Annotated in this window: 107 protein-coding genes and 1 pseudogene (2 of these 108 running past the window's edge); 67 read left to right on the top strand and 41 right to left on the bottom strand. The window is 67.5% G+C overall.

Features of this window, described 5'->3' with window-relative positions; genetic code table 11:
• The 3 genes in view from OG716_RS20285 to OG716_RS20275 are tightly spaced (at most 32 nt apart) and all read left to right on the top strand, a layout consistent with a single transcriptional unit that may run on beyond the window.
• Positions 1-760, top strand: partial view of a cobyrinate a,c-diamide synthase gene (locus tag OG716_RS20285; RefSeq protein WP_405139064.1) — the 3' portion only. The gene continues 713 nt to the left of window position 1, outside the view; the window shows 760 of its 1473 coding nt (coding positions 714-1473); its start codon lies beyond the left edge, outside the window; the stop codon is at positions 758-760.
• On the top strand, positions 747-1133 hold the full coding sequence (locus tag OG716_RS20280; RefSeq protein WP_405139063.1) for a cobalamin biosynthesis protein: 387 nt from the start codon (positions 747-749) through the stop codon (positions 1131-1133). Before OG716_RS20285 ends, OG716_RS20280 begins: the two co-directional genes overlap by 14 nt.
• 32 nt (positions 1134-1165) lie before the next feature.
• Positions 1166-1540, top strand: coding sequence for a hypothetical protein (locus tag OG716_RS20275; RefSeq protein WP_405139062.1), 375 nt, complete (start codon positions 1166-1168; stop codon positions 1538-1540).
• Between the two features lie 115 nt (positions 1541-1655).
• On the opposite strand, the gene OG716_RS20270 is transcribed toward OG716_RS20275, so the two are convergent.
• Positions 1656-2756 (bottom strand): hypothetical protein, encoded by a 1101-nt coding sequence (locus tag OG716_RS20270; protein WP_405139799.1) that lies wholly within the window; start codon positions 2754-2756, stop codon positions 1656-1658.
• 14 nt (positions 2757-2770) lie between these two features.
• A complete protein-coding gene (locus tag OG716_RS20265; RefSeq protein WP_405139061.1) occupies positions 2771-3907 on the bottom strand; it encodes a phosphotransferase family protein in 1137 nt (378 codons plus the stop codon).
• 325 nt (positions 3908-4232) lie between these two features.
• Between OG716_RS20265 and OG716_RS20260 the strand changes: the two genes are divergently transcribed.
• From OG716_RS20260 to OG716_RS20245, 4 genes are all read left to right on the top strand, one after another.
• Positions 4233-5582, top strand: coding sequence for a DoxX family protein (locus tag OG716_RS20260; RefSeq protein ID WP_405139060.1), 1350 nt, complete (start codon positions 4233-4235; stop codon positions 5580-5582).
• A gap of 84 nt (positions 5583-5666) precedes the next feature.
• Positions 5667-6074 carry a PPOX class F420-dependent oxidoreductase gene (locus OG716_RS20255; protein WP_405139059.1) on the top strand — a complete coding sequence of 136 codons (408 nt, stop codon included), beginning with the start codon at positions 5667-5669 and terminating at the stop codon, positions 6072-6074.
• A gap of 124 nt (positions 6075-6198) precedes the next feature.
• The gene (cobA, locus tag OG716_RS20250) at positions 6199-7455 is read left to right on the top strand and encodes a uroporphyrinogen-III C-methyltransferase (protein WP_405139058.1); all 1257 of its coding nucleotides are present in this window, start codon (positions 6199-6201) and stop codon (positions 7453-7455) included.
• 276 nt (positions 7456-7731) lie between these two features.
• Positions 7732-9192, top strand: a complete 1461-nt coding sequence (locus OG716_RS20245; RefSeq protein ID WP_405139797.1) for an MFS transporter — start codon at positions 7732-7734, stop codon at positions 9190-9192.
• A 47-nt stretch (positions 9193-9239) separates the two neighbouring features.
• Here OG716_RS20245 and OG716_RS20240 read toward each other — a convergent pair whose 3' ends face one another.
• On the bottom strand, positions 9240-10232 hold the full coding sequence (locus OG716_RS20240; RefSeq protein WP_405139057.1) for an SMP-30/gluconolactonase/LRE family protein: 993 nt from the start codon (positions 10230-10232) through the stop codon (positions 9240-9242).
• A 317-nt stretch (positions 10233-10549) separates the two neighbouring features.
• Between OG716_RS20240 and OG716_RS20235 the strand changes: the two genes are divergently transcribed.
• Both OG716_RS20235 and OG716_RS20230 read left to right on the top strand, forming a co-directional pair.
• The gene (locus OG716_RS20235) at positions 10550-11185 is read left to right on the top strand and encodes a metal-dependent phosphohydrolase (protein ID WP_405139056.1); all 636 of its coding nucleotides are present in this window, start codon (positions 10550-10552) and stop codon (positions 11183-11185) included.
• A gap of 189 nt (positions 11186-11374) precedes the next feature.
• Positions 11375-12883 carry a DUF222 domain-containing protein gene (locus OG716_RS20230; protein WP_405139055.1) on the top strand — a complete coding sequence of 503 codons (1509 nt, stop codon included), beginning with the start codon at positions 11375-11377 and terminating at the stop codon, positions 12881-12883.
• Between the two features lie 1184 nt (positions 12884-14067).
• Here the strand turns inward: OG716_RS20230 and OG716_RS20225 are convergent.
• Positions 14068-14589: a hypothetical protein gene (locus tag OG716_RS20225; protein WP_405139054.1), complete on the bottom strand. Its 522-nt coding sequence runs from the start codon at positions 14587-14589 to the stop codon at positions 14068-14070.
• Between the two features lie 4 nt (positions 14590-14593).
• Between OG716_RS20225 and OG716_RS20220 the strand changes: the two genes are divergently transcribed.
• Both OG716_RS20220 and OG716_RS20215 read left to right on the top strand, forming a co-directional pair.
• Positions 14594-14983, top strand: a complete 390-nt coding sequence (locus tag OG716_RS20220) for a MarR family transcriptional regulator (protein WP_405139053.1) — start codon at positions 14594-14596, stop codon at positions 14981-14983.
• A gap of 112 nt (positions 14984-15095) precedes the next feature.
• A complete protein-coding gene (locus OG716_RS20215; RefSeq protein WP_405139052.1) occupies positions 15096-16238 on the top strand; it encodes a metallophosphoesterase in 1143 nt (380 codons plus the stop codon).
• A 294-nt stretch (positions 16239-16532) separates the two neighbouring features.
• Here OG716_RS20215 and OG716_RS20210 read toward each other — a convergent pair whose 3' ends face one another.
• From OG716_RS20210 to OG716_RS20195, 4 genes are all read right to left on the bottom strand, one after another.
• Positions 16533-17945: an NAD(P)/FAD-dependent oxidoreductase gene (locus OG716_RS20210; protein ID WP_405139051.1), complete on the bottom strand. Its 1413-nt coding sequence runs from the start codon at positions 17943-17945 to the stop codon at positions 16533-16535.
• Positions 17946-18176: 231 nt separating this feature from the next.
• Positions 18177-19661 carry a gamma-aminobutyraldehyde dehydrogenase gene (locus tag OG716_RS20205; protein WP_405139050.1) on the bottom strand — a complete coding sequence of 495 codons (1485 nt, stop codon included), beginning with the start codon at positions 19659-19661 and terminating at the stop codon, positions 18177-18179.
• 7 nt (positions 19662-19668) lie between these two features.
• A complete protein-coding gene (locus OG716_RS20200; RefSeq protein ID WP_405139049.1) occupies positions 19669-21036 on the bottom strand; it encodes an aspartate aminotransferase family protein in 1368 nt (455 codons plus the stop codon).
• An 11-nt stretch (positions 21037-21047) separates the two neighbouring features.
• Complete coding sequence (locus tag OG716_RS20195; RefSeq protein WP_405139048.1) at positions 21048-22538, bottom strand: CoA-acylating methylmalonate-semialdehyde dehydrogenase; 1491 nt, start codon at positions 22536-22538, stop codon at positions 21048-21050.
• A gap of 271 nt (positions 22539-22809) precedes the next feature.
• Between OG716_RS20195 and OG716_RS20190 the strand changes: the two genes are divergently transcribed.
• From OG716_RS20190 to OG716_RS20180, 3 genes are read left to right on the top strand one after another with little or no spacing between them, the layout of a single operon-like run.
• Positions 22810-24408 (top strand): PucR family transcriptional regulator, encoded by a 1599-nt coding sequence (locus OG716_RS20190; protein ID WP_405139047.1) that lies wholly within the window; start codon positions 22810-22812, stop codon positions 24406-24408.
• A gap of 42 nt (positions 24409-24450) precedes the next feature.
• Positions 24451-24732 (top strand): hypothetical protein, encoded by a 282-nt coding sequence (locus tag OG716_RS20185; protein WP_405139046.1) that lies wholly within the window; start codon positions 24451-24453, stop codon positions 24730-24732.
• Positions 24732-25340, top strand: coding sequence for a methyltransferase family protein (locus OG716_RS20180; protein ID WP_405139045.1), 609 nt, complete (start codon positions 24732-24734; stop codon positions 25338-25340). Before OG716_RS20185 ends, OG716_RS20180 begins: the two co-directional genes overlap by 1 nt.
• 17 nt (positions 25341-25357) lie before the next feature.
• Here the strand turns inward: OG716_RS20180 and OG716_RS20175 are convergent, their stop codons facing one another.
• A complete protein-coding gene (locus tag OG716_RS20175) occupies positions 25358-26200 on the bottom strand; it encodes an SCO6745 family protein (RefSeq protein WP_405139044.1) in 843 nt (280 codons plus the stop codon).
• Between the two features lie 272 nt (positions 26201-26472).
• On the opposite strand from OG716_RS20175, the gene OG716_RS20170 reads away from it, so the two are divergent.
• The 3 genes from OG716_RS20170 (at position 26473) to OG716_RS20160 (ending at position 29130) form a co-directional block, all read left to right on the top strand.
• Complete coding sequence (locus OG716_RS20170) at positions 26473-27861, top strand: purine-cytosine permease family protein (protein ID WP_405139043.1); 1389 nt, start codon at positions 26473-26475, stop codon at positions 27859-27861.
• A complete protein-coding gene (locus tag OG716_RS20165; RefSeq protein WP_405139042.1) occupies positions 27858-28316 on the top strand; it encodes a nucleoside deaminase in 459 nt (152 codons plus the stop codon). The genes OG716_RS20170 and OG716_RS20165 overlap by 4 nt, the downstream gene beginning before the upstream one ends.
• 136 nt (positions 28317-28452) lie before the next feature.
• Positions 28453-29130, top strand: coding sequence for an NADPH-dependent F420 reductase (locus OG716_RS20160; protein ID WP_405139041.1), 678 nt, complete (start codon positions 28453-28455; stop codon positions 29128-29130).
• Between the two features lie 160 nt (positions 29131-29290).
• Here OG716_RS20160 and OG716_RS20155 read toward each other — a convergent pair.
• Positions 29291-29506 (bottom strand): annotated as a pseudogene (locus OG716_RS20155) (DUF4189 domain-containing protein); the annotation flags it as partial.
• A gap of 295 nt (positions 29507-29801) precedes the next feature.
• Positions 29802-30272: a nuclear transport factor 2 family protein gene (locus OG716_RS20150; RefSeq protein WP_327144909.1), complete on the bottom strand. Its 471-nt coding sequence runs from the start codon at positions 30270-30272 to the stop codon at positions 29802-29804.
• Between the two features lie 45 nt (positions 30273-30317).
• On the opposite strand from OG716_RS20150, the gene OG716_RS20145 reads away from it, so the two are divergent.
• The 3 genes from OG716_RS20145 to OG716_RS20135 all read left to right on the top strand — a co-directional run bounded on the left by OG716_RS20145 (position 30318) and on the right by OG716_RS20135 (position 32200).
• Positions 30318-31391, top strand: a complete 1074-nt coding sequence (locus OG716_RS20145) for a dihydrodipicolinate reductase (protein WP_405139040.1) — start codon at positions 30318-30320, stop codon at positions 31389-31391.
• Positions 31388-31879 carry a carboxymuconolactone decarboxylase family protein gene (locus OG716_RS20140; RefSeq protein WP_405139039.1) on the top strand — a complete coding sequence of 164 codons (492 nt, stop codon included), beginning with the start codon at positions 31388-31390 and terminating at the stop codon, positions 31877-31879. Before OG716_RS20145 ends, OG716_RS20140 begins: the two co-directional genes overlap by 4 nt.
• A gap of 72 nt (positions 31880-31951) precedes the next feature.
• Positions 31952-32200, top strand: a complete 249-nt coding sequence (locus tag OG716_RS20135; protein ID WP_405139038.1) for a hypothetical protein — start codon at positions 31952-31954, stop codon at positions 32198-32200.
• Between the two features lie 7 nt (positions 32201-32207).
• Here OG716_RS20135 and yaaA read toward each other — a convergent pair whose 3' ends face one another.
• Positions 32208-32951 carry a peroxide stress protein YaaA gene (gene yaaA, locus OG716_RS20130; protein ID WP_405139037.1) on the bottom strand — a complete coding sequence of 248 codons (744 nt, stop codon included), beginning with the start codon at positions 32949-32951 and terminating at the stop codon, positions 32208-32210.
• Positions 32952-33033: 82 nt separating this feature from the next.
• On the opposite strand from yaaA, the gene OG716_RS20125 reads away from it, so the two are divergent.
• Positions 33034-34791: a proline--tRNA ligase gene (locus tag OG716_RS20125; protein ID WP_405139036.1), complete on the top strand. Its 1758-nt coding sequence runs from the start codon at positions 33034-33036 to the stop codon at positions 34789-34791.
• Positions 34792-34898: 107 nt separating this feature from the next.
• Here OG716_RS20125 and OG716_RS20120 read toward each other — a convergent pair whose 3' ends face one another.
• From OG716_RS20120 to OG716_RS20110, 3 genes are all read right to left on the bottom strand, one after another.
• Positions 34899-36341 (bottom strand): three-helix bundle dimerization domain-containing protein, encoded by a 1443-nt coding sequence (locus OG716_RS20120; protein WP_405139035.1) that lies wholly within the window; start codon positions 36339-36341, stop codon positions 34899-34901.
• A gap of 157 nt (positions 36342-36498) precedes the next feature.
• On the bottom strand, positions 36499-36933 hold the full coding sequence (locus OG716_RS20115; RefSeq protein WP_405139034.1) for a ferritin-like domain-containing protein: 435 nt from the start codon (positions 36931-36933) through the stop codon (positions 36499-36501).
• The gene (locus OG716_RS20110; RefSeq protein ID WP_405139033.1) at positions 36930-37478 is read right to left on the bottom strand and encodes a hypothetical protein; all 549 of its coding nucleotides are present in this window, start codon (positions 37476-37478) and stop codon (positions 36930-36932) included. Before OG716_RS20110 ends, OG716_RS20115 begins: the two co-directional genes overlap by 4 nt.
• Before the next feature lie 294 nt (positions 37479-37772).
• Here OG716_RS20110 and rimP point away from each other — a divergent pair, with 294 nt between their 5' ends.
• The 7 genes from rimP (at position 37773) to OG716_RS20075 (ending at position 45089) form a co-directional block, all read left to right on the top strand.
• Positions 37773-38441, top strand: a complete 669-nt coding sequence (gene rimP / locus OG716_RS20105) for a ribosome maturation factor RimP (RefSeq protein WP_405139032.1) — start codon at positions 37773-37775, stop codon at positions 38439-38441.
• On the top strand, positions 38438-39466 hold the full coding sequence (gene nusA / locus OG716_RS20100) for a transcription termination factor NusA (protein WP_327144921.1): 1029 nt from the start codon (positions 38438-38440) through the stop codon (positions 39464-39466). Before rimP ends, nusA begins: the two co-directional genes overlap by 4 nt.
• Positions 39467-39595: 129 nt before the next feature.
• Positions 39596-39931 carry a YlxR family protein gene (locus tag OG716_RS20095; RefSeq protein ID WP_405139031.1) on the top strand — a complete coding sequence of 112 codons (336 nt, stop codon included), beginning with the start codon at positions 39596-39598 and terminating at the stop codon, positions 39929-39931.
• A 108-nt stretch (positions 39932-40039) separates the two neighbouring features.
• Positions 40040-43156 (top strand): translation initiation factor IF-2, encoded by a 3117-nt coding sequence (infB, locus tag OG716_RS20090; RefSeq protein WP_405139030.1) that lies wholly within the window; start codon positions 40040-40042, stop codon positions 43154-43156.
• A 140-nt stretch (positions 43157-43296) separates the two neighbouring features.
• The gene (locus OG716_RS20085) at positions 43297-43587 is read left to right on the top strand and encodes a DUF503 domain-containing protein (RefSeq protein ID WP_327146468.1); all 291 of its coding nucleotides are present in this window, start codon (positions 43297-43299) and stop codon (positions 43585-43587) included.
• A 26-nt stretch (positions 43588-43613) separates the two neighbouring features.
• Complete coding sequence (gene rbfA, locus OG716_RS20080) at positions 43614-44060, top strand: 30S ribosome-binding factor RbfA (RefSeq protein WP_327144924.1); 447 nt, start codon at positions 43614-43616, stop codon at positions 44058-44060.
• 33 nt (positions 44061-44093) lie between these two features.
• Positions 44094-45089, top strand: a complete 996-nt coding sequence (locus tag OG716_RS20075) for a bifunctional oligoribonuclease/PAP phosphatase NrnA (RefSeq protein ID WP_405139029.1) — start codon at positions 44094-44096, stop codon at positions 45087-45089.
• Here the strand turns inward: OG716_RS20075 and OG716_RS20070 are convergent.
• From OG716_RS20070 to OG716_RS20060, 3 genes are all read right to left on the bottom strand, one after another.
• The gene (locus tag OG716_RS20070; protein ID WP_405139028.1) at positions 45080-46963 is read right to left on the bottom strand and encodes a PQQ-binding-like beta-propeller repeat protein; all 1884 of its coding nucleotides are present in this window, start codon (positions 46961-46963) and stop codon (positions 45080-45082) included. The two genes, OG716_RS20075 and OG716_RS20070, sit on opposite strands and share 10 nt — an antisense overlap.
• Positions 46964-47083: 120 nt before the next feature.
• Positions 47084-48649, bottom strand: a complete 1566-nt coding sequence (locus OG716_RS20065; protein WP_405139027.1) for a DUF4139 domain-containing protein — start codon at positions 48647-48649, stop codon at positions 47084-47086.
• 61 nt (positions 48650-48710) lie between these two features.
• Positions 48711-49745 carry an alpha/beta hydrolase gene (locus tag OG716_RS20060; protein WP_405139026.1) on the bottom strand — a complete coding sequence of 345 codons (1035 nt, stop codon included), beginning with the start codon at positions 49743-49745 and terminating at the stop codon, positions 48711-48713.
• 256 nt (positions 49746-50001) lie between these two features.
• Here OG716_RS20060 and OG716_RS20055 point away from each other — a divergent pair, with 256 nt between their 5' ends.
• The 6 genes from OG716_RS20055 to OG716_RS20030 all read left to right on the top strand — a co-directional run bounded on the left by OG716_RS20055 (position 50002) and on the right by OG716_RS20030 (position 58271).
• On the top strand, positions 50002-51420 hold the full coding sequence (locus tag OG716_RS20055; RefSeq protein WP_405139025.1) for a condensation domain-containing protein: 1419 nt from the start codon (positions 50002-50004) through the stop codon (positions 51418-51420).
• Positions 51417-53132 (top strand): MFS transporter, encoded by a 1716-nt coding sequence (locus OG716_RS20050; RefSeq protein ID WP_405139024.1) that lies wholly within the window; start codon positions 51417-51419, stop codon positions 53130-53132. The genes OG716_RS20055 and OG716_RS20050 overlap by 4 nt, the downstream gene beginning before the upstream one ends.
• Positions 53129-54820: an ArnT family glycosyltransferase gene (locus tag OG716_RS20045; RefSeq protein WP_405139023.1), complete on the top strand. Its 1692-nt coding sequence runs from the start codon at positions 53129-53131 to the stop codon at positions 54818-54820. The genes OG716_RS20050 and OG716_RS20045 overlap by 4 nt, the downstream gene beginning before the upstream one ends.
• The gene (locus OG716_RS20040; protein ID WP_405139022.1) at positions 54817-55749 is read left to right on the top strand and encodes a glucosyl-3-phosphoglycerate synthase; all 933 of its coding nucleotides are present in this window, start codon (positions 54817-54819) and stop codon (positions 55747-55749) included. The genes OG716_RS20045 and OG716_RS20040 overlap by 4 nt, the downstream gene beginning before the upstream one ends.
• A 95-nt stretch (positions 55750-55844) precedes the next feature.
• Complete coding sequence (locus OG716_RS20035; protein WP_405139794.1) at positions 55845-56789, top strand: alpha/beta hydrolase; 945 nt, start codon at positions 55845-55847, stop codon at positions 56787-56789.
• Between the two features lie 63 nt (positions 56790-56852).
• On the top strand, positions 56853-58271 hold the full coding sequence (locus OG716_RS20030; protein WP_405139021.1) for an MATE family efflux transporter: 1419 nt from the start codon (positions 56853-56855) through the stop codon (positions 58269-58271).
• On the opposite strand, the gene OG716_RS20025 is transcribed toward OG716_RS20030, so the two are convergent.
• The 3 genes from OG716_RS20025 to OG716_RS20015 are packed head-to-tail and all read right to left on the bottom strand — an operon-like array spanning position 58272 to position 61654.
• Complete coding sequence (locus tag OG716_RS20025; protein ID WP_405139020.1) at positions 58272-59015, bottom strand: succinate dehydrogenase/fumarate reductase iron-sulfur subunit; 744 nt, start codon at positions 59013-59015, stop codon at positions 58272-58274.
• Positions 59016-59030: 15 nt separating this feature from the next.
• Positions 59031-60962: a fumarate reductase/succinate dehydrogenase flavoprotein subunit gene (locus OG716_RS20020; protein WP_405139019.1), complete on the bottom strand. Its 1932-nt coding sequence runs from the start codon at positions 60960-60962 to the stop codon at positions 59031-59033.
• Positions 60963-60964: 2 nt separating this feature from the next.
• A complete protein-coding gene (locus OG716_RS20015) occupies positions 60965-61654 on the bottom strand; it encodes a succinate dehydrogenase cytochrome b subunit (RefSeq protein ID WP_405139018.1) in 690 nt (229 codons plus the stop codon).
• 211 nt (positions 61655-61865) lie between these two features.
• On the opposite strand from OG716_RS20015, the gene OG716_RS20010 reads away from it, so the two are divergent.
• Positions 61866-62834: a LysR family transcriptional regulator gene (locus OG716_RS20010; protein ID WP_405139017.1), complete on the top strand. Its 969-nt coding sequence runs from the start codon at positions 61866-61868 to the stop codon at positions 62832-62834.
• Positions 62835-62886: 52 nt separating this feature from the next.
• On the opposite strand, the gene OG716_RS20005 is transcribed toward OG716_RS20010, so the two are convergent.
• The 3 genes from OG716_RS20005 to grpE form a co-directional block, all read right to left on the bottom strand.
• Positions 62887-64017 carry a Rieske 2Fe-2S domain-containing protein gene (locus OG716_RS20005; protein ID WP_405139016.1) on the bottom strand — a complete coding sequence of 377 codons (1131 nt, stop codon included), beginning with the start codon at positions 64015-64017 and terminating at the stop codon, positions 62887-62889.
• Positions 64017-64796, bottom strand: coding sequence for an SDR family NAD(P)-dependent oxidoreductase (locus OG716_RS20000; protein ID WP_405139015.1), 780 nt, complete (start codon positions 64794-64796; stop codon positions 64017-64019). The genes OG716_RS20005 and OG716_RS20000 overlap by 1 nt, the downstream gene beginning before the upstream one ends.
• A gap of 78 nt (positions 64797-64874) precedes the next feature.
• A complete protein-coding gene (grpE, locus tag OG716_RS19995) occupies positions 64875-65396 on the bottom strand; it encodes a nucleotide exchange factor GrpE (protein ID WP_405139014.1) in 522 nt (173 codons plus the stop codon).
• 50 nt (positions 65397-65446) lie between these two features.
• Here grpE and OG716_RS19990 point away from each other — a divergent pair, with 50 nt between their 5' ends.
• From OG716_RS19990 to OG716_RS19955, 8 genes are all read left to right on the top strand, one after another.
• Complete coding sequence (locus tag OG716_RS19990) at positions 65447-67132, top strand: Hsp70 family protein (RefSeq protein ID WP_405139792.1); 1686 nt, start codon at positions 65447-65449, stop codon at positions 67130-67132.
• A gap of 11 nt (positions 67133-67143) precedes the next feature.
• On the top strand, positions 67144-69531 hold the full coding sequence (locus OG716_RS19985) for an Ig-like domain repeat protein (RefSeq protein ID WP_405139013.1): 2388 nt from the start codon (positions 67144-67146) through the stop codon (positions 69529-69531).
• Positions 69532-69671: 140 nt separating this feature from the next.
• Positions 69672-70613 (top strand): metallophosphoesterase family protein, encoded by a 942-nt coding sequence (locus tag OG716_RS19980; protein WP_405139790.1) that lies wholly within the window; start codon positions 69672-69674, stop codon positions 70611-70613.
• Positions 70614-70770: 157 nt separating this feature from the next.
• On the top strand, positions 70771-71340 hold the full coding sequence (locus OG716_RS19975) for a TetR-like C-terminal domain-containing protein (RefSeq protein WP_405139012.1): 570 nt from the start codon (positions 70771-70773) through the stop codon (positions 71338-71340).
• Between the two features lie 178 nt (positions 71341-71518).
• Positions 71519-72193 (top strand): 4'-phosphopantetheinyl transferase Npt, encoded by a 675-nt coding sequence (npt, locus tag OG716_RS19970; protein WP_405139788.1) that lies wholly within the window; start codon positions 71519-71521, stop codon positions 72191-72193.
• A complete protein-coding gene (gene truB / locus OG716_RS19965; protein WP_405139011.1) occupies positions 72193-73131 on the top strand; it encodes a tRNA pseudouridine(55) synthase TruB in 939 nt (312 codons plus the stop codon). Before npt ends, truB begins: the two co-directional genes overlap by 1 nt.
• A 45-nt stretch (positions 73132-73176) precedes the next feature.
• Positions 73177-74070 (top strand): LysR family transcriptional regulator, encoded by an 894-nt coding sequence (locus tag OG716_RS19960; RefSeq protein ID WP_405139010.1) that lies wholly within the window; start codon positions 73177-73179, stop codon positions 74068-74070.
• A 193-nt stretch (positions 74071-74263) separates the two neighbouring features.
• Complete coding sequence (locus OG716_RS19955; RefSeq protein WP_405139009.1) at positions 74264-74998, top strand: SDR family oxidoreductase; 735 nt, start codon at positions 74264-74266, stop codon at positions 74996-74998.
• A 6-nt stretch (positions 74999-75004) separates the two neighbouring features.
• Here the strand turns inward: OG716_RS19955 and OG716_RS19950 are convergent, their stop codons facing one another.
• Together OG716_RS19950 and OG716_RS19945 are read right to left on the bottom strand one after the other, a co-directional pair.
• Positions 75005-75313, bottom strand: a complete 309-nt coding sequence (locus OG716_RS19950) for a hypothetical protein (RefSeq protein WP_405139008.1) — start codon at positions 75311-75313, stop codon at positions 75005-75007.
• A 164-nt stretch (positions 75314-75477) separates the two neighbouring features.
• Positions 75478-76251 (bottom strand): metal-dependent transcriptional regulator, encoded by a 774-nt coding sequence (locus OG716_RS19945; protein ID WP_405139007.1) that lies wholly within the window; start codon positions 76249-76251, stop codon positions 75478-75480.
• A gap of 133 nt (positions 76252-76384) precedes the next feature.
• Here OG716_RS19945 and OG716_RS19940 point away from each other — a divergent pair, with 133 nt between their 5' ends.
• The 4 genes from OG716_RS19940 (at position 76385) to OG716_RS19925 (ending at position 81977) form a co-directional block, all read left to right on the top strand.
• Complete coding sequence (locus OG716_RS19940) at positions 76385-77338, top strand: bifunctional riboflavin kinase/FAD synthetase (RefSeq protein WP_405139006.1); 954 nt, start codon at positions 76385-76387, stop codon at positions 77336-77338.
• A 162-nt stretch (positions 77339-77500) separates the two neighbouring features.
• A complete protein-coding gene (gene rpsO / locus OG716_RS19935) occupies positions 77501-77770 on the top strand; it encodes a 30S ribosomal protein S15 (protein WP_067529397.1) in 270 nt (89 codons plus the stop codon).
• 431 nt (positions 77771-78201) lie between these two features.
• Positions 78202-80466 (top strand): polyribonucleotide nucleotidyltransferase, encoded by a 2265-nt coding sequence (locus OG716_RS19930; RefSeq protein WP_405139005.1) that lies wholly within the window; start codon positions 78202-78204, stop codon positions 80464-80466.
• A 146-nt stretch (positions 80467-80612) separates the two neighbouring features.
• The gene (locus OG716_RS19925; protein WP_405139004.1) at positions 80613-81977 is read left to right on the top strand and encodes a M16 family metallopeptidase; all 1365 of its coding nucleotides are present in this window, start codon (positions 80613-80615) and stop codon (positions 81975-81977) included.
• 228 nt (positions 81978-82205) lie between these two features.
• Here the strand turns inward: OG716_RS19925 and OG716_RS19920 are convergent, their stop codons facing one another.
• Positions 82206-82805, bottom strand: a complete 600-nt coding sequence (locus tag OG716_RS19920; protein ID WP_405139003.1) for a TetR/AcrR family transcriptional regulator — start codon at positions 82803-82805, stop codon at positions 82206-82208.
• A 90-nt stretch (positions 82806-82895) separates the two neighbouring features.
• On the opposite strand from OG716_RS19920, the gene OG716_RS19915 reads away from it, so the two are divergent.
• Complete coding sequence (locus OG716_RS19915) at positions 82896-84317, top strand: VWA domain-containing protein (RefSeq protein ID WP_405139002.1); 1422 nt, start codon at positions 82896-82898, stop codon at positions 84315-84317.
• An 11-nt stretch (positions 84318-84328) separates the two neighbouring features.
• Here the strand turns inward: OG716_RS19915 and OG716_RS19910 are convergent, their stop codons facing one another.
• Both OG716_RS19910 and OG716_RS19905 read right to left on the bottom strand, forming a co-directional pair.
• Positions 84329-84835 carry a GNAT family N-acetyltransferase gene (locus OG716_RS19910; protein ID WP_355129508.1) on the bottom strand — a complete coding sequence of 169 codons (507 nt, stop codon included), beginning with the start codon at positions 84833-84835 and terminating at the stop codon, positions 84329-84331.
• 32 nt (positions 84836-84867) lie between these two features.
• Positions 84868-85191, bottom strand: coding sequence for an ArsR/SmtB family transcription factor (locus OG716_RS19905; protein WP_405139001.1), 324 nt, complete (start codon positions 85189-85191; stop codon positions 84868-84870).
• 92 nt (positions 85192-85283) lie between these two features.
• Between OG716_RS19905 and OG716_RS19900 the strand changes: the two genes are divergently transcribed.
• From OG716_RS19900 to OG716_RS19890, 3 genes are all read left to right on the top strand, one after another.
• Positions 85284-86486 carry an MFS transporter gene (locus tag OG716_RS19900; protein ID WP_405139000.1) on the top strand — a complete coding sequence of 401 codons (1203 nt, stop codon included), beginning with the start codon at positions 85284-85286 and terminating at the stop codon, positions 86484-86486.
• Between the two features lie 262 nt (positions 86487-86748).
• Positions 86749-88122: a pentapeptide repeat-containing protein gene (locus tag OG716_RS19895; RefSeq protein ID WP_405138999.1), complete on the top strand. Its 1374-nt coding sequence runs from the start codon at positions 86749-86751 to the stop codon at positions 88120-88122.
• 111 nt (positions 88123-88233) lie between these two features.
• Complete coding sequence (locus OG716_RS19890) at positions 88234-88944, top strand: hypothetical protein (protein WP_405138998.1); 711 nt, start codon at positions 88234-88236, stop codon at positions 88942-88944.
• Between the two features lie 51 nt (positions 88945-88995).
• On the opposite strand, the gene OG716_RS19885 is transcribed toward OG716_RS19890, so the two are convergent.
• Positions 88996-89652 (bottom strand): class I SAM-dependent methyltransferase, encoded by a 657-nt coding sequence (locus OG716_RS19885; RefSeq protein ID WP_405138997.1) that lies wholly within the window; start codon positions 89650-89652, stop codon positions 88996-88998.
• A 99-nt stretch (positions 89653-89751) separates the two neighbouring features.
• Between OG716_RS19885 and OG716_RS19880 the strand changes: the two genes are divergently transcribed.
• From OG716_RS19880 to OG716_RS19870, 3 genes are all read left to right on the top strand, one after another.
• On the top strand, positions 89752-90867 hold the full coding sequence (locus tag OG716_RS19880) for an alcohol dehydrogenase catalytic domain-containing protein (RefSeq protein ID WP_405138996.1): 1116 nt from the start codon (positions 89752-89754) through the stop codon (positions 90865-90867).
• Positions 90868-91206: 339 nt separating this feature from the next.
• A complete protein-coding gene (gene dapB, locus OG716_RS19875; protein ID WP_405138995.1) occupies positions 91207-91962 on the top strand; it encodes a 4-hydroxy-tetrahydrodipicolinate reductase in 756 nt (251 codons plus the stop codon).
• On the top strand, positions 91959-92456 hold the full coding sequence (locus OG716_RS19870; RefSeq protein ID WP_355129524.1) for a hypothetical protein: 498 nt from the start codon (positions 91959-91961) through the stop codon (positions 92454-92456). Before dapB ends, OG716_RS19870 begins: the two co-directional genes overlap by 4 nt.
• Positions 92457-92683: 227 nt before the next feature.
• Here the strand turns inward: OG716_RS19870 and puuE are convergent, their stop codons facing one another.
• The 7 genes from puuE to OG716_RS19835 form a co-directional block, all read right to left on the bottom strand.
• Entirely contained in the window at positions 92684-93601 is a 918-nt protein-coding gene (gene puuE, locus OG716_RS19865; protein WP_405138994.1) for an allantoinase PuuE, read from the bottom strand.
• Positions 93598-94626 carry an allantoicase gene (gene alc, locus OG716_RS19860; RefSeq protein WP_405138993.1) on the bottom strand — a complete coding sequence of 343 codons (1029 nt, stop codon included), beginning with the start codon at positions 94624-94626 and terminating at the stop codon, positions 93598-93600. The genes puuE and alc overlap by 4 nt, the downstream gene beginning before the upstream one ends.
• Entirely contained in the window at positions 94623-95837 is a 1215-nt protein-coding gene (locus tag OG716_RS19855) for a DUF6986 family protein (RefSeq protein ID WP_405138992.1), read from the bottom strand. Before OG716_RS19855 ends, alc begins: the two co-directional genes overlap by 4 nt.
• Entirely contained in the window at positions 95834-96580 is a 747-nt protein-coding gene (locus OG716_RS19850) for an aspartate/glutamate racemase family protein (RefSeq protein ID WP_405138991.1), read from the bottom strand. The genes OG716_RS19855 and OG716_RS19850 overlap by 4 nt, the downstream gene beginning before the upstream one ends.
• A 5-nt stretch (positions 96581-96585) precedes the next feature.
• A complete protein-coding gene (locus tag OG716_RS19845) occupies positions 96586-96732 on the bottom strand; it encodes a hypothetical protein (RefSeq protein ID WP_405138990.1) in 147 nt (48 codons plus the stop codon).
• A gap of 88 nt (positions 96733-96820) precedes the next feature.
• A complete protein-coding gene (locus tag OG716_RS19840) occupies positions 96821-97555 on the bottom strand; it encodes a GntR family transcriptional regulator (RefSeq protein ID WP_405138989.1) in 735 nt (244 codons plus the stop codon).
• 64 nt (positions 97556-97619) lie between these two features.
• Positions 97620-98054 carry a MarR family winged helix-turn-helix transcriptional regulator gene (locus OG716_RS19835; RefSeq protein ID WP_405138988.1) on the bottom strand — a complete coding sequence of 145 codons (435 nt, stop codon included), beginning with the start codon at positions 98052-98054 and terminating at the stop codon, positions 97620-97622.
• Between the two features lie 87 nt (positions 98055-98141).
• Here OG716_RS19835 and OG716_RS19830 point away from each other — a divergent pair, with 87 nt between their 5' ends.
• From OG716_RS19830 to OG716_RS19810, 5 genes are all read left to right on the top strand, one after another.
• A complete protein-coding gene (locus tag OG716_RS19830; RefSeq protein ID WP_405138987.1) occupies positions 98142-99599 on the top strand; it encodes a DHA2 family efflux MFS transporter permease subunit in 1458 nt (485 codons plus the stop codon).
• An 86-nt stretch (positions 99600-99685) separates the two neighbouring features.
• Positions 99686-99964, top strand: coding sequence for a hypothetical protein (locus OG716_RS19825; protein WP_405138986.1), 279 nt, complete (start codon positions 99686-99688; stop codon positions 99962-99964).
• An 87-nt stretch (positions 99965-100051) separates the two neighbouring features.
• The gene (locus OG716_RS19820; RefSeq protein WP_405138985.1) at positions 100052-100345 is read left to right on the top strand and encodes a hypothetical protein; all 294 of its coding nucleotides are present in this window, start codon (positions 100052-100054) and stop codon (positions 100343-100345) included.
• Positions 100346-100455: 110 nt separating this feature from the next.
• On the top strand, positions 100456-100911 hold the full coding sequence (gene msrB, locus OG716_RS19815; protein ID WP_405138984.1) for a peptide-methionine (R)-S-oxide reductase MsrB: 456 nt from the start codon (positions 100456-100458) through the stop codon (positions 100909-100911).
• A 91-nt stretch (positions 100912-101002) separates the two neighbouring features.
• Positions 101003-101413, top strand: a complete 411-nt coding sequence (locus OG716_RS19810) for a flavodoxin family protein (RefSeq protein ID WP_405139786.1) — start codon at positions 101003-101005, stop codon at positions 101411-101413.
• Between the two features lie 10 nt (positions 101414-101423).
• On the opposite strand, the gene OG716_RS19805 is transcribed toward OG716_RS19810, so the two are convergent.
• Positions 101424-101768, bottom strand: coding sequence for a hypothetical protein (locus OG716_RS19805; RefSeq protein WP_355129723.1), 345 nt, complete (start codon positions 101766-101768; stop codon positions 101424-101426).
• A 235-nt stretch (positions 101769-102003) separates the two neighbouring features.
• On the opposite strand from OG716_RS19805, the gene OG716_RS19800 reads away from it, so the two are divergent.
• Genes OG716_RS19800 through OG716_RS19790 form a run of 3 tightly spaced genes read left to right on the top strand, consistent with a single transcriptional unit; the run spans position 102004 to position 104994 of the window.
• The gene (locus OG716_RS19800) at positions 102004-102675 is read left to right on the top strand and encodes a response regulator transcription factor (protein WP_355129546.1); all 672 of its coding nucleotides are present in this window, start codon (positions 102004-102006) and stop codon (positions 102673-102675) included.
• Positions 102672-103964 (top strand): sensor histidine kinase, encoded by a 1293-nt coding sequence (locus OG716_RS19795; RefSeq protein ID WP_405138983.1) that lies wholly within the window; start codon positions 102672-102674, stop codon positions 103962-103964. Before OG716_RS19800 ends, OG716_RS19795 begins: the two co-directional genes overlap by 4 nt.
• Positions 103951-104994: a hypothetical protein gene (locus OG716_RS19790; RefSeq protein ID WP_405138982.1), complete on the top strand. Its 1044-nt coding sequence runs from the start codon at positions 103951-103953 to the stop codon at positions 104992-104994. The genes OG716_RS19795 and OG716_RS19790 overlap by 14 nt, the downstream gene beginning before the upstream one ends.
• A 90-nt stretch (positions 104995-105084) precedes the next feature.
• Here OG716_RS19790 and OG716_RS19785 read toward each other — a convergent pair whose 3' ends face one another.
• On the bottom strand, positions 105085-105615 hold the full coding sequence (locus tag OG716_RS19785) for a hypothetical protein (protein WP_405138981.1): 531 nt from the start codon (positions 105613-105615) through the stop codon (positions 105085-105087).
• Between the two features lie 145 nt (positions 105616-105760).
• Here OG716_RS19785 and dapA point away from each other — a divergent pair, with 145 nt between their 5' ends.
• Positions 105761-106669 carry a 4-hydroxy-tetrahydrodipicolinate synthase gene (gene dapA / locus OG716_RS19780; RefSeq protein WP_355129554.1) on the top strand — a complete coding sequence of 303 codons (909 nt, stop codon included), beginning with the start codon at positions 105761-105763 and terminating at the stop codon, positions 106667-106669.
• A complete protein-coding gene (locus OG716_RS19775; protein WP_405138980.1) occupies positions 106666-108747 on the top strand; it encodes a ribonuclease J in 2082 nt (693 codons plus the stop codon). The genes dapA and OG716_RS19775 overlap by 4 nt, the downstream gene beginning before the upstream one ends.
• A 246-nt stretch (positions 108748-108993) precedes the next feature.
• Here OG716_RS19775 and OG716_RS19770 read toward each other — a convergent pair whose 3' ends face one another.
• Together OG716_RS19770 and OG716_RS19765 are read right to left on the bottom strand one after the other, a co-directional pair.
• Complete coding sequence (locus tag OG716_RS19770) at positions 108994-109545, bottom strand: hypothetical protein (protein ID WP_405138979.1); 552 nt, start codon at positions 109543-109545, stop codon at positions 108994-108996.
• A gap of 29 nt (positions 109546-109574) precedes the next feature.
• Positions 109575-109958 (bottom strand): DUF4189 domain-containing protein, encoded by a 384-nt coding sequence (locus OG716_RS19765; RefSeq protein WP_405138978.1) that lies wholly within the window; start codon positions 109956-109958, stop codon positions 109575-109577.
• Positions 109959-110201: 243 nt separating this feature from the next.
• Here OG716_RS19765 and OG716_RS19760 point away from each other — a divergent pair, with 243 nt between their 5' ends.
• The 3 genes from OG716_RS19760 to OG716_RS19750 form a co-directional block, all read left to right on the top strand.
• Positions 110202-110819, top strand: a complete 618-nt coding sequence (locus OG716_RS19760) for a TIGR03085 family metal-binding protein (RefSeq protein ID WP_405138977.1) — start codon at positions 110202-110204, stop codon at positions 110817-110819.
• 117 nt (positions 110820-110936) lie between these two features.
• The gene (locus tag OG716_RS19755; protein ID WP_405138976.1) at positions 110937-113834 is read left to right on the top strand and encodes a BTAD domain-containing putative transcriptional regulator; all 2898 of its coding nucleotides are present in this window, start codon (positions 110937-110939) and stop codon (positions 113832-113834) included.
• Positions 113835-114086: 252 nt separating this feature from the next.
• Positions 114087-115343: the 5' portion of a DNA translocase FtsK gene (locus tag OG716_RS19750; RefSeq protein ID WP_405138975.1), read on the top strand. The gene runs 1362 nt beyond the window's last position; the window shows 1257 of its 2619 coding nt (coding positions 1-1257); it begins with the start codon at positions 114087-114089; its stop codon lies beyond the right edge, outside the window.

Genomic DNA, 115343 nt, shown 5'->3' with positions numbered 1-115343 from the left:
GGGCCCGGCATGGGATCCGGTGGAGGAGCTGCGGCCGGCGGTCGACGCGGCGGGGATCAGCGCTGTCGCCGAAGGTCTTCCGGCCTCCGAAGGTGTTCCGGCGACCGGTGACCCCGGCGCACCTCCTACCGGCGGCCCCATCGTCGCCGTAGCAGGCGGAGCCGCCTTCACCTTCGGCTACGCCGAACACCGCGAACTCCTCGAAGCCGCAGGAGCCCGCGTGGTCGTCTTCGACCCTCTGCGCGACGAACTCCCCTCCGGCACGGCCGGTCTGGTCATTCCCGGTGGCTTCCCCGAGGAACACGCCGCCTCCCTGGCCGCCAACACCCACCTGCTCACCACCATCGCCGACCAGGCGCGCCGCGGCCTCCCCATCCACGCCGAATGCGCCGGCCTGCTCTACCTCACCCGCTCCCTCGACGGCCACCGCATGGCCGGCGTAGTCGAAGCCGACGCCGAATTCGGTCCCCGCCTCACCCTCGGCTACCGCGACGCCGTGGCCCTCACCGACTCCCCCCTCTGGCAAGCCGGAGAACGCGTCCGAGGCCACGAATTCCACCGCACCCGCCTCGCCACCGCCCCCTCCGACGCCCTCGCCTGGGCCTGGCGCGCCCCGTCCGGCGAGACCGTCCGCGAAGGCGCCATCCTCCACAACGTCCACGCCTCCTACCTCCACACCCACCCCGCCGGAAACCCCACCGCCATCACCCGCTTCGTCTCCACCGCAGCCGAATTCGCGCGAACTCATGTTCCGGCCTGACCTCGCGGTCGGGATCGGTATGAGGTCCGGGGTTGAATCGCGGGCCATAGTGAACGCGGCACGAGACGTTGCGGGTGAGGCAAAGATCGGTTGCCTGGCGACGGTGAATCTGCGCGCAGAGGAGCCGGGCCTGATCGCCGCAGCCGCAGAGCTGGGGGTGCCGGTACGGGTGTTCACAGCAACGGATCTCGCGGGCATGGCGGTGCCCAATCCCTCGATCCGTGTGGCAGCGGCCATCGGCACACCCAGTGTTGCCGAGGCGGCCGCGCTGCTTGCCGCCGGGTGCGAGCGCCTGCTTGCGGAGAAGCGGGTGATCGGCGGAGTCACGGTGGCGGTTGCGGTGATTCGCACGCGTGCCCGAAGACTCGCCTGACGCCGCCGATCGGTGTGAATTAGGCTGCCGCCATGAGGGATTCGACCGAAGCGCCTGATCGCTGGGGCTGGTTTGTGATTCTCTGGGTAGTTCTGGGTTTCTTCGGATTCATCGGATCGACGCTGCTGTTCTTCTTCTACGCGATAAGTATGGACAGCCATCCACCCGAATGCGGCTATCGGGTGTCCTGCCCACTGCGAATATCGTTGGGATTAGGCGCTATTCCGCTCTATGTCTGGGCGCTCGCCGGGGCCGTCGCATTGCTGGCCGGGCTTGTGGTCGGCCGGCGCGGCGTTCGGGTGGTCAGCGTAATGGCGGCCGGTACGGCAGCGGGGACGATCGTCTTCCTGGCCTGCGGGTTCGCCGGACTGCAGTTCCTGGCGGCTTATATGCACCCGGGGCCGTGAACGGCTGCTGCGGTGGTATACGGCGAACCGCCGCGCGCGCCGACTGGTTGGGTCGTCGGCGAGCGCGGCGGCGGTGCGGATCATTCACAGGGAGTGGATGATTCGCGGTCTGTGGTTACGGCGAGACCGAGCCCCAGTCGGCGAAACCGGTGGGGTCGTGGCGGCCCAGGCTGCCGTGTTCGAACAGGCCCCAGCCCTCGTCGCTGCCGCAGCGGGCCTTGCCCACGTGATCGATGACGCTGAAGGGGATGCGACCGGCAGTCGCGGGATCGGTCAGATCGAAGCTCTTGCTCTCGGACCAGTTGCGGCCCTTCCACTGTCCGTGCTGCCAGTCCGGATCGCCGCCGTAGCCGCAGCCGACATTGAGGGCGATATGGGTGCCGGCCTCGACCTCCACCTCGAGCGGCTTGCCGTCGGGGGTGGTGAGGTCCAGGCGCACCGAGGTCGGAATGCGGGTGCCGGACTTGTACTTCAGATTGATGCGCGGCCAGCCCAGCTGCTCGATGCGGCCGTCGTGCCAGATCCGGGTGGCGTCGTTCAGGGTGCGGAAGCCATTGGGCTCCTCCTGCACGATGACGATGATCGAGTAGTCGTCGAAGCGCAGCGGCACGTAGAGCCACCAGAAGCCTTCTGACGGTTCGGAAGCCACGCGCCCCGCCGGATCGGATTCGCCGACCGGCCGGATGCCCCAGGAGCGGTCGCGGGTGCCGGTCCAGTTCGCCGGATCGACGGTGATGTCGGTGCCGTCGACATGCAGTGTGCCGGACCAGGATCCGACCTGGGCGAAGCGCTGCGCATCGATCATGGCCTTGTTCATGCCGGTGATGATGGTGTGCGCCTCCTCCTGTACGACCGGGAACGCGCCGTCCCAGGTCATATCGAAGGACAGGTCCTCGTGCTCGCAGATCACCCGCAGCTGCTGCAGCGGCTCGATGATCTCGATCCGGTACCCGCCGACGGCCAGGTCCAGGCCGCGCTGGTCCAGTGCATCCGAGAACCGCACCGCGTGCTGGGTGTCACCGCGCCGCACGGTGGCGAAGGCGTCGGTCACGCCCAGGTTCGGGTACACGCCGAACCCGGTGATCAGCATCAGATCACCGGTGGTGTCGATGGCATTGAAGTAGCTGCGGTCGTAGAAGTTCTTATCGCTGCTGACCACCCGCGCCATCGGCAGCGGCGCCTGGTGGATGGGGAATTCGTCGAGCGGGCCGATCATGGGTTTCATAGCTCTCAATCCCAGGCGTAGGTGCCGTCGAGCATGGCCTCGAGCAGCGGTCGGTGCATGACGTAGTCGTCGCGATCGTCGGTATCGGTGTCCTCACCGAAATGGATCATGCGGCGCTTGATGCGGCCCATCACGATGCCGTGGCGCAGCGCCGCGTACATCAGGTACCAGTCCAGGTCGCGGACCGCGTGCCCGGTGGCCTCCTCGTACAGCTTCTCGACATCGCTGCGCCGCAGGAAGTCCGGCAGTCCGGGCTGATCGAATCGGGTGGCGATGTCCTGGAAGAAGCGGTGGATCAGGATGGGCCAGGCCACATCGAGTTCACGCGGGCCGAGGGCGGCCATCTCCCAGTCGAGGACGGCGGCCAGATCGCAGTCTTCGTTCTCCTGGAACATGATGTTGCCGGGCCGGGCGTCACCCCAGTTGAGCACATCCGGCCCCGAGCCCTGCGGCCAGTTCTGCTCCAGCCATTCGAAGGTGCGCTCCAGCAAGGGAATACGGAATCCGTCGCGGGCGAGCGCCCAGTCGTACCACTGCTTCTGGGCCTCGAAGTGCCGGCGCAGCGCCGAGCCCTCGCCGTCCAGCATGGGGAAGCGCTGGGCGGGGTTCTCGATGCCGTGCACCTTGGCGATGACCTCGACGGTCTTGCGGGTGATCTCCAGCCGCTGTTCCGGCGTGGCGTCGAAGACCCAGCCGAAGAACACATACGGCGGATTGTCCTCGCAGACACGGCCGTTCACGCGCCGCATGACGAAGAATGTGGAACCGAGCACCTTCGGATCGGTCTCGATCCAGCACAGCTCCGGCACCGGTGCGTCGGTGGCCTCGGCTACGCCGGCCATGATGGCGTACTGGGTTTCCAGGTCGTACTTCTCGAAGACCGGGAAGGAGCTGTCCTCCGGCGCCAGGCGTGCCACGTAGGAGCCGCCCGCGGGCTGCCCGTTCTCGGTCCATTCGGCGTCGAAGAGCAGCGTGGTGCTGGACATGCCGCCCGCCTGCGGCTTGGTCAGCGAAGTGACGCGGGGCGCCTCGTCGGCTACGACCTTGGTGGCGAGCCAGCCCGCCAGTTGTGCCGCGAGTTGATCCTCGTCGCGGTCGGAGACGGTGAGTTCCCATCTCTGGTTGGGGTCGTCGGCCGACATGTCTATTCCTCCTGGCATGGAAAGGCAGGCGTGTCAGGCGCGGTTCGGGCGGGCCGGAAAGGGCCGCTGTGACCCGCACAACACGGTGCCGAGAAATGTAACGTGTTCCAGTTCGATTGTGCAGGGGTTGCGGGGTCGAGTACCGGTGAATGGGATGACCGCTCGACGGGAATTCCGGCGCGGCGGTAGTGCTGGCACGTCATCACGATGGTGGCTGGCACGTAATCCCGCAGAGGTATGCCGGAGCTCCGGAAAAGGGGGATAACCCGGAGGCGTCGAGATCGCATTCGAACTACGGTCGAAGTTCGGAGCGAGGGGATGTGCGATGAGTGTGCGAACAGTAGGTACCGCAACGGATTTCGATGATCTGTCACCGGAGCAGAACCGCGAGTGGCGACCGGCCCTCCGGATTCTCTTCCGCTTCGTGATCGCCTATTTCACGCTGTTCTGCGTTTTTTACCCGCAGCCGCTCTTCGCCTTCTTCGGCATCCTCCAGAAGTGGCTGCCGGACGATCTCCTGCAGAAGTACGCGGACCTGCCCGGCCCCTTGGTGCGCTGGACCGGGCGCACCGTCTTCGACCATCCGGGCGTCCACCTGAATTTGGATTCCGGCAGCGGCGATCAGCTGTATCTGTGGATCGAGGTCTTTTGCATTCTGATCGCCGCGGTGCTGGTGACCGCGGTATGGAGTGTGCTGGACCGCAGGCGCGCCGAATACCGCACGGCGGCCGGCTGGTTCCTGCTGTTCTTCCGGGTCATGCTGGCCGGTCAGATGCTGAATTATGGCTTCGCCAAGGCGATTCCCCTGCAGATGCCGGTCCCCGGCCTGGCCACACTGGTGCAGCCCTACGGCGAGTTCAGTCATATGGCGGTGCTGTGGAATCAGGTCGGCGTCTCACCGGTGTACGAGAGCCTGCTCGGCCTGGCCGAGATCACCGGCGGTCTGCTGCTTCTGCTGCCGCGCACCCAGGTGGCGGGAGCGCTGCTCAGCCTGGTGAGTATGGCGCAGGTGTGGGTGCTGAACATGACCTTCGATGTCCCGGTCAAACTGCTGGCGTTCCACCTGTTGCTGCTGTCGATGGTGCTGCTGGCCCCGGATGCGCGGCGGCTCACCACCGCACTGCTGGGCGGCGCGGCCGGGCCCTCGACCGTCCCCACCCCGTTCCGGACGCGGCGATCCCGGCGGATCTCCGATATCGCACTGGTGGTGCTCGCGCTCTGGTTCGTCCTGGGCCAAGCGGTCGGGGCCTGGGACGGCTGGCACAAGTACGGCCCGGGCCGACCGCAGTCCGAGCTGTACGGAATCTGGAACGTCACCGAGTTCACCAGGGACGGGCAGTCGGTGCCGCCGCTGCTCACTGATGAAACCCGCTGGCGGCGAATGGTGTTCGACGATCCGGGGGTGGCGATCTACCAGCGTATGGATGACGGCATGGTCCCGGTCCTGACCGAATTCGACAGTGGCGCACACCGTCTCACCCTGCGTGCGCCCTCGGGCTCCGAGGCTTTGGCGAGCTTGACCTACGAACGGCCGGCATCGGATCGGCTCACGCTGACCGGCGAACTCGAAGGCCATCCGGTGACGCTGGCGCTCACGCTCGTCGACTCGGATCGAATGCCGATCCGCCAGGGCGGATTGCATCTGGTGCAGGACTACGCCAACGGCGTGAAGTGACGCGCCAACGGCGTGAAGTGACGCGCCAACGGCGTGAAGTAGCGCCCGGGAATCAGTGTGCGGCGCAGTCTGTTCAGAACACGCGTGAGCACACTTCCCGAGGGACTCAAGAAGCACATCGACGAGTCGAAGGTATTCGCCACCGTGGCGACCGTCGGCGCCGACGGCCAGCCGCATCTGACCGTCGTCTGGCTCGACCGTGAGGGCGACGAGTTGGTGTACTCCACCTCGGTGAGCCGGCAGCAGTACAAGAATCTGGTGCGCGACCCGCGGGCCACCGTCATGATCACGCCGCCGGACAACCCGTACGTCTATGCCGAGATTCGCGGCACCGTCACCGTGGAGCCGGACCCCGAGCGGGCACTGCCGGACCGGATGTCACTGAAGTTCACCGGGCAGACGTACGGGGAGTTCATGCCGTCCTCGCTGACCGACCCCGCCGAGCGAGTGGTCGTCCGCATCACCCCGGCCAAGGTCCACAGCCGCATCTGAATCGGCATCCGCCCGCGTAGAGCCGGGCACGTTTCCCGGCAGCGCGTGACGGCCCGATATCGGTTGCCGCGCGGCTGCCAGGCGATTGTTCCGGTTTTCCGTGCACACCGTAGGCTCAATCCTTGTGCCGAATACGTCAGCCGCATCCGATGACCAGCCCGTAGGCGACCCGAACTACCTGGTCGGGCTCGATCTGAACGGGCGCCGCGTGGTGGTGGTCGGTGGCGGGACCGTGGCGCAGCGCCGACTCGGGCTGCTCATCGCCTCCGGTGCGGATGTGCACGTGATCAGCCGCGAGGCGACTCCGGCGGTCGAGGGCATGGCCACCTCGGGGCAGATCTCCCTGCAATTGCGCGAATATGCCGACGGCGATCTCGAGGACGCCTGGTACGCGCTGGTGTGCACCGACGAACCCGAAACCAATGCGGCCGTGGTGGCCGAGGCGACGCGGCGCCGCATCTTCTCCGTGCGTGCCGACAATGCCCGGCTCGGTACGGCCGTCACTCCGGCCACCGCGCGCTACGACGGGATGAGCCTCGGCGTGCTCGCCGGTGGGCAGCATCGTCGTTCGGCCGCGGTGCGAAACGCACTCCTGGAAGCACTGCAATCCGGTGTGGTGACCGATGATTCGGGTCCGGTGGCCGCGGGTGTGGCGCTCATCGGCGGCGGCCCAGGCGATCCGGACCTGATCACCGTGCGCGGCCGCCGACTGCTGGCGCGCGCGAATCTTGTTGTCGCCGATCGGCTCGCGCCGCCGGAACTGCTGGCCGAACTCGGCCCGGACGTCGAGGTCGTGGACGCCGCCAAGATTCCGTACGGCCGCGCCATGGCCCAGGAGGCCATCAATACCGCGCTCATCGAGGGCGCGAAGGCCGGAAAGTTCGTGGTCCGCCTCAAGGGCGGCGACCCGTACGTCTTCGGCCGCGGCTACGAAGAACTCGAAGCCTGTGTCGAAGCCGGTGTTCCGGTGACGGTTGTGCCCGGCGTCACCAGCGCCATCTCGGTGCCCGCCCTGGCCGGAATCCCCGTCACCCATCGCGGCGTCACCCATGAATTCGTCGTGGTGAGCGGGCACGTCGCCCCGGACCACCCGGACTCCCTCGTCGACTGGCCGGCGCTGGCCCGGCTGCGCGGCACCATCGTGCTGCTCATGGCCGTGGAGCGCATCGACAAGTTCGCCGACGCACTGCTGGAGGGCGGTCGCGCCGCGAATACCCCGGTGACCATCGTGCAGGAGGGCAGCCTGCGCACCCAGCGCATCGTCCGCGCCGACCTCTCGACCGTCGCCGAGCAGGTGCGCGCGGAAGCCATTCGCCCCCCGGCCATTATCGTCATCGGCCCCACCGCCGGATTCACCGCCGGCGACCCCCGCACGCGCTGAGCGAGGCGGATCGCTGACCGTGCGCGGAGTTCCCAATGGATTCGCTCGCTGTGCACGCGGTGCTCAGCGGATACGACAGAGCCTGGTGGATACGACAGATGAGATGGCGCATGGTCCCTCGAGACGACCTCGGCCGCTGCGCCGATCGGCGTGTCCGGCACCCCCACCACCGCGCGACCGGGCCGCTGTGCTGAGCCGATCGCGCGGGAACGAGATCGGTTCGGTGCGTCCGGCATCCATTACAGTGTCGGAGTGCTCGATAATCCCGCTGCGACGATGCAGTATCCGGTGACCAAGCGGGCGTTCGGGCTCGCGATTCTCGTATTGAGCGGGCTGCAGTTGATGGTCGTGCTCGATGGCACCGTCATGATTCTGGCGTTGCCGCGGGTACAGGAACAGCTGGGTCTGTCCAGTGCGGGCAGCGCCTGGACCGTCACTGCCTACGGTCTGCCGTTCGCGGGTCTGATGCTGCTCGGTGGTCGACTAGGGGACTCCTTCGGCCGTAAGCGCATGCTGATTCTCGGCGTCGGCGTCTTCACGGTGGCCTCGGCGCTCTGCGGTACCGCCCAGAACGAGGCCTGGCTGATTGCTGCCCGCGCACTGCAGGGCACCGGTGCGGCCATTGCCGCGCCGACCGCATTCGCCTTGGTGGCCACCACTTTCGCGCCCGGCCCGGTCCGAAACCAGGCCATCGCGATTCTCGGTTCCATGGTGGGCATCGGCTCGGTCGGCGGTCTGGTGGTCGGCGGTGCGCTGACCCAGGTGGATTGGCGCTGGATCTTCTGGATCAATGTGCCGATCGGCCTGCTCATCGTGCTCGGTGCGATCTACGAGCTGCACGACACCGAACACCAGCGCATCTCCCTGGATATTCGCGGCGCGGTACTGGGCACCCTGGCCTGCGCGGCCATCGTGTTCGGCGCGACCGAGGGTCCGCAAATGGGCTGGGACAGCCCGATTATCATCGGATCGCTGCTCGGCGGCCTGGCACTGCTGATCGTGTTCGTCTTCGCCGAACGCAGTGTCGCCAATCCGCTGCTGCCATGGTCGCTGTTCGACAGCCGTGATCGCGTGATCTCCTTCGCGGCCATCTTCCTGGCCTCCGGTGTGCTGGGTGCGACAACGTTCTTCGTGGCGCAGTTCCTGCAGAATGTGCTCGGCTACAGCCCGCTCATGGCGGGTCTGGGCAGTATCCCGTTCACGCTCGGCGCGGGCGTCGGCACCGCGGTGTCGTCCAAGGCCGTGCAGTACGTGCAGCCGCGCTGGCTGCTGTTCGGTTCGGCGATTGTGCTGGCGGCCGGGCTGTTCTTCGGTTCCACCATCGACAGTTCGGTGGAGTACTTCCCGACGCTGCTCGGACTGCTGTGCGTGGTCGGCTTCGCGGTCGGCATGGTCATCGTGATTCTGCCGCTGTGCGTACTGGTCGGTGTGGACATGGCGCATATCGGCCCGCTGTCGGCGGTCGGGCAGATGTTCATGAATATGGGCACGCCGTTCGCGGTCGGTCTGCTGAGTCCGGTCGCGCTCTCGCGCACGCTGTCGCTGGGTGGCACCACCGGCAAGGTCACCGAAATGACCTCCGCGCAGATCGACGCGCTCGGTAGCGGTTACACCCTGGTGCTGTTCGTCTGCGCGCTCGGCACGGCGTTCATGGGCTTGTTGTCGCTGTCGCTGCGCTACACACCGGAGCAGCTGTCCCAGGCGCAGCATGCTCAGGACGCCGCGCAGAAGTCCTGAGGACCCGCGTCGCCGCAGTCCTGGGGGGACCTGTGTCACCGGTAGTCCTAGGGGACCTGTGTCACCGCGATCGCCGATTCGCTGAGGCTGCCGAGATAGAGGGCGCCGTCGTGTTCGGCGGCGGCGGTCACCATGCCGTAGTCGGTGCCCTCGCGCTGCAGATCGTGCACGAGCGCGCCGTCGAAGTCGAAGGCCATGGCCCAGACGGTGCGGGCCGGTTTCGGTTGCAGCCGTTCGGGAATCGCCCAGGAGATCTGCCGCAGGATGCCCGGTAGCGGAAGCAGGGTGTCCAGCAAGGGGTTTCGCGGTGCGGCGAGTGAAACCCAGACCAGGCCATCGCTGCCGAGCAGCATATTGTCCGGGAAGCCCGGCAGATTCTCGACGAGCCGGTCGCAGGTGCCCGCCTGCGGGCCGGACAGCCGATACCGGGTGACACGGTAGGCGCCGGTCTCGGCGACCAATACGCAGGAGCGGTCCGGCGCGAGCACCACGCCGTTCGCGAAATCCAGCCCGTCGACGAGGGTTTCGACCGTGCCGTCCGGATTGCGGCGCAGCAGCCGGCCGGTGCCGGAGTGCTCCATGATGTCGCCCATCCACTGCTTCAGGGGCCAGCGACGCGAGGACTCGGAGAAGTAGATGGTCCCGTCGCCGTCGGCGACCACATTGCTGGTGAAATTCAAGGCCGCACCGTCGACCTCCGCCACCAGCACTTCGATCGTGCCGCCCGGCTTGTCCAGCCGCAGCAGCCCGCGCTCGGCATCGCAGATCAGCAGTGCGCCATCGGATTCCACATGCAAGCCGAGCGGCCGCCCGCCGGTGTGCGCGATCTGCTCCACCGCCCCGGTCGCCGGATCAACGGCCAGAATCGCCCCGTCATCGATACCCGTCAACAGCCGCCCATCAGCCGCGACCACCACGTCTTCCGGTCCCCGGCCGGGCAACTCGAGCAACCGCAGCGCGGGCATTTCGGGGGTACTGCGGGTTTCGCGCGCACGAGGGGTGGCGGGCGGCGGTGTCCACCGGTGAGGTTGCATCGACATGGATTCCAGTATCTGCCAGCGCAACGCACACTCGCTACCCGCCACGCGAAGGTGAAGAGCTGCCCAGAGCAGTGAAGCGCGGCAGTCCGAATTTCCCCTCGGGCTGCAGCGCCGGACACGTGTGGGCGGCAGCGCTATACGGGTGCGGGACCGGGGTGCTGCTGCACGGGTGGGACGAACGTGCTGCTGCACGGGTGGGATGAGCGTGCTGCAACACGGTGTGGGACGAGGGTGCTGATGTGCGACCGGGGCACAGTGGCGAAGAGCACCCTGATTCAGGGCTGTTGTCTCGGCGGCACTTTCGGCAGACTGCGTAGATGGGGACGAGTCTGGACGCAGAACTGCTGGACCGCTGGACCGAGCTGGCCGGACCGTCGGCGCGGGCGGTGGGGGAGGACCTGGTCCGCCGCTACAGCGAACCGCACCGCCGCTATCACGCCGTCGAGCATCTGGCCGCAATGCTGAACATCATCGACGACCTGGCCGCCGACGCCGCCGATATCGCCGCCGTACGCTACGCGGCCTTCTTCCACGATGCCGTGTACTCGGTCGAGGGCGGCGACAATGAGGAGGCCAGTGCCGCGCTGGCCGAAACCGCGCTGCCCGCAATGGGTTTGGACGCCGAGCTGGTGGCCGAGGTAGCCCGCCTGGTCCGGCTCACGGCCGGACACCACCCGAACCCCTCGGATCGCAATGGCGGCGTCCTCTGCGATGCCGACCTGGCCATACTGGCCGCCGGCGAATCCGCCTACGCCGCCTACGCGTCCGCGGTCCGCGCCGAATACGCACACGTCCCCGACGAGCTGTTCCGCAAGGGCCGCGCGGCCGTCCTCCAGGGCCTCATCCAACAGGAACACCTCTTCCGCACCCCCACCGCCCGCGCCCGTTACGACAACGCAGCCCGCGCCAACCTCGCCGCCGAGCTGATCACCCTCTCCGAGCCAGGAGCCTGACCTGTCGCTGCCAGCGCAGGCACCGACTGTCAATGCGTCTGAGTGCTGACAAAAGCAAAGACAAAGACACCTGGACAAGAAGAAGCAAAACAAGAAGAGCTGAAAGATAAAATCCGAGTATTCTGAATAGCCTTATATCACAACGGAATTCGCCTTTCCGGGTCTGTTTTCCGGGAGTAGAATAAAGGCATGGAATCAGGGGGAGAAACCGCAATCGCGACCGGTGCATCAGCACTGGCCGCTGCGGTCGAATCCCTCACTGCTCTGCCGTTGATCCCGGTGCCGGACACCGACATTGTGGCGTTGATGCAGCAGATCGAGACCTGCACTCGCCGGTTGGCGTCGGTGCAACGGGATCTGATCGTGCAAGCCTGCGCCCGGTCATTGCCCGCTCTCAACGGTTCCGGGAGCCCGGCGTTGTATTTGCAATCGGTCCTGCATATCTCGCACGGGGATGCGATCAACCGGTGGCGTGCCGCTGAGGATCTCGCGGTGTGGCACCGGGTCGGTGACGAGCCCGACCCGGCCCCGGTCCTGCCGAACGCCGCCCAAGCCCTCGACGAGGGGGCGATCTCCCTCGATCATGTGCGGGTGATCCGGCAGGTGATGAACCGGTTGCCCGGCAAGGTTCCTGCTGAGGCTCGCGCCTACGCCGAGAAGCAACTCGCCTTCCAGGCGCGCGCCCTGGATCCGACGCATCTGCCGAGGATCGGGGAGATGATCCTGGGTTTCCTGGACCCGGACGGCAAGCTCACCGAGGACGCTGATCGGCAGAACCAGCGCAGTGCGGTTCTGAGCCCGCAACGCTACGACCTGATGTCCACCCTCACGGTCGAGCTCACCCCCGATGCCCGTGCGGCGTTCGATGCTGTCATGGCGAAGCTGGCCCGTCCCGGTATGTGCAACCCGGCGGACAAGGAAAGCCCGTGGGCCGAGGATGAGGACAACCCGGTGCCCCGGGATGTGCTGGAGGCGTGCGCGGCCCGTGACGAGCGCAGCAAGGCCCAACGCCAGCACGACGCCCTCATGGCGGTGTTGCACCCGGACTTCAACCCCGCCAAGCTGGGATCGCACCGTGGGCTGCCGGTCTCCACGATCATGACCATGAGCATCGAGGATGTCGAACGCGCTGCGGGGGTGGCCACCACCGCCACCGGTGGGCAGGTCCCGGTCGAGAACGCCCTCCGGTTGATGGCCCGCCACTGCAAGACGTTCGTGCTCGTGAAGAACAAGAACGGGATGCCGTTGCATATCGGGGAAATCCGGTTGGCGAACCCGGCGCAACGGTTGGCGTTGATCGCGACCGAGCGTGGGTGCACTCGCCCGGGGTGCTCGGCTCCGGCGAGTATGGCCGCGGCCCATCATGTGACCGAGTTCAGCAAGGGCGGCCCCACCGATATCGAGAACCTGACCTTGGCGTGTGATCACTGCCATGCCCTGGTCAAAGACGGGCCACGCGGGTGGAAGACGATCAAACTGGGTGCGGATTCGGACTTTCCGGGCCGGACGGCGTGGATCGCTCCGGCGCATGTGGATCCGTCGCGGACGCCACGGGTCAATCACCTGCATCACCCGGGGGAGTTGTTGACCGAGGTTCCGCCGTCGGTGCGGCCTCGCAGGGTGTGTCGTGCCTCGGGATTGTCACCGGTGCGGTACCGGGTGCTCGGCCGGGTCGTCACACCCCTACCGCGACAATAGGTTTCCCGCCTCTGGTGTCACCGGCAGGTTGTTCCTGTCGGTGCTGGAGGTCGTTGCCGTATCGGCTTTCAGGCCGGTTCGCTCGCCGAACAATGACAACCCGACCGCGACAACAGGTTTCCCCGCCCCGGATGTGTACCCGCAGGGCGGCAACACCACCGAGGGCCACCACCGAATCTGCCGCCCACCGGACCACACCACCACACCACCACGCCAGACCGCGAGTCATCCCTGCCCCTGCCGCTGCCCCTGCCGGTGCCGCTGCCCCTGCCGGTGCCGCTGCCCCTGCCGCTGCCGCTGCCCCCTGTCGGCCTGATCCCGCTCCTGCTGTAGGCCGTTGCCCGGCGTGGCCTTCCGGGTTCTTGTTCTTCGATCCCTTGTTTCCTGGTGTCCTTGTCGTTTCGGCTCTTGTCTTTTCGTGTGGTGTCTGTGAAACCGGACCACAGCCGGTCGACCCGGCTGGTACCGCAGGTATCTCCTTGGCCCGGAAGGTCAACCGGGTACCCCTACCCAACGCCACCAGCACGGCCATCTCGGGCCCTGCCCGCACCCGGAAACCCACCACCGCCCCTCGGCGCAAGCAACCCAGGTGCACCGGCCTGCCTCGGCCTCGAATCCCCCCGAAGCAGGCACTACACAGGCCCTCTCTCCGACCGCACAGCAGGTGCCTACGCGGCATAGACCTGATAACCGTTGTGCCGCTGAGAGACCCGCCGTTCCGTCCATGGCGGCCGATGGTTTCTATGCCGAAACCGTCGGTGCACCTGGGTTTCTTGCCTCTCGGGCAGGGTTGGCCGGCAGGGGTGCGGGCAAAGCCCGAGATGGCCGTGCCGGGCACGTAGGCAGGGGTACCCGGCCTACCTTCCGCAGTTAGGCCGAATACCTGCGGTACCGGCGGGGTCGACCCGCTGTGGTCCCGTTCTCGAGACGAAAATAAGCAGCACTCGGTGTCTCGCGCGGTGCCGGACGGGCATGGTTGCGGAGAACGCGAAGTGCGGGTCGGGGGGCATTTCTCGGGGGCGCGACGACTAGTCGAGTGAGTTCGAGTCCAGGTCAGTGCGGGTTTGCTTGTGCGCACCAGGATCACGCAATCGAGGTCGTCACTGGCGCCGTGACCATCGGGTTCGGGGCGATCGGTGATTGGGTGATCGGTGTGCTGGTGGTGGTGACGTCTCCGGCCGAGTTCAGGGGCGGCCGGTAGCGATCAAGGTGCGTACCTGTTCGGCGTAGGCGGTGGGGTGGGTGAGATTTCCATTGTGGCCGCCGGGGAATTCGGCGATGGGGACGTTCAGGAGTTTGCCGAGTTCGGCGGCGCATTGGCGGTCGAAGACCTGCGGTGGGGTGTGACGGCCCCAGGCGGGCATGATCTGCACTGCGGTCTGCTGTAGTGGCAGGGCGTCGAGCCGATCCTCGCGAACGGCCGTGAAGTCGTGCTCGATGAAATAGCTGAAGTTGGCGGCTCTTTCGGCGCTGATGGGGATCGGCTGCCCGCCCGGTTCGATTTCTTGATCGGCGGGATTGATGCCGAGGTTGCGCGGCCTGGGTGCGAGGGCCGCCTGCCATCCATCGGCCCGGTACACCTGCTGGCAGTGTTCGAGTTCGCGCATGTGCCGGGCGCGATCGGTGGCGGCCAGCAACCACGGTGAGACCGGCTCGTGCCCAGGCTGCAGCCGATGATGTGCACCGCCCGCTGTCCGAAGGCGCACGCTGATGAAGCTCGGTGAGCAATCACTGCCCGAGGTCCCGCAGCGCGGCGGTCACCGCGGGGTACTGGTGGCGCTCAGCGATATCCTCGACCACCCGGCACCACCATCAGCGAGAACCGGCCTGCCGCAGAGCGCGGTCTCGAATGCCGTGGCGCGATTGAAGGAATCCGGTTTCATCACCACCGCACCCGATCCGCGCGACGGGCGGCGCACCCTCATCAGCCGCGCGGCCGAGGTGTCCGAGCGTGTCACGCAGGTGCGCGCGACCACCATTCACGATGCCCTCGCCCGCGCCCTCGGCACCGACGATGCGGCGGCCGTCGAGGAGGTCGCCGCCGCATTGTCCCTGCTGTCGGAACGCCTGCGGGTACGCCCGGAGGATCCGGCATCCTAGCCCCGAAGTGCTCGTCCGGCCGCGGTTGCCGGGTGCAGGTATCGTCGGTGCGGGGGAATTGACGGCGCTGGATACAAGGTCCGTGCCCCTTGCCCCATGAGGACGGACTCTGTTGAACAGAATTCCCCGCCAGGTCATATTCCTGGCGATTCCAGCGCTGCTATTCCTGCTCCCGTGGTGGGTGCTGGTCTACACCACCACATCGGGGGCGGCCTGCTGGGCATTGTCGGCGCTGTTCGTACTGGGCTATATCGGTCTGCCCGCCGCCATGTTCACCGGGCACGGTCCGAAGCAGTCGGATACCGCCGCGCTGATCGGCGATACCGGGCTGGGCGTGATGTGGGTGCTGTTCACCTGGTCCGCCATCGGCGCGGTGGCACGCACGGTACTGATCCTGGCCGGTGTCGATGATCCAGCGCGTTCGCGCATCGTTACCCTTGGCGTGCTTGTGATTTCGGCCGCTCTCGTCGCCTGGGGCATCTACGAGGCCCGGCGCATCCCACGCGTGCTGACCGTCGATGTGACCATCCCCAAGCTCGCACCCGGCCTCGACGGGCTGCGCGTAGTGGTGGTCACCGATACCCACTACGCCGCCACCGACCGCCTGCGCTGGTCGGAGCGAGTAGTCGAGGTCGTCAATGCGCAGAAGCCGGATATCGCCTGTCACGCAGGCGATCTCGCGGACGGCTCGGTAGTGAAGCGCCGCGCGCAGGTAGATCCCCTGGGCAAGGTCGAAGCCACCCTCGGCCGCTTCTACATCACCGGCAACCACGAATACTTCGGCGATGCCCCCGGCTGGATCGAGCACATGGCAGGCCTGGGCTGGCAGCCTCTGCACAACCAGCACGAGATCCTCACCCGAGACGGCGACCGCCTGGTCATGGCCGGCATCGACGACCCCACCGGCGTCGCTCTCACCGGCCACGGCCCCAACCTCCCCGCTGCCCTATCCGGCGCGGACCCCGAACTCCCGGTAATCCTGCTCGCCCACCAGCCCAAACAGATCACCGACGCGGTGGAACACGGTGTCGCCCTCCAGATCTCCGGCCACACCCACGGCGGCCAGATCTGGCCCTTCCGCTACCTGGTCCTCCTCGACCAGCCGGTAGTGGCCGGCCTCAGCCGCCACGGCGCCACCCAGCTCTACACCAGCCGAGGCACCGGCTTCTGGGGCCCACAGCTCCGCGTCTTCGCCCCGAGCGAGATCACCGTCCTGGTCCTGCGCAGCCCAGAACTCGCGGGCACCGCAGCATAGGCCTGTCCGTACCCACACTTCATCAGAGCGCGGTCGGGCGGGGCCTGCGATTACCGGAGGCGTACGGCTCATCGGCGGCATACGACCCATCGGCGGTCTGCGGTCCATCGGCGAGCCGCGAGCTGACGATCGAACGCGGAATTCGATTGCCGCATCGACGTATTCGCCCGTGATCCTGGGGCGTGGTTATCGTCCGATCATCGAATCCGGTAGCAGCCGCAGGGCATCGTGTTGCGGGAGCGGCGACCTGAACGGTCCGGGTCGCCGCTCTGCCGCAGCTGTCGAAGTCACGCCTCAGCTGTCGAAGCCGAGCCCGGTCAATTCCATTGTTTTGAGCCAGAGGTTGCGGCGGCCCTGATGGGCGTCGGCTCGGGCCATCGACCAGCGGGTCAGGTGAATGCCGGCGGAGCGCAAGGGCTCTGGCGGCAGGGGGAGGGGGCGGGAGCGGACCATGCGGAGGCGGGTGCGTTCGGTGTCGAGGTTCCAGAGGCGGTCGAGCATTACTTCGGCGCCGAAGCGGGTTGCGCCTACGCCCAGGCCGGTGTAGCCGGCGGCGTAGGCGAGTTTGCCTTTGAAGGCCGAGCCGAAGAAGGCGCAGAAGCGGCCGCAGGTGTCGATGATGCCGCCCCAGCGGTGGGTGAAGCGCAGGCCGTCCAGTTGCGGGAAGGTCTGGAAGAAGTGCTGGGCCAGGGTTTCGAAGGTGGACTCATTGCATTCCAGGCCGGGCGCGATCTTGCTTCCGAAGTGATAGATCGCGTCGTAGCCGCCGAAGAGAATGCGGTTGTCGCTGGTCAGGCGGTAGTAGTGGAAGCGGTACGAGGCATCGCCGAGCCCCATGCGATCGGCCCAGCCGATGGATTCCAGCTGCTGCGCGGTCAGCGGTTCGGTCATGAGCGCGTAGTCGTAGACGGGCACCACGTGGCGGGACACCTTGGCCAGCGGACCCTGAAATGCGCTGGTGCACAGTGCGACTCGCGGCGCCCGCACCTCGCCGTGCGGAGTGTGCAGGTCCAGCGCACCCTGTGTCTTCGAAATGCGTTGCACCGGAGTGCCTTCGAAGATCCGCACGCCCTTCTTCAGGCAGGCGCGGCGCAGCCCCCACGCCAGGCGGGCCGGATCCAGCATGGCCACACCGTCTCGGTCCCACCGCCCGCCGAGATAGGTGGGAGAGTGCACCATATTCTGTGCGCCCTGCGCATCCAGAAGTTCACTGCGATAGCCGAGATCGACTGCCGCATCATGACTTTCCCGCAGCCACTCCAGTTCGTGCGGCGCGGTGGCGACCTCCATCTCGCCGGTGCGCTCGAAATCGCAGTCGATATCGTAGCGGCGGATGGCGCTCTCGATCTCGTCGAGGTTCTTCCGGCCCAGCCGCTCCAGATCGTCGATCTCGTCGGGGAAGCGGTCCACACCATTGGCGAGGCCGTGCGTGAGACTGGCGGCGCAGAAGCCGCCATTGCGGCCGGACGCCGCGTGCCCGCACAATCCGGATTCGATGAGCACCACATCGAGACCCGGATCTCGCTCCTTGGCCAGCAGCGCGGTCCACAATCCGCTGTACCCGCCGCCGATGACGGCCAGATCGGCGTCGGTGGCGGTGGTCAGCGGATCGGTCGAGGACGGGCGCTCGGGCCGGTCGGTCCAGAACGGCGTCGGCGCTGCTTCGGAGAGTGCCGACGCCAACAGTTTGCTTCCTTTGGCCTGCATGGCCGATCAACTCCTTCTCTCGTGCCGCACGGTCCAGTCGCGTGGCCCAACGACATTTGTGTTGGTCTCAGGGAACGCGAAAGCCGCCGGCGGTCGATACGACCGGACCCGGCGGCTCGCGGGAAAATCAGCTGGTGGCGGCGCGATCGTCTGAGCGGCGGCGATTACGCAGCTGCCCGGCGATATCGAGGAAAGGCCACATGAGAGGGAGAATAGCCCAGAACCCGGCAATCAGGCTCGGAAGACCACGTCGTGCCAGGGTTTGTGCGCGGCGGCGGTGATATCCGACATGACATGCTTGATATTGGTGTACTCGTCGAATGAGTAGGCAGACATATCCTTTCCGAATCCGGAAGCCTTGTATCCGCCGTGCGGCATCTCGCTGAGGATCGGAATATGGTCGTTGATCCACACGCAACCGGCCTGGATCTCCCGGCTCGCGCGCTGGGTCCGGAACACATTCGCCGACCAGGCCGAGGCTGCCAGGCCGTACGCCGTATCGTTCGCCAGCGCGATGGCCTCGTCATCGGTATCGAACGGCAGCACCACCAGAATCGGCCCGAAGACCTCGTTCTGCACGATTTCCGAATCCTGCGCGGCGCCGGTGATCAGCGTCGGCTCGAAATATGCGCCACCGGCGGCGGTGTGCTCCGGAATTCGCCCGCCGCGCACCACTTTCGCACCGTATTCACGAGCCCGATCCACCATGCCGATCACTTTGTCCCGATGGGGCAGTGAAATCAGCGGTCCCATATCGGTTTCGGGATCGTCCACCGGTCCCAGCGTCACCCGATCCATGAGATCGGCCACCCGGCTGACGAATTCGTCGAACAGCGGCCGCTGCACATAGGCGCGGGTGGCCGCGGTGCAATCCTGCCCGGCATTGATGAGCGATCCGGCGACCGCGCCGCGTGCGGCGGCCTCGAGATCGGCATCGTCGAAGACCACGAACGGCGCCTTACCGCCGAGCTCCAGGTGCACCCGCTTCACGGAACCGGCCGCGGCTGCGGCCACCTGCCTGCCGACCGCGGTCGATCCGGTGAAGGACACCATCGCGACATGCGGATGTTCGACGAGCGCTTGACCAGCGACGGGCCCGACACCGGTGAGCACATTGATCACGCCCGGCGGCACACCAGCCTCGGTCGCGAGCTCCGCGAACAGCAGTGACGTCAGCGGAGTGAGCTCGGAAGGCTTGAGCACAATGGTGTTTCCGGCCGCGACCGCCGGCAGGATCTTCCACCCCGCCATCTGCAACGGATAGTTCCACGGCGATATGGAGCCGATCACCCCGAGCGGTTCCCGGCGGATGGTGGAGGTGTGATCGGCCGAGTACTCGGCCGACGCCTTGCCCTCCAAATGGCGTGCGGCCCCGGCGAAGAACGCGACATTGTCGATGGTGCCCGGTACATCGAACTCCTGCGCCAGCCGAATCGGCTTGCCCGCATTGCGGCTTTCGACCGCCGCCAGCTCCCCGGCGTGATCGCGCAGCAGCCGCACCCAGCGGTGCATGATGTCCGAGCGCTCGCCCGGCGTCATCCCCGCCCACCGCGGGAAGGCCGCGCGGGCGGCGGCAACGGCGGCCTCCACATCCGCGACGGTCGCGCTCGCGCCGGAGGCGATGACTTCTCCGGTCGACGGCGCGGTGATATCCAGCGGTGCACCGGACCCGGCGCGGCGGGCTCCGCCGATGAATTGCAGTTCTTGCGGACTCACTGCGCTCCTAGCTGACGAGATGGGAATCGGCGACGGACAACGCCTGATCCAGAATGGCCAGTCCCTCTTTCGCCTCACCCTCGGAGATGGTGCACGGCGGAACGACATGCAGCCGATTGAAATTGACGAACAGCAGCAGACCGGCCGCCTTGGCGGCGGCGACGGACTCGGCCATGGCCGGGCTGGTGCCGCCATATGGTGCCAGCGGCTCCCGGGTTTCGCGGTCGCGCACCAGTTCCAGCGCCCAGAACACACCCAGGCCGCGCACCTCACCGATGCTCGGATGCCGTTCGGCGAGTTCGCGCAGCGCGGGCCCGAGCACGTTTTCGCCGATGGACGCCGCATTCTCGACAATGCCCTCGTCCCGCATGGCATTGATGGTGGCCACCGCGGCCGCCGTGGCGAGCGGATGCCCGGAGTAGGTGAGCCCGCCCGGATAGGCGCGGTCGTCGAAGCTCGCCGCGATATGCGGTGCGATGGCCACCCCGCCCAGCGGCACATAGCCGGAATTCACGCCCTTGGCGAAGGTGATGAGATCCGGAACGACATCGAAATGGTCTATGGCGAACCACTTTCCGGTGCGCCCGAAGCCCGCCATCACCTCATCGGCGATGAAGACGATGCCGTGCCGATCGCACAATTCGCGCACTCCGGCCATATATCCCGGTGGCGGAACCATGATTCCGGCGGTGCCGGGCACCGACTCCAGCACGATCGCGGCAATGGTGCCCGGACCCTCCATGAGGATCGTCTGCTCGAGATGTTCGAGCGCCCGCTGTGACTCCTCGGCCTCGGTGCTCGCATGGAATCGCGTGCGGTACAGGAACGGTCCGAAGAAGTGCACCACGCCGGCATTGCCGTGATCGTTCGGCCAGCGCCGCGGGTCACCGGTGAGATTGACCGCCGTCTCGGTGCCGCCGTGATACGAGCGGTAGCGCGAGAGCACCTTGTAGCGCCCGGTGTGCAAGCGCGCCATGCGCACCGCGTGTTCGACGGCGTCCGCGCCGCCATTGGTGAAGAAGATCCGATTCAGCTCGCCGGGTGTGCGTTCGGCGATCAGCCGGGCGGCCTCCGAGCGGGCGTCATTGGCGTGCGCCGGCGCGACGGTGCACAGCTTGGCCGCCTGCTCCTGAATCGCCGCGACCACCTTCGGATGCTGGTGGCCGATATTGGTATTCACCATCTGGGAGGAGAAATCCAGCAGCCGCGAGCCCTCGCCGTCCCACACGTACGAGCCCTGTGCGGCGGTGATGACCATGGGCTTCAGCTGCGCCTGCGCCGACCACGAGTGAAAGACGTGCTTGCGGTCGAGCTCGTACGCGCGGGCGGCCTGTTCGCGGGCGGCCTCGGGAGTCGAACCATTGGGAAGTGTCATCACAGTTCCGATCAGTTGTTCTGCGGGAAGCCGAGATTCAGGCCGCCGTGACTGGGATCGAGCCAGCGGGAGGTGACAGCCTTGGTGCGGGTGAAGAAGTGCACGCCGTCGATGCCGTGCGCATGTGAATCGCCGAAGAGCGAATTCTTCCAGCCACCGAAACTGTAATAGGCCATCGGCACCGGGATCGGGACGTTGATGCCGACCATGCCGACCTCGACCTCATTGTGGAAGCGCCGCGCCGCGCCGCCGTCATTGGTGAAAATGGCGGTGCCATTGCCGTACTGATTGTTGTTGATGAGCGCCAGCGCCTCGTCGTAGGTGTCGACGCGCACCACCGACAGCACCGGGCCGAAGATCTCGTCGGTGTAGACGCTCATCTCGGGGGTGACATTGTCGAGAATGGTCGGGCCCAGCCAGAATCCGTCCGCCGCGCCGTCGGCGTCCACCGTGCGGCCGTCGAGAACGACTGTCGCGCCGGCGGATTCACCTGCCGCGATATAGGAGGCGACCCTGTCGCGATGCGCCTCGGTGACCAGCGGGCCCATATCCGAACCCTTGGTACCGTCACCGGTGCGAATAGTCTTGGTGCGCTGGGCGATCCGCGCCACCAGGTCATCGGCGATCGGTCCGACCGCGACCAGCGCGCTGATGGCCATGCACCGTTCGCCCGCCGAACCGAAGCCCGCGTTCACCGCGGCGTCGGCGGCCAGATCCAGATCGGCGTCGGGCAGCACCACCATATGGTTCTTGGCGCCGCCGAGGGCCTGCACCCGCTTGCCGTGCGCGGTGCCGCGCTCGTAGACGTACTTGGCGATCGGGGTGGAGCCGACGAACGAAACCGCCTTGATCGCAGGGTTTTCCAGCAGTTCGTCCACCGCGACCTTATCGCCCTGCACCACATTGAAGACGCCGGCGGGCAATCCGGCCTCCTCCCACAGGGCCGCGGTCCACAGCGCCGCCGAGGGATCCTTCTCACTCGGCTTGAGCACCACGGTGTTGCCGGCGGCAATGGCCAGCGGGAAGAACCACATGGGCACCATGGCCGGGAAATTGAACGGCGAGATGATCGCGATCGGGCCCAGTGGCTGGCGAATGGAGAAGATGTCGACCTTGCTGGAGGCGTTCTCGGTGTAGCCGCCCTTGAGCAGATGCGGTATGCCGCAGGCGAATTCGACGACCTCCAAACCGCGCGTCACCTCACCCAGCGCATCGGAGAGCACCTTGCCGTGCTCGGCGGTGATGATCGCCGCGATCTCCTCCTTGCGGGCGTTGAGCAGCTCGCGGAAGCGGAACAGCACCTGGGTGCGCTTGGAGAGCGAGGCGTCGCGCCAGGCCGGGAAGGCCGCGGCGGCGGCGTCGGCGACCGTTCGCACGTCCGCCGCATTCGCCAGCGAAACCTGCCCGGTGACCACCCCGGTCGCCGGATTTGTCACCGGCGCGGTGGCGGTGCTGGTGCCGGTGAATGATTTGCCGTCGACCCAGTGCGCGATGGTCTGCATATCTCCTCGATTCGATGGATGGAACTGGCTCCGCATATGGAGATGGGCCCGGCCCCCGTCACCGGCATGACTGGGGTCGGGCCTCGGAGGTGGGCGTAGCCGCCCGCGGCCACCGGAGGCCACGGGCAGGATGAGGACCTGCCGCGACCGCCGCTGCCGGAGAAGCCGTCGGGCGGGACTGCGGTGCCCCGATCCCTACTCTGCATGAAGATTGTCGCCGCACACCCCGACGTTTTGTACGGTGTTTCAGCATTGGTATTACGATTCGTAGGTGCTCCTCACCGTTGCTGATGTCCTGGCCATACCCGTGGTGCGCGCCGGGCGTCCAGAGGTCGCCGGCGGTGGATCGCTGGACCGGCCGGTGCGCTGGGTGCATGTCAGCGAACTCTCGGATGTCGCGAAACTTCTGGTGGGCCGGGAACTGATCCTGACCACCGGGCAGGCGCTGTCGCACAGCGATGCGGCGACCGTCGGCTATCTGGAATCCCTGGCCGCCGCCGGGGTCTCGGGCCTGGTCGTCGAATTGGGCACGTACATAAGGGAATTGCCGCCTATCGTGGCCGCGACCGCCGACCGGCTGCAGTTGCCGATCGTCGCGCTCGGGGAGGTGGTGCGATTCGTCGAGGTCACCGAGGCGGTGCACCGCGTCATCGTGGCCGACCAGTACGCCGAACTGGAATTCGCGCACAGCGTGCACGAGACCTTCACCGATCTGAGCGTGCGCCGCGCGTCCCTCGCCGAGATCGTCAAGACCGCCGCGGGTCTGCTCGACGCCTCCGTGGTGCTCGAGGATCTGACCCACCGGGTGCTCGCCGCCACCGCACGCCACACCGCCACCTCGACGCTGCTCGACCACTGGGAGACCACCTCGCGCCTGCTGCCCGACCACGATGCGAATGTGGTTCCGGTGGGCCCGCATATGCAGCGCTGGGGCCGGCTCATCCTGCGCTCCAGCCGAGTTCCCGATGCCCGCGCCCGCATGGTCCTCGAGCGTGCCGCGCAAACCCTGACCCTGCATCGCATGGTCGAGCGCGATCGCTTCGGTCTGCACCGGCAGGCGCAGACCGGTCTCATCGACGACATGATCAACGGCCGTCTCACCGATGAGCGTGATGCCCTCGCGCTCGCGGCCACCCTGGGTCTCGCGCGCCGGGCGCGCTACATCCCGCTCGCCATCGACGTGGCGGCCGCGATCGAATCCGATCCCGTTGCCCACCAGCGGCGCACCGCCGCGATTCTCGACGCGGCGCTGCACGGCGTGGCACTGGCCAAGGCGACCGCCCTGGCCGCGCCCGATCACGGCAATCGGGTGAACCTTGTGCTGGCGGTCTCGCGCACCGGTGATCTCGACACAGTTCTCACCGCCGTCTGCACCCTCATGCTCGGCGAAATCCGCCGGGTACCGGGCGTCGACCGTGCCGTACTGGGCGTGGGCGCTGAATCCGATTCACTCCTGGATACCGCCCGTGAACTCTCCCAGGCCGCGCACGTAGCCGAAGTCGCACTCTCCCTGGCCTCTTCGGCGCCCCGCCCCTTCTATCGCAGCGGCGACGTCCGGCTGCGCGGCCTGCTCTCCCTCATTCGCGACGAACCCGGAGTGCAGCGTTTCGCCGAAACCGAACTGAGCGCGCTACTCCGCTACGACATCCGCCAATCAGCCGACCTCACCCGCACGCTGCGCCAATTCCTGGATCTGGCAGGCAACAAGACCGAATTGGCCAAGCGCCTCAATATCAGCCGCCCCACCCTCTACGACCGCCTCTCGCGCATCGAACGCATCCTCGATGTGGACCTCGACGACGGTGAGACCCGTACCTCTCTGCACACCGCCCTGCTCATCCGCGACCTCACCGTCCCCGGCGAGATGTAGTCGGCTTGACCCTGACGCTGCGTGAGGCTCGACGATCGGGGCATGAGCGAATACATCAGTCCCGTCCCCATGCCCGCCCTCGACGCGGTTGCTCCCGAGCCCTATCGCGGCTATCACGGCATGCCGATGTTCGTCATCGTCCCGACCGCTGATCTCGCGGCATCGCTGGACTTCTGGACGCGCGGCCTCGGATTCATCGATATCTTCACCGTGCCCGATCGGAACTTCCGCGGGCCATCGTGCACGCCCTGCCATCCGGCGCATATCGGGGGTCTCATCAGGGAACTTCCCGATGCGCATCGGGGAATGGGGTGCTTCCCTTGATGGGCAGGTCAGTGTTCCGAACGAGGGGAGAAATTGTGAACGCCGCCGTCGTCACCAGTTGGATATGGTTGGCACTCGAGCTAGGGCTGCGCATACGCGACAGAGTGCGGCACACGGGTTCCACCGCCCGAGATCGCGGAACCAGGTTCACGATCTTCCTGCTGATGTTTCCCTCTGTATTGGTGGCCGGCATCGTCGCTGGCGTACCGGCCTCGAACAGCCCGCTGCGATTCCCCGGTCCGCAACTGACCTGGGAAGTTATCGGCGTCATGGTGATGTGGCTGGGCCTGATCGTGCGGGTATGGGCAATTGCCGTGCTGGGCAAGTCATTCCGCACCACGGTCGAGGTCGATGCCGATCAGTCGGTGGTGGATCGGGGGCCGTACCACTGGATCCGCCACCCCTCCTACACCGGCGTTCTGCTCATCACTCTCGGCTTCGGCATCGCCGCCGACAACTGGATCTCCCTGCTCGTGGTGACGATCATTCCGACCTACGGCCTGATTCGGCGCATCGATGTCGAGGAGAAGGCCCTGGTCGAGACCATGGGGCGGCCGTACGAGAGCTATCGATCCAGCACCAAGCGCCTGGTCCCCGGCGTCTGGTGACATGCGGCCGGGGAGCGTCAGATCGGGTTGGCGCCCATGGGGTTCGGGTAGGGGACCGCACCGCTGTGGGCGACGGCCTTCGCGGCCGGAGTGAGGGCGGCGAGGGCTGCCGCGATATCGGGGATGTCGCGGTAGGCGGTCATGGCCAGCTCGTCGGTGCGGGATTCGAGGTGGATGCGCAGGTTCCGGCCGGTATCGGTAATGCCGCTGTCATCGAGCAGACCGCGGGCTTGCAGGCGGTTGCGGGCTGCGGCCCAATCGGTTTCGGTCCAGCCGCGATTGTCGCGCCACATCTGCTCCGGCGCGCCGGTGTCGGCGGAGAAGAGAACATGGGCTTCACAGCCGTCGATGCCCTCGGCGAGCAGGCACCCGACATGACCGTCGCCGCGATGCTCGCGCAGTGTGGTGGCGGCCTGCCAGAGCGCCGCGGCGGGGTCGGCTGGGGTGGGCAGGTCGCGATTGGCCGCGAAGAGCGCGCGGCCGGGCGCGGGCGCTCCGGCGATGGCCGCCTGGAGTGCGGGCAGGGCCTCGTCGATGACGGCGGCGAGATCGGGGACCAGGGCCTGAAGCACCCCTGCGGCGGCGGTACTCCGGGTGGTCAGGGCGATCTCGGGAGTGGCGAAGGTCCACGCGTCGGGAATCGCGCGCCGGATCATCGCCGGGTGGAAGTTGTAGAACGTCGCTTCGATCACGCCGGGTCCGACGGCGCCCAGCGGTGCGGAGCGGGCGGCGAAATAGCCCATCCAGTATCCGCGGAAGCCGGCGGCCTTGTTGGCGGCGGTGCAACTCGGCGCGAAATAGGTCACCGCGTGCAGCGGTTCGAGCACCCGCCACATCGCGCGGGCGAAGTCGTTGTCCATTCCGTCACACTACTTGCTAGATTCATCTCACTAAAGCCAGATCGCCGGATGATTCTCCGGAATTCTGAGAACCGCCGGATTGTGCTGCGCTACAGGCGGATTGCCGCCCCGTCGAATCGTAAGTTTGCGCGCCCGTTTTCGCGCTCACTGTAAGGCATGTGACCTGGGTCACTAGATTGATTTCCGCTGGTAACGCTGTTTCATATTCAGGCAACAATCGGACCCGCACAATCCTCACAGGTCAAGCGACCGAGATTTGAGGAGTTGTATCTATGGCATCGACCCGGACCGAGGCGGCTTACAGTGATCGGCTGATAGCCGTCGAGCCCGGCGGCGACGACTACATTCCCGACAGAGCCCGGCACGGTACGCCACGAAAACTGTTCTGGACGTGGATGTCTCCGAATATGGAGTTCGCGACGATCTTCGTCGGCGTCCTCGCCGTGACCGCCTACGGGATGAACTTCTGGCAGGCGAGTCTGGGTCTGGTGATCGGACTCGGTCTCGGCGCGGTCGCGCACTATCTGCTCTCGGCCCGCGGCCCGCTGCACGGTGTGCCGCAAATGGTGCTGGGCCGCTTGGGATTCGGCTATCTCGGTAATGCGCTGCCGGCCGGATTCATGGCCATCATGTGCGGTGTCGGCTGGTTCGCCACCAATAGCGTCAGCGGCGCGTTCGCGCTGAACTCACTGACCGGTCTGCCGAAACTGCCCTCCTTGCTCGTCATCGTGCTGGTGCAGACCGCTTTCGCATTCTTCGGCCACAATCTGGTGCAGGCCTTCGAGCGAATTGCCTTCCCGCTCTTGGCGATCGTCTTCGCCATCGTCACCGTGGTGATCTTCAGCAAGGCCGATCTGGGCGCACCCGCGCCGGCCGGAGGCGCGGGCGGCATGGGCGGCTTCCTGCTGACCGTCGGCACCGCATTCGGTTACGGCGCGGGCTGGAATCCCTACGCCGCGGACTACTCTCGCTATCTGCCGTCCACCGTCTCCCGGACCGCGACCGGCCTCTGGGCCTCGGCCGGCCTGTTCCTCTCCTGCGCCTGGCTCACCGTGGTCGGCGCCGCCTCGGCGACCGTGGCCGCGACGGCCGAGGGCAGCCCGACCGATGTGTTCACCGCGAATCTGCCGACGGCACTGGCGAAGCTGACACTGCTGGCCATCGCGGTCGGCGCGGTGGCGGCCAATGCGCTCAATGTGTATTCGGGCGCAATGGCTTTCGTCACCATGGGCTTCAAGCTGCCGGTACGCATCCAGCGGGCGCTGGTCTCGGCCGTCTTCGGTGTGGTCGGCTTCCTGGTCGCGTGGTGGGCGCTGCCCGACGCCGCGGCCAACTACGAGGCCTTCCTGCTGATCGTCGCCTACTGGATCGGCCCGTGGCTCGGCATCGTCTTCGCCGACGAGTATCTGCGGCGCGGCCAGCGCATCGATCACCTGCTCTACGACCGCTCGTACACCAACTGGGGCGGCGTGGCGGCCTTCCTGATCGGTCTGGTGCTGTCGGTGGTGCTGTTCTCCAATCAGGCGAAGTTCGTCGGCTACGCGGCCAAGGCCTGGCCGCAGCTCGGCGATATCACCTTCTTCGTCGGCTTCCTGATCTCCGGCGCGGCATATCTGCTGCTCAACCGTGCACGGATCGCGCGCGCGGCGGTGGCAGCATGATCGGCATGATCACCGCAAAAGATCTGCTGGTCACCGCCTATGACGAGGCGCAGCTCGGGCTCGCCGAGGGCGGCATTCCGATCGGCGCCGCGCTCTTCGACTCGCAGGGGAACCTGCTCGGCCGCGGTCACAATCGCCGCGTCCAGGCCGGAGACCCCAGCCTGCACGCCGAGACCGACGCCTTCCGCAATGCCGGTCGCCGCCGCGACTACCGCGACACCATCATGGTGACCACCCTGTCGCCCTGCTGGTACTGCAGCGGCCTGGTCCGCCAGTTCGGCATCGGCGCGGTGGTGGTTGGCGAGTCGATCACCTTCACCGGCGGCCACGAATGGCTTGCCGCACACGGGGTGTCGATCACCGTGCTGGACGATCCGGCCTGCGTGGACATGATGGAACGCTTCATCGCCGACCGGCCGGAACTCTGGAACGAGGACATAGGAGTAGCGGAGTGACCACCCGCGGCTGAGACCATCCGGCGAGTTCCTGCGGCCGTCGGGAGTGTGGCGGCCGCAGGGGCGAACCGGGCCGGGGCGCTGCGGCTCCCCATGCCAGGGAACATCCGCAGACGCGCGGGGGTTGGCACGAATCATGACTACCGTGGGATTGATCGGGAGCGGCAATATCGGCGGGACGCTGGCCAGACTGGCCGTCGCCGCCGGGATCGATGTGGTGCTGAGCAATTCCCGGGGGCCCGAGACCCTGGCCGATCTGGTGCGGGAGCTGGGGGAGCGGGCGCGCGCCGGAACTCCCGAGGAGGCCGCCGCGGCCGGAGACATTGTGGTGGTGACGGTTCCGTTGAAGGCCTACCGCGACGTACCGGCGGACCCGCTGGTCGGCAAGGTCGTCATCGACACCAATAACTATTACCCCGAGCGCGACGGCGAGTTCCCGGATCTGGAGGCGGGCACGGCCACCAGCAGTGAGCTACTGCAGCGGCATCTGCCGCGGTCACGGGTTGTCAAGGCGTTCAACAACATCTACTTCAAGCATTTGGCGGTACTGAGCCGCCCGGCCGGTGCGTCCGATCGGACCGCGCTGCCGATCGCGGGCGATGATTCCGACGCGAAAGCCGCTGCCACACAGTTCATCAATGCGCTGGGCTACGACACGGTCGATATCGGCGGTGCGAGCGACAGCTGGCGGACTCATCCCGATACTCCGGCTTACGGTGCGCCGTACGCGGCCGCCGCTCCCTTCTGGGAGAACGACGCGGCCCCGGCCGATGCCGAGACGGTGCGCAAGGCGGTCGACGCCGCCGAACGGTGAAACTTCTTGCCCGATGGTGAAATCCATCGGCCGAATTGCCGGGCCGGATACTGCGACATCCCCTCGGATGCTGTGCTGTCCGGGCCGGACAACCCGATTCATTTCCCCCGGGGCCAGCCCCTGCGGCAACGGTGTCAGGTCCGTCGCGCGGGGCCGCGGATCAGTCGTTGCAGATGGCCGCGCGCACGATGGTGGAATCGCCGTACCAGAGCGCGGAGCTCTCGGCCTCCGCCGGCGTGGAGCCGTAACCGCCGGTGTACTTGTTCATGCTCGCCGAGTAGGCGACCGAACCGCAGCCGGTGAAGGAGGCGACGGTCGAGCAGTCGCTGTAACCGCACTTGGCCTCGGCGGCCTGGCCGGCGGCGGACTCGGAGTCGTAATTCCAGGCTCAGCCCAGATCGCCATCACCGGAGACGGCGATGGCGCCCCAGTTGGCGGAGGCCGACGCCGGTGCGGCGGGCAGGACGGTGGCGAGAGCGGCGAACGCGATACCGGCGGTACCGAGAAGGATCTTGCGTATGAGTGTTCCTAGCTGTGTGTCGAACCGATAGTGCTGCCGGCCGAACGAATTCGGCCGTGCGCACCACTATCGTGTGCGGCACCGACAGGCGTTAACCGCTAGGTGAACACGCAGAGGGTAAGGCGCTCAGCGCTTTTCCCGTCCGGGAAGATCAGTTTCCGGCCCACCGATTGGCGGTGATCTCGTACCCGGGCAGGCCCGCGGTGGACACCTTGGACTCGTAGATCCGCACGTAACCGGTGCTCGTGATCCGCCAGATGCCGTCCTCGCGGCGGTAGGTGTCGTTGTAGTACGCGGCCCCGCGGATCAGCAATTGATAGTCGGGGACTATGACCGTGTCCTCCAAACACCAACTGCCGGTGGCGGTATCACCGTCGACCTCGATCTCCGGGTGATTGGCCACGTGCACGGTGATGATGTTCCCGCTCAGCGCGCCCTGCATATAGTCGACAATCTGGTCCCGACCTGCGAATTCGAGCGGCATTCCACCTGAGGGCGAACCGTAGGAACCGATCACGTCGGTGCTGAGCGTCTCGCCGAAATCCTTCCACTGCTTGAGGTCCAGCGTCCGCAGATAGCGGTACTTGAGGGTGCGAATCTCCTCGACTGCATTCAAATCCATAGTGAATTGGACCACGACCAACCAAGCATTTGCTACCCTCCCGAAATGATTCCCACCCTGGTCTGGGGCACCGGCAATGTCGGCCGTGCCGCCATCCGCGCGGTGGCCGCGCATCCGGCGCTGAAATTGACCGGCGTGCTCGTGCACAATCCGGCGAAGGTGGGCCGCGATGCGGGCGACCTCGCCGGGCTCGACACCGCACTGGGCGTGGCGGCGACCGACGATATCGCCGCCGCGCTCGCCTCGGGGCCGGGCGCCGTGGTGTACGCGGCCTCGGGCGATATCCGGCCCGATGACGCCCTCGCCGACATCCTGCGCGCACTGCGAGCGGGCGCGGTGGTGGTGACCCCCGCGCTGTACGCCCTCTACGACCAGCGCAATGCCCCGGCCGAACTGCGCGAGCCGGTGCTCGCCGCGATCGCCGAGGACGGCGGCTCACTGTTCGTCTCCGGCGTCGATCCGGGCTGGGGCAACGATGTGCTGCCGCTGCTCGTGAGCGGGCTCGGCAGCACCGTGGATGTGGTGCGCTGCCAGGAGATCTTCGACTACACCACCTACGACCAACCCGATTCGGTGCGCTATCTGGTCGGCATGGGTCAGCCCATGGACTACGACCCGCCCATGCTCATGGCCTCGGTGCCGACCATGGTGTGGGGCGGGCAGATTCGGCTCATCGCGCGCGGGCTCGGCGTCGCCGTCGAGGAGATCCGCGAGGTGGTCGAGCGGCGTCCGCTCGACGCCACCGTCAGCACCGAGCTGATGGGCGAGTTCGAGGCGGGCACCCAGGGCGCGATCCGCTTCGAAGTGCAGGGCATTGTCGACGGCCGCGCGCGCATCGTCATCGAGCACATCACCCGCATACACGCCTCCTGTGCCACTGATTGGCCGCTGCCGCACGGCGGCGCCGGCGCGCATCGCGTGATCATCGAGGGCCGCCCGCACATCGAGGTCACCATTCAGGCCACCGATGAGGACGGCAATCACTCCGCGGGCGGAAACGCCACCGCCGTAGGCAGATTGGTCGGCGCCATCGACTGGCTCGTGGCCGCCGAACCCGGCCTCTACGACGCCCTCGACATCCCCCTGCGACCCGGCACTCTCGGAAGGAACCAGCCGTGATCATCGACATTCCCGAAGGCAAGGACCCCATCGGCTACGTATGGGGTGAAATGGTGCCCGGCATCGGCACTGCCGCCGCCGCGTTCTCCCTCGCCGTCTACTCCCACACCACGCTCGGACTGCGCGAATTCGAGGCCGCCCGCCTGCGTATCGCACAGATCAACGGCTGCCTGTTCTGCCTGGACTGGCGCACCGACCGCAATGGCGAAAAGGTCGACGAGTCCTTCGAACAAGATGTCACCGACTGGCGCACCACCGAATCCTTCGACGACCGCACCCGCCTGGCCGCCGAATACGCCGAGCGCTACGCCCTCGACCACCACAATCTCGACGACGAATTCTGGACCCGCATGTTCGCCGCCTACTCCCAGGCCGAAGTGGTGGAACTGTCCATGTGCCTGGGCTCCTGGCTCGCCTTCGGCCGGCTCAACCACGTCCTCGGCCTCGATGCCGTCTGCGTACTTCCCGGTCATCCCGCGGGGCGGTAAGCAGCCGATGAGCGGCGCCGTCCGGCCCTACCTGGACGGCGCCGCTCACCTTTCTCCGGCGGACCGGACTCCGTGCTGATCATTCTGCCCGAGACCTTCCTGTCCTCGGGCATGATGGCCACCGCCCTCATACCCGGTTGGGTGCAGGGCATTTCGAAGTTCAACCCGGTGTCCTGGGCCGTCGATATCGGCCGCAGCGGACTCGCGGGCACGGCCGGCGCGGGATTCGTGGCCGCACACCTGGGCTACCTGCCGGCGCTGGCCGCGCTCGCGTTGTGGTGGGCCGTCTCCGCCTTCCGGAGTTATCGGCGCACGCAGTGAGATTCGGCTAGGTGAGTACGAGAAGTTCGGTCGGCGAAGCGATTTCGATGCGCAGGCCGAACTTCTCGGCCACCCGCGCCAGGCCGTTGATATCGGCCGGCTCGGAACGGGCGAGGACCAGCGCACGGGCCAGCAGGCCCTTGTGATGTTTATTGAAGTGACTCACGACCGTTCGGCTGCCGTCGGGACGCTCGGTGAGCACGGCGGCGGTGATCGCACCGGGGATGCGGCCCAGATTCTGGTAGGTGCCCGAACGCAGATCGACGATCAGCTGCCCGTCGGTCTCCTCGCGCAGCGCCTCCGGCAGCACCTGTTTCCACACCGATTGCAGCGTCGGCATCCCGGGCAGCTTGGAACCACCCGAAAGCCGGTACGCCGGAATCGGATCGCCCGCCCGCACCACGCCGAACAGCGCCGACCCGATGGCCAGCCGCGCATTGGCCTTGGTGCGCTGCGCCGTGGTGAAGCACGCGGCATCGAGCGCGTCGTAGAGCACGCCGGTGTACCGGTCCAGCGCCGCCCGGGTCGGGGAGGTGCGCAGCGCGGCATTGCGCGCGATCTCCGCGTCAGCCCCCTTGCCCAGGGCCAGCGCGGACCGCGAGGCCTCCGGATCGGCGGCCAGTTGGATCAACTCGGTGACCAGCTTGTCGCGAACCGCCGTGAGCTGCGGCATCGCAAGGGCATCCAGGTCCAGGGGACGGCCCGAACCACCGTCGGACTTGGTTTCTGAGGGAGGCAGCAGCACCAGCACAGGCGAACACGGTAGTGCACGCGAGCGAGCGAGCAGTGAGGCACTGTGAGCATCGGCTCAGCAGCGGCTAGTCTGTGGAGCCGTGATCACCCGCCTCTCCCACCTCTTCCTGCGCACCCTGCGCGACGATCCCGCCGATGCCGAGGTGCCCAGCCACAGGTTGCTGGTCCGCGCCGGATACGTGCGCCGCATCGCGCCCGGCATCTACTCGTGGCTGCCGCTCGGCCTGCGCACACTGCGCAAGATCGAGAATGTCGTCCGGGAGGAAATGGACGCCATCGGCGCCCAGGAGATTTCGCTGCCGGCGCTGCTGCCGCGCGAACCGTACGAGACCACCAACCGGTGGACCGAATACGGCGACGGCCTGTTCCGGCTCAAGGACCGCAAGGGACAGGACTACCTGCTCGGGCCCACCCACGAGGAGCTTTTCGCGCTCACCGTGAAGGGTGAATACAACTCGTACAAGGATCTGCCGGTCACTCTGTACCAGATCCAGACCAAGTACCGCGATGAGGCGCGTCCGCGCGCCGGCATCCTGCGCGGCCGCGAATTCATCATGAAGGATTCGTACTCCTTCGACCTCGATGAGGACGGGCTCGAGAAGAGCTACAGCGCGCACCGCGAGGCGTACCAGAAGATCTTCGAGCGCTTGGGCGTGTCGTATGTGATCGTGGCCGCCACCTCCGGCGCCATGGGCGGATCCGCCTCCGAGGAGTTCCTGGCCGACAGCCCCGTCGGCGAGGACACCTACGTGATCTGCCGCGAATCCGGTTATGCCGCAAACGTCGAGGCAGTGATTACCGCCGCACCCCCGGAGATCCCGCTCGAAGGCCAGGCCGAGGCCGTGGCACACGAGACCCCCGGCACCCCGACCATCGCGTCGCTGGTGGAGTGGGCGAACAGTGCGGGCATCGCCGAGCAGCTGGGCCGCCCCGTCACCGCCGCGGACACGCTGAAGAACGTGATCGTCAAGCTGCGCTACCCGGACGGCAAGACCGAGATCCTCGGCGTCGGCATTCCGGGCGACCGCGAGGTCGACGAGAAGCGGCTCGAGGCTTCGGTCGAACCCGCCGAGGTGGAGCTGCTCGGCGACGCGGACTTCAAGGCCAATCCCTTCCTGGTGAAGGGTTACATCGGCCCGAAGGCACTGCTGGCCAACGGTGTTCGCTACCTGCTCGACCCACGCGTGGTCTCCGGAACCGCCTGGATCACCGGTGCCGACGAGTCCGGTAAGCACTACGTGAACCTGGTCGCCGGGCGCGACTTCGTCGCCGACGGCACCATCGAGGCCGCCGAGGTCCGGAACGGCGATCCCTCGCCCGACGGCCGTGGCGTCCTGGAGACCGCGCGCGGTATCGAGATCGGCCACATCTTCCAGCTCGGCCAGAAGTACACCGACTCCTTCGAGGTCGACGTGCTCGGCGAGAACGGTAAGCCGGTGCGCCTGACCATGGGCTCCTACGGCGTCGGCGTCTCCCGCATGATGGCCGTGATCGCCGAGCAGATGCACGACGAGAAGGGCCTGCGCTGGCCCCGCGAGGTCGCGCCGTACGACGTGCACGTGGTCATCGCCAATAAGGACGACGGCGCGCGCGAGGGTGCGGAACAGATTGTGGCGGAACTGAACTCGCAGGGTCTCGAGGTGCTCTTCGACGACCGCAAGGCCTCCCCGGGCGTCAAGTTCAAGGATGCCGAGCTGCTGGGCATGCCGCTGGTGGTCGTCATCGGCCGCGGCTGGGCCGAGGGCAAGCTCGAACTGCGCGACCGCTTCGCCGGCACCAGCGATGAGCTCCCGGCCGAATCGGCCGTGGCGTCCATCGTCGCCAGGGTGCGCGGCTGACCGTCCGATAGCGAGACAGGAAGCCGCGCATCACGTTTGGTGATGCGCGGCTTCGTTATTCCGCCCCGGTTGTTTCAGCCGGGTCGTTTCAGCCCTGATGTTTCGACTCAGTTGTACGCCCTGGCGACGTCGCCGAGCAGATGCTCGAGGGTGTCGTAATCCGGTGGATCGACCACATTGACGAGGTTCGTGTCCACCGGAACCTGGTGCTCGGCGGTGACTTTCGTGAACAGGCTCGGATCGTTGGGCCGGAAGCCGTGTTCGGCTGCGAGCCGTTGCAGCTCCGAATCGGTGGTCAGCAGCTTGCCGATCCGATCGCCCTTATCGTTCAGCGGTACCACCGTGTGCTGGGACAGCACGGTCGGCTTCGGGTACATCAGTACCATGTCGGGCTTCAACTGCCCGTGCACGGCGGCGTCCACGTACTGGGCTTCGTAGACCCAGGCCATCGGCACCGGGCCCATGCCATTGGCGAGGTAATCCTTGAACGGTCCGTCACTGCTGGACTCGGTGTAGCCCTGGCGCGTGAACAGGCGCGAAATGCGGGACACCGCATAGTCTTCGGCCTTGGTCCCGCGCACGATGGTGTTGTCATTGGCGACATAGGCGGTCACCGCCAGGTACATCGCGGCGGAGTTGGACGTCCGCGGATCGGTGGTGGCCACCAGCACATTCTTGCGGACCGGATAAACGGTGTTACCCGCCAGCTGATCCCACTGCGTGCCCTGCTCGGCCAGGGCGAGGTACTTCTCGACGTCGAATGTTGTTGTCGCGCCGGGCGCTACGATGCCGGCCTGGGTCAGCAGGTCCGCGATCGGCTTGAAGGTCGCGATGACCATGGGGGAGGCGAACGGCGTGTACTTGCCGCTCACTCCGCGCTCGCGCTGGATGCGCTCGGCCGCCGCCGCACTCGACGGAAAGGCGAAGTCGTACTTGGCCAGATCCACCGAGGTGGAGATCTGCCGCGATCCCGCCGGATCGACCTGCACCTGCAATCCGTGCTTGGCCAGCGCCTGCGCGACCTGCGGATCGTCGAAGAACGCCATCTTCTCCGAGCCGACCACACCGTGCACGGTCGTCAACGGCACCGGTCCGGCGCTCACCGGCCCCGAATCCGGCTGCTGCACAGCGACAACAGCCACCACCGCGATCACCGCCAGCACGGCGCCCCCGCCGATCAGTACGGTGCGGCGCGGCAGGGCCGCCGACCGTCCGCCCAAACCCCGCGCGGCCGAACCCAATCGGCCCAAGGTGTCGAACAGATGACTACCGGCCGAATTCGAATTGTCGCCCAATGGAATTGCTGTCGTATTCGCTGAAACCGATTGTTCGATATCGGGTTCCGCCGCGGCCGGATCCAACTCCCGCCGCGCAATTCGCTCGATCAGAATGGGAACGAAATCCCGCACCGAATGCCCGTCGAACCGCCGCCGCACCGTACCCACCACGGCCTCGACACGTTCCTTCGAATGCGCCTCGCCATAGTCGTCTACCAGGCGATTCGTCAGCGCACGCAGTGCTTTTTCTTCCCGGGCAGTATCGACCGCCACAGTCTCTCCTCGACTCACATCGGAATTGATTGCGCGGCAGGGATAATGCACCTGTCCACGTCGGTCCGACCTTACCGGTATTCACCGACGAGTTCGGACCGAGCGAGATCGAGAAGAATTGTCCCCGGGCCGAATCTGTGCGGCTATCGGGTGGCGGTCAGGGCTGGCCGGGAAAGGCGACCGTGATCGGGTTGGCGCCGAGGATGGACTGCCAGGTGGCCAGTCGCATGGCGGTTTCGGTGAGAGCGTCGAGGGCGATGTGCCGGATTTCGGGGGTGTCGGCGCGTTCCACCGCGGACCGCCACACCGCGGCCGTATCGGACTCGACGGTCACCGCGAGTTTGGCGGCCGGAATCGGGTCGTCGACGACGAACGGGGTCGTATAGGCGGCGGCGGGCGCCGGGGCGTTCGCACCGAGCGACTTCAGGGTGTCGATGGTCGCATCCCGCCGGGCCCGGTGTGCCGCAGTGGATTCGGCGACGAGCCTGTCGCGGTCGTGATTGGCGAAGGCGGCAATGATGCCGTACGCGTAGACGGCGGCGTACTCGGCGCTCAACGCATCGGTGAGCGCCTGCTGATCAGATGTGGTCATGCGAGCAGGACTCCCGCGTGGGTGGCGCAGGCGGCGCTGATCGAACCGAGCAGGCCGGCGCGATAGCCGGTGAGCGTGACCGACAGGTCGGCGGCGGCGCGCTGGGCCTGAGTCAGGTTGGTGCGCAGCTGATTCACCGACGGCGGCGGCACCGCGACGGTGGGGGTGACCGGCGCGACCCGGCGGCTGGGCGTGGTGCCGTCACCGTAAACGCCTATGGCGCGGTCGATTTCGGTGCGCAGCGCGTCGGCGTGCGCGCCGCGCTGGGTGGCGATCGTCTGCAGTGCCCCGGCCTGCGTGGGGTTGACGGCAATGGCCGCGCTCGCGACGGCGGCATCGGTGCGGGCCGACAGTTCCTGTGCCAGCAGCGGATCCGGAGGCTCGGGGTTGTCGTCCTTGGCGCAGGCGGTCAGCGTGCCGGCGGCCGCGACGGCGAAGACGCCGCCACCGGCCAGGCGCAGTACGGCACGGCGGTCCACGGTGCGAACGGAGGGCTCGGGCGTGAGCGGAACGCCGCCTGTTCGGCGGCTCTGACTGCGGGGCACGGGTACATGGTGCCAGCCGCCGGAGCGCGCCCGCCGCGTCAGGGCCGTCCGATAGGCTGTGATCTCGATCGATATGCCACCGGAATGGGCGCGTCGGCACTGGACACGCCGCCGTTCCGGTAGCGCCGACCATGCCGAAGTAGCGACCATCGGCTGGTCCTTTACACTCTTTCCGCGCGTTACGCTAGACCTTCGGTGCGCTAATTCGCCGAACTCTGGACAGCACCACCGCCGCACCGCACAGCCGCACCACACAATCGCAACCCGTGACAACTGAACCAGGAGCCGCCCCAGATGCCGATGCCGACCGAGGAAAGGGTGAGCCAGCTCGTTGCTGGACTCGTCGAACGCCGGGGATTCGACCTCGAGGGCGTTTCGATTTCGGCCGCCGGTACCGCGCATGCCAAGGTGAAGGTGACAGTCGACAGTGACGAGGCCGCCCCACTGAACGCCGTCGCAGAGCTGAGCTCGGAAGTTTCCGCGGCGCTCGACGAGGCGGGCGACTTCGGCGAGACCCCCTATCTGCTGGAGGTCACCACCCCCGGCATCGATCGACCCCTCACCGAGCTACGCCACTGGCGGCGCGCCCGCGGCCGCAAGGTGAAGGTCACGCTCCGCCCGGGCGTCGAATCTCCGGAGGAGAAGGGCAAGGCGCGCTTCGAGGCTCGCGTGGGGGCCGCCACCGAGACCGAGGTGGCACTGGTCCTCGGCGGCAAGCGGAAGCCACACCGGGTGACGGTGCCGCTGGCCGGAATCGAGTTCGCCGTGGTGCAGGTGGAATTCTCTCCGCCCGGCACCGCCGAACTCGAGCTAGCCGGGGGAGTCGCACCGGGCCGTCCGCGGCCGGGTGCGCAGGAGGTGCCCCTGGACGACGGCGCGGCAGACGAAGCACCGGACGACGAAGCACCCGAAGACGAAGACGAAGCAGTATCCGATTCACCGACCGAAGGGATCGTGGAATGAACATCGAAATCGAAGCCCTGCGCGCGATTGTCGCCGACAAGGGGATCTCGATGGAGACCGTGATCTCCGCGATCGAGTCCGCGTTGCTCACCGCTTATCGGCACACCGACGGCCATGAGGCCAACGCCCGCATCGACATCAACCAGAAGACCGGTGTCGTGCGGGTGATGGCCCGCGAGGTCGACGCCGACAGCAATGTCATCTCCGAATGGGACGACACCCCAGAGGGTTTCGGCCGCATCGCCGCCACCACCGCCCGCCAGGTGGTGCTGCAGCGGCTGCGTGATGCCGAGAACGAGAAGTCCTTCGGCGACTTCGCCACCCATGAGGGCGATATCGTCGGCGGCGTCATCCAGCGCGACGCCCGCATGAACGCGCGCGGCACCATCGTGGTGCGCATCGGCAGCGAGGCGAACGGCACGGAGGGCGTCATCCCGCCCGCCGAGCAGGTGCCGGGCGAAACCTATGAGCACGGCGATCGCATCAAGTGCTACGTGGTCGGCGTCTCGCGTGGTCCCCGCGGCCCGCAGATCACCCTCTCGCGGACCCACCCGAACCTGGTGCGCCGCCTGTTCGCGCTCGAGGTGCCGGAGATCGCGGACGGTTCGGTCGAGATCGTGGCCGTGGCCCGCGAGGCCGGGCACCGCTCCAAGATCGCGGTCCGCTCCACCGTCTCCGGCGTGAACGCCAAGGGCGCCTGCATCGGCCCGATGGGTCAGCGCGTGCGCAATGTCATGAGCGAGCTGGCCGGCGAGAAGATCGACATCATCGACTACGCCGAGGATCCGGCCACCTTCGTCGGGAATGCGCTCTCCCCGTCGAAGGTTGTCTCCGTCACGATTGTCGATCCCGACGCCCGTGCGGCCCGGGTCGTGGTGCCGGACTTCCAGCTCTCGCTGGCGATCGGCAAGGAGGGCCAGAATGCCCGCCTCGCAGCACGTCTCACCGGCTGGCGTATCGATATTCGCAGCGATGCGGCACCCGATGTCGCGGGGTCGGTGCGCTCCGAAGCCCATCGGAGCTGACGCACGGGCGCCACACCGGGGTTGATCTTGTAGCACGAATCGGCCCCGGTAGGTCCCGAGATTTGTGAAACAGACCCCGCGGATGACAGCTTGGTAACTTCCCAGGGGTACGGATGCGGAGATCGGGACATGTCAGCGGTAGAGTGGGAGCAGGCTCAGCGCGAGTCTCCGGCTGCTTTGTGCGTCCGGCGGGTGCAATCAAGATCAGCACCTGTGCGGACCTGCATCGGATGCCGGAAACAAGTGCTAGCCGCTGAACTATTGCGGGTCGTGGCGCAGGAGACTGTGGTTGTTCCCGATCCGAGGCGTAGACTGCCCGGAAGGGGTGCCTGGTTGCACCCCTCTTCGCTTTGTCTGAGCCAAGCAGTTCGGCGCCGAGCATTCGGCAGAGCACTACGAGTGTCCGGACATCTGGATATCTCAGCCCTGGAGCATTACGTAGAGAACAGGCACGAGCACTCATGAGCACACCGTGAAGCACCAACGATGATCGACCATCGGAATTAATCTGGGGTCGTGCGGGCCTCCCTTCCCAAAAGGGTTGTCGCGCTCGACCTCTCAGTGAGGAGAGCAGTGGCAGGCAAGGCCCGCGTGCACGAGTTGGCTAAAGAACTCGGTGTCACGAGCAAGGAACTACTCGCAAGGCTCAAGGAGCAGGGCGAGTTTGTGAAGTCCGCGTCGTCGACGGTGGAAGCACCCGTCGCACGTCGCCTGCGGGAGTCCGTCGCCCCGAAGAGCACCCCGGCGAACGGTTCCGCAAAGCCGGCCGCCGGTAAGCCCGGCGACCAGGCCCCGCGTCCGGCTGCGAAGCCGGCCCCCGGCGCATCCTCGGGACCTCGTCCCGGCGCGCCCCGTCCGTCCGCTCCGGCCCCGGCAGCCCCGGCTCCGGCAGCGCCCAAGGCTCCGGCCGCTTCCGAGCAGGCCGCCCCGGCGGCCAATGCCGAGGCGTCGGGACCGCGTCCCGGTGCGCCCCGTCCGGCTGCGCCCGCTCCGGCTCCCAAGCCGGCCGTGCGTGAAACCCCTGCTCCCGCAGCAGCTTCCGAGGCTCCGGCCGCGGCTGCCGCACCGCAGCAGCAGGGTCAGCGTCCGACTCCCGGCGCTCCGCGTCCGGCCCAGCCGGCTCCTGCCGCCGAGGCGCGTCCCGCGGCTGCGCAGGCTGCCGCTCCGGCACCGAGCGCCGCTCCGCGCCCGGCCGGTCCGAAGCCGGGTCCGAAGGCCCCGCGCGTCGGCAACAATCCCTTCTCCTCCGCTCCCGAGCGTCCCGCGCCGCGTCCGGCTCCGGGCCAGGCTCAGGGTCAGGGCGGCGCTCGTCCGGCCCCCGGCCAGAGTGGTCCGCGTCCCGGCCCCGGTCAGAGCCCGCGTCCCGGTCAGGGTGGCCCCCGTCCGGGTGGCGCCCAGGGTGGCGGTCGTCCGGCTCCGGGTCAGGGTGGTCCGCGTCCGGCTGCCGGTCAGGGCGGTCCCCGTCCCGGCGGCCCGCGTCCCAACCCCGGCTCCATGCCTCCCCGCCCGAATCCGGGTGCCATGCCCTCGCGTGCCGCACGTCCGGCTCCCGGCGGCGGTCGTCCCGGTGGTCCGGGTCAGGGTGGTCCGCGCCCCGGTGGCGGTGCAGGTCGTCCGGCCGGTGCCGGTGGTCCGTACCGCGGTGGCCAGGGCGGCGCCCCGGGTACCGGTGGTGCTCCGGGTGCCGGTGGCGGCGCAGCAGCGGGTGGTTTCCGCGGGCGTCCCGGCGGTGGCGGCGGTGGCCGTCCCGGTTCCGGTGGTGGCCGCGGCGGTGCCGCGGGTGCCTTCGGCCGTCCGGGTGGCGCGGTCCGCAAGGGCCGTAAGTCGAAGCGGGCGAAGCGCGCCGAGTACGAGAGCATGCAGGCTCCGGCCGTCGGCGGCGTGCGGCTGCCCCGCGGCAACGGCGAGGTCATCCGCCTCGCCCGTGGCGCCTCGCTGTCCGACTTCGCCGACAAGATCAACGCCAACCCGGCCTCGCTGGTCCAGGCGCTGTTCAATCTCGGTGAGATGGTCACCGCGACCCAGTCGGTGAACGAGGAGACCCTCGAGCTGCTGGGTTCGGAGATGAACTACGTCGTGCACGTGGTCTCCCCGGAGGACGAGGACCGCGAGCTGCTCGCCAACTTCGACCTCACCTACGGCGAGGACGAGGGCGACGAGGACGATCTGCAGTTCCGTCCGCCGGTCGTGACCGTCATGGGCCACGTCGACCACGGTAAGACCCGACTGCTGGACACCATCCGCCAGGCGAACGTCCGCGAGGGCGAAGCCGGCGGTATCACCCAGCACATCGGCGCCTACCAGGTGCTGACGCACGTCAACCAGCTCGATCGACTGATCACCTTCATCGATACACCGGGCCACGAGGCGTTCACCGCCATGCGTGCCCGTGGTGCGAAGGCCACCGACATCGCGATCCTCGTGGTCGCGGCCGACGACGGCGTCATGCCGCAGACGGTGGAGGCCATCAACCACGCGCAGGCCGCGGATGTGCCGATCGTGGTGGCGGTCAACAAGATCGATAAGGAAGGCGCGAATCCGCAGAAGATTCGCCAGCAGCTGACCGAATACGGTCTGGTCGCCGAGGAGTACGGCGGCGAGACCATGTTCGTCGACATCTCGGCGAAGCAGGGCACCAATATCGAGCAGCTGCTCGAGGCGGTCGTCCTCACCGCGGATGCCACCCTGGATCTGCGGGCGAACCCGGACATGGACGCGCAGGGTGTGGCGATCGAAGCCCACCTGGACCGTGGACGTGGCCCGGTGGCCACCGTCCTCATCCAGCGCGGCACGCTGCGCGTCGGTGATTCGATCGTGGCGGGCGACGCCTACGGCCGAGTGCGCCGCATGGTCGACGAGCACGGCGAAGACGTCGTGGCGGCCCTGCCGTCGCGGCCCGTCCAGGTCATCGGTTTCACCTCGGTGCCCGGCGCCGGCGACAACCTCCTCGTCGTCGAGGAAGATCGCATCGCTCGCCAGATCGCGGACCGTCGTAATGCGCGTAAGCGCAATGCGCTGGCCGCACGCAGCCGCAAGCGCATCTCCCTGGAAGATCTGGATGCCGCCCTGAAGGAGACTTCGGAGCTGAACCTGATCCTCAAGGGCGACAACTCCGGTACCGTCGAGGCCCTCGAAGAGGCGCTGCTCGGTATCGATGTCGGCGAAGAGGTGCGGCTGCGCGTCATCGACCGCGGTGTCGGTGGCGTCACCGAGACCAACGTCAACCTGGCGTCGGCGTCGAACGCGATCATCATCGGGTTCAACGTCCGGGCCGAGGGCAAGGCGACCGAGCTGGCGAACCGCGAAGGCGTGGACATTCGCTACTACTCGGTCATCTACCAGGCGATCGACGAGATCGAGAAGGCCCTCAAGGGTCTGCTCAAGCCGATCTACGAAGAGGTCGAACTGGGCCGGGCGGAAATCCGCGCGATCTTCCGTTCGTCCAAGGTCGGCAATATCGCCGGTTGCTGGGTTACCTCCGGCTCGGTCAAGCGCAATGCCAAGGCGCGCCTGCTGCGTGACAACGTTGTTGTCGCCGAGACGGTCACCATCTCCTCGCTTCGTCGCGAGAAGGATGACGCCACCGAGGTCCGCGAGGGCTTCGAATGCGGTATGACGCTCACCTACAACGACATTCGTGAAGGTGACATCGTCGAGGCGTACGAGCTGCGCGAGAAGCCGCGCGACTAGTATGTGCAACGACCTGCCGGGACGGGAGCGATCCTGTCCCGGCAGGGTTGTGTACCAATAGATTCCGACGCACTCGTGCGCACGCCGTGGAGCGCGTCGGCCATTCCAGGTAAGTGCGTGCGCATTACATGACTGAAAAACTGTTTGTGGGAGCGCTCGAGTTCGACATACTTCTCGGCGACGTACATTCGCTGAAGGAGAAGCGCTCCGTCATCCGCCCGGTCATAGCCGAGCTGATCAAGTTCGGTGTGAGCGCCGCAGAAGGCGGCGATCACGATCTGTACCGGCGTACGTTGCTGGGCGTCGCAATGGTCGGTGTGGGAATGGACCACCTGACCCAGGTGCTGGACAAGTGTGAACGGCACGTGGCAGCACGCCCGGAGTTACAGTTGCTGGCGGTACGCCGCCGCGTCTTCGGACCCGAAGACTGAATCTAACCAGTGAGGAGGGCACAGCCATGGTGGATCAAGCCAGGGCACGCCGACTCGCCAAGCGGATCTCCTCGATCGTGGCCACCGCGATCGAGTACGAGATCAAGGATCCGCGACTGCGGTTCGTCACCGTCACCGATTGCAAGGTGACCGGTGATCTGCGAGAGGCCACCATCTTTTATACGGTGATGGGCGAAACGCTCGACACCGAGCCCGATTACACCGAGGCGTCGGCCGGACTGGAGAAGGCCAAGGGCATTCTCCGTTCCAAGGTCGGCGCGGGCACCGGCGTGAAGTTCACGCCGTCACTGGCGTTCAAGCTCGATACCGTGCCCACCGTCGCGAAGGAGATGGAGGAGTTGCTGGCCCGGGCCCGCGACGCCGACGCTCGTGTCGCACAGGTCGCGGTCAATGCGACCCACGCCGGCGACGCCGACCCGTACAAGGTCGACGACGACAAAGACGAAGATTGACCTGCGGATCTTCTGCGGGGGAGGAGACCGCCGGTGACTGAACCGGTCGATCTGGCCGCGGCGGTGTCGATACTCGACACCGCTCGATCGGTCACGGTGCTGAGCCATGTCCAGCCCGATGCCGACACCATAGGCAGCGGGCTGGCTCTGGCGCAGGTGCTGCGCCGGCGGGGAGTGCCGGTGCAGGTGTCCTTCGCCGAGCCGTCGGAGCTGCCGGTATCCATGCGCGGGCTGCCCGGGACCGAACTGCTCGTGCCGGCGAAGCAGGTCGCGCGCGAGGTGGATGTGCTGGTCGCGGTGGACTGCGGCAGTGCCGGTCGGCTGGGCGCGCTCGCGGATCGTCTCGGCGGCGCTCGCGTCAGTCTCGTACTCGATCATCACCGCTCGAACACCCGCTTCGGCATGGTGAACGTCATCGATGAAAACGCCGAATCCACAGCAGGTCTGGTCGCCCGGGTGCTGGACGCCTGGGGTGAACCCATCGACCGCGACGTGGCGCACTGTCTCTACGCCGGACTGGTCACCGATACCGGCTCGTTCAAATGGGCCCGGCCCGGCTCGCACGCGCTCGCGGAGCGCTTGCTGGCCACCGGCATCGACGGCGCCGGGATCACCCGGACCCTCATGGACACCCACCCCTTCGCCTGGCTGCCCATGCTGTCGCGTGTCCTCGCGTCGGCGGAGCTGGATCGCGAGGCCGCGAACGGTGCGGGCCTGGTCTACGTCTTCGTCCGCCGCGAGGACACCGTCGGCGTGCGTTCGGAGGAGGTCGAGAGCATTATCGACCTCATCCGCACCACCTCCGAGGCCCAGGTGGCGGCCGTCTTCAAGGAAACCCGCAGCACCTCCGGACAGTGGACGGTCTCCCTCCGCTCGCACGACAGTGCCGACGGCTCACCGGGAGTCGACGTCGCCTGCGTCGCAGGAGCTTTGGGCGGCGGCGGCCACCGCTACGCCGCCGGCTACTCCACCACCGGCAGCCTCGATGAACTCATCGAGAACCTGACCCGAGAGCTCGCTCAACCCTGATTCTGCTGCGGTGCAGTCGATTTCGGGGCCGGGGCGAAGCCGACCACCTCGATCGACCGTTCGTCCCGGCACACGGCCAGTGTCGCACCGGGCGCCCGCAGTAACTGCGTGTCCTCGCAGGCGTGGTTCGCACTGGTGACCTGCTCGGGTGATGTCGGCCGGCCGCTGTCGAGGCTCCAGGACTGGATGCTGTTGTGCACCTTGGTCTGCTCGATCCAGCTCGTGATCGGTCGAACGATCTCCGCTGACAGGAAGAGCGCGGGGCTTTCGAAGGTGTCCTGACGTCCGGCCAATTCGACCTTGTCGATCCCGCCGGGGAGCGATTGGACGATGAAGTGATCGTGGTAGTAGGTGCCATCGTACGTCGACCTGTCGGTCAGAACCTGGGTACCGGTTCGGTCACCCGCGACCAGGATAGGGTCCGGCAAATCGGTTTCCGGAGCCGTTCCGAGCTGCTCGGGCGCGCCGACCACGATTTTGTGAATGGTGTTCCCCAGGTCCCAACTCACGCGGACGACACCATCGAGACGCTCGATAACCGCGTGCGGTGCGCGTTCGGCCGACTCCGCCATCCGGCCCAATTCGCGGGTGGCGATCACTGCGCCGGTGCGCGCGTCCAGCGCCGTTGCGACAAACCAGGATTCGCTGTTGTTCTTGCAGTCGGAAGTTTGATAGACCGCCGTTTCGGTGGCGAGGGTATACATGCGGGTCGGCGTGCACCCGGGTGTGGTCATATTCTTCGACCACCGGCGAAGTCCGGTCCGGGGGTCGTAACCGGTGATTCGGTCATCGTCCACCATGATCAGGGCCTCGGAACCGGTGTCGAATTCATTCACGGGGAAGACCAGGTCGGCTCCGGGCAATGCCGCGTCGTGGGCGAAGTCCGAACCCTGCCAGAGGATCTCACCGGTCATCGCGTCGAAGGCGATCCAGGCCAGCCGCTGCCACATCGCGAGCACGACTTTCCCGTCGTCGAGTGTTCGCAGGGACTTCGGCACATAGGTGAGTCCGCGGTGCCCGTCGTATCGGTTACGCCGCAGATAATGCCAGCGCGGTGCCCCCGTCGTCCCGTCGTAGGCGGTCAGGCCCTGCCAGGTGGCAATAACGAAGCCCGCGCCCGCCGACACCACATCACCGGCGGGGTTGCTGTCCGGCAGCGGAGTCTCCAGGGGTACCGGTATCCGAAAACGTTCCGTACCCAGGCGATCCGGCAGGGCGGGGATATCCACGCGAGACGCCGAGACGTGATCGACATTGCGCTGATCGTCACCGGCGCGGATCGCGCCCACCGCGACTACGGTCGATACCAGTAACCCCACCGTTGTCAGGGCGGCGAGTATGGGGCGCGGCAGGCTTCGAATACTGTTCGGCCGCAGGGCCATTCCGATGACGAATACAGTTCCGAGGAGAACCAGGCCATTGGCGGCGATCGCGGTGGGTAGTTGGCCGAACAGCTGGTAGTCGAGCCTGATTTTCGCGTAGGCGGTGGGCAGGTGGTACCTGACTGCCAGGATCGGCAGGATCGCGAGCCCTGCCACCACCGTCATGACTACGAAAGTGCCCAGGCCGTCGTATGTTCTGCGATTCCGGACGGCCTGAACGGTGATGGCCGACAACAGCAGCGTCATCATGATTCCGGCCGCCAGCGCCGCCGTGGCGAGATGTCCGGGTAGGGCCGAGATCTCCACTCCCGGACCGGAATCGTAGAAATACCCGTTCTGCAGCCAAGTCTTGCGCAGCGACCGAGTCGATGCGAAACACCGGCTGTAGATCGCGAGTCCAGCGCCTCCGACGATCAATCCGGCGGCGACGGCTCCCGTCGCCGCAGCAATCCGGGACAGCCACTTGCGCAGCGTCTCAACACCATTGACCATGTCGTCCCCCTGTACTCCAACGTCCTGCGAGCCTCAGCCTAGTTCTCGCAGGACGAGCCGTCCGGTGGGTGTTCGCCGACGGCAGTACGTGACACTGCCGTCGGCGAACGGGGTGAGTGGTCAGTCGTCGAGGCCGTAAATGGTGACGCCTTTGGCGGATTCGACTCGGTAGCCGAAGGTGATGGTGGTGTCGGCCCGGGGGGCCAGGGCGGTCTTCCAGGTGAGGACGCCGAGTTCATCGCGGTCGGCGGGCTGGGGCTTGGCGGTGGTTTCGCGGACGGTGATGGCGGCGTCGCGGGATACGGGGAGGCGGTCCAGGACTGTCACGGTGGCGGGGCGGGCGCCGTGGTTGCTGATGGTGATGGTGTATTCCACCTCGGTGCGGCGGGTCGATCCCAGCGTGGCCTTGGTGGCATTGCGGCGCACCAGTTCTCGTTCGACACGGATGCGATCGTCGACGCCGAGCGCGAGTTCGCGCTCCTCGCCTGGAGCCCAGGTCTCGAGGTCGGTGGCGCCGACGTATTCGGTGTCGTGGAACAGGGCCGCGCGGCCGGCGGGCAGCGTGTGCTCGGAGGTATTGCGGGCCGTCGCGCGCAGTACCGCCTCCAGCGACCGCACCGGCGCGGTCACGTGATCGAGCTGCGCTTCCAGATCGAGGGCCGTGATGACGGTGCGGTGCGAGGTGCCGTCGGACGGTACCGCGACGGTGCGCTGCGGCGTATAGGTCGCCGCGGTGACGCCCTGTTCGACGGTGGCGACCGACTCCCGCATCCGAGGTGCGGGCATGGCGGCGGCGGGCATTGCGCCGCCGGGCGCACCGAAGCTGACCGTATCGGCGCTCATATCGGCGGACCCCGCCATGCGGGATGCCTTGCGGTACATCCGTGCGGGCGGCGCTTCGGCGGTGATGAACCACGGATCCAATTCGGGGACGTCCAGCGCCTGCGCCGGGCGGGCGGTGGAGAGCTGCAACCGGCATTCGGGCCAGTCCTCGCCCGTGCTCTGCAGCACCAGTCCGAACCAGCGCAGCGTCAGCCCGGTCTCGCCGAGGCGCAGATCGTAGGTGCTGTACCAGCGCGCACTCGGCACCACATAGGACACCTCGAGGTCCACGGTCACCGGTTGCGCGGCATCGACGGTGATCACCGCGACCTTGATATCGGTCCGGTCTTTTCCGCGCAGGTCCGCCAGTTGCCGCTCGAGGGCCTGATGTTCGCGAATGTGCTCCTGCCGCAGCCGTTCCCGTTCGCGTCGTGCGGCGTGGACGGCCCCGTACTGCGCTTCGAGGCTGTCGGCGAATTCGATGACGCGGTCCTCATCGGCCTTCGCCAGCCGTTCGGCGGACTGCTGGGCGAGCCGTTTCAGGAATGCCACGCGAGCCTCCGCGGCGCGGTCGGCGTCGGCGAGCTCGGTCATCGCGGCATCCAGGGTGCGCATGCGGGCCAGCAGGTCCGCGACCTGCTCGTCACTGGTCGCCGCCTGCCGCTCGGTGACGATATCGACGCCGAGTACCGTCACATCGCCCTGTCCGGCCACCCGGATCGAATCGTGCAGCAGGCCGGTGGGCAGGGGCGCCACCCGTATCCGATGCTCGCCCGCCACCAGATTCGCCTTGCCGGATCGGGTCACGCGGGCTCGGTCCGGGTACACGGTGACCGCGGTGATGGCGGTTTCGAGTTGGGTCATGTGCTCAGCCTGCCTCGAGTGCCCGATTCGGTGTAGGTCTTTTGCCGCGGCGCGGTGTCGATCACCCGTGCAGCGCGCGGGCGAACAGGGGCCAGGAGTCGTGCAGATCCTGCTGCCAGTAGCCCCAGGAGTGGGTTCCGGCCGGGCGGAGGTTGAAAGTGGCTGGGATGCCGAGGGTTTGGAGACGGTCGCGGAGCGCCAGCGCGCACTGATCGGTAATGGCTTCGAGCACGCCGCCGCTGGTGAGCTGGCCGACGAGTTTTGCTGCGCTGCCGTGTATTCCGGGCCCGTCGAGGGTGTCGAGTGGGCCCGGGAGTCCATTGCCGGTCGAGACGTAGACGGCGGTGCCGCGGAGCCGGTCGGCATGCAGGTAGGGGTCGTTGGCGGTCCAGGCCGGATCACCCGGTGGGCCCCACATATTGGCGGGATTGCCATGCCAGCGCAGCACCACGGCATCGACGAAGGCCTGGCCGATGGGGTCGCTGGTGCGGGCGCACCCACTGTAGGAGCCGATGGCGCGGTACCTGCCGGGTGCGTCGAGCGCGAGCTGGAAGACCGAGGTGCCCGCCATGGAGATGCCCGCGACGGCGTTCGCGCCGCTACCGTTCAGCGCCGAATCGATAATGGGCGGCAACTCCTGGGTGAGAAAGGTGCTCCACCGCACCCGGCCCAGCGCGGGATCGTCGGTCCGCCAATCGGTGAAGTAGCTGCCACTGCCGCCCAATGGCACGACCACCGTGACCTGCTTGTCGCGGAAGAAATCGACGATATCGGTCTGATCCGTCCAACTGCTGGCATCGGAGCCGCCGGCGGCTCCGTTGAGCAGGTAGAGGGTCGGTGCGGGGGCCGAACCATCCGGTGCGCGAAGGACTTTCAGCGCGATATCGGCATCCATGGCGGTGGAGTGCACCCGCATGTCGAGCAGGCCGCCGGGGTCCTCGGTCACCGCGATCAAGCCGGAACCGTCCGGTGCGAGGTGTGCGGCCGCCAGCACCGCGGCCGGTGGCGCGGGCTCCGCTCGTGCCGGAGCCGCGACACCCAGCCAGGGCAGCGCGAGGGCGAGTGTGAGCGAGACGAGCGGGACTGCTGCCTTCACCCGAGACCTCCGATCGTCTGGAGTGGAGCCGGTCGGCTGGTCACGTTAGGACCAAAGCAATGCCGCGACAATGAATGTCGCGAACCTTTGGGAGACCGTCCGGTCGACGGCACACAGGCTTGGGAATGATCACAGACTTTCGGCGCGCCGCTGGTCAGGGTGCCGCCGCGTGCCGTTCACTCGAAAACCTGTTACCCCCGGACACATGATTCCGGCGGTGACGCGTGGTTCTCAGCTGTAGGAATCGAGGGTCATCATGGTCGCATTCGGTTTGTTCGACGACTGGCATCCGGAGCCGGGCCGGCTCACCACCTGGACCGCATCGCCGCAATCGCGGGCGGCGGTGCGGCGTGCGCCCGCGCATGACGTGGGTCCGTCGTATCAGCAGGAGGCGTATCTGCGGGCGGCGCAGCGTAATGACGTTGCGGGATTGCGGGTTTCGCGAATATGCATGATCTCCTTCGATATTCCCGGAGTGCCGGACCAGCGGGCCATGACCGCCACGGTGAACGCGTTCCTGCGCAGGCACGACACGTTCCACAGCTGGTTCGCGCCGGAGCGCGGTGAGTGGTTCGTGCGCCATGTCGCGGATCCGGCGGATATCGATTTCACGCCTGCCACGTACGGTGAGTTCACCGATCTCGGCGCGCTGCGCGAACGCGTGCAGGCCGAGACGCCGGGTCCCTTCGAATGGGATTGCTTCTCCTTCGGGATCATCGAGCGTCCCGATTCGTTCACCGTGTACGCGGCCGTCGATCATCTGCACACCGACGGTGTGGCGCAGGCGCTCTCGTGCGTGGAACTGCTGCTGCTGTACGGCACCGAAATATCCGGTGGCACACTGGCTTTGCCCCCGGTCGACGGTCATATCGGCTACTGCGCCCGGGAGCGCCGCCTCAATGGGCAGCTCACCCTGGAGTCCGCCTCGGTAGCCCGGTGGGTGGAGCTGTTGCGGCGCAATGACGGTCAGGTGCCGCACTTCCCGCTCGATCTGGGCTCGGCCGGTGGATACAGCCGGAGTGCGCAACTCACCATTCCGCTGCTGAGCGAAACCGATATGCTGCGCTTCGATCAGGTGTGCGAGGAGCACGGTGGCCGATTCTTCGGCGGATTGTTCGCGGCGGTCGCGCTCGCGGAATTCGAATTGACCGGCAAGGAAAGCTATTTCGGCTTCACCCCGGCCAATACGCGATTCCTGCCGGGGGAGATGGACTCGGTGGGCTGGTACACCAATCTCATTCCGGTGGTGGTCCCGGTGGAGTCCGTGGGCACCTTCACCGCGCTGGTGGCGGCGGCACAGGAGGCGACCGAGCGGGCCCGGGACCTCACGGATATCTCACTGCACCGGGTGCTGGAGCTGGTCACGCCCGACCTCGGCATTCGGACCCGCCCGGGTTTCGCGGCACCCATGGTGTCCTATGTCGATGTCCGGAAAATGGCCGGTGCGGACATGTTCGACGCCATCAAGGGCGGGCTGTACGGCAGCGACGGCAGCTCCGGTGAGGTCTTTCTCTGGGTCAATCGCATGAACGATGTGACCACCCTGACCCTGCTGTTCCCCGACACTCCGCAGGCGCACGCCTCGGTCGACCGGTATGTGCAGAAGCTGGTCACCATCGTCACGACGGTGGCCGCCGACGGGGACTACGTGGTCCGGGTCCCGGCGCTGTCATGACCGTCCGGGAGTCGGACCGGACCGGCGACGCGGGCGCCACGAAATCTCCGGGTGCGTGGATTGCCCTGTCGGCGTGCCTGATTGCGGTATTCATGCAAATGCTGGACCTGACCATCGTGCATACCGCCATGCCCGCGCTGGCCCGGGATCTCGGGGCGAGTTCCGCGGCCGAACTGCTGATCGTGAGCGCCTACGGCCTGGCCTTCGCGTGTACCCTGCCGACCGCCGCCCGGATCGGTGATCTGCTCGGACGGCGCCTCGTGTTCCCCGCCGCCCTGGCCGCCTTCGGCGCTGCTTCGCTCTGGTGTGGAATCGTCTCCGGCGCTGGAGAATTGGTGGTAGCACGCGGCGTCGCGGGGATAGCCGCGGCAATGGCATCCGCGCAGACCATCGCGATCATCACCGCGGCATTTCCGGAGCGCGCGCGGGCCACGGCCTTCGGCCTCTACGGTGCGGTCGCAGGGCTCGCGGGCATGGCGGGTCCGATGCTCGGCGGCGCGCTCGTGGACGCCGATCCGCTGGGGCTGGGCTGGCGAGCCGTCTTCCTGATCAATGTGCCACTCGCGGGTGTGGCTGTGGCACTGGCGAACCGGCTGCGATCGCCGGTACCGCAGCACGCCGGGTGGTCCGGGCTCGGTACCGAGGGTGGTGGCGCGGCGATGGATCCCGGGCGACGTGTGCGGGAAACCGGCCGCATACCAACACCTCTCGCGGCACAGTCGGGGGACTGTCCGGATTCGGCTGTCAACTTCCGGCCGGGGGCGGGAGACGGCGAGGAGTGCGGAGTCGGCACCGGCCTTTCTCGAGCGTCGTACATCGCGCACACCGGCTCCGGCTCGGCGCCGAATAGCGATCTGGTTGTGCCGGAGGCGGAATCGGCCTCGCTGGAGGGCGGCTGGGGTGGGCTGGTGCGGCGGCTCGATATCAAAGGGGCGGTGCTGTCGGCCTCGGGGTTGGGGCTGCTGGTGTATCCGCTGACCTATGGACGTGAAATGGGCTGGCCGCCAGCAATACTGGTGCCGCTGGCGCTCTCCGTCCCGGTGCTGGTGGTCTTCGTGATCGAGCAGCGTCGCCGGGCGGCGCGCGGTGCGGAGCCACTGGTGCGGCTGGAGTTGTTCGCCGACCGTGGGTTCGGCGTGGGCGCGGTGCTCATGGCGGTGTTCTATGGCGTCTTCACGGCAATGCTGTTCACGGTGTCGGTGGCGGCGCAGTCAGGGTTGGGCTGGTCGGCATCGCGGACCGGGCTCGTCATGCTGCCGTTCGCGGTCGGTGCGGTGGCCGGTGCACTCAGTTCGCCGGTTCTGGTGTCGCTGTGCGGAACCCGGGCGCTGACCGCCGGCATGACGGTGTTCGCTGTCGGGTTGGGGGCGACGGCGCACACCGTGCACGCGGACGGGGCCGGATTGGATATCCGGGAATTGGTGTGGCCGGTATTCGCGGCCGGTGCGGGTATGGGCTGGTTCGCCGCACCGCTGCCGCCGTTGATGATTGCCGGAGTGGCCGATCGTGCTGCCGGATCGGCGTCGGGGATCGTGCCGACGGTGCAGCAGGTCGGCAGTTCGGTGGGGGTGGCCGTGCTGGGGATGGTGTTCTTCGCCCGGGTTGCGGCGCAGTCCTATCTCGCCGCGCTCACCACCGTGCTCTGGATCATGGCCGGAGTATCCGCGCTACTCGCCGTGCTCACACTCGCGCTGCCCGGGCGGCGGACATGAACACCGGGCCGCAGCGGCCGGAGGCTCCCGCCGGAGCGGATGCGCCGCAGCGGGTCGCAACCCCTGCCGGCGAGAATGCATGGCGGTCGGCAACTGGTTCCGGCGCAGCCGTGCTGTCGCAGGAACCCGGCCCCTCTGCCGATGACTCCCAGTACGGGATCATCCGAGATGCGTTGCCGCCGTGGGACGTGCGGTGGGTGGGTGTGATCGCGGGGGTGACGGCGGTGGTGCTGTGCCTGCGGGCGGGACGGTACGGCTACTTCGGGGATGAGCTGTACTTCCTCTCGGCCGGGCGGCATCTTGCGGTCGGGTATGCGGATCAGGGGCCGCTGGTGCCGGTGCTGGCCCGTGCAGCGGGCTGGATCGCGCCGGAATCGGTGACCGTGCTGCGGATTCCGTCGATTGTGTGCGCGGTGGCGGCGATCTCGGTGTGCGCCGCGCTGGCGCGGGAGTTCGGGGGTGGCCGAGGAGCGCAGCGGATGGCGGCGCTCGCGTACGCCACGAGTCCCTTCGTGATCACGGCGGCGGCCACGCTGTCCACGTTCGCGATCGATGCCACCCTGTCCGCCGCACTGCTCTGGATGCTGGTGCGCTGGAGCAGAATTCGTGACGATCGGCTGCTCCTCGGCGCTGCGGTCATTGCCGCTGTCGACCTGCAGGTGAAGCTGCTGCTACCGGTCCTCGGCGCCGGAATTGTGCTGGGATTCCTCATCTTCGGTCCGCGTGCGGTGTGCCGCCGCCCGCTGCTGTGGGCGGGGATATCGGCGGCCGGGCTCTCCGCGGTCCCGAGTCTGTGGTGGCAGGTGCGGCACGGCTGGCCACAGCTGGCCATGGGTCCGGTCATCGCGGCGGAGCAGCGGGCGGCGACCGGCGGTGTGGGCGGATTGCCGATGCAGTGGGCACTGCTGCTCGGGGTGTTCGGATGCCCGGTGGCCGCCGCCGGACTGTGGGCACTGCTGCGGTCTCCGGCATTGCGCCCCTATCGATTTGCCGCGGTCGCGGTGCTGGTGCAGGCGCTGTTCGTGGTGGTCACCGACTCCAGGCCCTACTACCTGGCGGGCCTGTTCCCGGTACTGCTCGCGGCAGGCGCGGTGTGGTACGCCGATCGCGACCGTCGCACCTGGCTCGACATTGCCGGTCGTGGCGTGGCCGTAGTGTCGATGGTGATCGCCCTGGCCGTGGTCGTCCTGCTCCCCTTGCCCGCATCGTCACTGCGCGAACCCGCGGACACGCAGCGCGCCGCGTCCCTGCGAATGCGCCTGTTCGGTGTGAGCGGCTGGGCGGAAATGGTGACAGCCGTCGACGCGGCGGTGCTCGGCTTGGACCCGGATGCGAGTTCGCATGTGGTCCTCATCGCCCAGAACTATTGGCAGGCAGCAGCTCTCGATGAGCTCGGCGTCGGCCTGCCGCCGGTGTACAGCGCGAACAGAGGGTTCGCCTACTTCGGCAGCCCGCCGGAGACCGCGACCACCGTGCTCTACGTCGGTTCGAGCTCGGCGGAAACGTCACTGCGCCAGATGTTCTCCGAGGCTCGGCCGATCTCCCGGTTGGATGCGCCCCTCGGATTCCCGGGCATTACCCGGCACGTCGTCATCTGGCGCTGTGACCATCCGCTGCGCCCCTGGTCCGATATCTGGCCGGACTGGCACACCACCATCCTCGATTCGGGTGAAGGGATAGATCGATGACCTACCGGAGCACTCCTGCCAACATCACCTGGTTTCACCAGGATTGGTCGATACCGGAGCTGATCGAACGCAAGGCCGGGCGCACTGTCTCGGTCGTCCTGCCGGCGCTGAACGAACAGGCCACCATTGCCGGGGTACTCGGATCCATCCGCGGCCTGGTGGGAACACTGGTGGACGAGCTGGTGGTCATCGACTCCGGTTCCACCGATCACACCGTGGCCATTGCCGAAGCCTCCGGCGCCACTGCGGTTTACACCCGTGAGCAGGCGATGCCGGGAGTACCGCCACGGCCGGGCAAGGGTGAGGTGCTGTGGCGGTCGCTGGCCGTGACCACCGGTGATCTCGTTGTCTTCATCGATTCCGATCTGCTGGCGCCGAATCCGCTCTTCGTTCCGGCCCTACTGGCTCCGCAGCTGTTCGAGGAGCACATCGAACTGGTGAAGGGCTACTACCGCCGCCCGCTCATCGCCGATCCGTCCGGTGATGCGGACGGCGGCGGGCGAGTCACCCAGCTGGTGGCGCGCCCGCTGCTCGCCGCGCTGGCGCCCGAACTCGGCGAGGTACTGCAACCGCTCGGCGGTGAATACGCCGCAACCCGAAAGCTGTTGACCGGCATCCCTTTCGCGCCCGGCTACGGCGTCGAGATCGGCATTCTCATCGACGCCTGGCAGCGCTACGGTGCGCAGTCCATTGCCCAGGTCGATCTGGGCACCCGCATTCATCGCAATCGCCCCACCCATGAACTGGCCGTCATGAGCCGCCAGCTCATCGCCACCCTGCTCGATCGGCTCGGCATCCACGATTCGGGTATCGGCCTGGCGCTGTATCGGCCGGAGGGCAACTCGTGGCGGCGGACGGTCAGCACAGTATCGGTCGCGGACCGGCCACCCATGGCGAGCATGCAGGTCGTCGAGGGAGGAATCTTGTGAGAACGCGGCGCAGACTCCAATTGCGCAGGCTCCAATTGCACTGGCACACAATCCGATACCGCACCACAGCTGTATGGCTGGCGTTGCTGCTCGGCATGCTGACCGCGGCGACGGGCCACTGCGGGCCTCCGGATTCCGCGACCGATGGTTCGCATCTCGACCACATCGAGCCGGTGCGCGATCGGGTGTCGGATGTCTACGTCTACTCCGCCGCCATGAACACCGTCATCCGCAATCGTGTCCTGCGCGCCGCCGACCCGGACGCACCCGCACCCACCCTCTATCTGCTCAACGGCGCGAACGGCGGCGTCGACGGCAGCTGGTACGACGAGACCGATGTGGCGGACTTCTTCCGCGACAAGCAGGTCAATGTGGTGATCCCGGTGGGCGGCGCCGGAAGCTACTTCACCGATTGGGCATTCGACGACCCGATTCTCGGCCACCCGAGGTGGTCGACCTTCCTCACCGGGGAGTTGCCGCCGGTCGTCGATGCGGCGTTCCACGGCAGTGGCGCCGATGCCATCGCCGGTATCTCGATGGCCGGGACTTCGGTGTTCCAGCTCGCGCTGGCCGCGCCGGGCCGGTATCGGGCCATCGGCTCCTACAGCGGGTGCGTGCGGACCAGCGATCCGCAGGGGCAGGCCTTCGTCACCGCCGCGGTGGGGCGGCAGCGCGGCAATGCGTTCAATATGTGGGGTCCGCCCGGTGACGCGCGGTGGGCGGCGAATGATGCCTACCTGCATGCCGATCGGCTGCGCGGCACCGCGATCTACGTATCCACCGGCACGGGCGTGCCGGGGCCGTTCGATACGCCCGAGGGCGCGCGCGGTGATCTGCTCCAACTGACCTGGCAACTGCTGTTCGGCGCGCCGCTCGAAGCGGTGATGAACATGTGCACCCGGGAGCTGCAGGAGCGGTTCCAGCAGCTCGGAATTCCGGCCACCTTCGATCTGCGGCCCACAGGCACGCACTCCTGGCGCTACTGGCAGGAGGATCTGCACCGGTCCTGGCCAGGCTTCGAAAAGGCGCTCACCAGCTAGAAATCAGCGGTCGCCACAGCACCGGCAGGCCTATCGGTCGGTGCTGTGTGCGATGGTGATCGGATGAGCGGTGTCGACGAGGAGGGCGGGGATGACCCGGTGGAGGACTTCGCCGGTGTCGTGACGGCGCCGGCGCGGTCGGGGCTCGGTGCGGATCCGGCCGCGGCCGGGCCGGGCCGGATTCTCGGCATTGCCGTGCCGACCCTGGGCGTATTGATCGCCGAGCCGATCTACCTGCTGTTCGATATGGCGGTGGTAGGCCGATTGGGTGCGCTGCCGCTGGCCGGCCTGGCGGTCGGCGGATTGATTCTGGCGCAGGTCAGTACGCAGTTGACATTTCTGAGTTACGGGACGACCTCACGAGCCTCGCGCCGGCACGGGGCGGGGGATGAGCGCGGCGCGATCGGCGAAGGGGTGCAGGCGAGTTGGATCGCCGCCGGGGTGGGGCTGGCGATTGTTCTTGTGCTGCAGGTCTTCGCGGGTCCGGTGACGCGCGCCATCGCCGGTGGCAGTGAGATCGCCTCGGGTGCGGAGTCCTGGTTGCGGATCGCGCTGTTCGGCGTGCCGTTGATTCTGCTGTCGATGGCGGGCAACGGCTGGATGCGCGGGGTCCAGCAGACGCGGCGGCCACTGCTGTATGTGATTGCGGGGCTGGCGCTTTCGGGCGTGCTGTGCCCGGTGCTGGTGCACGGGCTGCTGGGCGCGCCGCGACTGGAACTGGAGGGCTCCGCCGTGGCCAATCTGGCGGGGCAGGTGGTGACCGCCGTTCTTTTCGTGCTGGCGCTGCGGCGGTCCAAAGTGCCGCTGGCGCCGCATATTGCGATCATGAAGGCGCAATTGGTGCTGGGGCGCGACCTGATCGCGCGCAGTCTGTCCTTTCAGGCGTGCTTCGTCTCCGCAGCGGCGGTGGCCTCCCGATTCGGGGCGGCCTCGGTCGCCGCGCACCAATTGGTGTTGCAGCTCTGGAATTTCCTCGCCCTGACCCTGGATTCGCTGGCCATTGCCGCGCAGACCCTGGTGGGCGCCGCCCTGGGAGCCGGAAACGCGCGCGGCGCACAGGGTTTGGCGCGGCGCATTACCGGCTGGTCCACGGTGTTCGCGGTGGTGCTGGCCGTGGTCTTCGCGGCCGGATACTCGGTCATACCGAACCTGTTCACCACCGATCCGTCGGTGCTGGACCGCACCCACGTGGTGTGGTGGTTCTTCGTCGGCATCATTCCGATCGCCGGGGTGGTCTTCGCACTGGACGGCGTGCTGCTCGGTGCGGGCGACGCCGCCTTCCTGCGCAATGCCACCCTCGGATCGGCGCTGCTCGGCTTCCTCCCGGCCATCTGGCTATCGCTGGTCTACGACTGGGGCATTGCCGGAATCTGGACGGGGCTGGTCGCTTTCATGGTGCTGCGCCTCGCCGCCGTATCGTGGCGGGCACTGTCCGGGCGCTGGGCCCGGGTGGGCGCGGATGTGCCGGGACGGCCGGCCTGATCAGCGTCCCTTCTTGGCGGCGCGCAGCAGATCCCTGTTGAGCCGTCCGATGACGTCCTGGGGTATCTCCTTCGGGCAGGCGAGCGTGCACTCGCCGGTATTGGTACAGCCGCCGAACCCCAATTCGTCGTGGGTCTCCAGCATGTCGGCCACCCGCGAGTACCGCTCCGGCTGTCCCTGCGGCAGCAGTCCGAGGTGGGTGATCTTGGCGGCGGTGAACAGCATGGCCGAGCCATTGGGGCAGGCCGCCACGCAGGCGCCGCAGCCGATGCATTCGGCGGCCTGGAAGGCGAAGTCGGCATCGGGTTTGGGGACCGGCACCGAGTGGGCCTCGGGCGCGGCGCCGGTCGGCGCGGTGATGTAGCCGCCGGCCTGAATGATCCTGTCGAACGCCGAGCGGTCGACAACGAGATCCTTGACGACGGGAAAAGCCTTGGCCCGCCACGGTTCGACCGTGATGGTGTCGCCGTCGGCGAACTTGCGCATATGGAGCTGGCAGGTGGTGGTCGCCTTCTCCGGGCCGTGCGGAGTGCCGTCGATGACGAGCGAGCACATACCGCAGATGCCCTCGCGGCAGTCGTGATCGAAGGCGATCGGCTCCTCGCCCGCGCCGGTCAGACGCTCGTTGAGAACATCGAGCATTTCCAGAAACGAAGCGTCGGAAGAGATCTCGACCTGGTAGTCGATCAGTCCGCCCTCGTCCCGAGGACCCCGCTGCCGCCAGATGCGCAGTGTGAGCTTCATGGGTGACACCCCTTATTACTTGTAGGACCGGGTGGTCGGGTGGACGTACTCGAAATTCAGCGCCTCCCGGTGCAGCGTCGGTGGCTCGTCCGAGTCGTTCCACTCCCACGCGGCGACATAGGAGAAGTTCTGGTCGTCGCGCCTGGCCTCGCCGTCCTCGGTCCGCGACTCCGCGCGGAAGTGCCCGCCCGCGGATTCGGTGCGATGCAGGGCGTCGATCACCATGAGCTCGGCCAGTTCGAGGAAGTCGGCCACCCGGCCCGCGCGCTCCAGCGACTGATTGAGGTCGTCGCCCGAACCCGGCACCGTGACCCGCTCCCAGAACTCCGCGCGCAGAGCGGGAATCAGGTCGAGCGCCTTGCGCAGGCCCTCCTCGGTCCGCTCCATCCCGCAGTACTCCCACATGATGTGGCCGAGTTCGCGGTGAAAGGAATCGACCGTGCGGTCGCCATTGATCGCCAGCAGTCTGCCGATCATCGAGGTGACCCGGCGCTCGGCCGCCGCGATCGCGGTATCGGGGACATCCCCGGCGAGGCCGCGGGCCAGATAGTCGCCGATGGTCGTGGGGAGTACGAAGTACCCGTCGGCCAGGCCCTGCATGAGCGCCGACGCGCCGAGCCGGTTGGCGCCGTGATCGGAGAAATTGGCCTCGCCGATCACGAACAGACCGGGGATGGTCGAGCGGAGGTCGTAATCGACCCACAATCCACCCATCGTGTAGTGCACGGCGGGGTAGATGCGCATGGGCCGCTCGTACGGATTCTCGCCCGTGATCCGCTCGTACATCGTGAAGAGGTTGCCGTACTTGGCTTTCACCGCATCCAGGCCGAGCCGCCCGATCGCATCGGCGAAGTCGAGGTAGACGCCGAGCCCGCCCGGACCCACACCCCGTCCCTCGTCGCAGACGTTCTTGGCCGCCCGGGAGGCGATATCGCGCGGGACCAGATTGCCGAACGCCGGGTAGATGCGCTCCAGGTAGTAGTCGCGCTCGTCGTCCGGGACAGCGCCGGGCTCGCGGTGGTCGCCGGCCTGCTGCGGCACCCACACCCGGCCGTCATTGCGCAGCGACTCCGACATGAGGGTCAGCTTCGACTGGTGTTCGCCCGAGACCGGGATGCAGGTCGGGTGGATCTGGGTGAAGCACGGGTTGGCGAAGTACGCGCCGTGCTTGTGCGCACGCCAGGAGGCGGTGACATTCGAGCCCATGGCGTTGGTCGAGAGGAAGTAGACATTGCTGTACCCGCCGGAGGCCAGCACCACCGCATCGGCGGTGTAGGACTTGATCTCTCCAGTGATGAGATCGCGAACCACCACGCCCCGCGCCACCCCGTCGGCCATGATCAGGTCGAGCATCTCGTGCCGGGCGTGCAGTTCGACAGTGCCGGCATCGACCTGGCGCAGCAGGGCCTGGTAGGCGCCCAGCAGCAGTTGCTGACCCGTCTGGCCGCGGGCGTAGAAGGTGCGGGAAACCTGTGTGCCGCCGAAGGATCGGTTGTCGAGCAGGCCGCCGTACTCCCGGGCGAACGGAACACCCTGCGCGACACACTGATCGATGATCTGCGTGGAGATCTCGGCCAGGCGGTGCACGTTCGACTCGCGGGAACGGTAGTCGCCGCCCTTGACCGTGTCGTAGAACAGGCGGTGCACGCTGTCGCCGTCATTGCGATAGTTCTTGGCGGCGTTGATGCCGCCCTGCGCGGCGATCGAGTGGGCCCGGCGCGGGGAGTCCTGGAAGCAGAACTGGATGACGTGATAGCCCTGTTCGCCCAGTGTGGCGCCGGCCGCGCCGCCGGCCAGGCCGGTGCCGATGATGATGATCTTCTTCTTCCGCTTGTTCGCGGGGTTGACCAGCCGGGCCTCGAATTTACGGGTGGTCCAGCGGTCGGCGATCGGTCCGGCTGGGGCTGTGCTGTCGGCGATTGGATCGCCGCTGTTGTAGCAGGTCATGATTACTTCACCCATCCGAATGTGACGGCGATCGGGACTGCCAGGAATCCGACGACCAGGAGCGTCGAGACGACGGCCGCGAGCAGGTCGTAGCGGGCATAACTGCGGCTGCTCGCCAGGCCGAGTGTTTGGAACGCACTGCGAATGCCGTGCCGCAGGTGCACACCCACCAGGACGACCGCCACGACGTAGAACAGCGTGATGTACCAGCGTGAGGGTTCGAAGTCGGCGACGACCTTGGCATGCGGAGAGGAGTTGCCGCCCTTGGGGTTCACCGCGCCGAAGGTCAGGTCGAGCAGATGCCAGATGAGGAACAGCAGGATGATGACGCCGCCGTACCGCATGGTGTGCACGGCATAACCCTGGGCGTGCGACTTCTTCTTGACCGCGTACCGGACGGGCCTGGCGCGCCGCGCCGTGCGGGCGAGGGAGACCGCCGACCACATGTGCAGAATCACGCTCACGGTGAGCACGATCTCCATTCCGGTGAGCAGCCACCGGTGCGGCAGTGCCGGCTCGCCCAGCGTGCGCAGCCATCCGGCGTAGTGATCGAAGTCCGAATCACCCAGGAAGATCTTGAGATTCCCGGCCATATGCGCGAGCAGGAACAGCACGAGGACGGCGCCGGTCACCGCCATGACGGCCTTCTTGCCGACCGTCGAGCGGTACAGCGCGGGTATTGCGATAGCCACCAGCGGAAAATATGGCCGGAGCGCGCGGCGGGTCCAAGTCCGCAGCGCTCTGGTGTCGATGGCCGCGGGCTATGCAGCAAGCTGCGGGCGTAATTACTACGCCCCGTAGGGGTTTCGTGGCGTGAGGGCTTTCACACCCCAGAACGCGCCGCGGCGCGGTCACCGGCTCCGGAGTCGAAGGCCGCAAGTGCGTGGTCCTAGGCTGTCGAACGTGCAGTTGCAGCAGTTGTCGTACTTCCTGGCCGTGGCGACGACCAGGCATTTCACGCACGCGGCCGAGACGCTGGGCGTCGCGCAGCCCTCGCTGTCCAAGCAGATCCGGGCGCTGGAGACCGAGTTGGGCGCTCCGCTGTTCAGCCGGGCCAGAGGGAATATCACCCTGACCCCGGCGGGTGAGGCGCTGCTCCCGCTCGCCAATCGAATCCTCGCGGATGTGGACACCGCGCGGCTCGAGGTGCAGGAACTCGCGGGACTGCGGCGCGGCCGGGTTCGGCTGGGAGCCACGCCGTCACTGTGCTCGGGACTGCTGGCGGACACCCTGCGGCTCTTCCACGACGGCTATCCGGGAATCAGACTGCTGGTGGAAGAGGGCGGCTCGCGTGATCTGGTGCGGGAGCTGACCAGGGGAGCGCTCGACCTGGCCCTGGTGATCCTGCCCCTCGCCGAGGACACGCCGCTGGTCACCAGCCCGCTGCTGCGGGAGAACCTGGTGGTCGCCTCGCGCGTCGATGACACGTCGCTGCCGAACCGGCCGCACCTGCACATCACTGATCTGCGGGACCGGCCGCTGGTGATGTTCCGGGCCGGATACGACTTGCGCGAGGCCACGATCGCGGCCTGCCGGCACGCCGGATTCGAACCCCGGTTCGCGGTCGAGGGCGGGGAGATGGATGCGGTCCTGCGGTTCGTGGAGGTGGGGCTCGGGGTGGCGGTCGTCCCGAGCACGGTCTTGACGGGCCGGCCCGGGCTGTGCGGCACGCCGCTGCTGCTGGACGGCGGCCGCGGTGCGCCCGGCCTGCACCGTACGGTCGCGCTGGCGCACCGTAAGGATGTCGCTCCGACCCACGCCGCCAACGCTTTTCGCGAAACGCTGGAGACGTTCCTCATCGACGCGAACGCCGACGGCAGCTTGCCGGCAGGGGTCGAATTACTCGCCGCCGCCGTCACGGGGCCGCGCTGACTGTGTGGCTCTCACGAGCCCGCTGCCTCCGTCACGAGGCCCTATCAGTGTCCTAACTCTGTTCCGCCGCAAGCTTGTCCAGATTGGCGGCGACCTCGGCGCGCCAGTTCTCATTGGCGTGTGTGGTGTCGACCTCGAATTCGAAGCGGGCGGTCATGTCCGGGGTGATATCGGCGACGTCGACGTAGAACTGCTCGTACCAGCGGCGGTGCTGGTACACCGGCCCATCCTCCTGGGTGAGCAGCGGATTGTCGATGCGGGTCTTGTGCTTCCAGATCTCGACGTCCTGCAGGAAGCCGACGCCGAAGCTCTTGCCGAACGCCTTGGCCAGCTTCTGCGATTTCTCCGGCGGCAGGCCGTCGATGCGCTGCACGCTGACGCCCCACTGCAGCGTGAACGAATTGTGCGTGACCGGATAGTGGCAGTTGATCAGCGCCACCTCCACCGTATTGTCGCCGAAGTCGTTGTGCAGGTAGTTGATCATGTACGACGGCCCGAAATACGAAGCCTCCGAACGCAACAGCTGCATCTCGGTCGAATAGTTCGAGGCCGTATGCATATCCGGCCGTCCCTTCGAATGCAGGAACTGCGTGGCCACATGGCCCTCGAACACATTCTTGAAGAACACCGGATAGGCGAAGTGGATATAGAAGAAGTGCGCCATATCGACGTTGTTGTCGATGATTTCGCGGCAGTGCGCACCCTCGATGAGCAGTGAGTTCCAGCTCCAGTCGCTCCACAGCTCGGTGCCCATGCCCTCGATATGCGGAATGGCGACCTCGGGCTGCGGGGGATTGCCCTCCGGATCGTTCCAGACGAAGAACTGCCCGTTCTCCTCGCAGGTGGTCCAGGAGCGGGTCTTGGCCAGCGGCGGCACCCGGCGCGCATAAGGGATTGCGGCGCACTTGCCGTCGCCGCGCCAGCGCCAATCATGGAACGGGCAGGCGATATTGTCGCCCTTGATGCTCCCGTAGCTCAGGTCCGCGCCCATATGCCGGCAATACCCGTCGAGCGCGTGCAATGCCCCGGTGCTGTCCGCCCAGATCACCAGCTTGGTCCCGAAAGCGCTGACGGAGTGCGGTTCTCCATCTCGGAAGCTCTCGGCCAGGCCGAGACAGTGCCAGCCGCGCGCAAAGCGCGTCATCGGCTGTCCCACATCGATAGTGCGAATATCCGGTGTCATTATCGCCCTCCGCGATTGATGATCGGGGCCATCACATCGGGCATCAATCGATTGAGCCCGATAATGATTCGGTTGTAGGCCGGAAAGGTGATGAACTGCTTGTTCTTCGAGACGCCGTGCAGGATGGCGTCGGCGGCGTCGAGGGGTGTCACCTTGGCGAACGGCAGTTTGTCGATCGAGGCCCGGTAGTTGTAGCCGGCGAGATTCACCGCATTGTCGAAGATGCCGGTGTCGACCACGCCGGGCAGGACCGCGCTGACCCGAATGCCGTGTGCGGCGGCCTCGGCGCGCAGCGAGGTGCTCAATCCGACAACGGCGTGCTTGGTGGCGGCATAGGCGGTGGACCGCGCGACGGGCAGCACGCCCGCACTGCTGGCGGTGTTCACAATGTGCCCGCTGCCCTGTTTGCGCATGACCGCGTAGGCGAGCTGGCTGCCGTGGATGACGCCCCACAGGTTCACGCCGATGATGCGGTCCCACGCCGCCGCGGTCATCTCCTCGAAGTCGCCGCCGACCACCATGCCCGCATTATTGAAAATCAGGTCCAGCGTGCCTTTTTCGCTGACGGCCCGATCGATCACGGCGGCAATGGCGGACCGGTCGGAGACATCGGTGACCATGGTCGTGAGGCGGTCGCTGGTGACCAGCCGGTCGAGCCCGGCGGCATCGCGATCGGCGGCGTACACGTTGGCGCCCCGCTCCAGCAGCCGCGTCACGAGGGCGCGGCCGATCCCGGAGGCGGCGCCCGTGACGATCGCGGTCGCGGCGGAAGAGGTCATGCGCCGAGATTAAGCATCAGTGCTTAATTCCTGCAAGCAATTGCTTAAATGTTCCTGGCTGCCGGAGCCCGGATGTGGTCAGTCCTGTTCGCCCGGACGATGGCGGCGGACGACCACTCGGGCGGGCCGCACAGAGCGGTCGGCGACGGTCAGACCGGGTTCGACCACGGCGTCTACCGTGCGGTCGGCGGCCGGGTCCGCGGAGGCGGTGACGTCGGCGGCCTCCATCGTCAGCGCGTCGAAGGCGCTGCCCGGTGCGGGGCTGACGATCTGCCCGCCACGTCCGATCAGCAGTCGTTCCACGCGGGCCGCGAAGGTCTCGAAAGCTGTTCGCTCCGCACCGGATCCGGCGGTGCCCGCCAGTGCCCGCGCATCGCTGTACAGGGCGAACAGCTCGACCACCAGGGGCAGGTCGGCGCCGAGGCGCTCCCGCTGCGCGCGGGCCTTGGCCTCGTCGGTGAGCCGCTCCAGAGTGGCGGCCTGGCGGGCGATCACGCGGGTCAGGTCGTCGATGCGCTCGGCCAGTGGACGGGTGCTGGCCGCGCCTGCGGGTTCGCTTGCGGCATCAGGGTTCCCGGTCGCTGCGGCGGGTTCGGTCATGCTCCGAACCTTAATCCCGGGTGCCGCTGGTGACTGCTACGATCGCGACCATGGGGGTCTTCGGCATCGACCTGGGCACAACGAATTCGGCCATCGCGCGGATCGACGCGGACGGGCGCCCGGAGATTTTGATCGGTATGAACGGTGAGCAGACGGTGCCGTCGGTGGTGCTGTTCGCCTCCGCGACCGATCATGTGGTCGGTGAGGGCGCCCGCCGCCAATCCCGGCTGGATCCCGAGCATGTGTGCACTCTGGTGAAGCGGCGCATGGGCGATGCGGACTGGCGATTCATGGCGCACGGGCAGAGCTGGTCCGCGCCCGCGGTCTCCTCGCTGATCTTGAAGAGCCTCGCGGCAGACGCCGAATTCGGCGGCGGCGCAGCCGTGCGGCGGGTGGTGATCACCGTGCCCGCGTACTTCGGCGACGAGGAGCGGCGGGCCACCATCCAGGCCGGGACCTACGCCGGATTCGATGTGGCGGGCGTAGTTTCCGAGCCCATTGCCGCGGCCCTGTCCTACGGTTTCGGGCGGCTGGACGGCAGCATCGATATCGGTAAGAGCGGCGGCCTGCGCGAGACCGTGCTCGTCTACGACCTGGGCGGCGGCACCTTCGACGCCACCGTCATCGAACTGTCCGATCGCCGCATCTCCGTGCTCGCCGTCGAGGGCGATCATCAGCTGGGCGGGGCTGACTGGGATGAGCGGATCGCCCTGCATCTTTCGCAGCAGTTCTGCGAGGCCAATCCGGATGCCGTAGACCCGCTGGACGATTCGGCCGGATCGCAGATGCTGGTGCTCGCCGCCGAGCGCGCCAAGCGGGAACTCGGTGAGTCCGAGAGCGCCGATGTGGTTGTCACGCATGATGGTGTGCGCGCCGTGATCACCCTGACCCGCGGCGAGTTGGAGTCCATGACCGCCTCGCTGCTGCGGCGCACCGTCGACCTCACCAAGGCGTGCCTGGCCGCGGCGGAGCAGCGCGGGGTGCGGCAGGTGGATCGGGTGCTGCTGGTCGGCGGGTCCTCGCGCATGCCCATGGTGGCGCGCGAACTGAAGCGGGAACTGGGCCTGACGGGCGAGCTCCGCGATCCCGATCTGTCGGTCGCGCGCGGCGCCGCCCTCTACGGCGAGAAGCTGGAGATGGAGCGGCTGGTCATCGCGGATCTGGTGACGCGCGGCCGTTTACGCGATGGCGCGGATCTCTACGATGCCGATCCCCGCGACCTGGAGCAGTCTCTCGAGCGGGTCGCCGCCTCCTTCGGGCAGCCTGTGTCGCTGGTGCGGCGCATGCTCGAAATTCAGGTGGATACCGTGGTGTCGCGCGGTTTCGGGGTGCTGGCGCTCGATACCTACAACGGGCTTGCGGCCAGCTGGCTGGTGCATCGCAATCAGACCCTGCCCATTCGGGTGCGCCGCTCCTACGGCACGGTGCGCGCCGATCAGGATCAGATCGAACTGACCATCGTCGAACAGCAGGGGCAGGCCGCCTCGACCCGCCCCGAGGATACGAAAGTACTGGTGGAGGGGCGCATCCGGGATATTCCGGCGGGTTATCCGGCGGGCAGCGAAGTGCAGGTCACCTTCGAGATGGGCTTCGACGGCGTCCTGCATGTGACGGCCTATCACGTGGATGCGCGGATGCCGCTGGCTCTTTCGGTGCAGACCGGCGCGACGTTGTCGCAGGCGGATGTGGCGCGCGAACTGGATCAGCTGCAGCGCACCCGCCGCCGCGCGGTGTGAGCGCGGTATCCATGCACGCCTTCGATCCCAACGACTACCGCAAACGAGTGCTCGCGGCCGTGGAACGCCGCGGCGGCATCGACCACTCGGATGCGTTCGAGCTGTACGACATTCCGCTCGAGGAGGCGCCCCGGCTCGGTGATGCCGAGGTGCGGGCGCGCATCGAGGAGGTGTGGGGCTTCTGGCAGAAGCAGCGCGACCATCCCAAATACCGGGTGCTGGCCGGACTGCTCGTCGATGAGCACGCGCAGCTGTCCGCCCCGCTGCTCGATGCGGGGATGCGCCGGATCGAGGCCGAGCGTGTCAAACACCTGCGGGCGCGCCGGGATTCCGAGCGCTACGAAATGCTCGATTCCGCCGTCGAACGACTTGTGCAGCGGCACGGCGCAATTCCGGCCGGCAAGATTCCCGGGCTGGAAGATATCGGCAAGCTGAGCGGTCTCGATCCCGCCGAGGTCCAGGCCCGGCTGCGGCGGCATCGTATCCTCGACGAGGACGCCGCTCCGGCCCCCGCGCCCGCCGGGGTGAGTGTGCAACGGCGGCAGCAGATTCGGAAGCTGCTCGCCGAATACGACCGCCTGCTCCCCGGCGATCCGGTACCCACCCTGCTGGCCCTGCTCGGCCTGGATTTCACCAAGGCCCGCCACACCTCCGAAATCCGTTTGCGCGCTGAGGCTTTGCGCGCCCGCACCCGCGAACTGCCGCCCGGCCGGGTACGCGTGGTGCTGGACGAGTTGCTCGTACACGTCAGCGACCTGCTCGAACCCGGCGGCAGCGCCATGGACGGCTACCTGCAGGCCGTCATCGACGATGTGACCGACCTCCTGCGGCCCAAGGTCCGCGCGGCCGTGCTCGTCGAAGACCGCCTGGTAGAGGGCGATCACGCTTACCTGATCGGCGAAGCCATCGCCGCCGGACTCGACCACCCCGCCGCCGAACGCGTAATCCTCGCCCTCGCAGACGAACTCGGTACCACGGTAGAGGGCGCGGAGCCGTCGCCCAGCTCCGGACCACAGAACTCGGCCGCGCCACCCATCTCGTACACACGCACCAGGCCGTCCTCCGGCACGACCTCGCAGGCGACCGGCGCCGGGTCGAACCCAGCTGCCGGGCGTGCCGAGGCGGGCGCGGGTACGGGGGATGCCGGATCCGCGGATACGGCACAGTCCGGGGCGGGCGCTGGATACCCGGGGGCCAGTGCCGGGTCTTCGCGGACGACTTCCGGTGCGGGATATGCGGGTTCGGGTCGGGGCGCGACCGATTCGCCGGACCATGGCGCGACCTCTGGTTACCACCGCACGTCCGGGGGATCGCAGCCGCGGCCGTGGGAGGAGCCGCTGAAGGCGGCTCGGGCGGCGATACGTGCGGGCCACCCTTGTGCGGCGGCTTCCCATGTGGCGCAGGCGCAGCGGAGTGTCGGCGACGACAGTCTCGGGGCGACCTCGGTGCGGCCCATTGCCGAACTGGTGGAGCGGGTGCTGGCCGAGGCGGCGGTGCGCTGGCGTGGGGCGCGCGCCGGGTGTGCGGGTAAGCGGTATGTCGAGGCGCTCGATCATCTCGAATATCTGCGGCGCGCGGCTTCCGATGTGCCCAATCCGGAAAGCGGCGGCCCGAGTCTGGAGGAGTTGACGGCGCAGGCGCGGACCGCGCTCGCCGAGGCCGATCGGTTGTTCGCGGCGGCCCCGGCCGCACCGGTCGCCGCCCGAATGCGTGCGCTGCGTGCGATTTTCGACATCTGCGCCGATCACGCCGATACCGCCGCGGCACTGTCCGTCCTGCCGGTCGACGCGCCCGGTCAGGTGACCGCGAACCGCAAACCCGATGGCACGGTGGTGATCGCCTGGTCGCCGTCCACCACGGAGCAGACCGAGTACCGGGTCACCCGTTTACAACCGGACGGTTCCTGGCGAGTGGTCGGCCGCACGCGGGGCACCGCCCTCGAGGACGGCGCGGCAATGGCCGGTCCGGTACCCGTGTACGGCGTTGTCGCCTCGATAGCGGGCCGCGCCTCGGAGGTGACCCGCTCGGACGGCCAGGCCCGTCCGCAGGAGGCCGCTCCCGCCGCCCCCGCCGAGGATCCCACGCCCAGCGGTATGCCGGCCGTCCGGGACCTGGCCGAACGAGCCGGACTTCTGCTCTTCGAATGGCCCGCCGGCATCACCGAGGTCATGGTGGTGGCCCGCACCGATGCCCCGCCGGTCGACCCGGACGATGCGCGCGCCGACCGCAAATGGAAGGTCACCAATACCCGCTATCAGATCGACGGCGGCGCAAAACTTCCCACCGACCTGCTGCGCCCCTGCCATCTCGGGGTGGCCTCCTGCCGCCGGGAAGCCTCCGGCGTCCTGACGGTGGCCGCGGGTTTCGCGCCCGCCGCCCGGATTCGCCTGGACAGCTGAGGTCCTTCGCCCTCCGCTGACCTGGAGCAGGGGGTGACCGAGGGTCTGCGCGCGGGCCCATGGGAATCTGGAGGCGGCCGCCATCGTTGCTGCGAAGGTTGGTTCGAGCAGAGAGGCGGAGCTGGGTGATTCCGAAACTGATGGCGGTGAGCGACATCCATGTCGGGCATCAGGGCAATAAACCCGTGGTCGAGGCGATCCGGGCGGATTCACCCGAGGACTGGCTGATCCTCGCCGGTGATGTGGGGGAGAAGACCGACGATTTCCGCTGGGCGCTGGAAACCCTGCGCCGCCAGTTCGCCAAGGTGATCTGGGTGCCGGGCAATCATGAATTGTGGACCACGGCAAAGGATCCCGTGCAGATGCACGGGGCGGGACGCTACGACTACCTGGTGTCGATCTGCCGCGATCTGGATGTGGTCACACCGGAGGACCCGTTCCCGGTGTGGGAGGGCGCGGGCGCGGAGGCGTACGGCGGCGCGGTGACCCTGGTCCCGATGTTCCTGCTCTACGACTACTCCTGGCTGCCGAAGGGCACCACCACCAAGGCCGAGGGCCTGGCCCTGGCCCGGGAGCGCAATGTGGTCGCCACCGACGAATTCCTGCTCTCCTCGGAGCCGTACCTGACCCGGGACGCCTGGTGCCACGCCCGCGTGAAGTACACCCAGCGGCGTCTCGACGCGCTGCCCGCGGACACCCCGGTGGTGCTGATCAATCACTTCCCGCTGCTGCGGGAGATCACCGACATGCTCTGGTACCCGGAGTTCGCGCTGTGGTGCGGCACCGACCTCACCGCCGACTGGCACACCAGCTACAACGTGGTGTGCTCGGTCTACGGGCATCTGCACATTCCGCGCACCACCTTCCACGACGGCGTGCGCTTCGAAGAGGTCTCGCTCGGCTATCCCCGGGAGTGGCAGCGGCGCGGTCTGCCCGACCAGCTGCTGCGGCAGATCCTGCCGGTGCCCGATTACGGTGACACGCTCAATGAGTGGGGCGGGCATTTCAAGATCACGCCCGAAATGCGGGAAGCCGGCCTGAAGATGCAGGAACAGGCGCAGAAGCGGCGCGGGCTGCGGTGAGCTAACCGCTGAGCCGGGTCAGTCCGGTAACGACGGCGAGTACAGCCAGCGGGGTCATCGGATCTTCTGTGTATCGAGCACTCAATCTTGACAGTGGCTAGATTAGGTTCGATCGGGGGAACTTGTCAATGACTAGATTGCGGTCCATGATGGGCCCATGGCGAAAACTGGCTACCACCACGGAGATCTGCGGGCCACCATCCTGGCGGCGGCCGCCGCGCAGATCGCCACCGACGGTGTCGACGCCGTCTCCCTGCGCGGCCTGGCCCGGCGCGCCGAGGTCTCCCATGCCGCGCCCGCGCATCACTTCGGTGATCGTGCGGGCCTGCTCACCGCCCTGGCCATCGAGGGCTTCGAACTGCTGACAGTGGAGATGAACGCGGCCGGCGAGGATTTCCACGCGGCCGCGATTGCGTACATACGGTTCGCATTGCGGCATCCGGGCCACTTCGATGTGATGTTCCGCCGCGATCTGCTGCGCGGTGACGATCCGCAGTTGGCCCAGGCGCGCAACAGATCCGGTGCGGCCCTGCGCTCGGGTGTCGCCGCCGAACAGCCGGACCACTCCGAGCACCGGCAGCTGGCTACCCGGCTCGCCGCCTGGTCCCTCGTGCACGGCTTCGCGGTGCTGTGGCGCGAAGGCGCCCTGGAGAATTCGCCGCTCGCCGTCGATCAGGACCCGGAAGCCCTGGCCCGCACCATGGTTGCCACCGTCCGCTTCGAATGAGCCCGGCTCGGATTGGTTCGCCTGCTCCGTGTGATGGCGGTGGCGGACACTGGCCCGTCGTGTGCTCGCGCCCGGCCGGTAGGCTCGTTCGGGCAAGTGGCGGTGCGATCAGGAGGCGGTCATCGAAGAGTGGGCAGTCGCGGCGGCGGAGTCGGTACCAACGGCGGAGCCGGCGCGCATTCTCGGGAGCATCCTCCCCCCTGGCGTCGCCTCGGCCGAACTGCTGGCGTACCCGGAGGGGCTGGCGCCCCATCCCGCCGAGGAGCATTTGATCGCGCGGGCGGTGGAGAAGCGGCGGCGGGATTTCATCGGCGCGCGGTACTGCGCCCGGCAGGCGCTGGCCCAACTCGGTGAGCCCGCGGTGGCCATCGGCAAGGGCGGCACCGGCGAACCGCTGCTCCCGCGCGGCATCGTCGGCAGCCTCACGCACTGCGACGGCTACCGGGCGGCGGCGCTCGGCCACAAACTGCGTTTCCGTTCCATCGGCATCGATGCCGAACCGCACGCCCCGCTGCCCGACGGTGTGCTCGACTCGGTGAGTCTGCCGCCCGAAAGGGAGTGGCTCGCAACGGTTCTGCCCGGCACCGGACTGCATCTGGACCGACTGCTGTTCTGCGCCAAGGAGGCGACCTACAAGGCGTGGTTCCCGCTGACCGGCCGCTGGCTGGGCTTCGAGGACGCGCACATCACCTTCACCGTGGACGAGGAGTCCGCGGGCGCCGGTGCGGGCTCCTTCCATACGCGTCTGCTGATTCCGGGCCAGACCACCGACGGCGGCGCCGCGCTGCACAGCTTCGACGGTCGCTGGGTGATCACCGACGGACTGATTCTGACCGCGATCGTGGAGGCCTGATGAGCGAGAAGCGGACACCCGTCGTCGATGCGCTCGGCGGCCTGCTGATCGTCGACAAGGACGGCGGCTGGACCAGTCACGATGTGGTCGCCAAGAGCCGAGGGCTGTTGCGTACCAAGAAGGTCGGGCATGCGGGCACCCTCGATCCGATGGCGACCGGCGTGCTGGTGCTGGGTGTGGAGCGGGCCACCAAGATTCTCGGCCAGCTGATCCTGACCACCAAGGCGTACACGGCGACCATTCGCCTGGGGCAGTCCACCATTACCGACGACGCCGAGGGCGAGGTCACCGCGACCACCTCCGCCGCGCACCTCACCGATGCCGAAATCGCCTCCGGCGTAGCCGAACTGACCGGTGACATCCAGCAGGTACCGGCCACCGTCAGCGCCATCAAGATCAATGGTGAGCGCGCCTATGCCCGCGCCCGCGCGGGGGAGGACGTCCAGCTGGCCGCCCGCCCGGTCACCGTGAGCCGCTTCGACATTCTCGAGCGCCGCGATATCGACACCGGCACAGCGCAATTCGTCGACCTCGATGTCGAGGTCGACTGCACCTCCGGCACCTATATCCGCGCCCTGGCCCGTGATCTCGGCGAAAAGCTCGGTGTCGGTGGCCATCTCACCGCCCTGCGCCGCACCCGAGTGGGCCCCTTCACGCTGGAACACGCGCGAACCCTCGAGACCCTGGCCGTCGCGGCGGAGGCGGGCGACCCGCTGCTGAGCCTGGATATCGACGAGGCGGTGCGCGCAGCCTTCCCGATCCGCGATATCGACGATGCCCAGGCCGAAGACCTGCGCAACGGCCGCTGGCTCGAACCTGCCGGTCTGCCGGGCGTCTACGCCGCGGTGGACTCCTCCGGCCGCGCCATCGCCCTGCTGAAGGAGAGCGGCAAGCGCGCCGCCTCGGTCCTGGTGATTCGCCCCGCCAACCTTCCCTGAACCGCTCGCACCCGGATCGACACCCGGGCGGCCTAGAGTGCTGTGGTGGTCGAATTACGGCAGTTGCGGTATTTCGTGGCGGTAGCGGAGGAATTGCACTTCCGCCGGGCCGCGGAGCGGCTGTTCATCTCCGCGCCGACGCTCAGTCAGCAGATCCGGGCCATCGAGCGCGAGATCGGCGGGCCGCTGCTCATTCGCGGCTCCCAGGGTGTCGAATTGACCGCTGCCGGTGAGGTTTTACTGAAGAACTCGCGCACGGTGCTGGAGGCCGCGGAGATCGCGCTGCGCGAGACGCGCATGGTCGCCAATCCCGAATGCGCGGTCTTCCGGCTCGGCGTGGTGAACGGTGCGCCGAGCTGGCTGCCCGCGCGCATCGAATCGCTGCTCAAGGCCCGGCAACCCGGCGCCCGCGTGGTTTTGACCGGCGGGCCCAGCGCCGACCAGGTGCGCCTGCTCGATCGCGAGGATGTGGATCTGGCGGTACTGCGCATGCCGGTGCGCCTGCCCGAACACCTCACCAGCACCGCCATTGCCGTGGAGGAGCTGGGCATCGTCATGTCCCGCGAACATCCGCTCGCCCTTCGCAGCACCATCGAACCGGTGCACCTGCGCGGTCAGGAACTGATCATGTTCGCCCGCGATTCCGCTCCCGAACTGCATGATTCGCTGCTCGCGCAGCTGCGCGAGCAGGGTGCGGCCGTCGCCCTCAGCGAGAGCGCCATGAGCCACGCCCAAATGCTCTCACTGCTGCCGCTGCGCCCCGCCGCCATCGGCCTGGGTTCCGCACGCACCGCCACCGCCCCCGGATTGGCCTGGCGCCCACTGCATCCGCACCCGCTGGTCATCAGCTACGTCGCCGCCTGGCGCCCCGCCGCCCGCAGTCCGGCCCTGCGCGCCGTCGCCGAAGTGCTCGCCGCCGGATCCCGGCTGTCGCCGTAACTGCCCGCGCCGGCTACCGCGCACCATCGGGCGTAACCTGCGGTGACTACATCGACAGTCGTCTGAATCACTGTGGCATGGACCGCATCTGCTGCACCGGGAAGCGGTGGCAGCAGCGCCGTTAGCCGGCGGCTCATCCGGCTTCGGCGCCGCGACATGGACGCGCACTGCCGCCGCGGGTTTGCTGAAAGCCATGACAGACAAGGGATTCGATATTCAGCTCGGCCGCACCGTCGTGATCGGCGGCGGTTCCGGTATGGGCCAGGCGATCGCGGACGCACTGCTGGCCGCGGGCAGCGAGGTGACCATCGTCGGGCGCTCGGCCGAGCGACTCGCCGACGCGGTACGCGAACTCGGTGACGGCAAGCTCGAGGCCATCACCGCGGACGTCAGCGATGAGGACCAGGTCCGGCGACTCTTCGATACCGTCGGCGCGGTCGATCACGTGATCACCACCGCCGCCGATCTGCGCGGAGCCTACGGTCCCGTAGGTACTTTCGATTTCGGGAACGGCCGCGGCTTCCTCGAGACCAAACTGATCGGCTCCATGCTCCTGGCCAAGCACGCCCGCATCACCCCCGGCGGTTCCCTCACCTTCACCTCCGGCATCGCCGCCTACCGCCCGGCCGCGGGCGGGGCCATGGTGGCCGCCGTGAACGCCGCCCTGGAGGGGCTGGCCCGCGCCCTCGCCATCGAACTCGCCCCCACCCGCGTGAACGTCCTCTCGCCCGGCTGGGTCGAGACCGGAGTATGGGACAACATGCCCTGGGACGACAAGGCGGACCGCCTGCGCGCCATGGCCGAACGCCTACCGGCAGGCCGCCTCGGCCGCCCGGAAGACATTGCGCAGGCAGCACTTTCGCTCCTGCGCAACCCCTTCATCACCGGCACGGTCCTGCATGTGGACGGCGGCCACCGGCTGGTCTGATGCGACCTAGAGACTCTGCCCGGCCAGGCAGCCGTGACCACCACTGGACATAGAGCACAGCAGCCCGATCGGCGCGAGCAGGATCGTGGCGACAGCGCCGATGGCGTTGCTGATTCCGGCGGTCGAGCCGGTGGGCAGGAGGCTGACCAGCGGGCCGATAATGGCGGACGTGGCAGCGCTGCTGCCGGTGTCGCTGCTGCCGGAATCGGCGACAGTGGCTGGGTTTTCGAGGTTCAGTGGCGTGGCGGAGGCTGAGCCGGCGGTGCCGAGGGCGATGGTTGCGCCGGCGATGCCGACGAGAAGTGAGCGCTTCAAGGTCGATCCTTTGTACGGGTACTGCTTCGACGTCGAGTGACGTTGAGGCAGCACGGTACATAGCGACCGCCCAGTCGGAGGCTTATTCGATCATTCCGGTGCGCAGTGAATTCGGTTGCCCCGGTGGGACTTTCGAAGCACAGAATGATCGTTTCCGCGAGCCCTCAATTTTCGTGGGTCAGCCAGATGGCCTCGGCGGCGATGCTGCCGAGATCGATGGTGCGGTCTTCGATGCGCACGGCGATGGTGCCCGCGAAATCGCGGCGCTCCACCACGGTGATCGGGGTGTCGAGGGCGATGCCGAGGGAATCGAAGTACCGCAGCATGGCCGGATCGGAATCGGAGATGCGCGCCACCCGGCCGATCTCGCCATCGCCGAAATCGCTGAGCTGCCGTGCGGGCGGCGTCGGGACCGCACCGTCGACCGAGGGAATGGGGTCGCCGTGCGGATCCCGGTCCGGATAGCCGAGTTTGGCGTCGATGCGCGCCATGAGGGTTTCGGAGACGGCGTGCTCGAGCACCTCCGCCTCATCGTGCACCTCGTCCCAGCCGTAGCCGAGTTCATTGACCAGGAAGGTCTCGATGAGCCGGTGCCGGCGCACCATGGCGATGGCGGCGCGGCGGCCGTCCTCGGTGAGGGTGATGGCGCCGTAGCGCGCATGCTGGACCAGGCCCTGATCGGCGAGCTTGCGAACCGCCTCGGAGACCGTGGACGCGGACACGCCGATGCGTTCGGCGAGCAGCTTGGTCGACACCTTCTCCGGCGACCATTCCTGCGCGGTCCAGATCACCTTCAGATAGTCCTGTGCGACAGCGGACAGGACGGGAGCAACGCTGGTCGCGACGGCGGTGAGGGTACCGGTGGGTTCGGACGGATCGGCCAGCTCGCGACGGGTGGCGATGTCTCGTTTTCCAGGCACGTACTCGAGCTTAGGCACAGCCGCGCGGGTTTCACACATCGGCGCGCCTGCTGGTAGATACAGGTGAACGAGGGGTGACCGCCATGCTTCCTCCTGTGAAGATCCGCACCGCGGAATACTGTCTGTGACGCGCTTTGCGTAGGCTTCCGGTGTGCAGAGATGGCGAAGTCTCGATGAGATGCCCGCGGAATGGGGCCGGTGTGTCCTCACGATCGGGGTGTTCGACGGCGTGCACCGCGGTCACGCCCAGCTCATCAGCCGTGCGGTGAAATCCGCTGCGGTGCGGGGTGTTCCGTCGGTCCTCATGACTTTCGATCCGCACCCGGTCGACGTGGTGCGGCCCGGCTCGCATCCGCCGCAGCTGTCCACCCTGCACCGCCGTGCGGAGCTGGTCGAAGAGCTCGGTATCGACGTCTTCCTGGTCATGCCGTTCACCAAAGATTTCATGAAGCTGACGCCCGAGCAGTACGTCGAACAGCTGCTCGTGGACAAGCTGCACGTCTCCGAAGTGGTGGTCGGCGACAACTTCACCTTCGGTAAGCAGGCGGCAGGCACGGTTGACACCATGCGCGAGCTCGGCACCCGCTTCGGCTTCGATGTGGACGGCGTCCAGCTGCTCGGCGAACATGCCGTCACCTTCTCCTCGACCTATATCCGCGCCTGCCTCTCCGAGGGCGATGTCGCGGCCGCCGCCGAGGCGCTCGGCCGCCCGCATCGGGTCGAAGGCGTGGTCGTGCACGGTGACGGTCGCGGTAAGGGGCTCGGCTTCCCGACCGCCAATGTGGCCCCGACCATGCACGGCGCGATTCCCGCGGATGGTGTGTACGCCGGCTGGTTCAGCGTGCTGGACGCACCGGGGGAGCGGCGGATGGCGGCCATCTCGGTCGGCACCAATCCCACCTTCGACGGCCGCACCCGCACGGTCGAGCCGCATATCCTCGACTTCGACGGTGACCTGTACGAGAAGCATGTCGCGGTGGACTTCGTCGAACAGCTGCGCGGCATGCGCAAATTCGAGTCCATCGAGGAGCTGGTGGAGGCCATCCGCCGCGATGTCGAGCAGACTCGCAAGGTGCTCAGTGCCGCGGAAGCCGTGGCCGAATAGCACGTCCCCGCGTGATCCGCCAGGGGCGATTAACGGTCCAGGTCACCGGTCCGGTAACCTGATCCGTCGGGTTTGCTGTGGTCTGCGGCAGCGCCCAACCGGGCCGGTTTCGACTTTCGTCCCGGGTTTCCGAGCGCGGACTGGAAAATCAGGAGTGAATTCGTGGCGTTGACCACCGAGCAGAAGAAGGCCATCCTGGCCGAGTACGGCCTGCACCCGACGGACACCGGTTCTCCGGAAGCCCAGATCGCGATGCTGTCCAAGCGGATTTCCGACCTCACCGAGCACCTCAAGGTGCACAAGCACGACCACCACACGCGCCACGGTCTGCTTGCGCTGATCGGTCGCCGTCGCCGGCTCTCGAAGTACCTGCAGGCCAACGACATCGCGCGTTACCGTTCGCTGATCGAGCGTCTGGGTCTGCGTCGCTAGTCTTTGCGATACCGTGCCGCGGCTTCACGCGACACAACACGACTGCCCTGGGCAGTTGACGAACCGGCCGACGGGGAGGCATAGAATCTCCTCGTTGGCCATTCGTGCATCCGGTGAACGATGCCGTATGCACGCCAACACGAGCCGTATGCACCTGATCCGTGGCGTCGGTCTTCGGTAGTGGCTTTTCGGGGCGCAGCAAGAGGTAGAAACACCGCGCTGCCGGAGGGCTTCGATCGATGACCGCCTCCGCGTCGCCGTTTCCAAGGGGAGACGGCCGGGTGTGCGCGCGTAGGCCAGGAGGGTCGCCGCGAGCCCGTGCCGGGTACAGCTTGCCCCTGTCAAGGGGACACAACAGTCGGATCGCGCTGCCGTCCCATACGGGGAAGCGGCGCTGGCATCCGGCGAAGACGAGAGGTTGAGAGAAGAGAATGACCGAAACAGTGACCAGTTCCGCCGCCGAGGTCGAGCCCGGCGTATTCGAGTCCGTCGCGCTGATCGACAACGGCAGCTACGGCACCCGCACCATCCGTTTCGAGACCGGCCGGCTGGCCAAGCAGGCCGCCGGCTCCGTCGTCGCCTACCTGGACGACGAGACCATGCTGCTGTCGGCGACCACCGCCGGTAAGCACCCCAAAGAGCAGTTCGACTTCTTCCCGCTGACGGTGGACGTCGAAGAGCGCATGTACGCCGCGGGTCGCATCCCCGGCTCGTTCTTCCGTCGTGAGGGCCGCCCCTCCACCGACGCCATCCTGACCTGCCGCCTGATCGACCGGCCGCTGCGCCCGTCCTTCGTCGACGGCCTGCGCAACGAGATCCAGGTCGTGGTGACGGTCATGTCGCTCGATCCCAAGGATCTGTACGACGTGGTCGCCATCAATGCGGCCTCCGCCTCCACTCAGATTGCGGGCCTGCCCTTCTCGGGTCCGGTCGGCGGCGTGCGCGTCGCCCTGATCGGTGACCAGTGGGTCGCGTTCCCGACCGTGGAGCAGCTGGAAGGCGCCGTGTTCGACATGGTCGTCGCCGGCCGCGTGGTCGAGGGTGACGTCGCCATCATGATGGTCGAGGCCGAGGCCCCGACCCACGTGCTGTCCCTGATCGCCGACGGTGGCACCGCTCCGACGGAAACCGTTGTGGCACAGGGACTCGAGGCCGCCAAGCCGTTCATCGCCCGCCTCTGCAAGGCGCAGGCGGACCTGGCGGCGCTGGCCGCCAAGCCCACCGGTGAGTTCCCGGTCTTCCCGGCCTACCAGCCGGACGTGTACACGGCCGTCGAGGGCACCGCGAAGACCCCGCTGAACAACGCGATGTCCATCGCCGCCAAGCAGGAGCGCGAAGAGAAGATCGACGAGATCAAGCTCGACGTGCTCTCGGCGCTGGCCGAGGACTTCGTCGGCCGCGAGAAGGAGATCGGCGCGGCCTTCCGCTCGGTCACCAAGAAGCTTGTGCGCCAGCGCATTCTGACCGACAGCTTCCGCATCGACGGTCGCGGTCTGGCCGATATCCGCGCCCTCTCGGCCGAGGTCGCGGTTGTCCCGCGCGCCCACGGCTCGGCGCTGTTCGAGCGCGGCGAGACCCAGATCCTGGGTGTCACCACCCTCGACATGGTGAAGATGGCGCAGCAGGTCGACTCCCTCGGGCCGGAGACCTCCAAGCGCTACATGCACCACTACAACTTCCCGCCGTACTCCACCGGTGAGACCGGCCGCGTCGGTTCGCCGAAGCGCCGCGAGATCGGCCACGGCGCCCTCGCCGAGCGCGCCCTGATGCCGGTGCTCCCGTCGCAGGAAGAGTTCCCGTACGCCATTCGCCAGGTGTCGGAAGCGTTGTCCTCCAACGGTTCCACCTCCATGGGCTCGGTTTGCGCCTCGACCCTGTCGCTGCTGAACGCCGGTGTGCCGCTCAAGGCCCCCGTCGCCGGTATCGCCATGGGCCTGGTGTCCGACACCATCAAGAACGCCAAGGGCGAGGACGAGGTCCGCTACGTCGCGCTGACCGACATCCTCGGCGCCGAGGATGCCTTCGGCGACATGGACTTCAAGGTCGCCGGTACCCCGGAGTTCGTCACCGCGCTGCAGCTGGACACCAAGCTCGACGGCATCCCGTCGCAGGTCCTCGCCGGTGCGCTGAACCAGGCGCGCGACGCCCGCATGACCATCCTGGATGTCATGGCCGAGGCCATCAACACCCCGGACGACATGAGCCCGTACGCGCCTCGCGTCACCGCCATCAAGATCCCGGTGGACAAGATCGGCGAGGTGATCGGGCCCAAGGGCAAGGTCATCAACCAGATCACCGAGGAAACCGGCGCCAACATCTCGATCGAAGATGACGGCACCGTCTACGTCGGTGCGACCAACGGCCCTGCGGCGCAGGCGGCGATCGATCTGATCAATGCCATCGCGAACCCGCAGCTGCCGAAGGTCGGCGAGCGCTTCCTGGGCACGGTCGTCAAGACGACTGCCTTCGGCGCGTTCGTCTCGCTGCTGCCGGGCCGTGACGGCCTGGTCCACATCTCGAAGCTGGGCAACGGCAAGCGGGTCGCGAAGGTCGAGGACGTGGTCAACGTCGGTGACAAGATCCGCGTCGAGATCGCCGATATCGACAACCGCGGCAAGATCTCGCTGGTTCCGGTCGAGGAGGAGTCCGCTGAGAACGCGGAAGCCCCCGTCGCCGAAACCGTAGCGGCCGAGTGATTGTCGTAGCTCTGACGTAAAGTGCGGTGGCCCCTTGCTCCGGATAATGGAGCGAGGGGCCACCGGCTTCTGCAGGTACATAGTTCGTAGACACCAGGTACATAGGTCGTAGACACTCAGTGAGTTCGAGACGCGGGTTGGGAAGCATGGGTCGGAAGAAGGACACTCCACTGTCGGGTAAGAGTTCTGCACTGGTTCTCTCCACGTCCGAAGCGGTGTACGCCGACACCGGTGTGCGCAAAACCGTGCTGCCCGGCGGGCTGCGCATTGTCACCGAGCATGTCCCAGGGGTGCGCAGCGCCTCCATCGGCGTATGGGTCGGCGTCGGCTCGCGCGATGAGGGTTCGACCGTCGCCGGAGCCGCGCACTTCCTCGAGCACCTGCTCTTCAAGGCCACACCCACCCGCTCGGCGCTCGATATCGCGCAGGCCATGGATGCTGTCGGCGGCGAACTGAATGCGTTCACCGCCAAGGAGCAGACCTGCTACTACGCGCATGTCATCGACGAGGATCTGCCCATGGCGGTGGATCTGGTGTCCGATGTGGTGCTCAACGGGCTGTGCCGCGCCGAGGATGTCGCCGTCGAGCGGCAGGTGGTGCTCGAAGAGATCTGCATGCGCGATGACGATCCCGAGGATATGGTCGGCGATGCCTTTCTGACCGCGCTCTTCGGTGACCATCCCATCGGCCGTCCGGTGATCGGCAGTATCGAGAGCATCGAGAGCATGCAGGCCCCGCAGCTGCGCGGTTTCCATCAGCGGCGCTACCGGCCCGACCAGATGGTGGTCGCGGTGGCCGGCAATATCGAGCACGAGCACACCGTCGAACTGGTGCATCGCGCCTTCGCCGGTCGTCTCGATCCGGTGCGCGAACCCGCGCCGCGCCGTGAGGGTAAATTCCGTCCCCGCACCAGTCCCGAGCTGATTCGCATGCACCGGGACAGCGAGCAGGCGCACCTGGTCTTCGGTACCCGCGCCTTCGGCAGGCATGAGGGCGATAAGCGCTGGCCGCTGTCGATTCTCAATACCGTGCTCGGCGGTGGCCTGAGTTCCCGTCTGTTCCAGCGGATTCGGGAGGAGCGCGGCCTGGCGTACTCGGTGTACTCCAGCGTCGACACCTTCGCCGATACCGGCGCCTTCTCGGTGTACCTCGGCTGCCAGCCCGAAAATCTGGGGCAGGTGGCGAGTCTCGCGCGTGGCGTACTGGAAGAGGTTGCGGCGGATGGCATTACGGATGCCGAGTGCGCCCGCGCCAAGGGTTCCCTGCGCGGCGGTCTGGTGCTGGGCCTGGAGGATTCCGGCTCCCGCATGAACCGCATCGGCCGCAGCGAACTCAGCTACGGCAATCACCGCAGCGTCTCCGAAACCCTCGCTCGCATAGACGAAGTCACCACCGACGAAGTCTCCCGCATCGCCGCCACCCTGCTTTCCCGCCCCATCGGCGCCTCGGTAGCAGGCCCCTACCGCCGCACCCGCGACCTCCCCGCCGTCGTCCGCCGCCTCGTCGACTGACCCTGTCGCACAGCCCTGCTCCGACCCCCGCAGCTCGTGTAAGCGCTGTGCGGTTCGGATGAGTGCTGTGCCGTCGGCGGTCCGCCCTCATCTTCGCGCCGCGCAGCTGGTGTCGGTGCCGCGCAGTTCGTGTAAGTCCTGTGCGAGTGGGACAAGGGCTGTTCTGCTGGCGAACCGCTGTGCCGTCGACTCGGGCTGCCGGGGGCGCGGGGAGGCTGGGCTGCCGGTTCAGGTGGGATGGCCGTCGGCAGTCGGGTGGTGCGCTTCGAGGAGCATACGGGCCATTTTCTTCGCGCGGCGGGCGGCGAGCAGATCGCCCTCGGCGGCGGCGATGATCGCGCCCTTCATGAGGAGGTGCCAGGAGCGGGCGAAATCGTCGATATCGGATAGGCCTGCGCGTTCGGCGCGATAGCGGACTATGTCGCGAATGCGTTGCAGGTGTTCGATGCCCGCACGGCCCAGCGGGTGATCCGCGCCCATTTCGAGCAGCACATTGATGAAGGTGCAGGCGTTGAAATCGTCGGCGGCGAACCATTCGTCGAAGACGTCGAAGATCGCCAGCAGCTGCTGCTCGGGTGTTTCGCCCCGGCGCCGGGACTGTTCTTCGATGAGTCCGAAGGTCCAGAGTCGTTCCCGGCGCTGCAATACCGCCCTGACCAAGTCGATGGTGGTGGGAAAGTGCTGCTGCAGTTCGACGTACGTGATTCCGGCACCGGCCGCGATGGCATGGACGTCGAGAGCCCGCACGCCTTGGCGGGTGACCACGTCGTAGGCCAGGCCCACAATCCGATCACGAATGCTGACAACCGAATTGTCGGTGATTGTCATGTCAGAAGCCTACGCGCGCGAGATCGCCGCGCCTATGCGCAATCTGCCGCTCGGTGTTGCGATTGCGGTGATGCGGGCACACTGGTGCGCGTGACGAATCTCAGCAAAGGGTCCAATGTGCCGGTCGCTGCCAATGCTGTTCGCGCCGTGCTGGCCTGGACGGGCGGACCCGGGGTGCCCGGGGTCGACGCATCGGCGCTCCTGCTGACCGCGGCGGGGCGGGTGCGGTCGGATGTGGATTTCGTCTTCTACAACCAGCCGCAGCATCCCGGTGGGGCCGTGCGGCATGTCGGCAAGCGCGGCGACTTCGACGCCCTGGAGGTGAATCTGGCTGCGGTCGAGGGGGATATCGAACGCATCGCGGTCTGCGCGTCCGCCGACGGCGGGACCTTCGGACAGGTGCCCGGATTGCAACTGCGCCTGATCGATGCCGCGAGCGATGCGGAGATAGCGCACTTCGATATTGTGGCGGGCCCGGAGACTGCCATGTGGTGCGGGGAACTGTATCGGCGTGGCGGGGCCTGGAAGTTCCGGGCCGTCGGTCAGGGCTGGTCCAGTGGATTGGCCGGGCTGGCAACAGATTTCGGCATCACGGTCGAGAAGGAGCCCGCACCGCAGGTCGTCGCGACCGCGCCGCCGAACCTGCCGCCGCCCGCGGCGCCCATGCCGCCGCCCGCATACGCCGCGCCGGCCCGCCCTGTCCCCGGAGGACCCACGCCCGTTGCCTCGCAGCCCGGTATCCGGCTCACCAAGGGTGAAGAGCGCCTGCCCGTCGATATGCGAAAACGCCTGTCTCTGCGCAAGGAACAGGTGGCGGTCAGCCTCGCCAAGCGCGGAATTTCCGGCCTCACCGCACGCGTCGTGCTGGTGCTGGACGCCTCCGGCTCCATGACCCCGCTCTACGACAAGCAGCTGGTGCACCGTGTGGTGGAGCGCATGGCCGCGGTCGCCGCTCAGCTGGACGACAATGGCGATATGCAGGCCTGGACCTTCGCCAGCACCCCGGCCCGCCTCCCTGATCTGGCCATTGCCGATATGCCGCAATGGATTTCGCTACACGTCCGCTGCGGCAAGCTCTCCCTGTTCGGCAATCGCAAGCCGCCCCGCGACCTGCGGCCCGGCCAGATCGATATGCGCACCGTGGGCATCCAGAACGAGGAGCAGAAGGTGATCGCCGAGGTCCGCTCCTATATCCGCGCCCAGCCGCTGCCCGTCCCCACCCTGGTGCTCTTCTTCTCCGACGGCGGCGTCTACAAGAACGGCGAGATCGAACAGGAACTCCGCGCCGCCGTCGAGGAACCCATCTTCTGGCAGTTCGTCGGCCTCGGCACCCGCTCCGGCTACGGCGTCCTGGAACGCCTCGACACCATGGCGGGCCGCCGCGTCGACAATGTCGGCTTCTTCGCCGTCGACGATATGGACCAGATCACCGATCCGGAACTCTACGACCGCCTGCTCTCGGAATTCCCCGCCTGGATCGACGAAGCCACTCGGGCCGGCATCCTCCGCTGACCCGATCGCGGCTACAGCTCCCGGCGCATCACAATGCGCGGCCAGCGGTTCAGGCCCAGTTCGGCCTCGTTGGCGCGGATCTTGCGCAGGCCGGGGGTCAACTCGTCCTCCTCCACCTCGTGGAAGCCGATGCGCGCGTAATACGGTGCGTTCCAAGGGACTTCGGTGAAGGTGGTGAGGGTGAGGGCGGACAGGCCCGCGGCGCGGGCGTGTTCGGCGGCGGTGTCGATGAGCATGGCGCCGATACGGCGGCGCGCGGCGTTCGGATGTACGGAGACCTGGCCGATGTGCTCGGTATCGTCGACCTCTTCGCTGATGAGGTAGGCGATCGGGGTGTCGCTGTCATCGACGGCGACCCAGGCCCGGCCATCGCGCCGATGCTCCTCGAGTACCTCGATCGCGGGCGGGTCGTCATCGGCGACCTCGATCATGCCCAGTTCCCGGAACGGTTCGCCGGTCGCGTCCTCGATGTCCTGCAGGATATGGAGATCGTCGATCGTCGCGGCACGAATGCGCATTCGTAAACGCTATCGCACCATCTCGCCCGAGGTCAGTCGGACAGGCGGTTCGCCGCGCTCAGGACCGCGTCCAGCAGTCCGGGCAGTTCCGCGTCGACCTCGGCCAGGCGCAGTCGCTGACAGGTCTGGCCGTCGATGGTGAGGCGTTCGGTGAGTCCGGCCAGGCGCAGGATCTTGAAGTGGTAGGCGGCGGTCGACTTGCTGATCGCGTCGTAGAGCGCGGTGCAGCGCAGCGGCTCGCTCGCATTGCCCAGCCGGCGCACCATTTCGAGGCGGACCGGGTCCTGCAGCGCGACCAGAACGGTCGGCAGCGGTGCGATCGGGGCCACCGCGGGCGTGTCGTAGGTGTCGGGCATGAAATACCTCACTCGGGAACTGGTTTGACGATCATCGAACCAGGCGTATGGTCAGGTTCGATAGTAATCGAACTTACCTGATGGAGGGTGTGATGGCAGCGACAGCGACGGTTGCGGCTCCGGTGGAGCAGGGCAGCCAGACCTGGGCCTACGCGCTCATACTTGCCGCCGGTGGCGTAGCGCTCGGAGTTTCGGGCGCACCCGCGCCGCTGTACGGCATGTATCAGCAGGCGTGGCATTTCTCGCCGCTCACTACGACATTCGTCTTCGCCGTCTATGCCGTTGCCGCCCTGGTCGCAGTGCTCGTCTCCGGCCGCATCTCCGATGTGGTCGGCCGCAAGCCGGTGCTGCTGGGCGCCTGCGCCCTCATGATTCTCGGTCTGGTGGTGTTCCTGTTCGCCGACAATGTGGCCATGCTGCTGGTGGCGCGGGCGCTGCACGGCTTCGCGGTCGGCGCCACCGTGGTGGCGGGTGCGGCCGCTCTGCTCGACCTGCGCCCGACTCAGGGCGCGCGCTCCGGGCAGTTGTCCGGTGTGGCCTTCAATATCGGTATGGCAGTGGCGATTCTGGGCTCGGCGCTGCTCGCGCAGTACGCGCCGTATCCGCTGCGCACGCCGTACGTGGTGATCACGCTGGCCTGCCTGGCCATCGGCGCGGGTGTGCTGGCGCTGCGGGAACCGCATACCGCGCGCATCGCGGGCCGCATCAAGATTTCCCGCCCGGCCGTGCCCTCGGAAATCCGCAGTGATTTCTGGTTCTCCGCACTCGGTGTGATGGCGGCCTGGTCGGTGCTCGGCGTGCTGCTGTCGCTGTATCCCGCACTGGCGTCGGCCAAGACCGGCATTCACAATCTGGTCTTCGGTGGCGCGGTGGTGGCCTCGACCGCGATCGCCGGCGCCGGAGCGCAGTACTTCGCGGGCGGAATTCCCGCTCGCCGCGCGGCGATCATCGGCGATATCGGCATGGCGATCGCACTGCTGCTGACCATCCCGGCGCTGAACACCCACAACTGGGTGCTGGTGCTGGCGGCCGGATTCCTGCTGGGCACCACCTTCGGACTCGGCTTCGGCGGTTCGCTGCGGCACCTGTCCAGCGTTGTGCCGCACCACAAGCGGGGCGAGACCATGTCGGCCTACTACCTGCTCGCCTACTCGGCCATGGCGTTGCCGACCGTGGTCGCGGGCTGGGCGGCGACCACCTGGAGTCTGACTGCCGTCTTCCCCTGGTTCGTCGTGGCGGTGGCACTGGCCTGCCTGACGGCAGCCGGGCTGGGTCTGCGGCCGCGGAAGGCCTGAGCGCGCACCACCCCGAAGAGTTATGGCCCGTCCGGCGAGCAGCCGGGCGGGCCCGGGTGACTGCCGGCCCGCAGCCCCGGGACTGTTGATCGAATGCGGTGCCTTTTTCGGTCCGGGCGGCGAAAAAGCCTGTCGGAGATCAGGAATCCGGGCTTGCCGTGCGTTGTGCGGGCGCGATCGCTATCCTTCCGCTATGCGGTGGTGGGGGAGGTTCGGGGGAGTGTGGAACCGGGCAGTACATCGGTCGGCCCTCTTGCTGTCGGTGGTGTTCGCTGTCCTGGGTGGACTGGCCATCGCGGCGCTCACCTGGTGGGTGATGTGGGAGCTGCTCGGCGCCAGGGCGGAGACGCCGAATCAGGTGGATCTCACCAAGATCGCGCTCTCGGTGACGGCGGGCGTGGGCGGCGCGGTGGCGCTGGTGGTCGCCTATCGGCGGCAGCGCGACAATGAGCGCGGCAGGTTCGCCGAGGTGTTCGGCGCCGCGGCCACCCAATTGGGCAATCCCGATGTGGCGGTGCGGCTTGCCGGTGTGTACGCCATGGCCGGCGTCGCGGACGAGTTCTCGGCCCGGGGGCGGCGCCAGCAGTGTGTCGATGTGCTCTGCGGATATCTGCGACTGCCGTACGCGCCGGATGAGGGCGCCAGCCATCTGGTCTCCAAATCCCAGCGCATCGAGGATGCCGGGACGGCGGTCGAGCGGGTGTACCACTACCGGCAGAACGACCGGCAGGTCCGCGAGACGATCGTGCGGGTGATCACCGAACATCTGCGGACCTCCGCCGAAGTGTCTTGGTCCGCTTGCGATTTCGACTTCTCCGACGCTGCCTTCGAGAATGCCGACTTCCGCTACACCGTCTTCGCCGGGCGCAATACCCGCTTCAGCAATGCCATGTTCACCGGCGGCCGCGCCACCAGTTTCGAGAAGGCGGCTTTCCTCGGTAAGCGGGTCACCTTCCGCGGGGCCATGTTCCGCGGTGCCACCACCTCCTTCGATCAGACCCGCTTCAGCCATGCGCGGGTCGCGCGCAGTGAACGCGGCAGTACCGGAACCACTTTCATCGATGCCACCTTCGGCGGTCCGGTGAGCTTCGACGGCGCGGAGTTCGGCGGTGCGCGCACCGCGTTCACCCGCGCCAAATTCGCCGGTGAACGCAGCGGTTTCGCCAATGCCAAGTTCACCGCCGAGCTGACCTCCTTCGAGCGCGCGATTTTCGACGGTGATCGGCTGACCTTCACCGGCGCCGAATTCTTCGGCGCCAAACTGGTTTTCACCTCCGCCCGCTTCTACTCCGAGGCCACCTCCTTCGACTGCGCGCATCTCGGCGGCAGTACCCGCTGGCGGTCCGGCCGCACCCAGGAGGTGAACTTCTCCCGGGCCGAATACCACGGCAAGGTGTCCTTCGCCGATGCGGTGTTCGGCGGGCGCTCGGCGGTTTTCGCCGGCGGTGACTTCTTCGGGGAGATCTCCTTCCGGCGCGCGGTCTTCGATGCCAGACAGGTCAGCTTCGAGCGCCCGAAGGCGTGGGTCGGCGTGTACTTCGACTGGAATGAGACGCCCGCCACCAAACCCGCCAATATCCTGCCCGAGCAGTGGCCCCCGGCCCCGGCGGAGAACCTGCCGGAGCGCACCGCCTAGCGCGACCCGATTTGTCGGATTGCCTCCGTATCGTCCCGTGCGATAGCTTGCAGCGGTAACGAGTAGGGGATCGTAGTGGGGACGCTGGGCATTCATTGGATTGTCGTCGAAGTGGCAGTGGCACTGCTGTTCTCGTCCGCGATCGTGGGTTTTCTCGTCATCCGGGGCAAACGCGCACTGGTGCTCGTGACCCTTGCGCTGGGCATTTCCGGCTGGCTGGCCTTGGCGGCAGGCGTACAGCCCGGGGTGGCGGTGCTGACGGGGGACACCGTCGCCGGCACCGCCGTGCCGCCCGCGCCCGGCCTGGTCCCGGCGGGTTCGACGGCCCCCACGACCAGCGCCAAACCCGTTGCCCCGGATCCGATGTCGCTGCTGAAGCCGGGTGATTGCGTCGAGGTTCCGATGGAGGCCGCGACCGATGCCTCCGGCGCTCCGACCTGGAAGCCCGGTTCGCCCGATCCCGCCGACTGCACTTCTCTCGACGCGAACTACCGCGTCCTGCAGACCGGCCCGGAACCCTGCGCCGGCCCGCTGTTCGAACTCGAGACCAGCCGCAAGGATCATTCCGGAAAGCAGCTTTACCATCTGTGCCTGGCCTTCGACTGGCGCGTCGGAGTCTGTTACGACACAGCGCATATGGACGAACCGTCGAAGGTCGATTGCGGTACACCCGGCGATCACATCGTGCAGGCCACCGCGGTGCTGGAGGACTCCACCAGCGGCGCGGGCTGCCCGCGGGACGGCAAGGGCGCGGTGTGGGTCGTCTGGGACAAACGCCGGATGACCGTCTGCTTCCGCGGCGGAGACGATCCGGGCAAGTGACACTCGGGTCCTGATGCGACCGCAATGGCTCGCACCAGGACCCGACCGGATTTACACCCGCCGCGCGATGGTGATGACGTCCGGGATCAGCCAGGACGGCAGGGGACGCGCGACCTTGCGCTGATCCTGCAGTTCGAACCCGGCATCCTCCAGCAGCTTCCGGACCTCCCTGGGGGACGGCGCGTGCGCGGGGAACAGGGGGCTGCGGGTGAGGCGCTGTATCGGACGGGCGGTGGGCGCCGACGGGTGCATGGTGGCAATGGCGACCAGGCCGCCGGGAACCAGCACCCGATAGAATTCGCGCAGCGCCACGGGATGGTCGAAGAAGTGGAAAGCGCTGGTGGAGACCACCGCATCCAATTCACCGTCACCGAGCGGGAGATGTTCGGCGGCGGCGTGCCGCCAGTGCACGTCGGCGGACCGGGCGCGGGCCTGCTCCAGCATGCCGGTGGAGGCGTCCACGCCGTAGGTCACCTCCGGATGCAGTTCGCGCGCGATGCGCGAGGTGAGAATGCCGGTGCCGCAACCGATATCGGCGATCCGGCGGGATCCGGCCGCCCGCAGCTCGGAAACCACCTGGTCCTGCGGCGGGCGATACACCGCCTGCTGCAGTGCCGCGGTGTCGTAGGCGCGGGCGACATTGCCGAAGAACCCGGTCACCACCCGGTTGAGGGCACGGTTGCCCGTGGTGAGGGAAGTGCTGTTCATGTGTGCTCCTAATCTTGTCCTCATCGAAGCAGATTTCGAACTGTCTGGGAAGGTTTGCCGAGCTGTGGGTGACCGGTGCGGTGGAGTAGCGTCGGGCCCATGAGGATTCGTGGAGCTGTCCTGGAACGAATCGGGGCGTCAGCGCCCTTTGCGGAGTCGAAACCGATTACGGTGAGCGAACTCGACCTGGGTGAACCCAACCCCGGCGAGTTGCTGGTGCGGATCGAGGCGGCCGGACTGTGCCACTCGGATCTGTCGGTGGTGGACGGAAATCGGGTGCGCCCGGTGCCCATGCTGCTCGGGCACGAGGCCGCCGGCCGGGTCGAGGCCGTGGGTCCGGGCGAGAGCGATATCGCCGTCGGGCAGCGGGTGGTCATGACCTTCCTGCCGCGCTGCGGTGAATGCTCCGGCTGCGCCACCGAGGGCCGTACCCCCTGCCTGCCCGGCAGTATGGCCAATAATTCGGGCGAACTCATGAGCGGCGGACGGCGGCTGCTGCGCGACGGTGAGCCGGTGCACCATCACCTCGGGGTCTCGGCATTCGCCACCCATGCCGTGGTCGACCGCCACTCGGTGGTGCCGGTGGACGACGATGTGCCGCCGGACGTCGCGGCCGTACTCGGCTGCGCGGTGCTGACCGGCGGTGGGGCGCTGCTGAATTCGGCGCAGCCGACACCCGCGGATCGCATCATGGTGGTCGGGCTCGGCGGCGTCGGAATGGCGGCCGTACTGGTCGGGGCCGCACTGCGGGAGGGCACCGGCCGCGATGTGATCGCCGTCGATACGGTGCCGGAGAAATTGAAGATCGCCCTGGAACTCGGTGCGACAGCGGCCTATACGCCACAGGAGATCGCCGATCAGCACATCCAGGCCGAAGTGGTGATCGAGGCCGCCGGCAATGTGCGGGCCTTCGAAACCGCGGTCGCCGCCACCGCCACCGGCGGCAAGACCGTCACCGTGGGCCTGCCCGCGCCCGATGCGATGGCCAGCATCTCGCCGCTGGGCCTGGTTGCCCAGGGCCGCACCATTATCGGCAGCTACCTGGGCTCGGCGGTCCCGTCCCGTGATATCCCCGAGTACGTCCGCATGTGGCGGGAGGGCAAGCTTCCGGTCGAACGCCTGGTCTCCTCCCGCATCCGGCTGGAGGACATCAATGCGGGTATGGACGAGCTGGCCGCGGGGCACGCCCTGCGACAGGTGATCGTCTTCGACTGACCCGCAATGTAATCCGCCGCACTGCGCGGCCGCATCGCGTGGCGGGGCAGTTCAGGACGGCTGCCGCACTGCGCGGCTGCGCGGGACCGCACTGCGCGGCTGCGCGGGACCGCACTGCGCGGCTGCGCGGGACCGCACTGCGCGGCTGCGCGGGACCGCACTGCGCGGCTGCGCGGGCCTCTCCGACCGTGAGTTGACCACGACCTGAATATTTGCCATTGGGTAGCTCGTCCGCCCCGATCCGGCACGTCACGGGGGTTCCGCAGCGCTGTACAGCGACCCGATAGGCTCAGGCGAGACCCGTTGGGGTTGTCCAGGCGAAGTATGTGAGGAGACGTGGTGACCACGAACCGGATCCGGGTGGGTGTACTCGGAGCGCGCGGCAAGGTCGGGCAGGCGATCTGCGCGGGTGTCGAGGCGGCCGCCGATCTGGAGCTCGTGGCCCAGGTCGACAAGGATGACGCCCTGGAGACCTTCACCGCCGCCGGTACCGAGGTCGTGGTCGACTTCACCAGCCCCGGCGTCGTGATGCCGAACCTGAAGTGGCTGGTGGAGAACGGTATTCACGCCGTGGTCGGCACCACCGGATTCGATGCCGAGCGGCTCGGTCGGGTGCGCGACTGGATTGCCGCCAAGCCCGAGGTCGGCGTGCTCATCGCCCCCAACTTCGCCATCGGCGCGGTGCTGTCCATGCGCTTCGCCGAACAGGCGGCCCGCTGGTTCGACTCCGTCGAGGTCATCGAACTGCACCACCCGAACAAGCTGGACGCGCCGTCCGGCACCGCCTACCGCACCGCCGGGATCATTGCCGCGGCCCGGGAGAAGGCCGGTGTCGGCCGCAGCCCCGATGCCACCGTCGATGAGCTCGAGGGTGCGCGCGGCGCCGATGTCGACGGTGTGCGCGTGCACTCGGTGCGCCTGGCCGGTCTGGTCGCGCACCAGGAGGTGCTCTTCGGCACGCAGGGCGAGACCCTCACCATTCGACACGACTCCATGGACCGCACCTCTTTCGTCCCCGGTGTACTGCTCGGTGTGCGCAAGACCCCGCTGCGCCCCGGCCTGACCGTGGGCATCGACCCGCTGCTGGACCTGTGAGCACCACCCCGGAGAACAACACCCGCGAGGTCGGCAAGCGGGTCGCCTTCATCGCGGCACTGGTGCTGGTGCTCGGGTTCTACTTCATCCTGCTGGGCCGCATCGCCGTCAGCCTCATCGCCTCGGGCTCCATCCCGGCGGCGATCCTCGGCGTCGGCGTCTTCCTGCTGCCCCTGCTCGGCGTCTGGGTGGTCGCCTCCAGCGTCCGCGCCGCCTTCGCCCACCAGCACCTGGCCCGCCGCATCCACGCCGAGGGCCTGGAACTGGACACCTCCGACCTCCCGCGCCGCCCCTCCGGCCGCCTGGAACGCGCCGCCGCCGACCAGCTCTTCGAGCAGGTCAAAACGGAATGGGAAGCCGACCCCGACAACTGGCGCAGCAACTACCGCGCCGCCCGCGCCTACGACTACGCCGGCGACCGCACCCGCGCCCGCGAAATCATGCGCCGCGCAGTCGAATTGGAACGCCAGGAACGCACCACGCAGACCGGCTGAGCCCGCCGGGCCGGCAGCCACTCATTCGGACCCAGCAGCCCCGGTCATTCCAGGCGCAGCGGCCCCGGTCATTTCGGGCGCAGCGCCCCCCGTCATCCCGGCATGCTTGTGGCCGGGATCCAGACTCACAGCGGCCCAGCGAATTTCGGTCGATTCCCGTAACGACGACGGTGGCCCGGAACCGTACGGTTCCGGGCCACACTCATCTCTCGCTCGCAATGCGACGGTCAGCGCGCCGGGTGCACCTTGCGCCAGTGGTCGGCGATATCGATGCGGCGGGTGATCCAGACCTTGTCGTGGGATTGGACGTAGTCCAGGAAACGCTCCAGAGACTTTGCGCGGGCGGGCTTTCCGGCGATGCGGCAGTGCAGGCCTACGGACAGCATCTTGGGGGCGCCCGCCTCGCCTTCGGCGTAGAGGACGTCGAAGGCGTCGCGGAGGTAGGCGTAGAACTCGTCACCGTTGGCGAAACCGGCGGGGGAGGAGAAGCGCATGTCGTTGGTTTCGAGGGTGTACGGGATGACCAATTGATCGTGCTCGCCCACCTTGGCCCAGTACGGCAGATCATCCGCGTAGGAATCCGAGTCGTAGGCGAAACCGCCGTGCTCGACGACCAGCTCACGGGTCTGGGGGGAGTCGCGACCGGTGTACCAGCCCTGCGGCGGCGCACCGAAGAGACGGGTGATGATGCTCACCGCCTCCTTCATGTGCGCGCGCTCGATCTCCGGATCGACCGACTGGTACGAGATCCAGCGCAGCCCGTGGCAGGCGATCTCGTGGCCGAGTCGCTGGAAGGCCGCGACCGCCTCCGGATTGCGCTCCAGCGCCCGCGCCACCCCGAAGATGGTCAGCGGGATATCGCGCTGCTCGAACATGCGCAGCACCCGCCAGAGCCCGGCACGTGAGCCGTACTCGTAGATGGACTCCATCGACAGGTGCCGGTTCGGAAACGACTGGGCCGGAACGATATCCGAGAGGAAGGTCTCCGACCCCTCGTCCCCGTCGAGCACATTGTTCTCGCCGCCCTCCTCGTAATTGAGGACGAAATTGACCGCGATATTGGCTTTGCCGGGCCACTGCGGATGCGGCGGGTTCGGGCCGTAGCCGACCATGTCCCGCGGATAGTTCAGATCGAAGTCGCTCATGCGATCTCCCCCTGCTCGGCCGCCAGCCGCGCCCGCGCGGACTCGGTGAGGTTGCCGTACAGGCGAAGTCGCGCGAGGCCGCCGTCGGGGAAGGCATCCAGCCGCACCTCGACCACCGCCGCGTCCGAGTCGATGGCGAACCGGTGCCGGGTATCGGGCCGGATCACGGTGCGCGGCAACAACTCCACTTCGGAGCCGTCGGCGCGAATACCGGTGAGCGCGGCCGCCCCCGGACTGTTGAACAGGAAGTACGAGGTGTCGATCTCGGCCATGGTGAGCACGCCCTCACCCGCCAGCCGCACCTGCACCCAGTCATTGTCCTTATCGCGGCGGCGCGCGGTCTCCCAGCCGCCGCCCATGGACTGCGCCCGCCCGGGCAGCAGCACATTCTGCGGATGCGAATAGAAGCGATTGGAGCAATCCGCCACCAGGCCACCGTTTTCCAGCGCGGCCAGATCGAACGGACCCGAATCCAGCCAGCGCAGATCGGGTGTGGCCACACCGTGCACCCGCAGCCGGGCCACGCCGCCGTCCGGGAACATGCGCAGGCGCACATGGGTGAACCGGCGCTTCGAATCGACGGTGAACGGATTGCGGCTGTCACCGCCGACCGCGCTGCGCTCGACAATGGTGGTCCAGCCGTCCAGCGCGGCAATCTCCTCGGCGGCCGGATAACCCTCCACCGCAATGGCTTCCACCGAAACCTCGGGCGGGTAATTGCCCTTGAACCAGGCGGTGTCCACCACAATGCCCGCGATCACGCCGGGCACACCCAACCGCACAATGGCGGTATCGCAATCGTCAGGTTCCGGGGCATCCCCGGCCTCGTCGCGCCGCCGCCGGGTCTCCCATCCGTCGTACACCTGGCCCTTGTGACCGAAGGTCGCGGGCTGATAGGTGGAATCCTCCGGCCGGACCAAATTCTCCTTCTCCGCGAAGGATTCGTCATTGGCCCAGATCACCGCACCGCCGAGGGAACGAACGGCCAGATCGGGCAGGAGGGTGAAATCAGTATCGGCGGTCATAGCGAGGGCATTTTCCTTTCGCGCAACTGATGGAGAACATCGACGGTGGCGGCCGGTATCAGCGCCGTCACTTCGTCGGGATCGAAAGCGCCGCAATCCAATCCGCGCAGCACCACGGTCGCGAGGGCCTGGGCGGTGGCGGGTTCGTCGACCACCGCGCCGCCCTGGCGATCCAGGTAGCGGCCGATGCGCGGCGCGGCCACTTCCAGCGCGGTGCGGTAGAAGGCGAAGGTGGCCAGCCAGCGGGTGGCCAGATGTCCCGCGCCCATATCCCAGCCCTGGTAGTACCCGCGCTCCAGCGAGCGGGTGACCAGGCGATAGTGCCGGGCCAAGGCCGCGCGCACTTCGTCATCGGTGCCCATGGGCAGTACCTGGGTCGAGCCGTCGCACACCCATACGCCGGTCTGCGCGGCGGCGGCCTGCATGACCGCCTTGGCGTGATCGGCCACCGGATGCTCCAGCGACTGGAACTGCGGTGCGATACCGCAGGCCGCACTGTAATCGTATGTGCCGTAGTGCAATCCGGTGCAGCGTCCGGCCGAGCGGTGAATGGCCTGGGCCACCGTCGCGGTGCCGTCGGCGGCGATCACGGCCTGCGGACTCTCGATCTGCAGCTCGAACTTCAGCGACTGCTCGGGCAGCCCGTGCGCGGATTCGATTGCCTGACACAGCAGTACGGCCGCCTCGGCCTGATCGGCCGAGCGAATCTTCGGAATGGTGAAGACGAATCCGGTCGGCACCCCGCCCGCGCCCTCGAGCACCTTCTCCAGAGTGCGCACGGCGCGCGCCCATTCGAGGGTGGTGAGGCCCTTCATACGAATACCGCGCGAAACCACCTCGGCGGGCAGTGCGGCGAGCACGGCGCCCGCGCGCAGTGCGTCGCGATCCTCCACCGCATCGCCACGCGTGCCGTAGCCGTCCTCGAAATCCAGGCGCAGATCCTGGATCGGCCGCCAGCGCAGCGCGGTGAGCGCCCGCGACAGCACCTCGCCGCCGGCCAATTCGGTCAGCACCGCACTGTGCCTACCGGCCAATTCGATTGCCGTCGCACCCCATTCGCGCGGGAGCTCGGGGGTGGCGTCGGCCGCGCTCACATAGACGGTGTGGATCGGCTGACCCGCCCGATCGCCCGGGTATCGCTGTGCCAACTCGGAATCGACGGCCTGCAGGCGGCCCTCGATATTGCCCAGTACATACGGGGGCAGGGTCACGAACGCGCCTCCTCGGCATCGGTGGAGAATCCGGCCAGCAGGCCGGTGTAGTGCTTGGGCAGCGGGGTCGCGTACTCCCCGCGCCCGGATTTACGCAGCCCCATGGTGACCAGCGACTGCACGGTCAGCGTGGCCGCGGCGACACCGTCGATCACCGGCACGCCGACCTCGCGGGTCAGGTATTCGCACAGATCCGCCATGCCGGCGCAGCCCAGCACGATGGCATCGGAATTGTCCGTGTGCACGGCCTCCCGGCAGGCATCCACGATCACCGTGCGCGCCTTGGGATCCTCCAGCTCCAGCACCGGAATCTCGCAGGCGTGAATGCCGAGGCAGAACCGCCGCATGCCGTAGCGTTCGGCCAGCTCCGCGGCCCGGCCGGAGGTACGGGCCAGGGTGGTCACCACGCTGAAGCCACGCCCGAGATGGCTCGCGGCCTGCATGGCCGCCTCCGCGATGCCGATCACCGGCCCGCGGGCCAGCTCGCGCGCCGCATCCAGGCCGGGATCACCGAAACAGGAGATCACATAGCCGTCCACGCCCGCCGCCTCACCGCGGGCGATCTCGGTGAGCAGTCCGGGGATGGAAAGCGCTTCGTCGTAATGGCTTTCGATGGAGGCCGGACCCATGGCCGGGGTAATGCCCTCGATCACGGTCCCGGGTGCGGCCACCGCATGGGCGGCGGCCGCGGCCAGATCGGTCATGGCCACGGTGGTATTGGGATTGATGACTCGAATTCGCATGGATCTCACCGAGTTTCGAATACGGGGCCGGACGGGTGCATACCGGTGATCTTGCCGGAGACCCGCAATGGGAACACGGCGGCGAGCCGGCCCGCCGTCGCGATCGTGCCGCTGATCCGCCAGCTGCCGCGCCGCGGATTCCTGTCAGGCACGTCGCACATCCGATCTCATAGGTCCGACCTTCGGAAACAAAGGTGTTCGCGATGCTATCGAGCGGGTATTGCCCGGTTGTTGCTGAAACTATATATCTTTCTGACCGGCCGAATCCGCAAAAAGTCCGGTATCGGTGGGCAGTCGCGACAGTACTCCGTTGAGCCGCGTGTGATGCGCACCCGTGGCCGCCAGCAGCGCGTCGGAATCGCGAGCCAGGAAGGCCGCGAGCTGCTTACTGTGATCGGCGTGCAGCACCACCCGATCGGCCGTGCTGGCGTGCACCATGGGCTGCACCGGTTCGGTGATATTCCAGGCGTATTCGAGCATGTGCACCACCCGCGGCATACCGGACGGCCGCACCAGCGCGAGATGGAAGTTCCGCGTCTCCCGGTGATAGGCCAGGGCGTTCTCGGTGAGAATCGCCCGTTCCAGCCGGGCATGGATCTCCCGGGCGAGCTCGTGATCGGCCGTCGTGGCCTGGTGCACGGCGGCGGCCAGCGCCGCGGCCTCCAGGCTCTCCCGCACGACATACAGCTCGCGCAGCTCGGCCGCAGTCAACAGCGTCACCTGATATCCGAAGTTCGTCTTGTGCTCGACGAGCCCCTCGCCGATCAGGGTCTGCAGCGACTCCCGCACCGGAATCGCGCTGACCCCGAACTGCCGGGCCAATTCCCCCAGCGGCATACCGGTCCCCGGCGGCAGATTGCCCTCGAGGATCAGCCTGCGCAACTCGTCGAGAATCTCGTGCTGGGAATACCCGCGATGCGCATCGTGTGCAGGGGTCAGCTGAGGTAGTCGAGGTAGTCGTGGTCGGGAAGGCACCAGCCCACGGTAGCGGTCCGGCTTCCGGCCGGGAACCGGATCACCGGCCGCCGCGTCCGGCGGCTCAGAGCTCGTCGAGGTCGTAACCCAGGGCCTTGAGCGAAAGCCGGTGCAGCGTAGCGCGTTCCGCCGGGGTGAGCCGCCGCAGCACCACATCGGTTGCCGCATCGACCTGCGCGCTGACCTCCTCGCGCAGTTTGCGTCCCGAGGCGGTGATGGTCAGCCGGTATTTGCGCCGGTCGTCGGCATCCCGGGTGCGGGTGACCAGGCCCGCCTTCTCCAGGCTGTCGATCAGCCGGACCACCTCGCTGCGGTCGATGGACAGCGCGTTCGCCATTTCCTGCTGGGTGATGTCGCCGCTCTCCTCGAGGTAGGTCAGCACCCAGTGCTCCCGCAGCGGCGTATCCACGTCGGTGTGTATGGCCTTGTGCAGCTTGCCGAAGGCGTACGTGGGATAGCGCAGCAGTCCACGGGGGTGATAGTCGCGGTTTTCGGTCACGCCGCAGATTATATCTATTGTTGAGTAGCTCAATCATTGTTAAGCTCTGCAATTGATAAGCTCAATCACAACTGAAGGAGGGGTCCGATGTCGCAGCCGCGCACGGATGCCAGCGCTCCCAACGCCCCGAACGCCCCGAACGCCATTGCCCCCGACCCGAATGCCCCCGAGGCCTCCGACAAGATCCCCGCGCACGTCTGGCGCACCGCCGCCGTCGTGGTGTTCGGCGCGATCATGGGCATGCTCGATACCTCACTGGTCAATATCGGCCTGCACACCATCGGTGCGGACCTGCGCAGCTCGCTCGCCACGATTCAGTGGGTGGCCAGCGGATACCTACTCGCCCTTGGTGTTTCGCTCACCGTCTGCGGCTGGCTGGCGCGGCGCGTCGGCGTGGGCCGACTGTGGATCGGCGCACTGCTCGCCTTCACCCTCACCTCGGCCGCCTGTGCGCTGGCCGGGTCGGCGGAATGGTTGATCGCGCTGCGCGTACTGCAGGGGCTCGCCGCCGGCGTGATGATTCCGGCCGGTCAGACCATCCTCGGCCAGGCCGCCGGACCCAAGCGCATGGGCCGGGTCATGGGCGTGGTCGGCATCGCGGTGGTGGGCGCGCCCGCCATCGGACCGACCATAGGCGGTCTGATGCTGGCCCATTGGAGCTGGCAGTGGCTGTTCCTCATCAATATCCCGCTGGGCCTGATCGGCATCGCCCTCGGATTGCGGTATCTGCCGCTGCAGGGCGGCGCACCGGCGCAGCGCCTGGATGTGCTCGGCCTGATTCTCGGCGGTGGGGGAGTGTCGGCCGTGGTCTACGGCCTGTCGGAAATCGGTATCGACGGCTCGTTCACCGCGCTCTCGGTATGGCTGCCGGTACTGCTCGGCCTGGCTGCGCTCGCCGGATTCATCGCTCGCACGATCAGCAGCAGTCGGCCGCTGCTCGACGTTCGCATGTTCAAGAACCGGGTCTTCGCGGCCGCGAACGCCGCGAGCTTCTTCGCGGGTGCGTCCATGTTCAGCGTGATGGTGTTGCTGCCGTTGTACTTCCAGGTGCTGCACGGTGACGGACTGATTCGCACCGGCGTACTGCTGATCGCCTTCGGTGCGGGCGGCGTTGTCACCCTTCCGCTCGGCGGCCGCCTGGCGGACCGCTTCGGCGGCGGTGTCATCGCGGTGGGCGGCAACCTCGGGGTGGCGCTGACCGTGCTTCCGTTCGCCTTCCTCCCGATCGATGCCGATACCTTCCTGATGGAGATGCTCCTGTTCGCGGCGGGTGTATTCACCGCACTGTCGGGCATCCCGCTGATATCGGCGGCCTACGCCTCCGTCCGTCACGATCAACTGCCCGATGCCGCTGCCTTCGTCAATATCCTGCAGCGTGTCGGCGGCGCGGTCGGTGTGGCCGCGATCGCGGTAATCCTTTCCCGCGCAACGGCATCCGGATGGGAGCCGATTTCCGGCTACCACTTCGCCTTCGCGGCCATCGCGGCGCTGTCGCTCATCGCCTCGGCCGCCTCCACGGTGCTCCGCCGCCACCAGCGCCGGTAGCGAACCACCGCGCGACCCACCGGGCACCGGGCGCCCGGTGGGTCGTTGCGCGTGAGGTGTCACCCCTCGCCGATACTGTGGCCGGCATGACTGATTCCGAACTGATGAACCTTCGCAGTAGGGCGGCCGCCGGCGATACCGATGCGGTCGATCAGCTTGTCGAACTCGCCGGTGCGCGCGGCGATATGGAGGAATTGCGGCAGCTGGCCGCCGCCGGTAGCCAGGATGCCGCCGACCAACTCGTGCAGCTGGCAATCGAATTCGACGATATGGACGAGCTGCGGCGGCTCGCCGCCACCGGCAATCAGGATGCCGTCGATGTGCTTGCCGAACTCATCGGCGAAGCCAGCGGCACGACCGACTAGCCTGGAGGGACAGCGGAGGTAACTGCGCGAGGCCGGTTCGGGCTCGAATTGTTGTAAGCCGCTTTTCGCTGAAACAAGGAGAAGCTGATGCGACGATTCGTCGCACTGCCGGCCACGCTCATCGTGGCCGGAATATTGACCCTGGGTATGACCGGCGTGGGCGCGGCCGACGATGGCGGGCAATTGATCATCGACGGCCGGGTCTATCTTGATCCGACCGGCTGCTACGACAATCTGGTTCCCCCGGTGACGATTCACAATGACACCGGCACCGCCGCCTACCTCTACGCCCATACCGACTGCACCGGTGCCACGGAAACGATTTCCCCCTACGGCAGTACGGTCAGCGCCGACGGCCGCAGCGTCCGCGTCATGTCATGACGGACCACGGTCTGCTGGCCGAGAGGTGACCGAAGTGTGACGCCTGCCGTGCGGCGGGAACTTCCGAGGCAAGGGTCCGGTTGTACCGGATGCCCATCTGAGGAGGTCAAGTGACACAGGAATACAACCGGAATCCCGCGGCGGTGGCGGCGCTCTCACCCGAGCAGTTCCACGTCACGCAGGAGAACGGCACCGAGCGTGCGTTCACCGGCGAGTACTGGGACAACCACGAGCCGGGAATCTACGTGGATGTGGTGTCCGGCGAGCCCCTGTTCGCCTCCGTCGACAAGTTCGACAGTGGTTCGGGCTGGCCGAGTTTCACCAAGCCGATCGAGGCCGAGACCGTGGTCGAGAAGCGCGACCTCAGTCATCTGATGATCCGCACCGAGGCGCGTTCGGCCCTCGGCGACAGCCATCTCGGGCATGTGTTCAACGACGGCCCGCGCGAGGCGGGCGGCCTGCGCTACTGCATCAATTCGGCGGCGCTGCGGTTCATCCACCTCGACGATCTCGAGGCGCAGGGCTACGGGCAGTACCGGTCGCTCTTCACCGATAAGCAGGACTGACCCGCTGCGGCGACCGGCGTAGGCGAACCGCGGCGCTAGGCTCGACTTCGTGCCGAAGCTGCTGCTGATTCACCACACGCCGTCGCCGCATATGCAGGAGATGTTCGAGGCGGTGGTGGCCGGAGCCACCGATCCGGAGATCGAAGGTGTCGAGGTGGTGCGCCGGGCCGCACTCGCGGTGACCGCGAGCGATGTGCTCGCGGCCGATGGCTATCTCCTCGGCACCCCGGCCAATCTCGGCTATATGTCCGGGGCGCTCAAGCACGCGTTCGACACCTTCTACTACCCCTGCCTGGATTCGACCCGAGGCCGGCTCTACGGCATGTACATGCACGGCAATCAGGGGACCGAGGGCGCCGAACGCGCTGTCGAGAGCATTACCACCGGACTCGGCTGGGAGAAGGCCGCCTCTGCGGTCCTGGTCTCCGGGCCGCCGACCAAGCAGGATGTACAGCGCTGCTGGGAACTCGGCGCGACCGTGGCCGCGCAGCTCATGCCCTGAGCGCGGCGCGTCAGCCCCTGGCGGTCTGCCGGTACACCTTGCGGGCGGCCAGGATCAGCGGAATCTGCAGGGGCAGCCGCAGAATCGATCCGACCTTCAAAGGCAGCGGCTTGTCACTGCGCACCCATTCATAGGTCATTTGCAGATTGCCCGGGAACACCGCGAGGAACAGCAGCAGCGCGAGTCCGCCGCCCAGCCGCCGGGTCTTCGGCACTGCGAGCGCCCCCGCCACCGCGAGCTCGGCCACACCGGAACCCAGTGTGTAGGCCCGAGCAGAGCCCGGCAGCTGCGGGGGAATCAAGGCGTCGAACGGCTTCGGCGCCACGAAATGCAATGTCCCCATACCGAAAAGCATCGCCGAGAGCAGCCGTGCGGTGCCCCCGCCGCTCCCTGAATGCGCAGTCACCGATTCCAGATTCTCGCTCATGGCGTAGAGCGTACGGACAGTTCGCCCGGAACGGGCCCGGCGGTCTTTTTGTACTCGTTCCGAAGTCAGCCTTCCCCCCGAATTCTGGTGGCTGACGCATCCGGTGGGCTTGCCGTCATACTCGATACGAATATTCGGGAGTTGAGAAGAGGTGAGGGCCGGCGTGCAGGCGCAGGATTCGGGGATACGCCGTATCGGGCTGGTCGAGGATCATGAATCGGTGGCAATCGGGCTGGCGGCCATGCTGGCGCCCGAGGCCGATCTGGAGTTGGTGATCACCGCGGGGACGGTGGCGGAGCTGTTGTCCGCCGGGCCGCACTTGGATCTGGTGGTGTTGGATCTGCGGCTCGCCGACGGATCATCGCCCGATGACAATGTGCGCACGCTGCGGGAACGCGGTATCGAGGTGCTGGTGTTCACCGGTGCGGACAATCCGTTCATGGTGCGCGAGGCCGCCCGGGCGGGTGTGCTGGGCGTGGTCCGGAAATCGGAGGATGTGCCGACCGTGGTGGCGGCCGTGCGCCGCGCCGCACAGGGCGAGCAGGTGGTGACCACCGATTGGGCGGCCGCCATCGACGGAGATCCGCAGCTGTCGAATGTCGGATTGAGCCCGCGGCAGCAGCAGGTGCTGCAGCTCTACGCCTCTGGTGAGAAGGCGTCGCGGGTGGCGCGCATGACCGGTCTCTCGGAGCAGACCGTCAACGACTATCTCGGCCGCATCCGGCAGAAGTACGCCGATGCCGGCCGTCCGGCGCCCACGAAAACCGATCTGTACAAGCGGGCCGTCGAGGACGGGTGGCTTCCCGTCCCCGAAAAACGGCAACCGCACGCATGACCGCGACCGGCACGCTCGCCACCCGGCCCGCCGAGCATCCGATGTCCGTGATCACCGCATTCCTGCAACGGCTGCGCCGCGCGCTGGTGATGCCGCAGGAGGATCCGGCGACCGCCGCCTACGACCGGATCATGCGCCGGCTCGGCATCTCCGTCGGCATTGCCGGAATCATCGTCTGCGCCATGGAATTGCCCGAGATCGCCGAACAGGGGCGGCACGCCCCCGGCTGGTGGACCGTGGTCGCCGTGGTGCTGACCTTCGGCTGGTTCCCGGTGCTGGCGGTGGTATCGGCCATAACCGGGCCGGGCCCGGTGCGGATCGTATCCGGTTGTGCCGCACTGAGTTTCCTCGCCGCGCTGGCCACCATGCCGTTCGCGCTGGAAGTCCATTCGGTGGATTCGACCACGGTGTGGCCGTACCGGGTGGCGGCGCTGGCGGTGATCGCGGCCGTGCTGGCCTGGCCGCCGCGCTGGGCCGTCGCCTATCTGGTGGCCTCCTCCACCTCGGTGGCGCTGTCGATCATCTACACCGTCGCCACGGTCACGCCGTACTCGGTGGTCGAGAACTTCCTGCGCGCAGTGGGTTTGGCAGCCCTGTTCGTCTGGTGCGGTACCGCCGCCACGGGTGCGGCCGCGCGGGTAGACCGGGAATCGGTCATTGCCACTCGCCGCGCGGCCGCCGCCGCCTCGGCGCAGGGCCGTGACCACGAGCGCGCGCGTTTCGCCGCACTCATCCACGATGCGGTGCTCTCCACCCTGCTGGAGGCCTCGCGGGCGGGCGCACAGTCGGATGTGCTGCGCCGCCAAGCCGAGCGCACGCTCGAACAACTCGACGAATGTCGCGGCAGCGACCGCGATCCAGATCTGCTCGATGCGCGTTCGGCGGTGCTGTTCCTGCGCGCCGCCGTGCACGAGATCAATCCCGTCGTGCGTTTCGCGACCCGCACCTGGCCGGGCTTCGACGATCTGCGCATGCCGGTGCACGCGGCCAGTACCATTGCCGCGGCGCTCGCCGAGGCGGTGCGCAACAGTCTGCGGCATGCCCAGCTACCCGGTCGCGAGGTGCGCCGCATTGTCACCGCCACCGTGAGCGCGGGCAGTATTCGCATCGTATTCACCGATGACGGAGCCGGTTTCGACCTCGCCGCGGTCTCCGCGGACCGGCTCGGCATCTCCATGAGCATTCTCGGCCGCATGCGGCAACTGGCCGGCGGCAGCGCGTTCGTGGAATCCCAACCGGGAGAGGGCACGACCGTGACGCTGGTGTGGGGTGGCGATGGTTCCCGCTGATTACCATGTGGCAGAACTGGATTCGCGGTTCGACCTGCGCGATATGCTCGGCCTGCGCGGCCGCGCAGCCTGGCTGTTCCTGCTGATTCTCGAGGCGACCATCGCGCTGTACATGATTCGCAATTTCGGCGAATCGCCGCAGTGGGCCGCCCTGCTCGGCACCGTGCTCATTCTGAGTGCGGGCGCGCTGGTGGTGGTCGTGCCGGTGGATCCGCTGCCGCTGCCGCTCGCCCTGTTCGCCGCCGCGGCCGGACCGGTGGCCACCGCGCTCACCGTCATGACCCCGTCGGCGGATACCGTGCACTACTCGGTGTGGTCGGCCTTCGCCTCGTCCTATGTCCTCGCGGTGCTGGTCCTGCGCGGCCGGGTCCGGACGGCGTGGGCCGGTGTGGCCGGGATCGCGGGTGTGCTGCTGGTCGCCGGTATGACCGCGCACCTGCAGTCGAATACCGTGGTCGGCTCGCTGGTGCCGATCGGCACCGTGGCCGCGATCTCGGTCTTCAGCATGGTCATGGCACCGATGCAGCGCTCACTGCGACTGCTGCGCGAGGATGCCATGATGCGCGCCGCCTCCGAAGCCACCATGGCCGCAGCCGACAGTGAACGCACCCGCCAGCTCGCCCGGCTGGACCGTGTGGCGCGCCCGATTCTGGAGCGCATTGCCGATGGGGCCGAACTCACCGCGGCCGAACGTGAGGAATGCCGCCTGCTCGAGGCGGAACTGCGCGACGGCCTGCGGGCGCCGCAGTTGATGACCGATGAACTCAGTGGCGCGGCGCGCGGTGCACGCGCCCGGGGCGTCGAGGTCGTACTGCTCGACGACGGTGGCTTCGCGGGCGTCCCGGAATGGGTGCGAAAACGTGTGATCGACGCGGCGACAAGGGAATTGGACGCCGCCAATACCGGATCGGTGACGGTGCGGGTACTGCCGCTGGGGCGGCGCGTACTGGCGACGGTGCTCGCGCACGCGCCCGATCACGACTGCCGCACCGAGATCGATACGGACGGTCAGGTCAGCGTCACGGACTGAACGCGGCGCACTGACTTGTGCCAGCCAGGCGGACAGATTCGCATCGGCCAGGCCGCATTGACTCACTTCAGCCGGCCGCACCGGTTCGTGTCAGCTGGCCGGGTCCTCGGGATCCCTGGTGTCCTTGGGCCGGTGCGAATCGGTGTCCCTGGGGCGGCGTGAATCGCGGGGCATATCCCAGCGGCCCGCGCCGCCCTTCTTCATCTGATCGCGCAGCGCACCCTGCACGGCAGTCGCCATCCACGAGTTCAGCGACTGCCCGCTCTGTGCCGCCGCATCCTCCGCGCGGGACTTGATCTGCTCGACCAGTCGCAGTGTCACGCGGCTGATATCCCCGGTCATCTCCTCGAATGTGGGCTGGTGCTCCTCCTCGGGACCGCCCGCCTTGCGCACGTCCACATGCGCTTCCGAGCCGTCATAGGAGACGTGCACCGTGTGATCGCCGACCGCGGCGCTCACCTCGGTGGCGAGTTCGGACAGCGCCGCCAGCAGCACCAGCCGCGCCGAGTTCTCGGTGGCCGCGGCCAGGGCGGCGGCCGTCGACTGCGTCTTCTCATCGCCGAGCGCGGCGGCCGCGACGAGATTCTCGCGTAGTTGGGCGGTGTACTTGTTCAGATCCATGACACCAGTGTGCTGTCATAAATGACATCATTCAAGGAGTGATTTGGCGTCACACCCCGGGAGCGATGCGAATCACCGTCATCGACGGGCCGGTTCGGGTATAACGATGCAAAAGGTGTTTCGGTAACCGGGTAGCCTTCTGGCTATGACGAACGGTGAATCGACGCGAATCGAGCTGCGCGCGTCCGGCACAGTCGGTGTCGCGATGGTGACTCCCTTTACCGCCGAAGGCAAGCTCGATGTCGATGCCGGGGTAGCGCTCGCCGCTCGCCTGGTCGAAGGTGGTGTGGACCTGCTCGCCATCTCCGGCACCACCGGAGAATCGCCGACCACCACCGAGTCCGAGAAGTTCGATCTGCTGCACGCCGTCGTCGACGCGGTCGGTGACCGCGCCACCGTTATCGCGGGCGCCGGCACCTACGACACCGCGCACAGCATCGAGCTGGCACGCAATGCGGCGCGCGCGGGTGCCCACGGTTTGCTCGTCGTCACCCCGTATTACTCGCGTCCCTCGCAGGACGGCCTGTTCGCACACTTCACCGCCATTGCGGACAGCACCGATCTGCCGGTCACGCTCTACGACATCCCACCGCGTTCGATGGTGGCCATCAATTCGGACACCATTCGCCGTCTCGCCGAGCACCCGCGCATTGTCGCGGTCAAGGACGCCAAGGGCGATCTCAATGCCGGCGCCGAGCTCATCGCCGAGACGGGCCTGTCCTTCTACTCCGGCGACGATGGGCTGAACCTGCCCTGGCTGTCGGTCGGTGCGGTCGGATTCATCAGTGTTATCGGCCATCTCGTGCCGGATCGCCTGCGTGCACTCGCTGCGGCTCATGCCGCCGGCGATGTGGCCCGGGCTCGTGAAATCAATGTCAGCATGATTCCACTCAATCGGGCCATGTCCCGGCTGGGTGGCGTCGCCATGACCAAGGGTGCGCTGCGGCTGCTCGGGGTCGAAACCGGGGAGCCACGTTTGCCACAACTCATGCCCAATACCGAGCAGCTCGCCGAGCTTGCCGTGGACCTGCGAACCGCGGGGGTGCTTGCATGAGCAACCCCGAAGGTCGCCGACCGCGTCGTACCGCCTCCCGCGCCGCGGGTGCGCCGGAACCTGTTGTCGCACAGCCGAAGGCCGCCGCTGCCGCGGCGCCGAAGGTCACTGCCGCCGAGCAGCCGAAGGCCGCTGCCGCGCAACCTGAGAAGGTCGTAGCGCCACCGGCGCAGGCCGCGGCGCCGGCGGAAACCGCCGCGCCGCAGGAAACCCGGGCCAAGCGCAACGGCACCCGGGCCGCCAAGAACGGGCAGGCCGACGCCGCGCCCGCGAAGGCGCGCCAGGACGACTCCGCGCCCAAGTCGCGGCAGGCCGATCGCACCCGTAAGCCGGGCGGGACCCGTTCCCGCCAGGGCGGTCGTGGTGATCGCTCCGAGGCTGTTGCCGCGCCGCGTCCCGAGCGTCGTCAGCTGCCCCCGCCCCCGAAGCCGCCCAAGGGCGGCCTGCGCGTGTTCGCGCTGGGCGGCATCAGCGAAATCGGCCGCAATATGACCGTTTTCGAATACGACGGCAAGCTGCTGATCATCGACTGCGGTGTGCTGTTCCCCGAGGACCAGCAGCCGGGCGTGGATTTGATCCTGCCCGACTTCGGTCCCATCGAGGACCGCATGGACGATATCGCCGCGGTCATCCTGACCCACGGTCACGAGGATCACATCGGTGCGGTGCCGTTCCTGCTGCGCCTACGCCGCGATATTCCGATCGTCAGCGCCAAGTTCACCCTCGCGCTGGTGGCCGCCAAGTGCCGTGAGCACCGGTTGCAGCCCAAGCTGATCGAGGTCACCGAGGGCCAGCGCACCCAGCACGGCCCGTTCGACTGCGAGTACTTCGCGGTCAACCACTCGATCCCGGATGCCATCGCGGTCGCGGTGCGCACCCCCGCCGGCATGGTGCTGCACACCGGCGATATCAAGCTCGACCAGCTCCCGCTGGACGGCCGCCTCACCGACCTGGCCGGGTTCTCCCGCCTCGGCGACGAGGGTGTGGACCTGTTCCTGGTGGACTCCACCAATGCCGAGGTGCCCGGCTTCGTCACGCCCGAGCGTGAGATCGGCCCGGTGCTGGACACTGTGATCGGCAAGGCCAAGGGCCGAGTCATCGTGGCGTCCTTCGCCTCTCACGTACACCGCATTCAGCAGGTGGTGGATGTGGCGCAGCGTTATGACCGCCGCATCTGCTTCGTCGGCCGGTCCATGGTCCGCAATATGCAGATCGCCCAGGATCTCGGCTATCTGAATCTGCCGGACGGTCTGGTGGTCGATATCGATCAGGCCGCGAACCTGCCGGTGCACAAGCTGGTGCTCATCTCCACCGGCTCGCAGGGCGAACCGCTGTCGGCGCTCTCGCGCATGGCGCGCGGCGATCACCGCCAGATCAATATTCGCGCCGACGATCTGGTGGTGCTGGCCTCCTCGCTCATTCCGGGCAATGAGAATGCCGTGTTCACCGTGGTGAACGGGCTGACCCGGATCGGCGCGACCGTCATCACCCAGCAGAACGCGAAAGTCCATGTCTCCGGACATGCTTCGGCCGGTGAGCTGCTGTACCTGTACAACGCGGTGCGGCCGACCAATGCCATGCCCGTGCACGGTGAATGGCGGCACCTGCGCGCCAATGCCGCGCTCGCGGTGGCGACCGGTGTGCCGGAGGAGCGAGTCATGCTCGCCGAGAACGGCGTTGTGGTCGATCTGGTCGACGGCATCGCCTCGATCACCGGCCGCGTGCCGGTCGGTCAGGTGTACGTGGACGGTCTGTCCGTCGGCGACGTCGGCGAATCGACCCTCTCGGATCGTCTGGTACTGGGGGAGGGCGGCTTCATCTCCATCACCGTCGCCGTCGACTCCACCACCGGCAAGGCCGTCAGTGCGCCCGAGGTGCACGGCCGCGGCTTCTCCGACGACCCGGACGCCCTGGCCGAAACGCATGAACTCGTCGAAGCGGAACTGCGCCGCCTGTCGAGCGAGGGCATTACCGACACCCACCGCATCGCCCAGAGCGTGCGCCGGGTGGTCGGCAAGTGGGTCGCGGACAAGTACCGCCGCCGCCCGATGATCGTCCCGACGGTGATCGGCGTCTGACGCCCGAAAAGGCAAGCGCCACAACCTGAGAGCGCCCGGCAGCACCAGCTGCCGGGCGCTCTTGCGTTATCTGGCAATCACTCTGGTGATGTGCTGAAGCAGGCCGAAAAGCATACCTACATTGAAATATGCGCATTTAAATATGAATGGCCGGTATGTTCGTACCCTCACGAAGCTTCCCGCCAACCGTCGAAACCGAAGCCGCCCCGACAGCCTCAGCTGCCGGGGCGGAAACACGAAGAGCTGCTATTTGTCCTGGCAGGCTGCGGAATCCAGCTTGGCGGCCTTCACGATGCTGCAGGCGAAGTTGTGGTCCACCTTCCAGTCGTTGCCGTCGGCGACGAAGGAAACGGTGGCATTGTTGACCGGTGAGCCGCCGATGGTGACATTGGCATCGGCCTTGATCTTGCCGTCCGCGGGATCGGGAACGTTGGTGATCTCCACCTTGACGTCGTTCTTCTTGGCGGCGTCGACCAGCTTGGCGACCAGCTGCGGGTCCTGTCCGGCATCCTCGATCCAGTCGACCTTGGTCTTGGCGTCGATGGACGGGTCGAAGGCCTTGGTGAGCTTGTCGTTCAGCTCCGCCACGGTCGGCTTCGGCAGGTTCGGCACCTGCGAGGTGGACGGCGCGCCGGTGTCCTTGGTGTCGTCGGTGGTGCCCTGGAACGCATTGCTGGGTGCGGCGGCGCTAGTGGTGGTGGCGCTGTCGGACTTATCGCTCGAGCTGCAGGCGACCAGGCCGAGCGCGGCGGCGGCCAGCGCCACGGCGGCGGTGGCGCGGAAGATGGTGTGCTTCAACGATTTTCTCCCCGGTATGGAATTCGGAATCAGAGCTGGTAGCCGGTGGTGCAGTTCCAGTGGACGATGGTGGCGTCGGAGTAATTGCGGTTCAGCGCCTGGGTCCGCGCGGACGAGCGCGAGTAGTCCGCACCATAGGTGTAATAGCCGCGGGGGGAGTAGGCAACCGCGCCGCAACCATTCGCGAAGGTGGCGACCACCCGGCAGTCGTTGAAGGAGCAGGAGGACATCGCGCCATCCTGCGCCGAGCCGCGATCGGAGTAATCATAGGAGTAGCCGATGTGGCCGGTGGAGGGTGAGAGCGCGATGGCGCCGAAGTTGTCGGTGGAGGCCCCGGCCGGAGCCGCGGTGCTGACCAGTAGGGAACCGGCCGCCGCAACCATCATGGCGGCGCCGCTGACGATCTTCTTCAAAATTGTTGCCCTTCTTGTGCTGTGGGCCCATGACCCGATGGACCGAGTGCACAAGCTACCGATCCGATTCGACCGAAGCCAACCGGCGAATGCCGTACTGGCTGATGAGTTCATGATCGAACGCGCGCCTTATGGCGGACCGGGTGTTCCGCTTAAAGACCGGGGCAATCAGCAATTGAATCGCTATCACAAGGTGCAACGCGCCCGATGCATTCGAGGGTGTGTCCGGTTAGGGTTCCCTTTATGAGCATGGCACAGCGGGAACGGCAGGCCCTGGTGCAGACGATGGCCGCGGCCGGCCCGGACGCACCCACCCTCTGCGGTGAATGGACGACGCGAGATCTGGCCGCGCACTTGATCGTCCGCGAGCGCCGCCCGGATGCCGCACCCGGCATCATGCTGAAGCCCTTCGCCTCCCACCTGGAGAACGTCCAGCGCCGAGTCGCGCAGCGGCCGTTTCCGCAGCTGCTCGAACTGGTGAGCAGTGGTCCGCCGTGGTTGCTGCGCCCGGTGGATTCGCTCATGAATCTGACCGAGATGTTCGTGCACCACGAGGATGTGCGCCGCGCGCAGACCGAGTGGGAGCCGCGCGAACTGTCTGCCGCGGACGAGGATCGGCTCTGGAAGGTCCTGACCGGCTTGGCGCGCATGGCATATCGCAAATCGCCGGTTACCGTGGCGCTCGTGACGCCGGACGGTCGCCGCACCGTCGCGCATCGCGCGGGGGAGCGCACGGTCGTGCTGGCGGGTCCGCCGTCGGAGCTGCTGCTGCATGCGTTCGGCCGCAGTGCCGTCCGGTTGGAAGCCACCGGGGACGCGGAGGATGTGGCCGCGGTCCACGCTCTGGATCGCAGCGTGTGAGATTTCGGCCGGCGGGTGCGCTCGAGTGGCGGTCCGGCCGCTGATCATGAAACGATCACGCGCCGGACGGTAGCTTCTGCGAGCGGCGGGTAGCCCGTGGTGATGAGGTGGTAGGCAATGACTTGGCAACTGGCGCTGCTCGGGCCGGTCGAGTTGGTGTCCGATGGTGCGCCCGGCTCGCCCATGCCGCCCAAACAGCAAGCGGCGCTTGTCATGCTGGCCTGTGCGCGCGGGCGGACGGTGTCGATCGAGGAACTGGTCGACGGCATCTGGGGTGCGGAACGCCCGGCCTCCGCGGTGGGTGCGCTCCGCAATTACGCGTGGGCGCTGCGTAAGCATCTGTCGGCGCAACCGGGGACGATGCTGCTGGCTTCCGAGTCGCGGGGCTACCGCCTGGAAGGCCCGCTCGAGCTCGATATCGACGAAATCGACCGGTATCGCGCCGAAGCCGAGACCGCGCGCGGAGCCGGACAGCTGGAGCAGGCCGATGCCGCACTGCGCGCGCTGCTGGGGCTGTGGCGCGGCGATCCGCTCAGCGGGGTGCCCGGACCGTGGGCCACCGCCGAACGCGCCCGGCTGCGCCGCCTGCACCGGGCGCTGCGCGAAGACCTCATCGAAGTCACCGTGCAGCGCGGCGACTATTCCGATGCCATAGCCGAATTGGAGGCCCTGATCCCGGGTGACCCGCTCAGTGAGCGGCTGCGCGGGCTCATGATGACCGCCCTGTACCGGGCGGGCCGCCGCACCGAGGCACTCGGCGAATATCAGCGCATTCGGCGACTGCTGGTGTCGGAGCAGGGCATCGAGCCCGGGCCAGCCCTACTGGAATTGCATCGGCAGATCCTGGCCGATGAACTGCCCGCCCGCGTGTACGTCACCGCCCCGGTTCCTGCGGTGGCGCCGCTACCGGCCCAATTGCCACCGGATACGGCCGATTTCACCGGTCGCCGCGATCTCGTGCGGGAGCTGAGCGCCGCGTTCGGCGCCGGAACCTCGATCGTGGCCATCTCCGGTATGGGCGGAGTCGGCAAGACCGCATTGGCTCTGCATGTGGCGCACCGGATTCGGGATCAGTATCCGGACGGACAGCTGTATGTCGACTTGCAGGGTGCGGGTGCGGATCCGGCAGACCCCGAGCAGGTGCTCGGGGTCTTTCTGCGCGCCCTGAATGTGGCGCAGCGTGAGGTGCCCACCGGGGTGGCCGAGCGTGCGGCATTGTTCCGGTCCGTGGTGAGCGGTCGCCGCATGCTGCTGGTGCTCGACAATGCCTGCGACGCCGCCCAAGTCGCGCCGCTGCTGCCCGGTGGTCCCGGCTGCGCGGTGCTGGTCACCGCGCACCGCCCGCTCACCGCGCTGCCCGGGGTGCGCTCGGCGGCCCTGCGGGTGCTCGACACCGCGGAGGCGGTGGCGCTGTTCGCCCGCATTGTCGGCCCGGCGCGGGTGGCCGCCGAACCGGAGGCGACCCGGCGCATTGCCGAACTGTGCGGACTGCTGCCGATGGCGGTGCGCATCGTGGCGGCGCGGGTCGCGGCGCGGCCGCAGTGGACGATCGTCTCCGAGGCCGACCGGCTGGCCGACGAACGCCATGACCTGGACCGCTTCCGGACCGGGGAGCTGGCGCTGGCTGTCGCCTTCCGGGCCGGATACGAGCAGTTGCCCGCCGATGCCGCACGGGCGTTCCGCCTCCTGGCGGTGGCCGAGCTGCCGGAGCTACCGCTGACCGCCGCGGCCGCGGTGCTCGATACCATCGAGCCGCTGGCCGAGGATCTGTGCGAGGAACTGGTCGATCGCGGCATGCTCGAGACCGTGGGCCGCGGTCGCTACCACTATCACGACCTCATGCGCTTGTTCGCGCTCGGCCGCGAGGGCGACGATGCCGAGGTGGACGTCACCGCGCGGCTGCTCGACTACTACCTGGCCACGATGAAAACCGTGCTGCGCGTGCGGCATCCGGGTCTGCGCCTGGCCCTGGCCCCGACCGGGCATCCGGGCACCCGGCCGGCCGATCTGGACGCGACCCGTGATTTCCTGAATATCGAGCGCCGCAATCTGGTCGCGCTGTACCGCCTCGCGGTGGCGGGCACCCCGCACCATCGATTGCTGGCCGCCGATCTGGCCCTGTCGGTGGCCGAGACCATGCTCGCCGGTGATGCCACCGTGGACGTGGAGAAGGCGCTCGAGGAATTGATCCGGGCGACCGAGGCCGACGGCAATGTGGTGGCGGCCGGTCGAGCCCGGCTGGCGCTGGTTTTCGCGCTGGTCTCGGAGTTCGGTGAGCCCGAGCGGGCGGCCGGGCACCTGCACCGGCTTTTCGCCGATACCGATCCCGATGCCGAACCGTGGGTGGCGGGTACCGCGCATGTGTTCGCGGGCATTATCGGGCTCTATCGCCAGGATCCGATGAGCGCGGCCACGCATTTCGCGCATGCGCTGCGCCTGTATCGGCTGGGTGCGAGTCCCGAATGCGTGCGGGTCGCCTATTCGTGCCTCGCCCGGGCCTATTCGGCGGCGGGCCGCAATCGCGATTCGCTGGCCGCGGCCGCGCGTGCCGTCGTCGGCGACTCGCAGCCAGGTACCCGCCGGAATGTCATGTGGGCGTTGACCGAAGCCGCCTGGGTGATCAGCAAGGAGGGTGACGGCGAACTCGGCACCCTGCTGTTCGACGCCGCCCTGCGCGCCGCCCGCCGTGCCGGCGCCCTCCGCTTCGAATCCACGGTTCACTCCCGGGCCGCCCTGGCCCATCTGAGCGCCGACCGCCTCCTGCAGGCCGTCGAACAGGCCGAGCTCGCCGAGGCCACCCGCGAAGCCTCCCGGGTAGGCGCGCTGCACACCGACAACCTGCTCGTCCGCTACACCGCCCTGCACCGCCTGGGCCGCACCCTCGACGCCGCCGAGTGCTACCGCACCGCCGCCAGCCAGATCCCCGACTTCGAGGCAGCCCTGACCCGCTGGACCGCGCCGGTCACGCCCAGCCCCCATCCGCAACGCTCGGCCGTCATCCCGGCCGCAAGCTGATCGGTGGGTGCGCGGGGTCGAGGCGCCGCGATTTGCTGTGCCGGGTTGTCGGCGCGTCCGGGCGGTGCGCGTGCGGTGAGGATCGATGATGGGTGTGCTGTCGCACCGGTCGAGAGGCTGGTCGGAGGGCGCAGCCGGCAGTCGCGGCGGCGCTCGTGCGGCTGATTTCGTTGCCTATCCCACAGGGGCTGTTGTATGTGGGCCGAGTGTTGCGGATGGTCCGCATGGTGCGGTTGCGACTAGCCTGGGTGCATGCCAGGTAAGTCCCGCGGTACCGCAACGTCACGTTCGCGAGCGGGATCGACGCGGGGGCAGACTCCTGCACGGTCTCGGGCGAGCACTCCGCGCACCGCTGCGCGCGGTCGCACCACGGCCGCGGCGCGGGGGAATGCCGGTCGGAGCGCTCCGGCGCGCCGCCGTCCCGCACCTCGGCGCACATCGAATACCGCGCCGCTGGCGGTGGTCACCCGCGGCGTGAGCAGCGGGTGGAACATGCTGGCGCGAGGGCTGGGTGCGAGCACCCGGGCCCTGAGCCGTGCCGGGGAGATCGAGCACGGGCACCGGCGGGACGGAATCGCGCTGGGGCTGGTCGGTTTCGGATTTCTGATTGTCGCGGCGGTATGGCTGTCCGCGGGCGGGCCGGTAGGGCACTGGGTGGATGCCGCGATTCGCGCCGTCGCCGGATCCGTCTCGGCGGCACTGCCGTTCGTGCTGATCGGCATCGCGGTCATTCTCATGCGCACCGAACCGCATCCGGAGATCCGGCCGCGACTGGTGCTGGGCGGGCTGCTGGTCGGCCTGCCGGTGCTGGGCCTGTGGCATATGGCGGCCGGGGCGCCGGCCGATGCGCACGGTCGCGCACATGCCGCGGGCTTTGCCGGGTACGTCATCGGCGGCCCGCTGCGTGACGGTTTGAGCGCCTGGCTGGCCGTTCCACTGCTGTTGCTGGCCATCGGATTCGGCATTCTGCTGCTCACCGGCACCACCGTGCGTGAGGTGCCGGAGGCCCTGCGCGAGATCTTCGGCACCGGCAGCGGCGGCGACGAATATGAAAGCTACTCCGACGAACCCGGCCTCTACGACCCGGAAAACTATGACGCGGACGGCTTCCCGCGTCATGAGGGCGTGCGAAGCAAGCGCCGCGGCCGTGCACCGTCGGAGAACTATCCGGTCGACGAATTCGGTGGTTCCGATGCCCTCACCGAGGTGATCGGCGAACCGCCGCTGCAGGCCGCCAAGGAGATCGTGGCGGAGGAGAAGCCGAAAGCCAAGGTGCGCAAGGTGCCGCCCAAGGTGGTCGATCAGACCCCGCCGCCGCCGGTCGCGCAGCAGCTGGAGTTCGTCACCGAGCGTGAGGTGGACGGCGACTATCAGCTCGCGCCGCTGAGTCTGCTCACCGATGGTGATCCGCCCAAGCTGCGCAGTGCCGCAAACGATTCCATGATCGAGGCGATCAGCGAGGTGCTGATCCAGTTCAAGATCGACGCCGCGGTCACCGGATTCGTGCGC

The organism is Nocardia sp. NBC_01388 (assembly GCF_045040085.1).
Lineage (GTDB): Bacteria > Actinomycetota > Actinomycetes > Mycobacteriales > Mycobacteriaceae > Nocardia.
Note: the sequence above shows the minus strand (reverse complement) of the source record. Positions and strands in the feature narration are given on the sequence as shown.

Coding starts and splice junctions, on each gene's coding strand:
- OG716_RS20160 (WP_405139041.1), top strand. CDS start 28,453: ATGACTACCGTGGGATTGATCGGGAGCGGCAATATCGGCGGGACGCTG.
- OG716_RS19900 (WP_405139000.1), top strand. CDS start 85,284: ATGGCAGCGACAGCGACGGTTGCGGCTCCGGTGGAGCAGGGCAGCCAG.
- OG716_RS20280 (WP_405139063.1), top strand. CDS start 747: ATGTTCCGGCCTGACCTCGCGGTCGGGATCGGTATGAGGTCCGGGGTT.
- OG716_RS19805 (WP_355129723.1), bottom strand. CDS start 101,768: ATGCTTTTCGGTATGGGGACATTGCATTTCGTGGCGCCGAAGCCGTTC.
- OG716_RS20185 (WP_405139046.1), top strand. CDS start 24,451: ATGAGCGAATACATCAGTCCCGTCCCCATGCCCGCCCTCGACGCGGTT.
- OG716_RS19820 (WP_405138985.1), top strand. CDS start 100,052: ATGCGACGATTCGTCGCACTGCCGGCCACGCTCATCGTGGCCGGAATA.
- OG716_RS19760 (WP_405138977.1), top strand. CDS start 110,202: ATGAGCATGGCACAGCGGGAACGGCAGGCCCTGGTGCAGACGATGGCC.
- OG716_RS20055 (WP_405139025.1), top strand. CDS start 50,002: ATGGTCGCATTCGGTTTGTTCGACGACTGGCATCCGGAGCCGGGCCGG.
- OG716_RS20030 (WP_405139021.1), top strand. CDS start 56,853: ATGAGCGGTGTCGACGAGGAGGGCGGGGATGACCCGGTGGAGGACTTC.
- OG716_RS20260 (WP_405139060.1), top strand. CDS start 4,233: ATGAGTGTGCGAACAGTAGGTACCGCAACGGATTTCGATGATCTGTCA.
- OG716_RS19885 (WP_405138997.1), bottom strand. CDS start 89,652: ATGAACAGCACTTCCCTCACCACGGGCAACCGTGCCCTCAACCGGGTG.
- OG716_RS20230 (WP_405139055.1), top strand. CDS start 11,375: ATGGAATCAGGGGGAGAAACCGCAATCGCGACCGGTGCATCAGCACTG.
- OG716_RS20095 (WP_405139031.1), top strand. CDS start 39,596: ATGTCAGCGGTAGAGTGGGAGCAGGCTCAGCGCGAGTCTCCGGCTGCT.
- OG716_RS20275 (WP_405139062.1), top strand. CDS start 1,166: ATGAGGGATTCGACCGAAGCGCCTGATCGCTGGGGCTGGTTTGTGATT.
- OG716_RS20050 (WP_405139024.1), top strand. CDS start 51,417: ATGACCGTCCGGGAGTCGGACCGGACCGGCGACGCGGGCGCCACGAAA.
- OG716_RS20005 (WP_405139016.1), bottom strand. CDS start 64,017: ATGACACCGGATATTCGCACTATCGATGTGGGACAGCCGATGACGCGC.
- OG716_RS19920 (WP_405139003.1), bottom strand. CDS start 82,805: ATGACAATCACCGACAATTCGGTTGTCAGCATTCGTGATCGGATTGTG.
- OG716_RS20000 (WP_405139015.1), bottom strand. CDS start 64,796: ATGACCTCTTCCGCCGCGACCGCGATCGTCACGGGCGCCGCCTCCGGG.
- OG716_RS20175 (WP_405139044.1), bottom strand. CDS start 26,200: ATGGACAACGACTTCGCCCGCGCGATGTGGCGGGTGCTCGAACCGCTG.
- OG716_RS19880 (WP_405138996.1), top strand. CDS start 89,752: ATGAGGATTCGTGGAGCTGTCCTGGAACGAATCGGGGCGTCAGCGCCC.
- OG716_RS20240 (WP_405139057.1), bottom strand. CDS start 10,232: ATGTCGATGCAACCTCACCGGTGGACACCGCCGCCCGCCACCCCTCGT.
- OG716_RS20150 (WP_327144909.1), bottom strand. CDS start 30,272: ATGGATTTGAATGCAGTCGAGGAGATTCGCACCCTCAAGTACCGCTAT.
- rimP (WP_405139032.1), top strand. CDS start 37,773: ATGCCGATGCCGACCGAGGAAAGGGTGAGCCAGCTCGTTGCTGGACTC.
- dapA (WP_355129554.1), top strand. CDS start 105,761: ATGACGAACGGTGAATCGACGCGAATCGAGCTGCGCGCGTCCGGCACA.
- OG716_RS20200 (WP_405139049.1), bottom strand. CDS start 21,036: ATGACACTTCCCAATGGTTCGACTCCCGAGGCCGCCCGCGAACAGGCC.
- OG716_RS19795 (WP_405138983.1), top strand. CDS start 102,672: ATGACCGCGACCGGCACGCTCGCCACCCGGCCCGCCGAGCATCCGATG.
- OG716_RS20045 (WP_405139023.1), top strand. CDS start 53,129: ATGAACACCGGGCCGCAGCGGCCGGAGGCTCCCGCCGGAGCGGATGCG.
- OG716_RS19850 (WP_405138991.1), bottom strand. CDS start 96,580: ATGCGAATTCGAGTCATCAATCCCAATACCACCGTGGCCATGACCGAT.
- OG716_RS19955 (WP_405139009.1), top strand. CDS start 74,264: ATGACAGACAAGGGATTCGATATTCAGCTCGGCCGCACCGTCGTGATC.
- OG716_RS20245 (WP_405139797.1), top strand. CDS start 7,732: ATGCAGTATCCGGTGACCAAGCGGGCGTTCGGGCTCGCGATTCTCGTA.
- OG716_RS19810 (WP_405139786.1), top strand. CDS start 101,003: ATGCAGGAGATGTTCGAGGCGGTGGTGGCCGGAGCCACCGATCCGGAG.
- OG716_RS20145 (WP_405139040.1), top strand. CDS start 30,318: ATGATTCCCACCCTGGTCTGGGGCACCGGCAATGTCGGCCGTGCCGCC.
- nusA (WP_327144921.1), top strand. CDS start 38,438: ATGAACATCGAAATCGAAGCCCTGCGCGCGATTGTCGCCGACAAGGGG.
- OG716_RS20170 (WP_405139043.1), top strand. CDS start 26,473: ATGGCATCGACCCGGACCGAGGCGGCTTACAGTGATCGGCTGATAGCC.
- grpE (WP_405139014.1), bottom strand. CDS start 65,396: ATGACCGAACCCGCCGCAGCGACCGGGAACCCTGATGCCGCAAGCGAA.
- OG716_RS19990 (WP_405139792.1), top strand. CDS start 65,447: ATGGGGGTCTTCGGCATCGACCTGGGCACAACGAATTCGGCCATCGCG.
- OG716_RS20265 (WP_405139061.1), bottom strand. CDS start 3,907: ATGTCGGCCGACGACCCCAACCAGAGATGGGAACTCACCGTCTCCGAC.
- OG716_RS20165 (WP_405139042.1), top strand. CDS start 27,858: ATGATCGGCATGATCACCGCAAAAGATCTGCTGGTCACCGCCTATGAC.
- OG716_RS19755 (WP_405138976.1), top strand. CDS start 110,937: ATGACTTGGCAACTGGCGCTGCTCGGGCCGGTCGAGTTGGTGTCCGAT.
- OG716_RS19930 (WP_405139005.1), top strand. CDS start 78,202: ATGACCGAAACAGTGACCAGTTCCGCCGCCGAGGTCGAGCCCGGCGTA.
- OG716_RS20180 (WP_405139045.1), top strand. CDS start 24,732: ATGGGCAGGTCAGTGTTCCGAACGAGGGGAGAAATTGTGAACGCCGCC.
- OG716_RS20035 (WP_405139794.1), top strand. CDS start 55,845: ATGCTGACCGCGGCGACGGGCCACTGCGGGCCTCCGGATTCCGCGACC.
- OG716_RS19785 (WP_405138981.1), bottom strand. CDS start 105,615: ATGGATCTGAACAAGTACACCGCCCAACTACGCGAGAATCTCGTCGCG.
- OG716_RS20220 (WP_405139053.1), top strand. CDS start 14,594: ATGAAGCTCGGTGAGCAATCACTGCCCGAGGTCCCGCAGCGCGGCGGT.
- OG716_RS20065 (WP_405139027.1), bottom strand. CDS start 48,649: ATGACCCAACTCGAAACCGCCATCACCGCGGTCACCGTGTACCCGGAC.
- OG716_RS19910 (WP_355129508.1), bottom strand. CDS start 84,835: ATGCGCATTCGTGCCGCGACGATCGACGATCTCCATATCCTGCAGGAC.
- OG716_RS19905 (WP_405139001.1), bottom strand. CDS start 85,191: ATGCCCGACACCTACGACACGCCCGCGGTGGCCCCGATCGCACCGCTG.
- OG716_RS20270 (WP_405139799.1), bottom strand. CDS start 2,756: ATGATCGGCCCGCTCGACGAATTCCCCATCCACCAGGCGCCGCTGCCG.
- OG716_RS20115 (WP_405139034.1), bottom strand. CDS start 36,933: ATGACCACATCTGATCAGCAGGCGCTCACCGATGCGTTGAGCGCCGAG.
- truB (WP_405139011.1), top strand. CDS start 72,193: ATGAGCGAGAAGCGGACACCCGTCGTCGATGCGCTCGGCGGCCTGCTG.
- OG716_RS19925 (WP_405139004.1), top strand. CDS start 80,613: ATGGGTCGGAAGAAGGACACTCCACTGTCGGGTAAGAGTTCTGCACTG.
- OG716_RS19985 (WP_405139013.1), top strand. CDS start 67,144: ATGCACGCCTTCGATCCCAACGACTACCGCAAACGAGTGCTCGCGGCC.
- OG716_RS20210 (WP_405139051.1), bottom strand. CDS start 17,945: ATGCAGGCCAAAGGAAGCAAACTGTTGGCGTCGGCACTCTCCGAAGCA.
- puuE (WP_405138994.1), bottom strand. CDS start 93,601: ATGAGCGACTTCGATCTGAACTATCCGCGGGACATGGTCGGCTACGGC.
- OG716_RS19775 (WP_405138980.1), top strand. CDS start 106,666: ATGAGCAACCCCGAAGGTCGCCGACCGCGTCGTACCGCCTCCCGCGCC.
- OG716_RS20070 (WP_405139028.1), bottom strand. CDS start 46,963: ATGGTCAATGGTGTTGAGACGCTGCGCAAGTGGCTGTCCCGGATTGCT.
- OG716_RS19825 (WP_405138986.1), top strand. CDS start 99,686: ATGACTGATTCCGAACTGATGAACCTTCGCAGTAGGGCGGCCGCCGGC.
- OG716_RS20020 (WP_405139019.1), bottom strand. CDS start 60,962: ATGACCTGCTACAACAGCGGCGATCCAATCGCCGACAGCACAGCCCCA.
- OG716_RS19790 (WP_405138982.1), top strand. CDS start 103,951: ATGGTTCCCGCTGATTACCATGTGGCAGAACTGGATTCGCGGTTCGAC.
- OG716_RS20025 (WP_405139020.1), bottom strand. CDS start 59,015: ATGAAGCTCACACTGCGCATCTGGCGGCAGCGGGGTCCTCGGGACGAG.
- OG716_RS20195 (WP_405139048.1), bottom strand. CDS start 22,538: ATGCAGACCATCGCGCACTGGGTCGACGGCAAATCATTCACCGGCACC.
- OG716_RS19830 (WP_405138987.1), top strand. CDS start 98,142: ATGTCGCAGCCGCGCACGGATGCCAGCGCTCCCAACGCCCCGAACGCC.
- rbfA (WP_327144924.1), top strand. CDS start 43,614: ATGGTGGATCAAGCCAGGGCACGCCGACTCGCCAAGCGGATCTCCTCG.
- alc (WP_405138993.1), bottom strand. CDS start 94,626: ATGACCGCCGATACTGATTTCACCCTCCTGCCCGATCTGGCCGTTCGT.
- OG716_RS19975 (WP_405139012.1), top strand. CDS start 70,771: ATGGCGAAAACTGGCTACCACCACGGAGATCTGCGGGCCACCATCCTG.
- OG716_RS19980 (WP_405139790.1), top strand. CDS start 69,672: ATGGCGGTGAGCGACATCCATGTCGGGCATCAGGGCAATAAACCCGTG.
- OG716_RS20040 (WP_405139022.1), top strand. CDS start 54,817: ATGACCTACCGGAGCACTCCTGCCAACATCACCTGGTTTCACCAGGAT.
- OG716_RS20235 (WP_405139056.1), top strand. CDS start 10,550: ATGGGGACGAGTCTGGACGCAGAACTGCTGGACCGCTGGACCGAGCTG.